Genomic DNA, 81,989 nt, shown 5'->3' on the forward strand with positions numbered 1-81,989 from the left:
ACGGCGAAAAGATCGAGCCGATGAACAGCACCGTGGTCGCCACCGCGCTGATAAACGGCCAGATGGAAGGCGACGGGAACAGCAGACGCAGATCCGGGAGCGCATCGAGCGCGGTGGTCGACAGTACTTCGCGCGATTCGGCTGCAAGGCCGCTGACGTATGCGGGCTGGAGGGCAGGCTGCGCGGACGCCTCCCACAGCGGGTCGCGTCCGTGAACCACGGGCAGCGCGTCGAAGTTGTGTGGCGGCGGCGGGCTCGTGGTGCTCCACTCGAGCGTGCCCGCGCCCCACGGGTCTGCACCCGCCACTTCGCCATGCCGGTAGCTGCGCAGCGCATTGACAATGAACATCAGCACGCTCACGCCGATCGTTATCGCGCCTGTCGTGGCAGCCAGGTTCATACCGTCCCAGCCCATGCCGTGCGGATAGGTCCATACACGCCGCGGCATGCCGTGCAGACCAAGCACGTGCATCGGAAAGAACGTGACGTTAAAGCCGATAAAAAACAGCCAGAATTGCAGACGTCCCAGCGTTTCGTTCATCAGGCGGCCAGTCGCTTTCGGATACCAGTAGTAGAACGCGCCGAATAGCGGAAATACTGCGCCGCCGAGCAACACGTAATGCAGATGCGCGACCACGAAGTATGTGTCGTGTACTTGCAAATCGAGGGAAACCGAACCGAGCATCACACCCGTCATGCCGCCCAGCACGAGAATGAAGAAAAAGCCGAGCGCGAACCACAACGGCGTTTTCAGGTTGAGGCGGCCGGTCCACAGCGTAGCGATCCAGCAGAAAACCTGCACGCCGGACGGGATCGCGATCATCAGACTGGCGGCGGTAAAGAAGCTCTTGCCGAGCGCCGGGATGCTCGTCGCGAACATGTGATGCACCCATAGGCCAAAGGCGAGAAAGGCGGTCGTGATCAGCGCGAGCACCATCACCGGATAGCCGAAAATCGGGCGGCGCGCGAAAGTGGGGATGATCGACGAAAGAAAGCCGAGCGGCGGAATGAAGATCAGATACACCTCGGGATGGCCGAAGAACCAGAAGAGGTGCTGCCACAACAGCACGTCGCCGCCGCGCGCCGCGTTGTAGAAATGCGTGCCCACGAGACGGTCGAGAATCAGCGCCGTGCTGCCGAGCATTACCGCCGGCATCGCGAACAGCACCATGAATTGCGTGATCAGCGTGGCCCACACGAATAGCGGCATGCGGTTGAGCGACATGCCGGGCGCGCGCATCTTGAAGATGGTCGTGATGAGGACCACCGCTTCGAGCAGCGCGGAAAGTTCGGTGAAGGTGATCATCTGCGCCCAGATGTCGACGCCTTTGCCCGTCGAATAATCTGGCCCGGCGAGCGGCACATAGCTGAACCAGCCTGCATCCGGACCCGCGCCGAGCAGGAAGGCCACATACAGCGTCGCGCCGCCGAACAGGAAGACCCAGTAGGCGTACGCATTCATCCGTGGAAAGGCGACGCTGCGCGCGCCGATCATCAGTGGTACGAGCCATGTGGCGACGGCCTGCATGATCGGCACCGCGAACAGGAACATCATCGTCGTGCCGTGAATCGTGAAGAGCTGGTTGTACAGTTCAGGACCGACGAGGCGATTGCCGGGCCGCGCAAGTTGCAGGCGCATGGCAAGCGCGAGCAGGCCGCCCAGCAGAAAGAAGACGAACGTGGTGATCACGAAGCGCCGTGCCACGGTCTTGTGATTTACCGCCGATAGCCGGCCGAGCCATCCGGCCGGATCGCTCCAGGTGCGCGCAAGCGCATCGGCAATCTCCTGCCCGGCCGCGGGACCGTCCACCAGATGCGGTGCGCGTGGCGGCCTCGATGTGGAATGACGTTCGCTCACTGGAGAGTCCCGATCCATGCAACGAGGGCATTGATGTCCTGCGCCGACAACTGGCTTGCGGGCATCGTGGTGCCGGGCTTCATGCTGCCGGGCGCCTTGATCCACGATTCCAGGTTGGCGGGCGTGTTTTCGAATGTTCCGGCGGCGAGCATCGGGCGGCTCATTACGTGCGTGAGATCGGGGCCGAGTACGCCCTGCGCCGACGTGCCGCGCACTGTGTGGCAACCGGCGCAGTTGCCGGTCGTGAAGAGGCGCTCGCCTTGCGCCTGTAGCGTGTTGACCGGCTGCGGCGCGGGCGCGCGTTGTCGCGCGACCCATGCGTCGTATTGGGCGGGCGGCTCGGCGACCACCGTGAATGCCATCAGCGCGTGTTCGAGGCCGCAGAACTCGGCGCACTGTCCGCGATAGGTCCCTGCGCGGTCGGCGCGAAATTCGATCGTCGATTCACGGCCGGGAATCATGTCCTTCTTGCCGTGCAGATTCGGCACCCAGAACGTGTGGATCACGTCGTCCGCCTTCAGCGAGATGACGACGGGCCGCCCAACCGGCACGTGCAGCTCGTTCGCGACGGCGAATCCGCCGCCGGGCGTGTCGTCTGCGTAACGCGCTTCCCACCACCACTGGTGCCCGGTCATCTCCAGATGAACCGCGTCGGCGACGGGCAGGCGCGACAGCGCGCGATCGGTCACGATGTCGGCGAGCAGCAACCCGAATAGCAACACGACCGACGCAATCGACGCCCCGCTCACCACACGGCGCACGCGTTTCTCGGGGCGTTCGAGCGAGTCGAGATCGGGGCGCGCATCGCGGCTCGAACGCGGCGCACGCGCCACCGCCAGCAGCAGCGCGATCAGCACGGTCGCGAACACGAGCGCGCAGACCGTCAGCGTCAAATTCCACAGTGAGAAGATGTGCGCGGCCTGCACGCCTGCCGGACTGAGGGCATCATGGGCAGGGGCGGCCTTCGCTTCCGAGGTCAGAGCGCTGCAAAGTGCGGCGCCAAGCCCGGGGAGAGCCCCGCCACGCGGCAGCATTGCTGCTGGGCTTGCCAGCCGGCTTCGAGGTGCTGGGCCTGTTTGCATGCTTCGATGAGAGGGTCGGTGGGGCGTTTGCGAGTGGGTAGCAATCGCTGTACCTTGCCGTCCCCGGAGTGGCGCTGCTTTCAGAGCCTTACAGGCGGCCGTGGCGGCTTATGGAAACACCGCTTCATATCGCAGGCGTTCGCTAATAAAATGGCGCAATGCGCATAGAGCCGCAAAGGACCGGCTTGCTCGGGCTTTAAGTGCGTCAGGCGCGAAACACGACGGAACAGTAGAAGACAATACGCGGTGCGCCGTCCTCGGCGCATGAAATTGCAGACTAGGTCGTCGGCCTATTCTCCAGGGAGCAGGTTAATGGCGCATGCATACGAGCCCGATGACATCATTCAGAACTGGGCGAACATCTGGGTTCAATCTCTGCGCGACTATGCGGTGATCGGCCTATCCGAAGACGGCTGCATCCGCTCGTGGAATCCTGGCGGTGAGGTCATCCACGGTTTTCGCGAGGACGAGGTCGTCGGTAAGTCGCTGGATATCTTCTATACGGCCGAAGGGCGCGCGCAGGGGCTGCCGCAAGCGGCGCTCGACACGGCGCGCCGCGAAGGGCGCTTCGAGGGCGAAGGCTGGCGCGTGCGCAAGGACGGCCAGGTGTTCTGGGCGAGCGTCGTGCTCACGGCGCTGCGTTCGGGAAACGGCACGCTTCTCGGCTTCGGCGAGATCGTGCGCGACATGACCGACAAGAAAACGGTGCACGACGCGGTGCTCGAAAGCGAGCGGCGCTTTCGTCTGCTCGTCGACGGCGTGACCGATTACGCGATCTTCATGCTGTCGCCGGAAGGCATGATCACCAACTGGAACTCGGGCGCGCGCCGCATCAAGGGCTATGCGGCCAGTGAAATCATCGGCTCGCATTTTTCGCGCTTCTATACGCCGGAGGACGCGGCGACCGGACTGCCGCAGCGCGGCCTTGCCGCGGCTGCGCGTGACGGCCGCTTCGAAGCCGAAGGCTGGCGCGTGCGCAAGGACGGCTCGCGTTTCTGGGCGCACGTCGTGATCGACGCGATCCGCGACGGCGGCGCGCTAGTGGGATTCGCGAAGATCACGCGCGATATCACCGAGCGCATGGAAGCGAATCGTCTGCTGGAAGAGACGCGCATCGCGCTCGTGCAGTCGCAGAAAATGGAAGCCATCGGCAAGCTCACAGGCGGCGTCGCGCATGATTTCAACAACGTCATGCAAATTCTGCGCGGCAACCTCGAACTGCTCGAAAGCCGCCATAAACGGGACGGCTGGACGCGCGAGCGTCTCGACAAGGCAATCGACGCAGTCGATCGCGGCGCGAAGCTCGCGTCGCAATTGCTCGCGTTCGGACGCCAGCAGCCATTGCGGCCTATCGTCATCAATCTTGCGTCCGCAATTCGGGGCATGGACGACCTGTTGCGCCGCGCGCTCGGCGAAACGGTCGAGATCGAAACGGTGGTGGCGGGCGGACTGTGGAATACGCTCGTCGACGTGCATCAGATGGAAAACGTGATCCTCAATCTCGCGATCAATGCACGCGACGCGATGAAGGAGGGCGGCAAGCTGACGATGGAAGTGTCGAACTCGATGCTCGACGATCAGTATGTTGCAGGCTTTCCCGACGTGCCCGCGGGCCAGTATGTGATGCTTGCCGTAACCGACACCGGTATGGGCATGCCGCCCGAAATCGTGCAGCGCGCATTCGATCCGTTTTTCACGACCAAACCCGAAGGCGAGGGCACCGGCCTCGGCCTCAGCATGGCCTACGGCTTCGTGAAGCAGAGCGGCGGCCACATCAGGATTTACAGCGAAGTCGGACACGGCACGACGGTCAAGATCTATCTGCCGCGCTCGATGGAAGACGCGGTCGAGACGCCGCCCTCGCAGCCGGTGACGCTGCTCGGCGGGACCGAAACGATTCTGGTCGTGGAAGACGACCAGGAGGTGCAATCGACGGTGGTCGACACGCTCTCAGGCCTCGGCTATTCCGTGCTGAAGGCGAACGACGCGGAGCAGGCGCTCGCGGTGGTGCGCAGCGGCGTGCATATCGACCTTCTGTTTACCGACGTGGTGATGCCCGGTCCGCTGCGCAGCCCGGCGATGGTGGCGCAGGCGGTGCAGTTGTTGCCGCGCATGAAGGTGCTTTTCACGTCCGGCTATACGCAGAACGCGATCGTGCACGGCGGGCGGCTCGATCCGGGTGTCGAATTGCTGAGCAAGCCGTACAGCCGCGAACAGTTGGCGTACAAGATCCGTCAGATACTCGGCGTTTCTCCGCTCGCCCGCAACGGCGACGGCGCAGAAATGCAGGAATCGGCGGCTGACGCGGCTCTGCGCCTGCTGCTCGTCGACGACGATCTCGAGACGTCCGAGGCAATCGGCGAGTTGCTGAAACTGCTGGGTCACGATCCGGCCGTTACGAGCTCGCCGCAGGAAGCGCTGCGCATGCTGGAAGAACAACCGTTTGACGTGCTGATCACCGATCTGTCCATGCCGGTCATGCCAGGCCTCGAACTTGCACAACGGGCCGCGCAATTGCGGCCCACGCTACGCGTGATTTTTGCGTCGGGTCACGAAATGCCTCCAGTGAACACACTGCCGTTTCGCTGGGGAGCGCTTCGCAAGCCATATGGCGTGGACGAACTAAACGCGATGCTGCGCGGCTTCGACTACTAATTGCAATAGGCGGCCCAGCGAGGCCGCGTCGCGCGGCCCGCGCTTCGGATTCGCGCTGAGATCAAGGTCCGCTGCGTAAAGCGTCTGCCGTATCGGGCCGATCCGGCAGATCCGGTGTGCCGCGCGCAACCGTCTGCCCGGACTGCCGCGCGTCGTGTTTCGCGCCGCGCCGGATAGGCGGCAATCCGCTGATCTTCTCGGCCAGCATCCGCTCGTACACGCCGAAGTGCAAATCGACTTCCTCCTGCGTGACCACGGTCACGAAGATGCGCACTTGCGAGGGCATTAAACCGAGCACGGTGGCGATCGCCGTCTCGAGTTGCGGCGCGCAAAGCCGGTCTTCGGCAAACGTGGTTCCGACCGATACGTCGTACGATTTTTCCTCTCGCACCGCAACATCCACGAGCCGCGCGCGTGCGCTCATATTGTTCTCGATCGCAATGCGCATGACGTCGACGGCGGTCCGCATGCCTTCCGTGGGAAAGCCCCGTGGCGAGCGCAAGCACACGCGATGCCGTCCAAGAGTGAGCCAGTCCGAATCGAATTCCATGCCTTTTCTCCGACACTTTTGACCTCGCAGGACTATGTGGTTTTACTTCTGTTTTTCAAGGCCGAAAATTTTCGCGAAGGGTCTTGAAATCGTTTTGCCGGGATCTATTTTAGATTCCGCTCAGGCAGACGCGCCGTTCCGGCGGCGCGCTGCGTGTTTCGATTTGTCTGTCAGCGGGTGCGGGCGGGCGGACTGGAGCGCGTAGGCCCGTCCGTCTCCTCGCCACGGCACCGGCACTACCGAGGAGGAAACGATCATGAGTGACCTTTACTTCGCGACCGACCTGTTCAGCCAGTTCGATCGTCTGCAGCAGCAGATGTCGGCGCTGTTCGGCGGTTTTCCTTCGAGCATCCGCTCAGGCCGTCTGTCGGCCTTTCCGCAAATCAATATCGGCACCACCGACGACTCGATCGAGATCGTCGCGTTCGCGCCGGGTATCGACGCGTCGCAACTCGAGGTGTCGATCGACAAGGGCTTGCTGACGATTGCGGGCGAACGCAAGCGCGTCGCGCCCGAGGCGGACGAGTCCACGCGTCAATACGCACAGGAGCGATTTACCGGCTCGTTCCGCCGCGTGATCGAACTGCCGCAACAGGCCGATCCCGACAAGGTCGAGGCGCACTATACGAACGGCTGCCTGTCGATTAGCGTCGGCAAGCGCGAATCGTCCAGGCCTCGCGCAATCACCATTCAGTGATCTCACCGATGATGGAGCGAATCATGAACGATACGACCGAAGTTGTTCAGAAGGAGCAGCAGCCCGTCGCGCGCGGCGAGCGCGAGCCGGCTGAGCCGCGCACGACGCTTACGCCGCCTGTCGACGTGATCGAGAACGCGCATGGCGTCACGCTGTGGGCGGACCTGCCGGGTGTGTCGAAAGAGAAACTGGAAGTGCGCGTGCACGACGGCAATTTGCATATCGAGGCAGAAGCGAGTGTGCCGACGCGCGCTGGTTTGCGTCTGCAACACGCGGAAATCCGCGCGCCGCATTTCTCGCGTTCATTCACGCTGGGAGCGGAATTCGACACGTCCAAGATCGAGGCGAACCTGCAGGACGGTGTGCTGAAGCTCGTCATTCCGCGACGCGAAGAAGCGCGGCCACGCCGCATCGAAGTGAACGTCGGCTAATGCCGCTTGCCACGGCCCCGCGCGGGGCCGTGGTTTTTATCTGCCCGGCAGCTCGCCGAACAACCGTGAATCTACACCGGCAGCGGATGCGGGCACCGCCGCGCGCGTTCTTGCGAGGAGGCGTTCGAAGACGCGCAGGTAGTCGTCGGCCATGCGTGCAGCGGTGAAGCGCAGCTCGAACGAGCGGCGGCATTGTGCGCGATCTATTTCGCCGATGCGCGCCACCGCGCTGACAGCCTGTTCGACGTTGTCGACGATAAAGCCGTTGACGCCATGCGTCAGCACTTCCGGCACCGCGCCGCGTCCGAATGCAATGACCGGCGTGCCGCATGCCATTGCTTCGATCATCACCATGCCGAAGGGCTCAGCCCATTCGACCGGAAATAGCAGCGCCCGCGCATTTGCGATGAGTTCGCGGCGCAACTCACCGCCGACTTCGCCGAGATAGTCGGTGAAGTCGCGCGAACGTTCGACGAGCGGTTCGATCTGCTGTGCGAAGTACTCGCGCTCGCCGGGGTGAACCTTGCCAGCCATTTTCAACGGCAGCCCGGCGCGCCTTGCGATTTCGACGGCGAGATCGGGCCGCTTGCCGGGCATGAGACGGCCGAGAAAGAGCAGATACGACGCGGGCTCCGGCTGAAACCCGAATTCGTCGAACGGCAGACCGTGGTGGATCGTCGCTTGCCAGTTGGCGGACGGCACCGGCTTGCGCTGATCGTCCGAGATCGACACGAGCGGTGCCGACGCGAATTCGCGAAAGAGCGGCCCGTGATCCACCGGAAGCAGTTGCCCGTGCAGCGTGGTGAGCGACTTGCACGGCAGCGACCGTGCGAGTGGAAAGTGCAGCGGATCGCCGTGAAAATGCACGACGTCGAATTCATTCGCGAGATCCGCAACGCGAGCGAGTTGCCTCACGTGATGCGTAAGCGTGTCCCATACCGCCGTGTCGCGCCATAGTCCGCGCTCGCAGATCGGCACGAGCCTCGCAGCCGTGCGCGAGTCGGCGGTGGCGAACAGCGTGACGTCATGGCCTCGTCGAACGAGTTCTTCGGTCAGGTAAGACACCACGCGCTCGGTGGCGCCGTAAGCAAAGGGTGGGACGCATTCGTAAAGAGGGGCGACTTGAGCGATTCTCACAGGGCAATCGTGTCATGAGGTTGGGTTCCAGCCGCGTTCGCGGCACATGCGAACGCGGCCATCGTGGCAGGCGCTACGAGTTGTCTTTCTTCACTTCGGACAGATCGTCTTTCTTCACTTCCGCTTGCCGGACCGTGGTGCCGTCATCGCCGGTTTCGGACACATCGGTTTCGAATGTTCCTTCGTCGGATTCTCCGGCGGCCCCGCTTTGCGCGGTGTCGTCTGGGTCATTCGGTTTCGTCGCCATTGCGCTCTCCCTGAGTTGGTTGGAATGCAACGGGCAACGAGCAAGGCGCGATCCCGGCCGGTGCCGCGACAGGCGTGAGCGCACATCGCGTGTCCTCGAAGCGGGTATGTAATCGCTGCATGTAGCCGCGCCAATCCGTGCATGAAAGATGGGGTAGGTCGCACCCGCAACTGAGGGAACGATAGTAAAAATCCGCGTGGTTGCCGCGCCCCGGCATGGCGGTTGCTGCGTCACGGATGCCGCAACGAACATTGCGCCACTTCGGCTACTCCGTTCGAAAACCAGTGAGGAAACGCATGAAAAAGATGACAGTAATTGCACTAGCGTGCGGTTGTTTCAGCCTGCTTCCGGTCGCCGCCAACGCGCAGACAGAAGCCGCCTCCACTACCGCCGCCAATCCGCTCGCACAAGTGGACAAGGACTTCGTTCAGGCCGCGTCGATGTCTTCATCGACGGAGATCGACGCCGCGAAACTTGCGACCAGCAATTCGAACGACAAGGACGTGAAGTCGTTTGCGCATCACATGATGATCGACCACACGAAGCTGACCGTCCAACTGAAGATGGCCGCGCCGCACGGCGTGGAAGTGCCGAAAGACAATTCGGACACGAGTGTGCTCGACGCGCTGAAGCCGCTGAAGGGTAAGGAATTCGATCAGGCTTATATCCAGAAGGTCGGCCTTGAAGGGCACAAGAAAACCATTGCCGCATTCGAAAAAGAAATCGCCGACGGGCAGAACGCCGATCTGAAGAAGGCGGCGCAAAAGGGGTTGCCGACCATCAAGGAGCATTACCAGCGCGCACAGCAACTCGCCGCCAAGAAGGGCGTCGCCCAACAGTAACGTCGCTGTAGTGCTGTCCGGGCGCGCGGCGCCGCAGTGCCCGGATCTGATTGCGGCCGGTGAGCGCGTGACACGCCACGTGGCACGTGGCGTGCTGGAATTTGTGTGGCAGGCGCTGGGCGCAAGCGTTGCCCTTGTTGAACGCGTAACTGATAGGAGAGGATCATGCCGCTGAAAAGAGGAACATCCAGAGAAACAGTGTCGCGCAACATCAAGACTGAGACGAAGCATGGCAAGCCGCATAAGCAGGCAGTCGCCATTGCGTTGAACCAGGCTCGCAAATCGGGCAAGAAGATACCGAAAAAGAGCGACAAGTAACGCGCTCGAAAACTATCGCGACATCGGATCGGGAGAGCCATATGGACACCGGCGACGCGCAGCGCAAGCACGGCGGGCAAGCTGCACAACTCGAGCAGACCGGTGGATGCGCGTGCGGGGCCGTGCGGTTTCGCGTCAGCGCACAGCCGCGGCGAGTCTCGCTGTGCCATTGCATGACATGTCGCCGTGTGCATGGCAGTGCGTTCGGCGCCTATGCGATGTTCTCCCGCGATACCGTGGAGTTCTCCGGCCCGATTCATGTATGGCAAAGCTCGCAGGACGGAAGAAGATATTTCTGTCCGACGTGCGGCTCGGTCGCGTTCATGGAATATCTGGGAAGCGACGAACTGGACATACCGATCGGCGCGTTCGATAGCGTCGGCGTATATGAGCCGACCTACGAACTGTGGTGTCGCCATAGGGAGCCCTGGCTGCCGAAGGGCGTTCGCACCGAGTACGAGGAAGACAGTCCAGAGTAGCCGTGCAAAAGAGTACGCAGTACCTCGGGGACATTACTTTCGCAATGAAGGAGTTGAAATGAACGATCCGAAGCAATCCAATGCACAACCGGGCAATCCGAAGAACGCGGGTAAGCAGAACGGGCAGCAACAGCAGAATCAGCAAAAGACGCCGCAGCACCAGGGCGGCCAACGTCAGCCTTGATTCGCTGCTGAACGTTTTACCGGCGTCTGATTTCGGGCGCTGAGTATCCCGCCCGACGGGAGAGAGCGCGGCGCGCATCCGATGTGCGCCGCGCCCGCGTCTGAGCCATCGTTATGTGTTTCGTTGCAAGGCCCTTAACAGTCGATTCGCAATTGCAGGGATTGAGATGGTGAGAAGGAAGTTGCACTTTCACAATAGTTCGCTGCGGGACCTGGCATCGCCCGACGGTATCCCCACCGCCGAAAGCGACTACAGAATCTATCCGACTTATCGACGCACCGTGACCGGCACGTTTACCGGCGACCTGAAGGTTGTACGGACAACCGACGATCGGGTGATATTTCCATACGACGGCGCGCCGATGATAGGTCCGTTCGAAACTGCGCGGGAAGCACGCGAGGCGGCAGCGCGCAAAGGCGCGGAGGTGGTCGCGGCCGACTTGCTGAACCCGGAACTGTGAGCCCGCGAACTCACGGAGGACTCGTTCGTTCCGACATAAACGATGGAAGGCACCGGGAAATATGCGCGGCATACGAGCGACATAAGAGCGACATTCGGGCAACATGCGCCGGTCCAGGGGATGGCGCGCAGGTCGCCGCGCGACAAGCCGGCGAGGCTCGGCATCAGGAAGCGCCTTCGGGCTCCTTTGCCGTCTCCGCCGGGGCGTCTTGCACGCAGGCATCCACGTCGACGGTCTGCTTGCCGTGTGCGCCTACGCGGCTTGCCAGCCGCAAATACGCTTCGGCGAGCCGGCGAAGATCATCTTCCGAAGCGTCCTCGATACCGATCAGCTGATTGTTCGCCGCGCGATGCGAAGCAAGCAATTCGTTGAGCTTCAGATGCATCGCAACACTGTCCTTGTTCTGACTTTGCTGGATCAGAAACACCATCAGGAAGGTAATGATGGTGGTGCCGGTGTTGATGACCAGTTGCCAGGCGTCGGAAAAATGAAAGAGTGGTCCGGTGACGGCCCAGACGATCACAGTAATGATCGCGAGAGCGAATGCAACCGGCGAACCGGCAAGCCGCGTAACTGAACTTGCGAAGGCGTCGAATGCACGCGTGATGGGATTGCGTGCTGCGTACGCAGGGCTGGACGTCTGCGGGACAGTGTCCATGCTGTCCGAGCTGGAGCCCGCATCTGCTGGTCGCATTGTGTTTCTCCGGGAATTGCTCTTGTTCAGCTCGTAGCACACTGCGTGCCGGGCGTTGGCGCAATTGCCGGTAGGGAGGACGAAACACTCAGCAGCAGGCGCATCCGCCGCGATGCCGCATGCCATAACTTCCGCTTTCTTCGCGAGCGTCGTCCGCCGAGCCGCCGCCGACCGAAGGAGCGCCGATTACCACACGTGCAGCCGTATTCCCGCATTGCGGGCACGGCGCGGGTTCGTCGCGTTCGGCAATGCGGCGGACCGTTTCGAAACCGCCGCAGTCGGCGCACTGGTAGTCGTAAACTGGCATCGGTGCGGATCTGTATATGATCAATAACCGTAACGGCTAATCGCCGGTATAGAGGCTCGACAGTTTAGTCGACGTCGGTTCGCAACTGCTCGAGCTTTGCGCGCACGCGCTCGGCGAGCACCTCGGGAGCGAACGGTTTGCGGATCACTTCCATGTCGGAGAGCGCATCGCCCGGCGCATAGCCGGTGACGAGAATAACCGGCATCGCCGGATAGCGTTGCCTCACAGCCTCCGCGACCTGGCGGCCGTTCATCGCGCCGGGCAGAGCGACGTCGCTGATCAGCAGGTCGAAACGAGCGCCGGCATGCAAGAGCCGCAACGCAGCGGCTCCGCTGTCGGCTTCGAGCACGCGGTAGCCCTGTTCCCTCAATTGCTCCGCGGTCACTTCGCGGACGATCTCTTCGTCCTCGACAAGTATGATGGTTTTTGCAGGGTCTTTGCGATCGTCTTCCATATCTTCTCTTTGAACGGAGGCAGGCAAGCACAGGCGTACGGTCGTCCCTTTGCCGAGGGCCGTTTCCATCTGCACGATTCCGCCGGACTGTCTGACGAAACCGTAGATCTGGCTCAGGCCGAGGCCGACGCCCTGGCCCGAGGGCTTCGTTGTGAAGAACGGCTCGAATGCGTGCTCCACGATTTTGGGCGACATGCCCGTGCCGGTATCGGACACTCCAATGCAGCAGTAACGCCCGGGCTGGGCGTCCTCGAATCCGGCGACTTCGGCTTCGCTCAATATGACCTCGCTCGTGCTGATGGTGAGCCATCCGCCGTCCGGCATCGCGTCGCGCGCGTTCACGCATAGATTGACGAGTGCGCTTTCCATCTGGTTGGGGTCGCACTGCACGAGCCAGGTCCCGTCGCCGAGCTTCAGTTCGACGTTGATCCCCGCGCCTACTACGCGGCGGATCATGTCCTCCATGTCGTGCGCGATCGCATCGAGGCTCACGAGCCGGGGCTCGAGCGTCTGCTGGCGGCCGAACGCGAGCAGCCTGTGCGTCAATGTTGCCGCACGGGTTGCGCCTTTTTCCGCCCGTTCGACGAGCGTGACCACGTCGGTCGGCCGGCCCTGTTGCATGCGCACGCGGATCAGGCTCAGACAACTCATGATTGCTTGCAGCATGTTGTTGAAGTCGTGTGCGATGCCGCCGGTAAGCTGGCCGATTGCCTTTAATTTTTCGCTGTGGCGCAAACGTTCTTCTGCGCGTGAGCGTTCGCGGCTTTCGCGATGAAGCGTATCCAGTGCCCGCTGCAATTCGGCGGTGCGCTCCAATACGCGCCTTTCAAGTTCTTCGCTGCCGCGTTCCAAGGCTTCGCGTGCGCGGGCCTGGTCCTCGATATCTGTCGATGTGCCGAGCCATGCGACGATGCCGTTTTCGGCGCGAACCGGGGTCGCGCGGGTCTGGAACCAGCGGTACGCGCCGTCGGACGCGCGGCGGATGCGGTGCTCGACCGCATATTTCCCTTTCGCCTCGCACGCGCTCCACGCCGCGATGGTCGCCTCGCGATCGCCCGGGTGAACCGCATCGAGCCAGCCAAAATCTAGACTGTCCTGCTCCGAAATGCCGCTGTATTCGATCCACTGCGGACTACCCCACGTGCGCTCGCCGGTACTCCTGCAGGTGAACACCAGTTGCGGGATCTGCGTGGCCAGCATCCGGTAGCGCTCTTCGCTCTCGCGCAGCCAGATTGCATGTTTGCGCGTTTCGGCGGCGATTCGCAGCCGCTCGACGGCGGCGGCAAGCAGGTTCGCGTAGGAGCGCAGGAATTCGGTATCGAGGTCATTGAAGTCGCGGGGCTTGCGGCTGTCCACCTGCAACACGCCGTACGCCGGCCGTTCTTTTCCGCCGAGAATGACTACGTTGACGAGCGCTTTCACCCCCGCATCCACGATGAACTGTGAATAGCGAAAGCGCTTTTCATTGGCGATGTCCGGCGAAATGGCGGGCTTGCCCGTTTGCAGCGCATAACCCTCGGACGAGCCGCGCTCCGCTCGCGCTGTCGCATGACCGACCACGCCTGGCGGCCAGCCGACGCCGGCGCGCACCAGGAGCGTCATGCGGTCCTCCTGCAATTCCATGACCTTCGCCATATCTGTTTGCAGCGCTTCGGCGACGAGACGGCATGCCTCGCTGAGAATTTCATCCAGATCGTCGGAGCGGAGCGCAAGCTCGCCGAACTGCGCCAGAATCGCTTGCTGGTTGACAAGAATGGCTTCGCGGTCCGCAGTGCTCACGGCAAGATCCCTTGCTTGCTATGGTGACGAAAGTGGGCCGCCAATCTGCAGCGGCCCGTCCAGATGAACGAGCCAGATTCATTCCCGCTACCGCAATTGGCGAAGCACGCGATGCGTCGCGAGCAAAACACGTCGGACTGACGCGAGGAACGCGCGATGCTGCATGCTCAGCCACTGCTTGGCAAATCAAGGAGAAGCACATGGCGAAGTCCGATACGAACTCGAACGGTGGTCCGATCCGCAAGTTCATCGATGTGCAGAAGGCGCTGAAGGGCGCTTCGTATCCGGCCGACAAGGCGAGTCTGCTCGATACGGCGAAAGGCAACGGCGCCGACGAAGAAGTGCTCGACGCACTCGAACGCCTGCCGGAGCAGGAGTACGGTAGTCCCGCGGAAGTGTCGAAAGGTGTGGGCAACGAATAGCGGCCCGCTCACGAACGCGCGAGGCGCACCGGCGTTCGCTGTCAAATCTGCAAACATCGGGGAAGTAAATACACGTATTGCCTCGCGCGTTCGGCGATGCGTTCGCTGTGCGGGTCTGGAGCGCCCGTGCTATCACGCTTGCCCAAGCTCGCCGAGCATCACGGAGAGCGTGCCCGATTCGCTCTGCACGCCAGCGTCGAGATTAATCGCGCCCGGCGTTTCGGTTTCGATTGCGCGCAGCAGGCGTGGCGCAAACGATGCTCCGAAGCGCGCGATCATCGCTTCGCGTGCCGCGTCGTCGGCATGGGCGAGGCTGCGCAATTCGTCGAGCGGCAAACCGACGAAGAGATTCAGCGGATACGGCGGCGCATCGGGATCGGACAACGCCGCCTGCGACTCCGGCGCGCGGATGCGCAAGCCCGGTTGCAGATGCGCCGCCAGTTCAGCCGTCACTTCGTAGTCCGGTGCGAAGTTGAGCGAGGTTTTGGCCTCGCTTTCCAGAAAAGGCGCAACGCCTTCGAGGCGCGCGAGTTCTTCATCGCTGAGCAGCATGGTCGGTTCTCCTTTGGGTGCGGTTCATTCGTGTGAGACTACCGTCGAAGCAAACCGCTTGCCGCGCCGCGTCGGCCTGCCGCTGGCAGTCCCAGGCACAAGCAATGCTGGCGACACTGCATTGACGAACCCATGCCGCGTTTCGCGCGACGACGAACCGAACGGGTGCTACCATGCATTGGAATCCGAAAGGCGCGTTGCTGGCCGTGTCGCTTTCCGCACTGGCCGCAGTGGCGACAAGTGCGGCCGGTTGCAAAAAAGTGGACGACACCAGCAAGGACACCATGAGCTCCGCGAGCAGCGGCGTGATGAGCAACTCAGCGGGCGCGAAAGGAACGAGCGGTGAAAGCGACGCCGCGAAGCGCGCGAGCGATGCAGCGGCGGCGAGCGGCCCGGGTCAGTCCGCCAGCGCGGCGCCTGCTGCCTCCGGCAGTCAATAACGTTTTAATGCATAGCGTGCCACCGTGTGCCGCGCGCCGCTGTGCTAATGAATGCGGGCTCGGTCTTGGCCCCTTCGCAAAGGAAACTCATGAGCGAATCTTCGCATCGACCGTCATTCGGCGCGGCTGTCTATTATAAAGACCCGTTCGCCGCCATCGGGTGGCTCGAAAGGGCTTTCGGCTTCACGCGGCAACTGGTGATTACCGACGACGCCGGGCAACTCGCCCATTCGGAAATGCGTTTCGGCGACAGCTACGTGATGATCAGCCGTGAATGGTCGGAGGACTCGGTAAGTCCGCTTTCTGTTGGTGGGAAGAATACGCAGTCGGTACATGTACAACTACGCGAGGGCATCGACGAACATTGCGCCCGCGCGCGTGCCGCAGGCGCTGTCATTACCCGCGAACCGGCGGATCAGTTTTACGGCGACCGCGTCTATGCGGCGCGCGATCCGGAAGGGCATATCTGGAGTTTCGGGCAGACCGTACGCACCGTATCGCGCGAAGAAGCGGAACGCGCGACTGGGCTAAAAATCGAAGGCTGGATATAGCGGTGAACGACGGTTACCGGGTCGCAAGCGGTCGCTCAATGAGCCCGCGAGCGACGGTTGATCAGTCGCCACAGCGTGCTTACGAGCAGCGATCCGACACCGAGCGAAACGCCCAGCAGAACAATCGAACTCATGTGATCGCGCACAAGCGGCACGTTGCCGAACAGGTAGCCGGCCGTGACGAGCGAAACAATCCACAGTGCCGCGCCCGCCGTCACGAACGACAGAAAGCGGGTGAACGTCATGCGCGAAACGCCGGCGACGAACGGTGCAAAAGTACGCACCACTGCAATGAACGGCGACAACAGGAAAGTCAATCCGCCGCGAGCTTCGTAGAAGCTGTGTGCACGGCGCAGCGCATTCTTGTCGAGCCAGCGGTAGTCGGCGGTATAAACCTTTTCGCCGATCGCGCGCCCAATGGCATAGTCGACGACGCTTCCCGCCACCGTCGCCGCGAATAACACCGGAATTACGAGCCAGACATTCAGCGCGCCGGCGGCTGCGAGGCCACCGCAAATGAAAATGAGCGGATCGCCCGGCAAAAAGAATAGCGGTAGAAAACCGATCTCAACGAATACGACGATAAACAGCATCGCGTACACGGCCGTGCCGTATTGCACGATCAGACCGCTTAGGTGCTGGTCGAAGTGCAGGGCGATCTGCAGCATGTGCATCAGTTGCATGCCGGTTCCAAGGTTGTCGGATGTTCAGCAGTTTAGTCCTCTGACAGCGCGGATACTTGTGTATTTCGCGGCTGCGATGTCAATATCGCGTGTCGTCTCCGTGAACAAGTCCAACGCTAACGTCCGATCTCATGCAACCGCCAGCCGATATTGCTTTCCGTCCTGCCGCGCCGCATGACGCAGAAACCATTCGCACGATCGAATTCGAAGCGAGCCTGCGCTTCATCAGCGTCGGCATGCCGGGTATCGCGGACGCGCCGCCCATGAGTCTGCCTCTCGTCGAGCGCAAGATTGCGGCACAGGAAGTGATCGTCGCTGTGGATGCCAATGGAATGTGCGTGGGATTCGTGATGTTCGAGCCGCAAGCCGCGCGTATCTACATTCAGGAACTGGACGTGCTTACGTCGCATGCGGGGCGAGGCATCGGCGCGGCGCTGATCGAGCAGGTCGCGCGACTCGCCCGCTCACGAGAGATCATGCAACTGATCTTGTCGACGTACCGCGAAGTACCGTGGAATGCACCGTATTATCGGCGTCTGGGTTTCCGCGATATCGAAGAAGCCGAACTCGATGCGGCTCTGACCGCAAGGCGCGAGGCGCATATCGCACGAGGCCTCGACGAATCGAAGCGCGTGTTCATGCGGCGCGATCTCGCCTGACGCGGTTTTCCTGTGCGGCGCGCCGCGCTACCTGGCGCAAAACAAACGCGGCGGGCGCCGTCGGAGATTTTTTCCTCCGATTGCGCCCGCCGCTTTTCGCTGCGCTTCACAGCCGCTTCACAGCCGCTTCGAGCCGCTTAAAGCCGCCTCGCGGTAGCCTCTCGCCGCTGCGTGCTTCCGCTTACTCCACCGTTTCGAGCGCCGGATAATCGATGTAACCCGTCTCGCCGCGCGCATAGTACGTGGCGGGATTCGGCTTGTTCAACGGCGCGTTGGTTTCAAAACGGCGCACGAGGTCCGGATTCGCGATGAACAACTGGCCCCATGCCACCGCGTCAGCTTCGCCCGCATCGAGTACTTGCTGTGCGGTTTCCTTCGTGAACTTTTCATTCGCGATGTACGGGCCGCCGAATTCCTTCTTCAACTGAGGGCCGAGACGGTCCTCGCCCAACGCTTCGCGCGCTGCGATGAAGGCGATCTTGCGCTTGCCGAGTTCGCGGGCCACGTAGCCGAACGTCGCGGCCGGATTCGAGTCGCCCATGTCGTGCGAGTCGCGGCGCGGCGCGAGGTGCACGCCCACGCGATGTGCGCCCCACACGTCGATGCACGCGTCGGCGACTTCGAGCAGCAGACGCGCGCGATTTTCGATCGGGCCGCCGTATGCGTCGGTACGTTGGTTGGTGCTGTCCTGCAGGAATTGGTCGAGCAGATAGCCGTTGGCGCCGTGCACTTCAACGCCGTCGAAACCGGCTGCTTTCGCGTTTTCAGCACCTTGGCGAAACGCCTGAACGATGCCTGCGATTTCATCGAGTTCGAGCGCACGGGGCGTGACATACGGGCGCTCCGGACGCACGAGGCTCACATGGCCTTTCGCTGCGATTGCGCTTGGCGCAACCGGCAATTCGCCATTCAGAAAGAGCGGATCGGAAATGCGGCCGACGTGCCACAGTTGCAAGAAGATCTTGCCGCCCGCAGCGTGCACTGCGTTCGTGACGAGCTTCCAGCCTTGCACCTGTTCCTGCGACCAGATGCCCGGCGTATCGGCATAACCCACGCCCTGCGGCGTGACGGAGGTGGCTTCGCTGATGATGAGGCCCGCGGTTGCACGTTCAGCGTAGTACTTCGCCATCAGCGCGTTGGGCACGCGGATTTCCTCGGCGCGCTGACGCGTGAGCGGCGCCATGATGATGCGGTTCGACAAGGTCAGGTCGCCAATTTGCAGCGGATCGAAAAGAGTCGGCATAAATGTTCACCTTTGGCTGAGGCGCGGACGCCTTGGGCCGAAAAATAGTTGCGTGGCAACAAAAAAGCGAAGGAAGCGGCGATGCGAAACCGGTCAGAGCTTCGAGTTCATATGCTCGAGGAACGCCTGAATAACGGACTCGTTGCGTTTGAAGAACACCCATTGCCCCACACGTTTCGACGTGACGAGCCCCGCGCGCTGCAACGCCGCGAGGTGGGCCGACACGGTGGACTGCGAGAGCCCGCAGCGCGCGTCGATCTTGCCCGCGCATACGCCGTGGTCGAGCGGGAGTTCCTGGTCGGCGAAATGCGCATGTGGCTCGCGCAGCCAGCCAAGAATCTCGCGACGCACCGGATTGGCGAGCGCTTTGTGTATCGCGTCGATATCCGGCGCAATGGGGGTTCGTTTCATTCGTCAACTACCGTCGAACTGTTTCAGTGCGCAGGCGTGGACGAGTTGCCGTCCACAGGTCTGCATCGCTACGGAACGAAGTATATATCGGATTTCTGCGATATGCATGGAGCCACTAATGGCGATAGGGAGAACGATTACCGGCGCAAGGCAAGTCGGCATTCAAACGGCATTCAAACGATGCGAGGCCGCTTGCTTCGTTCCGTGAGCGGCCATCGCAGTAGCGGATGCGTGGCGCCCGCCGGCATCGCCCAGGAGGCCGGTACAGCGACGAGAGTACGGCGGCGAGCGGCCCGAGAACTCGCGGGTCGTCAGCTGGACGATCTCGCACAGACGTGTCTCGACTGGATCATCGAAGATTTGACGCGGATCTGCGGGCGAAGTTGATCGCTCTTATGCGTACCGCGCTTCGCAGTTAACTGCCTCTGCTTACGCGGGCTTCAGCAGCGTCCGCCATTCTGGCAGGCCGCCTTTCTTGTCGAGCGCATCGACGAGCGGCGCGGCGCGCGCGGCGAGTTGCTCGTGCATGTCGGCGACAGCAGTTGCGAGCGCGCTCGACATGCCGAGACCGTCGAGCATCAACGCGGCTTCACGCATCTCCTCCGAGCGCCGCTGACCGTGCTCGACCACTCGCCCGATCAGATACGCTTCGTAGCCCTGATCCCAGCCCACGCCGGGAAACGTGGCCGCAAGCGAACTCAGCACGCGGCCGTCGACGTCGAACTGATGCGCGGCGAGCATCGACTGAACGCAGAGCGCTTCCATGCCCTTGATCATGATGCTGCGGCACAGTTTGATCGCCGATGCGAGCCCGACTTCCTGCGCCACTGCTTCGCAACGCATGCCGAGTCCGTTGAGAAGGTCCGCCGTTTGCGCGGCGACGCGCCCGCCGAGCAGCATCGGCACGCGAACGCCTTGCGGCGGCACCGGCGCCATGACCGCGGCTTCGACGTAATCGGCGCCGCTTTGCTGAACCGTCACGCTATTGCGCTGCTTGACCGCAGGCGACACCGAATTGAGATCGATGAAAAGCTGACCCGCCGTGAGATGCGCGGCGGCGGCAGTCGCGACGGCTTCGGCCTGGCTCGCAGTGACGGCGGAGAACACAAGCTGTGCATCGCGCAATGCGGACGCAAGGTCGTCTGCGACTTGTGCGCCGCTTTTCTCCGCACGCTCGATGATCGCGCTGCGCGTGGCCGCATCTTGCAGCTTGATGTCGAAGGCGCGAACCGTGCGCCCCGCATCCGTCAATGCGCGCGCAAAGATGGGGCCGACTTCGCCGAAGCCGATGATCGCGATATGGCCGGCGGATTTCTGGAATGACTGAGGCATGCGGGAACTCCGTAAATGGCGTTGAAAAACGAGCGCAGTCAAAGCTGTGTTTCGTTCGCCGGCAGTGCGGCAGGATCGCTCGGCGGTGCGTCGCGGCCGTCAGAGAAGGCGTTGAATTTCTGCTTGTCGAACATGTTTCCCACTTCGACAGAACGAGTGCCGCAACAGTCCGACGCCCGCGAGCGGCAACGCGCCGGAGCTCTGCAACGTCGCTGCAAGTTTGACGAGCGCGCCGCCCGCGGCACCGGTTTCGCCTTTCGGTGTGCGCAGCATCACAGCGAGAAGACTGAGTTGGTGTGTGAGCGAGGGCGGCATGTCGGTGGCCTGCGAGATGAAGCCGATCCCGCATGCCATGTACAGACACGTACCGTCGATGCGGGGCGGGGGCGCGCCCCACGCCAAACGTTGACACCGCTGCCTGATCTGTTTATCGATCGCTGCTGTGAGGCGTGTCGCGTTGGGCTTTCAGAGCACAACGTCACAGTCAGTCGATGTAGCGAAGACCCAACTGCTTCAACGGCTCGCGCATCTGATACATGTCGAGGCCGAGCACGCCGGAGGCGAGCTTTTCGCGCTTCTGCCCTTCGTTTGCCTCGCGTGCGCTGGCTTTGTCGAGCGTCTCGTGCGCTTTCGCGGATGGCACGACGACTACGCCATCCAGATCGGCAACTACCACGTCGCCCGGTGTGACGAGCGCACCCGCGCAGACCACGGGAATGTTCACCGAGCCGAGCGTGGCCTTGATGGTCCCCTTCGCCGAGATCGCCTTGCTCCAGACCGGAAAGCCCATTTCGGTCAGCACGCTGACGTCGCGCACGCCCGCATCGATGACGAGCGCCCGCGCGCCGCGCGCCTGGAAGCTCGTTGCAAGCAGATCGCCGAAATAGCCGTCGGTACAGTCGGCGGTGACGGCTGCCACTACGATGTCGCCGGGCTGAATCTGCTCGGCGGCGACGTGCAGCATCCAGTTGTCGCCGGGATGCAGTAGCACCGTGACGGCTGTGCCACTTACCGGCGCGCCCGCATAGATCGGGCGCATGTAGGGCTTCATCAGGCCGACGCGTCCCATTGCTTCGTGCACGGTCGCGCTGCCGAGCGCGCCGAGGCTATCCGCGACGCGGCTATCCGCGCGCGCGATGTTGCGATAAACCACGCCGAGTTCGTACATGTTCAACGTCCTTGTGCTTTCAGCGCGGCATCAAGGCGCGGATATACGCGCCGCGCATTGCCTTCGTAGATCTGATAGCGCTGTTCCGGATTCATAGCAGCGGCCTCGACATAACGCTTCGTATCGTCGAAGTAGTGGCCCGTTTGCGGATCGATGCCGCGCACAGCGCCGATCATCTCGCTCGCGAACAGAATGTTGTCGACTGGAATTACGTTCGTGAGCAGGTCGATGCCCGGCTGGTGATAGACGCAGGTGTCGAAGAAAATGTTCTTGAGCAGATGCTCTTCGAGCAGCGGCTTCTTCATTTCCTGCGCGAGACCGCGAAAGCGTCCCCAGTGATACGGCACCGCGCCGCCGCCGTGAGGAATCACGAAACGCAATGTCGGGAACTCGCGGAACAGATCCGACGTAAGGCACTGCATGAACGCAGTGGTGTCCGCGTTCAGGTAGTGCGCGCCCGTAGTGTGAAAGCATGCGTTGCAGCTCGTGCTCACGTGAATCATTGCGGGGATGTCGTACTCGACCATCTTCTCGTAGATCGGATACCAGTAGCGGTCGGAAAGCGGCGGGCTCGTCCAGTGGCCGCCCGACGGATCGGGATTCAGGTTGATCGCGACATTGCCGTACTGCTTGACGCACTTCACGAGTTCGGGGATGCAGGTGGCCACGTCGACGCCTGGGCTTTGCGGCAGCATCGCGGCCGGAATGAAGTTCTCGGGGAACAGCTGGCTCACGCGGTAGCACAGCTCGTTGCAGATAGCGGCCCACGTGCTCGACACGTTGAAGTCGCCGATATGATGCGCCATGAAACTCGCACGCGGACTGAACACGGTGAGGTCGAGCCCGCGCTCGCGCATCAGGCGTAGCTGGTTGGTTTCAATCGACTCGCGCAACTCGTCGTCGCTGATTTGCAACTCCGACGGCTTGGGCGCGTCGGTGGGATTGCCGAGCGCGGCGATCTGGCGATTGCGCCAGGTTTCCAGCGCTTTGGGCGCGGTCGTGTAATGACCGTGAATGTCGATGATCATCGATGTACTCCGATTGAAATGCCACGTGGCGAAATTTTCAGCGTGGCAGTGCGCTGTCGCTACGCGCTGCCGGAATGTTGTCTTCACGCCGCGTGGTGTGGGCGGTGCTTTCGCCGCTGACGTGCGAAAGGTCGCGTCCGCGCGTTTCCGGCAACATCAGCGCGGCTGTCACGACCAGCACATACGACGCGCACGCGCACAGGCCCATCGCGACGCCGAGGTCGAGCTTCGCGCTGAGCACACCGACCATCGCCGGCATGATTGCGCCGATGGCGCGCCCCGCATTGCCGCACAGACCTTGCGCCGAAGCGCGGATGCGCGTCGGAAAGAGTTCGGCGATGTACGCGCCGGTGCCTGCCGCCGTGCCCGATTGCAGCGTGCCGAGCACGAAGCCGAGGACGAGCGTGACGGGCAGCGTGATTGGCGCAAGCGTGTACGTTGCCACAGCGACGGCTTGTAGCAGCGCGATCACGATAAACGTGCGGCGCCGGCCGAAGCGGTCCGCCATCCAGCCGTTCAGGAACGCCCCTGCGAACGAGCCGAGAATGTTGATCGCGAGGTAGCCGCCGATGTTCGTGATCGACAGATGGAGCACGAGCTTCAGATAGGCGGGCAGCCAGGTGATCATCACGTAGTTGCCGCCGTAGATGCCGAACGTGAGCAGGATCGCCTTGAAAGTCGTCGCGCGGATCGGGCGGTCGAACACCGCCCAGATGCTTGGACGATCGGCCGCATGTTCGCGGCGAATCTGCGCGAATACCGGCGCTTCCTGAATGTGACGCCGGATCCACAGCACGAGCAGCGTCGGCAAAATGCCGATCGCGAACAGCACGCGCCACGCCCACTCGGGTTGCAGCGTGCTGAAGATCAGCGTGGACAGCAGAACCGCCACGCCATAGCCCACGGCCCACCCCGCTTGCAGCGAGCCCACCGCGCGGCCGCGCACTTGCGGGCGAATGGTCTCGCTGATCAGCACCGCGCCCACCGCCCATTCGCCGCCGAAGCCGAGGCCTTGCAGGCCGCGCGTGATCATCAGTTGCCCGAACGAATTCGTGAACGCGGAGAGTAGCGTGAAAGCCGAGAACCACAGGATCGTGATCTGCAATACGCGTACGCGTCCATAGCGGTCGGCGAGTATGCCTGCGATCCAGCCGCCGAGCGACGCCATGATCAGCACCGTGGTGCCGAGCACGCCGGCCTGGCCGCGTGTCATGCCCCACAGCGCGATCAGGGTCGGAATGGCGAGCGCGTACATCTGCGTGTCCATTGCATCGAGTCCCCAGCCGCTGAAGCACGCCCAGTAGGTGCGCTTCTCGGACTTCGTCAACTCGGTGTACCACTTGAGCATTCTCGTTCTCCTCCGTTTGTCCCGATGCGTCGGGCCGCTGTTTTTCGATGGTTGGCGCAGGCGTTCGGCTCGTGCCGGTATTCAGGCGAGGGGCGCCGCTTGCGTAACCGCCGCGGCCTTCAATAAAGGCCCGGCGTCGCCGCCCAGCGCCTTCGTTACGCGCGCCGCGAATTCGAGCAGACGCGGACGGTAGCGCTCCATTTCCTCCAGGCCCATGCGCGCGGACGGCCCGACGATGCCGAGCGCGCCCACCAGTTCCTGACCGACGCGGAACACGGGAGCCGAAATGCCCGATGTTTCGCGGTCGCGTTCGCCCATCGACAGATAGACGTAGCGCGAACGGACACTGTCGTACGGCTCGCCGGGTTCGCCCGCAAACGCGAGCAGCACGCGTCCGCCCGCGCCGCGTTCGAGCGGCTGCGTGTCGCCTTGCTGCACTTCCGCGCGGATCGAGTGCCGCGATGCGATCCGGTACAGGCACACGCGGTGATCGCGCTCGCGCACATGAAACGACACCGCCTCGCCGGTCTCGGCGCTCAGTTCCTTCATCGCGGGCAGCAGGATGTCGCGCAGATCGAAGCCGGCTTCATAGACGGCGCTCAGATGCATCGCGCCCGAGCCGATCCAGAAACGTCCGTCGTCGCGGCGAATCAGAAGCTGGTGATGACACAGCGCCTGCGCGAGCCGCGACAGGGTGCTTTTGTAAAGCCCGGTTCGCTCGGAAAGCTCCGTGAGCGTGAGCGGTTCGTCGTCGCGGCGAAAGGCGAACAGGATCGACGCGGCGCGATCCAGCACGTCGATGCCGCTGGGTGTCACACCTTGCGGCGTGCGCACCATCTCGCTACTGCGGACCATGTGGGTCTCCATGGAGTTCTATCAGATAGAACTAGTAATCATTGGATGGAACAATGCTATTCCCATCGCAGTGCGCCGTCAATTGGACAGCCGACGTGTGGGTTAGTGATATCCCTGAGCGACAGCCCGCGATGGTATCGATACCATCGCAGTCATCTCGAAAACTCTGTCCTGTCGGCAAACGTTGCGGCGGGATGGTAGCGATACCACGGAGACGTCAGTGTCGAACCGCAAAACATCCGAGCAGTTGCGCAGCTATCGCTGGTATGGCGTGAACGATCTTCGCTCGTTCGGCCATCGGTCACGGACTGCGCAAATGGGCTATCACCCGTCCGATTACATGGGCAAGCCGGTGATCGCCGTCGTCAATACGTGGAGCGAGATCAACTCGTGCCATACGCACTTCAAGCAGCGCGTGGAGGAAGTGAAGCGGGGCATCTGGCAGGCCGGTGGCTTTCCGGTCGAAATGCCGGTGATGACGCTCGCCGAGCCGTTCCAGAAGCCGACGACGATGCTGTACCGCAATTTCCTCGCGATGGAGACCGAGGAACTGCTGAAGTCCTATCCGTTCGACGGCTGCGTGTTGATGGGCGGCTGCGACAAGACCACGCCGGGCCTGTTGATGGGCGCGATCAGCATGAATCTGCCGTCGATCTTTCTGCCCGCCGGCCCCATGCTGCGCGGCAACTGGAACGGCCGCACGCTCGGCAGCGGGTCGGATACGTGGAAATACTGGGCCGAATTGCGCGCGGGCAAGATCACCGAGGATGAGTGGAAGGGCATCGAAAGCGGCATCGCGCGCTCGCCCGGCCATTGCATGACGATGGGCACCGCGTCGACCATGACGAGCGCCGCCGAAGCACTCGGCCTCACGCTGCCGGGCTTTTCGTCGATTCCCGCGGTCGACTCGCGTCATGCGCAGTTTGCGTCGCTGACCGGCCAGCGCATCGTCGAGATGGTGTGGACCGATATGAAGCCGTCGGACATCCTCACCGCGAAATCATTCGACAACGCCGTGACCACGGTGCTCGCGATGTCGGGTTCGACCAACGCCATCGTTCATCTCGTGGCCATCGCGCGCCGTGCCGGCGTCGATCTGACGACCGCGCGCTTCGACGAACTTTCGCGCATCACGCCGGTGATCGGCAATCTGCGTCCGTCGGGCCAGTATCTGATGGAAGACTTTTTTTACGCCGGCGGCCTGCGCGCGCTGCTGCTCGAACTCGGCGAGTTGATAGACGGCTCGCAGATGACCGTGAACGGTTCGACGCTCGGCGAGAACATCGCGGGCGCCGAGATTTTCAACGACGACGTGATCCGCAAGCGCAGCAATCCGGTGGTGGCGAGCGACGGCCTTGCAGTGCTGACCGGCAATCTCGCACCCGACGGCGCCGTCATCAAACCCGCGGCGATGGAAGCGCATCTGCTCAAGCATCGCGGCCCCGCGGTGGTGTTCAAGGACTATGCGGACATGGCCGCGCGCATCGACATGGAAGAACTGGACGTCACCGCCGACTCCGTGATCGTGCTCCAGCACGCGGGTCCGGTCGGCGCGCCCGGCATGCCCGAATGGGGCCAACTGCCGATTCCGCAGAAACTGCTGAAGCAGGGCGTGCGCGACATGGTGCGTATTTCGGATGCGCGTATGAGCGGCACGAGTTACGGCGCGTGTGTGCTGCATGTCGCGCCGGAGTCGTTCGTCGGCGGCCCGCTTGCTCTTGTGAACGACGGCGACATGATCGAACTCGACGTGGCCGCGCGACGCTTGCATCTCGAAGTGAGCGACCAGGAACTGGCAGCGCGCAAGGCCGCGTGGCAGCCGCCGAAGCTTCCGTTCGAACGCGGCTTCGGTGTGATGCATCAATTGCACGTATTGCAGGCGAATAAAGGCTGCGACTTCGACTTTCTCGAGGAGCCGGTCAAGGCAGCGGCCGGGAAAAATCCGACGCAAAGTTCGACGCAAAGCGCGTTGCCCGCGCACGATGTGCCGGGTGCAAAGCGCGGCGAACCTGAAATCCACTAATCGAAAACGGAGTTTCTGATGAGCGCAACGGAAATCGTCGTGAGTGAAACGACGCTCGAACAACTGAGACACGTCAGCACGGCTACGTTGACCACGCAACTTTTCAAGCGCGGCTTGCGCAATGTGTTTTTGCAAGGCGTCGCGCCACTCGTCAAACCTGCGGCCAGCGCGCCGAATGTCGTCGGGCCGGCATTCACGCTGCGCAATATTCCGGCGCGTGAAGACCTCGATCACGTCGGCGTGTTCCAGGACCCGGACCATCCGCAACGCAAGGCTGTCGAGACGGCGCCTGCCGGCAGCGTGCTCGTGCAGGACTGCCGCGGTGAGCGCTCGGTCGCATCGGTCGGCTCGATCCTCGCGCTGCGGCTTGCCAAACGCGGTGTTGCGGGCATGGTGTCGGACGGCCCCGTGCGCGACAGCGGGACCATCGCCGCATTGGGCCTGCCGATCTGGTGCGCGGGCGCGAGCGCGCCGCTGAATCTCGCAAAACATCACGCGGTCGATATGAACGTGCCGATCGCGTGCGGCGGCGTGCCGGTGTATCCGGGCGATATCGTCGTCGCGGATGTGGACGGTGTCGTCATCGTGCCTCGCGAGATGGCCGCCGATGTCGCGCGCGAAGCCGCCGAGCAGGAGCAACTCGAGGTCTTCATTGCTGAGAGGATCGGCGAAGGCCGGCCATTGCGCGGCACCTATCCGCCGAACGAGGAAACGATGGCCGCTTACGCGCAATGGCGTGCACAACGGCAATGAGCCGCCGCGACGTTTGCAGCCACGCCTTGATCCACCCTTGATCCACATCTGATCCATCGCAGCACACAGGCCCGCGCGTAGAACGTGGCCGTAGGAGACACTGTGAGCACCACCACACCGGCAATCGCCGAATCGCGTCTGATCAACCGCCTTGCTCTTCGCTTGATGCCGCTGCTGGGGCTGCTTTATCTGGTCGCTTATATCGACCGCTCGAATATCAGTTTCGCCAAGCTGCAGATGCTCGGCAGCCTCGGACTTTCCGAAGTCGCGTATGGACTCGGCGCATCGCTGTTCTTTATCGGCTACCTGATCTTCGAAGTGCCCAGCAACGTGATGCTGCACAAGTACGGCGCGCCGCGCTGGATGGCGCGCATCATGTTCACATGGGGTGTCGTGACGATACTGCTCGCCTTCACGCAAAACGCCACGATGTTCTACGTGCTGCGTTTTCTGCTGGGCGCATCGGAAGCCGGTTTATATCCTGGTGTGATCTATTATCTGACGCTGTGGTTTCCGGCGCGGCATCGCGTGCGTATGCTCGGCTATTTCACGGTGGGCAGCAGTCTCGGCAATATGATCGGCGCGCCGATCTGCGGCTGGCTGCTCGACAAGGGCGGGCTTGCGGGCCTGCACGGCTGGCAACTGGTGTTCATCGTCACGGGGCTGCCGTCGGTTCTGTTGACGGTTGTCGTGTTGTTCCTGCTGCCGTCGTCGCCGAAAGAAGCAAAGTTTCTTTCCGCCGATGAGAAGCAGTGGCTCACGAGCACGCTCGACGCCGAACGCGCGCAAGTCAAGGCGGGCGTCGCGACGCACGGCTCCCTGCTGAGCGTGCTGACCGAGCCGCGCGTGATCGGCATGGCGCTCTACTACATGATGCTGTCGATTTCCGTCTACGGCGTGAGCTACTGGTTGCCGACGCTGGTGAAGGGCTTCGGCGTGAGCAATACGACCAACGGGTTGCTCAACATCATTCCGTGGCTGATGGCGACCATCGTGCTGGCGTGGCTGCCGTCGAAACTGCGCGGCGCCGGCAATCGCGCGATCATCGCGATGCTGGTTTCGGCGCTGCTGGGTGTCATGTGTTTCCTCAGCGCGGTGTTTCTGCCGACGAACACGCTGCGCTTTATCGCGCTGTGCTTTGGCGCACCCTGCATGTATCTGCTGATTCCGTGCTTCTGGACGTTGCCGCCCAAATTTCTGTTCGGCGCGCGCGCCGCGGCCGGCATCGCCGCGATCAATTCGCTCGGCAATATCGGCGGCTTCATTGCGCAGAATCTGGTGCCGTGGGTCCGTCAGACGACGGGCAGCGTGAAGGCGCCGATGCTGATTCCAGCGACCTGTCTCCTCGTGTTCGCCGTCATCACGTTGCTGATTTTGCGCCGTGAAAAAGGCGCTCGCACGGTGCAAAACGTTGTCGCCGCGACCGACTAAATTGCCCGAGCCGTTTTTGCTCGTGGCGCGCGGAGCCCGGCGATCTGCGGCGTGCGGCGGTTTAGCGCAGTTTAAAATACGGCGCACAATTCGTTAACCTCCTGTCAGCACTCATGCCGAATCAGAAACCGCCCGCTGCCGCCGACGCCGATCTGCCCGACACGGCGGCGCCCGCCAGACGCATGCGCGGCGGGCCAAAAGGCTTGCGCATTACCGATGTCGCCGCGCAAGCAGGTGTCTCGCCGATTACGGTGTCGCGCGTGTTCAACAGTCCTGCAACGGTCGCGCCCGAAACGCTCGAACGCGTGCGGCAGGTCGTGCAAAAGCTCGGCTATGTGCCCAACCGGCTCGCGGGCGGCTTGTCGTCGTCGCGCTCGCGGCTGATCGCGGCGATCGTGCCGACTATCGCTCATTCGCTGTTTTCGGAAACGGTCCAGGTGTTTAGCGAGACGATGTCGCGCGCGGGTTACCAGGTGCTGCTCGCCTTGAGCGGCTACGACGATTCGAGCGAAGAGGCGCTGCTCGACGCAGTGCTCAGCCGACGGCCCGAAGGCGTGCTGCTGACCGGCGTCGCTCACACGGACTCGCTGCGCGTGCGGCTTGCGAACGTCGGCATTCCGATTGTCGAGACATGGGACATGACGGATCAGCCTATCGACATGCTGGTGGGCTTTTCGCATTATCGGATCGGCGTCGCGGTGGCCGAGCACTTCCTGCAAAGGAACGTGCGCAAGCCCGGCCTCGTTTCAGCGAACGACGCGCGCGCGCTCGCGCGCCGCGGCGGTTTTTGCACGCGACTCGAACAGGCGGGAATACGCGACATCGCCGAAGTACTCGTCGCGCCGCCGAGTTCGGTTGCGGTCGGCAAGGCAGCGTTGCCTCGCCTGATCGAACAGGCGCCGGATACCGATGCGGTGTTTTGCGGGTCCGACTTGCTCGCCATTGGAGCGTTGAGCGCGGCGAGGCACCTAGGACTGAGCGTGCCGTCGCAATTGGCGATTTGCGGCTTCGGCGATCTTGAGTTCGCGACTGAGACGACGCCGCAGCTTACTTCCGTGCACGTCGACGGCACACGGATCGGGCTGACGGCGGCGCGCTGCCTGCTGGACCGGCTGGCCGGCGCTGCGCAAAGCAAAGTGACCGACGTGGGTTTCCGGATCGTGGAGCGCGCAACGACGTGATCCGGCTTCGGCAATCGGTCGATTGTCGGGCGCATTCATCGCGCGGTCAGGCATGCCCGCGTACGCCGGAATGCGCCCCGAGCACGCCTGAGTGTGGCCAAGCACGCCCAAGCACGCCCGAGTCAGCCCATCCTCCAAAGCAGCGCCAGGCGTCGGCGCACGGATAGTGGCGCGGTAGGGCGGCCTGCGGCGACGCCATCTGCAATATCTCTATCACCCCATCGAATATGCGGCGCGTGTCCCCGCCGTTGCAGTCATTTTCCCTTCCCGTACTCCGTGATCCACGAGGCGGCTAAATCCAGCCACCGCGAGCGAGCGGCACTCGACGCAGATCAGAAGAACGGACGCCCCGACCGCCGGCGATGCGCATCTGCACGCGAGTCGAACGCCGGCATCAAACTCATTTGATTTAGCTTGTCTGAGATCATGTTTCCGATCCGGGGATGCTCTTAGAATTCGACCGCGCATGAAGTAATTGGTCTGGTCTTCATGGCGAGAACATTGTGTAGCGTTTCAGATCGGTCCACGGAAATCAGGCAGGTATGTTGAATAAGAAGACCTTTGAACGGGTGTTGATACCCTTGGGGGCTGGGCTCGTCGGGTGTCTTTCGGGGTGCAGCAATCTTGATGTGCTGGATCCTAAAGGCAGCGTCGGCATGGCGGAAAAGTCGCTCATCAGCACGGCGACGATGGCCATGCTGATCGTCGTCGTGCCGGTGATCGTCATGATCCTCGTGTTTGCCTGGCGTTATCGTGCAAGCAATCGCAGCGCGACCTATGCACCGAAGTGGGCGCATTCCACCGCAATCGAAACAGTGGTGTGGACGGTACCCACGCTGATCATTCTGTTCCTCGGCATCCTGACCTGGAACACCACGCACGAACTCGACCCATACCGGCCAATCGAATCGGCGGTCAAGCCGATCAAGGTGGAAGTGGTGGCGCTCGACTGGAAGTGGCTCTTCATCTATCCGGAACTCGGCGTTGCTTCGCTCAATCAGCTTGCGTTCCCCGTAGGTACGCCGGTTGACTTCAAGGTCACGTCCGATTCCGTGATGAATTCGTTCTTCATCCCGCAATTGGGAAGCCAGATCTACGCAATGGCGGGCATGCAGACTCAACTGCATCTGATTGCCGACCATGCGGGCGATTACGCAGGCATCTCCGCCAACTTCAGCGGCAAAGGGTTCTCGGACATGAAGTTCCGCGCGCTCGCGGTCACTCCCGCGCAGTTCGATGCGTGGGTCGATAAAGTGAAGGCCTCGCCGCGCCGGCTCGATATGAACGAGTACAACTCGGTCGCGCAACCGAGCGAGAAGGAGCCGGTCGGCTATTTCTCGTCGATCGATTCGAAGGTCTTCACCAACATCATTGCAAAGTACAACAACGGTAATGTCCTCGATTCGCAGAACAGCAATTGCCGTACAAAGGGTTAGAACATGCTCGGAAATCTGACACTCTCCGCGATCCCGTTCGATCAACCCATCATCATGGGGGCGGGCGCACTCATGATCGTCATGGTGCTTGCTGTGATGGCGGCACTGACCCGGTTCCATAAATGGAAATGGCTATGGCACGAATGGCTGACCAGCGTCGACCATAAAAAGATCGGCGTCATGTATATCGTCGTTGCGGTGCTGATGCTGGTGCGCGGCTTCGTCGACGCGGTCATGATGCGCCTTCAGCTTGCGCTCGCGTATCACTCGCCTGGCTATCTTCCGCCGCACCATTACGATCAGATCTTCACGGCGCACGGCGTCATCATGATCTTCTTCATGGCGATGGCGCTGATGGTCGGCCTGTTCAACCTGGTGGTGCCGTTGCAGATCGGCGCGCGCGACGTCGCGTTTCCGTTCCTCAACTCGCTTAGTTTCTGGATGACGGCGATCAGCGCGATCCTGATGAATCTGTCGCTCGTGATCGGCGAATTCGCGCAAGTCGGCTGGCTTGCATATCCGCCGTTGTCAGAGTTGCAATTCAGTCCGGGCGTCGGGGTCGACTACTACATCTGGAGCCTGCAATTGTCCGGCGTCGGCACGTTGATTACGGCCATCAACTTCTTCGTGACGATCGTGCGGATGCGCGCACCCGGCATGACGCTGATGAAAATGCCGGTCTTCACGTGGACGGCACTGTGTTCGAACGTGTTGATCATGGCGACGTTCCCGATCCTGACGGTGGCATTGGCGCTGCTCGGGCTCGATCGCTACATGGGCATGCACTTCTTCACGAATGATGCAGGCGGCAACGCGATGCTGTACCTGAACCTGATCTGGGCATGGGGGCATCCGGAGGTCTATATCCTGGTGTTGCCGGCATTCGGCATCTACTCGGAAGTGATCGCAACGTTCACGAAGAAAACGCTGTTCGGCTACCGCACTATGGTCTATGCAACCTGCGCAATCATGGTGCTCGCGTTCCTCGTCTGGCTGCATCACTTCTTCACGATGGGCTCGGGTGCGGACGTCAATTCGTTCTTCGGCATCATGACGATGGTCATTGCCATTCCGACCGGCGTGAAGATATTCAACTGGCTGTTCACGATCTACCGCGGGCGCCTCGAGTTTTCCGCGCCCGTGTTGTGGACCATCGGCTTCATGATCACGTTCACGATCGGCGGTATGACCGGCGTGATGATGGCCATTCCCGGCGCAGACTTCGTGCTGCATAACAGCCTCTTCCTGATCGCGCACTTTCACAACGCGATCATTGGCGGCGTGGTCTTCGGCTACCTGGCAGGGTTCCATTACTGGTTCCCGAAAGCATTCGGCTTCAAGCTGAACGAAAAGCTCGGAAAGTGCGCGTTCTGGTGCTGGTTCGTGGGGTTCTACGCTTCGTTCATGCCGCTCTACGTGCTGGGTTTCATGGGTATGACGCGGCGCCTGAACCACTACGACAATCCGGCGTGGCATCCGTGGATGATTGCAGCCGCATGCGGTGTGGTCCTGATCGCCGTCGGCGTCGTCTTCCAGGTGGCACAGGTGTGGGTCAGCGTGGCAAACCGCAACAAACCCGAGTATCGCGATGTGACGGGCGACCCGTGGGACGGCCGCACGCTCGAATGGGCGACATCGTCGCCGCCGCCTGTCTATAACTTCGCGGTCATTCCGACGGTGCACGAGCTCGACGCATACACCCACATGAAGGAGACGGGAAGCTGCGAGATCAAGGTGACGAAGTACCAGGACATTCACATGCCGTCGAATACGAGTGCGGGCCTGCTCATCGGCGTATTGAGTCTCGTCCTTGGGTTCGCCGGCGTCTGGCACATCATGTGGCTGGCTGTCGCGGCACTGCTGGCCATCGTGGCCACGTTGATTGCGCGCAGCTTCGGCGACAACGATGGCTATTACATCTCCGCCGATACCGTGCGGGAAATCGAAAGTAAGCGTGGCCCTGCGGCCGCAGCGGTGCAGAGCCGCGAATTCGAAGCTGTGGAGGCCTGATCGATGTTGCAGAAATCACTCCCCGTTGCGCTCGACGGAGCGCACGACAACCACGGTTCATCGGATACGGTATTCGGCTTCTGGCTGTATCTGATGACCGACTGCGTGCTGTTCGCATCGTTATTCGCGGTGTTCGCCGTCATGTCGCATCAGTTCGCGGGCGGCCCGTCCGGCAAGGACCTATTCGACATCGGCGGCGTCGCGGTAGAAACCGCTGCGCTGTTGCTGAGCAGCATCACCTACGGCTTCGCGATGCTTGGCGCCCGGCGCGGCAAGTCCGCGGCCGTCCTGGGCTGGCTTGCAGTGACCTTCGTGCTCGGCCTTGCGTTCCTGTTTCTGGAAATGCGCGAGTTTTCGCACCTGATCGCCGAGGGCGCCAGACCGGCCCGCAGTGCGTTCCTGTCGTCGTTCTTCACGCTGGTCGGCACGCACGGACTGCATGTGACGGTGGGGCTCGTGTGGATGGCCGTGCTGGCTGTGCAAATCGTGCGTAGTCCGGAATTGTCGGAGCGCCAGCTCACGCGTCTCACCTGTTTAAGCCTTTTCTGGCATTTCCTCGACATCGTGTGGATCTGCGTTTTTTCGTTTGTCTATCTGGGGAGCGTGCTGTAAATGGCTCACATCGAATCACTTCCAGCGGAGCAGAGCCACGGCAGCCTGCGCGGTTATGTCGGCGGATTCGTGCTTTCCGTTCTGTTGACCGCAGCCGCGTTCGGGCTTGTCATGCGCGGCGTTTTCCCGGCGCAGACGGCGATGATCGCGCTATCGGTTCTCGCCTTCGTGCAGGTTGTCGTGCACCTGGTGTTTTTCCTGCACATCGATATGTCGGCAGGGCAGCGCTGGAACGTCATGGCGCTTGCCTATACGGCATTGGCCGCGTTGTTCCTGATCGGCGGCACGGTGTGGGTCATGCATAACGTCAGTATGAATATGATGTCGCGGTAGGGGATAGGCCGGCGGAGATGCGAGCGGTTGTGCGCGTACGTCCGTCAATGTGACCGGGTATCACCAACTTGGCGGAATACTTTCATGCGCCCCATCTCCTCCTGGCCTCTCACCACCAAACTTGCCGTTGTAGTCGCAACGCTGCTCGCGCTCGCGCTAGCTTCCATCGGCGTGACGCTGTGGATTACGTTGCAACTCGACGGCGGCGCGGCGGCGATCAACGAGGCGGGCCGCATGCGCATGCAGACTTATCGCGCGGCGTTAAGCTTGCGGGAGGCGCCCCAGGACGTCGGCGCACTCGCCGCCCAATTCGACAAAAGTCTCGAACTGCTGCGCGTGGGCGACCCGGTGCGTCCGCTATCGGTGCCGTGGAACGGCGAGGCACGTGCGCGTTTCGCCAAGGTGCAACAGCAGTGGCAGGTATTGCGGCCCGTATGGGTCGATGCGGCGGCTGCGGCCGGCACGGTGGGGGCACCGTCGTCTGCGGATGTCGTACGCGAAGCCAACGCCTTCGTCGCGCTGATCGACGCGTTCGATAGTTCAATAGAAGCCCAACTCGCACGCTGGACGTCGATTCTCAACGCCGTGCAGATTGCGTTGCTCGTCCTCGCAATAGGCAGTGCGTGGGCGCTGCTTTATATCGGCTATCTGCTCGTGCTGGAACCGGTGTCGCGCCTGACCGGCGGCCTTGCCCGCATCGAAGCAGGCGACTTTTCGATGCGCGTAGAGGTTGCGTCACAAGACGAGTTCGGCCAGTTGTCTGCGGGCTTTAATCGCATGGCTCGCAATCTGCAGCAGTTCTATGCGGATCTCGAACTGAAGGTGAACGAGAAGACTGCTAGCCTCGAAACCGAGCGTGCGCGGCTCGCGGCACTTTACGAGATCAGCGCGTTCGCCGCGGAAGCCGGAACACTCGATGCCTTGGCGCACGGCTTCGCGCAGCGCATGCGGCGTATTGCCGGCGCGGATTCGGTGGCGATCCGCTGGTCGGGCGAAGGGAACGAAAGGTATCTGCTACTAGGAAGCGACAGCCTGCCGCGCTTCATGATCGACGACGAGCAGTGCCTGACCTCGCGTAGCTGCCTGTGTGGCGAGCCGCGGACTGAACCCGGCGCTCGCGTGATTCCGGTGTTAGCTGAAGGCGCGGCCGTGCTTGGCCATTGCGCGCGCGCCGGTTACATGACGCTGGTCTCTGTGCCGGTGATTCTGCACCAGCGCCCGCTTGGCGAAATCGATCTGTTCTTTCGTGACGAAATCCGGTTGTCGGCGCAAGACCGCGATCTGCTCGACGCGCTCGCAAGCCATCTCGCGACCGCGATGGAGAATCTGCGTGTCACCGCGCTCGAACGCGAAACGGCAGTGTCCGACGAGCGAGCGTTGCTCGCGAGCGAGTTGCACGACTCCATTGCGCAGTCGCTCGCGTTCCTGAAGATCCAGGTTCAATTGCTGCGCGATGCATTGCCCGCGCAAACGGACGCATCGGTTGCCCGAATCGTCGACGAACTCGAAGCGGGCGTGCGCGAGAGCACCGGCGACGTGCGCGAATTGCTGGTGCATTTCCGTACTCGCGGCAACGCCGAGGACATCGAACCCGCATTGCGCACCACGCTGCGCAAATTCGAGCATCAAACGGGCTTGACCACGCATCTGTCGATGCAAGGTCATGGCTTGCCTCTCGACGCCGACGTAAAAGTGCAGGTTCTGCATGTGTTGCAGGAAGCGCTATCCAACGTGCGCAAGCATGCGCATGCCCGCGAAGTTTGGCTCGAAGTGCAACAGACGCCCGCGTGGAACTTCGAAGTGCGCGACGACGGCGAAGGTTTCGACGCGCAAGGCGATACCCGCGGCGAAACGCATGTCGGCATGCGCATCATGCGCGAGCGGGCTGCGCGTATTGGCGCGCGGGTGCTGATCGACTCGGTGCCGGGCGCGGGCACCTGCGTGACGTTGAGCTTGCTGCCGCATTGCGGGGCCGCCTCTGCTGCCGCGGCTTCCCTGTTAACCGAACCGGCCGGCACCGAACTGGCGCCTGTCTGAAGGAGACTGAACGGCATGACTCCGATCCGCTTGCTCGTCGTCGACGATCATACTTTGTTCCGGCGTGGTCTCATCGCGCTCCTCGGCCACGACACGCGTTTCGCGGTGGTGGGCGAGGCAGGCGACGCCGGCGAGGCGCAGCGTCGCGCGAGCGAGCTGCAACCCGATCTGATCCTGCTCGACAACCATCTGCCCGGCGTGAATGGCGTCGACGCGCTTGGCGATCTGCGCGAAGCCGCGCCGCACGCACGCGTGCTGATGCTCACGGTTAGCGAAGACGAGCGTGACCTCGGCGCCGCGCTGCGCCGCGGGGCGCGTGGCTACCTGCTGAAGACGGTCGATGCGGACACACTCGCCGATTCGATCGTAAGGACCATGCGTGACGAGTCGATCGTGAGCCCGGAGATGACCGGCAAGCTCGTCGCGGCTTACCGCGCCGTGACTGGCGTCGGCGAGAGCGACACCAGCGCACTCGCCGGTACGGCGGCGCTGTCCACCGAGGCAGTCGAGCCTGTCAAGCCCAAGGCCGAGCCATCGACGGGACCGAAGCTTTCGCTGTCGGTGCGCGAGCAGGAAATCCTCGCGCATATCGCCCGCGGCGCGAGCAACAAGGAAATCGCCCGCGCACTCGTCATTGCGGAAACCACCGTCAAGATCCATGTGCAGCACATTCTGCGCAAACTGAAGCTGGCTTCGCGAGTGCAGGCGGCGGTCTATGCGACGGTCAACGCGATCGGTCGCCCCGCGGCTGCCTAGCCATCGCAGATGTTTTTAAACTGCAGCCGCATGGCTGCGGTTTCGCGTCGAATCACCTCGCGTCACGCATTGACGCACATCAACCGAGGCGTATCGCTCCTCTCCCGATAGTTCTAAAGAACTAGGTCCTGCTCGCTACGTAAGTCCGCAGTAGTTCTTCTGCCGCGCCGCAACCGTTCGTTTGAAGGATATTCGCAAGCGGCAACAAAGCCCAAAGTCGATGTCATGAAAGACGGAGTCCATTCCATGACACAGACATCGACGGCATCTAGCGATGCGTCGCGTCGGCACGCCTCGTCCGTGCTGGTTTCCAGCACGATCGCGTTCACGGTGTGCTTCATGGTCTGGATGATGTTCGGCGTAGTCGGGATTCCGCTGCGCCGGTCGTTGCATCTGAACGAGACCGAGTTCGGCATGCTGGCTGCGTTGCCCGTCCTCACGGGTTCACTCGTGCGCGTGCCGCTCGGCATCTGGACCGACCGGTACGGCGGCCGTATCGTCATGACCGCGCTGATGCTCGCCACGGTGCCGGCCATCTGGCTGATGAGCTACGCGACCGCCTATTGGCATCTGCTCGTGATCGGTCTGTTCGTCGGCCTCGCGGGCGGCGCGTTTTCCGTCGGCACGCCCTATGTGGCGCGCTGGTTTCCGCAAGACAAGCGCGGCTTCGCGATGGGCGTGTTCGGCGCCGGCAATTCGGGGGCAGCGGTGAACAAGTTCGTCGCTCCCGCGATCATGGTCGCGTTCGGTTGGGCGATGGTCGCCAAGGTTTATGCAGTGGTCATGCTTGCCACCGCCGTGCTGTTCTGGATGTTCAGCAAAACCGACCCAGCGCATCGCATGCCGCAAAAGACGCGCTTTCTCGACCAGCTAGCCGCATTGAAAGACCCAAGGGTGCTCAGGTACTGCCAGTACTACAGCATCGTATTCGGCGGCTACGTCGGCCTGTCGCTGTGGATGGTGCAGTACTACGTCGGCGAATACGGTCTCGATATTCGCGTCGCTGCGCTGCTTGCTGCGTGCTTCTCGCTGCCGGGCGGCTTGCTGCGCGCCGCGGGCGGCTGGCTCTCGGACCGTTATGGCGCGCACCGCGTGACGTGGTGGGTGATGGGGGTGAGCTGGATGTGCCTGTTCCTGCTCAGCTATCCACGCACGCATTTCACCGTCGCCACGGTGAGCGGCGCTAAAGGCTTCGACGTCGGCCTGAACGTGGTCTGGTTCACGGCGCTGATGTTCGTGCTCGGCATTGCATTCGCATTCGGCAAAGCCAGCGTTTTCAAATATATCGGCGACCAGTATCCGCGCAACATCGGCGCGATCTCCGGCATCGTCGGACTCGCGGGTGGCCTTGGCGGCTTTCTGCTGCCGATTCTCTTCGGCCTGCTGGTCGATCTCACTGGGATTCGTTCGAGCGCCTTCATGCTGCTTTACGGCGTCGTGTGGGTCTCGCTTATCTGGATGTATTTCACCGAAGTTCGCACGAGGGACGTGCTCGCGGCAACGCCGCCTGTCTGCCCGGCTCAGCCAGTGCGAACTGTCGACTCACAACCTGCGGAAACACAACCATCATGAACATCTCGGCAGCACGCGCGCGGGCGGGCCGCACGCTGAAGGTCTGGACGCCCGACGACAAAGCCTTCTGGCAGCGCGAAGGCGAAGCCGTCGCCAAGCTCAATTTGTGGATCTCGGTGCCGGCGCTCTTTTTCGCATTCGCTATCTGGCAGGTGTGGAGCGTTGTGGCGGTCAGCTTGCCGTCGCTCGGATTCCACTATTCGACCAACCAGCTGTTCTGGCTCGCGGCGGCGCCCGCGTTATCCGGCGCGACGTTGCGCATCTTCTATTCGTTCATGGTGCCGATTTTCGGCGGCCGGCGCTGGACCACGATCTCCACCGCATCGCTGCTGATCCCGGCAATCGGCATCGGCTTTGCGGTGCAGGACAACACGACCAGCTACCCGACGATGCTGCTGCTCGCGCTGCTGTGCGGCCTCGGCGGCGGCAACTTCAGTTCGAGCATGGCCAATATCAGCTTCTTCTTTCCGAAGGAGCGTAAGGGCTCGGCGCTCGGCGTCAATGGCGGACTCGGCAATCTCGGCGTATCGGTGGTGCAGTTTCTGTCACCGCTAGTCGTGACAGCCGGCGTGCTGGGCATCTTCGGCGGCGATCCGCAGACGCTCGTGAAGGCCGGTCACATGTCGCAGGTCTGGATGCAGAACGCGACCTTCATCTGGGTGCCGTGGATTGCGCTCTCCGCACTTGCAGCATGGTTCGGCATGAACGATCTGGCCGATGCAAAGGCGTCGTTCGCCGCCCAGGCGAGCATCTTCAGAAGCCGCCATAACTGGCTGATGTGCACGCTTTATCTCGGCACGTTCGGTTCGTTCATCGGCTATGCGGCCGGCTTTCCGTTGCTGATCAAGAGCCAGTTTCCGGGCGTGAATCCGCTCACGTATGCGTGGCTTGGGCCCCTCGTCGGCGCGGTCGTGAGGCCCTTCGGTGGATGGCTTGCCGACCGGCTCGGCGGCGCGCGCGTCACGTTGTGGAATTTCGTCGTGATGGCGCTCGCGGTCGTCGGCGTTCTGTACTTTCTGCCGAAGACGGGCGGCGCGTCGTTCGCCCCCGGCTGGAGCCCGAAAGACGGCAACTTCGCGGGATTCTTCCTGATGTTCCTGCTGCTCTTTCTCACCACCGGCATTGGCAACGGTTCGACGTTCCGCATGATTCCCGTGATTTTCCTGAATCTGCGCATGCGTGGCGTGCGGGCGACCGACGCAGAGGCGCTGGCCCATGCGACACGTGACGGCAATACCGAAGGCGCCGCCGCGATCGGTTTCGCGGGCGCAATCGGCGCGTATGGCGGCTTCTTCATCCCGAAGAGCTATGGCAGCTCGATTCTCATGACCGGCGGCCCGGAACTGGCGCTGTATTGCTTCATCGCTTTCTACCTGCTGTGCATCGGCCTCACGTGGTGGTTCTACGCGCGCCGCGATGCAGCGATGCCGTGTTAAAGCGCATCGATAAAAAGCGGAACAAAAAGCCAATTCAAAACGGACCCACACAATGAGCCACTTTCTAGACCGACTCAGATACTTCTCGCAGCCGAAGCAGCGCTTCGCGCAAGGCCACGGCGTGACCACCGGAGAGGACCGCACATGGGAAGACGCGTACCGCGCGCGCTGGCAGCACGACAAGACCGTTCGCTCGACGCACGGCGTGAATTGCACGGGCTCCTGTTCGTGGAAGATTCACGTGAAGGGCGGCATCGTGGCGTGGGAAACGCAGCAGACCGATTATCCGCGCACGCGCGCCGATCTGCCGAATCACGAGCCGCGCGGCTGCGCGCGCGGCGCGAGCTATAGCTGGTATCTGTACAGCGCGAACCGTGTCAAATATCCGCTGGTGCGCGCCCGGCTGCTCAAGCATTGGCGTGCCGCGCGCGCGGTGGCGGCGAGTCCCGTCGACGCGTGGGCGGCAGTCGTCGAGAACGACGCGCAGCGCCGCGACTATCAGAGCCAGCGCGGCCTCGGCGGCTTTGTGCGGGCTAGTTGGGACGAGGTCAACGAGATCGTGGCCGCGGCCAACGTCTACACGATCAAAAAGCACGGGCCGGATCGCGTCATCGGCTTTTCGCCCATTCCGGCGATGTCGATGGTCAGCTATGCCGCCGGCAGCCGCTATCTGAGCCTGATCGGCGGCGTGTGCATGAGCTTTTACGACTGGTACTGCGATTTGCCGCCGTCGAGTCCGCAGACCTGGGGCGAGCAGACCGACGTTCCGGAATCCGCAGACTGGTACAACTCGAGCTACATCATCGCGTGGGGTTCGAACGTGCCGCAAACGCGCACGCCCGACGCGCACTTTTTCACCGAAGTCCGCTATCGCGGCGCGAAGACGGTCGCGGTCACGCCCGACTACGCCGAAGTGAGCAAACTCGCGGACCTGTGGATGCATCCGCGTCAGGGCACCGACGCCGCGCTCGCGATGGCAATGGGGCACGTGATTCTGCGCGAATTCTATTTCGAGCGGCGCAGCGCCTATTTCGACGACTACGCGCGCCGCTATACCGACCTGCCGCTGCTCGTGCAACTGAAGGAGCACACATTGCCGGACGGCCGCCAGATCATGGTGCCCGACCGCTACCTACGCGCCGACGATTTCAACGGCAAGCTCGGTCAGGACAATAACCCCGAGTGGAAGACGGTCGCGTTCGACATCGACGGAAAAGTTGTATTGCCGCACGGTTCGATTGGTTTTCGCTGGGGCGCGGAAGGCCGCGGCGACGAAGGCAGATGGAATCTCGAAGCGAAAGAAGGGCGGCACGGCAGCGACGTCAAACTGAAGCTGTCGGTGGTGGAAGACAGCGCGCAGCCGCATGAGCCGGTCACGGTCGGTTTTCCGTATTTCGGCGGCATCGACACGCCGCATTTCACTGCGAACAAACAGGGCGACGTGCTGACGCGCGCGGTGCCGGCCGCGCGCATTGCACTCGGCAAGGAAGGCGAGCGGCGTGAGGTGCTGGTTGCGACCGTGTTCGATCTGCTGGCCGCCAACTATGGCGTCGACCGCGGCTTCGGCGGTGCGGTCGATTACAACGACGATGTGCCATATACGCCCGCCTGGCAGGAACGCATTACCGGCGTGCCGCGCGAGCAGGCCATCATGGTGGCGCGCGAATTCGCGCAGAACGCCGACAAGACGCGGGGCAAGTCGATGGTGATCATCGGCGCGGCGATGAATCACTGGTTTCACAGCGACATGAACTATCGCGGTGTGATCAACATGCTGATGCTGTGCGGCTGCATCGGTCAGAGCGGCGGCGGCTGGGCGCATTACGTCGGTCAGGAAAAGCTGCGTCCGCAAACCGGCTGGACCGCGCTCGCCTTCGCGCTCGACTGGATTCGTCCGCCGCGGCAGATGAATTCCACCAGCTTCTTCTACGCGCATACAGATCAGTGGCGCTATGAAAAGCTCGGCGTCGACGAAATTCTTTCGCCGCTCGCGAACAAGGCGCAATACGGCGGCTCGCTGATCGACTACAACGTTCGCGCCGAGCGCATGGGCTGGTTGCCGTCGGCGCCGCAGTTGCAGACCAATCCGTTGCAGGTGGCGCGCGATGCGCAGGCCGCCGGCATCGACGCAAAAGCGTATGTGGCGAGCACGCTAAAAGACGGCACGCTCAGGATGAGTTGCGAGGATCCCGATCATCCCGATAACTGGCCGCGCAATATGTTCGTGTGGCGCTCGAATCTGCTTGGCTCGTCGGGCAAAGGCCACGAGTACTTCCTCAAGCATCTGCTGGGCACCGCTCATGGCGTGCAAGGCCGCGATCTCGGCGACGACGATGCGAAGCCGCAAGAGGTCACGTGGCGCGACACGGCGCCGGAAGGCAAACTCGACCTGCTCGTGACACTCGACTTCCGGATGAGCACGACATGCCTCTACTCGGATATCGTGCTGCCTACCGCGACGTGGTACGAAAAGAACGATCTGAACACGAGCGACATGCATCCGTTCATTCACCCGCTGTCGAGCGCGGTGGACCCGGCGTGGCAGGCACGTAGCGACTGGGACATCTACAAAGGATTCGCGAAGGCCTTCAGCGAAGTCTGCGTCGGCCATCTCGGCGTCGAAAAGGAAGTCGTGCTGACGCCGCTGATGCACGACACCCCTGCGGAACTCGCGCAACCGTACGACGTGCGCGACTGGAAGCGCGGCGAGTGCGAACTCGTACCGGGCAAGACCGCGCCGCAGGTGAGCGTGGTCGAGCGCGACTATCCAAACGTGTATCGACGCTTCACGGCGCTCGGGCCGCTGATGAATAAGGTCGGTAACGGCGGCAAGGGCATTGCATGGCAGACCGGCACGGAGGTCGCGCAACTCGCCGAGCTGAACGGCACCGTGAACGACGAAGGCGCGACGCACGGACTCGTGAAGATCGACAGCGATATCGACGCGTGCGAAGTCGTGCTGATGCTCGCGCCGGAAACTAACGGCCACGTCGCGGTGAAGGCCTGGGACGCGCTCTCGAAGATAACCGGCCGCGACCATGCGCATCTCGCGTTGCATCGCGAGGACGAGAAGATCCGCTACCGCGACGTTCAGGCGCAACCGCGCAAGATCATTTCGTCGCCGACATGGAGCGGTCTCGAAAGCGAGAAAGTGTCGTACAACGCCGGCTATACGAATGTGCATGAACTCATTCCCTGGCGCACGCTGACCGGCCGCCAGCAGTTCTATCAGGACCATCCGTGGATGCGCGAGTTCGGCGAAGCTCTCGCGAGCTACCGTCCACCGGTCGACCTGAAAGCGGTTGCGCCCATGCACGGCCGCAAGCCTAACGGACACACCGAAATCGCGCTGAACTTCATTACGCCGCATCAGAAGTGGGGCATTCATAGCACGTACACCGACAACCTCATCATGCTCACGCTCAATCGCGGCGGCCCCGTGATCTGGCTGAGCGAGGACGACGCGAGATCCGCCGGCATCGAAGATAACGACTGGGTCGAACTGTTCAACGTCAACGGCGCGATCGCAGCGCGCGCGGTAGTGAGCCAGCGCGTCAATCCCGGCATGGTGATGATGTATCACGCGCAGGAGAAGATCGTGAACGTGCCTGGTTCGGAAATCACCGGCACACGCGGCGGCATTCATAACTCGGTCACGCGCATCGTGCTCAAGCCGACGCACATGATCGGCGGCTATGCGCAGCTTAGCTACGGCTTTAACTACTACGGGACCATCGGCACGAATCGCGACGAATTCGTCGTGGTGCGCAAGATGGCGAAAGTGGACTGGCTCGACGACGAGCCGGTTCTCGCCGCAAACGGAGATCGCAAATGAAGATTCGCGCACAGATCGGCATGGTCCTCAATCTGGACAAGTGCATCGGTTGCCATACCTGCTCGGTGACGTGCAAGAACGTCTGGACGAGCCGCGAGGGCGTCGAATACGCGTGGTTCAATAACGTGGAAACGAAGCCGGGCATCGGCTATCCGAAACAGTGGGAGAACCAGGATAAATGGAACGGCGGCTGGAAACGCAACGCGGACGGCTCGATTGAACCACGCCAGGGCAGCCGGTTGAAAGTGCTGTCGCGCCTCTTTGCGAACCCGAACCTGCCGCAGATCGACGACTACTACGAGCCGTTCACATTCGACTACGAGCACTTGCAGGCCGCGCCGGAAATGAAAGCGCCGCCGGTTGCGCGACCGCGCAGCCTGATTACCGGCAAGCGGATGGAAAAGATCGAGTGGGGTCCGAACTGGGAAGAAATTCTCGGCGGCGAGTTCGAGAAGCGCAGCAAGGACAAGAATTTCGACGACGTGCAGAAGGACATCTACGGTCAGTTCGAAAACACGTTCATGATGTATCTGCCGCGGCTGTGCGAGCACTGCCTGAATCCGGCGTGCGTCGCGAGTTGCCCGTCGGGCTCGATCTATAAGCGCGAGGAAGACGGCATCGTGCTGATCGATCAGGACAAGTGCCGCGGGTGGCGCATGTGCGTGTCCGGCTGTCCATATAAGAAGATCTACTACAACTGGCAGTCGGGCAAGGCCGAGAAATGCATCTTCTGCTATCCGCGCATTGAAAGCGGCCAGCCGACCGTGTGTTCGGAGACGTGCGTCGGACGCATTCGTTATCTCGGCGTACTGCTCTACGACGCCGACAGGATAGAGGCGGCTGCTTCTGTCGAACGCGAGACCGATCTCTATCAGGCGCAGCTCGACGTGTTTCTCGATCCGAACGATCCGGCTGTGATCGCGCAGGCGCACGCCGACGGCATCCCCGACGCGTGGCTCGAAGCAGCGAAGACGAGCCCCGTCTACAGGATGGCGATGGACTGGAAGGTGGCGCTGCCGCTGCACCCCGAATACCGCACGTTGCCAATGGTCTGGTACGTGCCGCCGCTTTCGCCGATCACCACTGCGGCGAGCGAAGGCCACATGAGCCTGAACGGCGAAATACCCGATGTCACGCAACTGCGCATTCCGGTCAAATATTTGGCCAATCTGCTGACTGCCGGCGACGAGGCGCCAGTGATCCGCGCACTTGAACGAATGCTGGCGATGCGCGCCTATCAGCGCGAAAAGCATGTCGACGGCCGCGAGAATCCGGCGGTGCTCGCGCAGGTCGGTTTGAGCCGCGACGAAGTGGAGGACATGTATCGCGTGATGGCACTCGCGAGCTACGAAGACCGCTTCGTCGTGCCGGGCACGCACCGCGAGTATGCGGAGAATCTCTATGACCTGAAGGGCGGTTGCGGCTTCTCGTTCGGCAACGGTTGTTCGGACGGTGCGAGCTCGACAAGTCTGTTCGGCGGCAAGAAGAGGCGCACGATTCCCATCAAGGCGAAGGTATGAAAGGTCCTGACATGAATGCTCAAGCTCATCATGTGGCCGCGCGCGTGCTTGCCGCATTGCTAGGTTATCCCGACGCGGCGTTGCGCGCGATGCTGCCGGATCTGCGCTTTGCGCTGCAGTCGGACCGCGCGCTGTCCAACGCATGCCGCGAGGCCGTCGCCGAACTGATAGACGCTTTGCAATACGCCGACGCGCTCGAAGCCGAAGCGCGCTACGTCGACACGTTCGACCGCGCGCGCAAGACATCGCTTCATTTGTTCGAACACGTGCACGGCGATTCCCGCGAGCGCGGTCCCGCGCTGATCGATCTTCAGGAAACGTACGCGCAACAAGGCCTGTTCCTCACGGCCGGCGAATTGCCGGACTACTTGCCGGTCGTTCTCGAATTCGCCGCGATGCAACAGGAGGCGGCCGCGCGCGAGTTTCTGGCCGAGATGGCGCACCTGTTGCAATCGATCCACGCGGCGCTGGCGCGCCAGCACAGCCCCTACGCGGCAGCAGTGGCGGCTGCACTGCATCNGGCGGGNGNGCCGGTGCAGCCGCCCGATGCCGTGCCCGAGCCGCCTGCGGAACCCGCAATCGACGATCAATGGGTCGAGCCGGCAGCATTCGGTGGATGCTCGTCTGCCGGTCAAAACTGCGCGCCGGAGGTCCAGACTATCCAGATCGTTCGTCGTGACGCCACGCCGCGCGGTCCGCACAAGGAAACCATGCTATGAACGCTCTCGACACGCTGTTATTCGGCATCTATCCGTACGTCTGCGTCGCGGTGTTTCTGGTTGGCAGCCTGTTGCGCTACGACCGGGACCAGTACACCTGGAAGAGCGATTCGTCGCAGCTGCTGCGCACGGGGACGCTACGCTGGGGTAGCAATCTGTTTCATATCGGCGTGCTGTTTCTGCTGTTCGGACACTTCTTCGGCATGCTGACGCCGCACTTCGTGTACGAGCGGTTCATCAGCGCGGGCGCGAAGCAGATCGTGGCGATGACATCGGGCGGCGTCGCCGGCACGCTGGCGCTCATCGGCGTGACGATATTGTTGCGCCGACGTCTCGGCGACCCGCGTATTCGCGCGACGTCGAAGACCAGCGACATCGTTCTGCTCGTGCTGTTGTGGCTGCAACTCGTGCTCGGGCTCGGCACCATCCCGCTGTCCGGCCAACATCTGGACGGCAGCATGATGCTCAAGCTCGCCGGTTGGGCGCAGCACATCGTGACGTTCAGAGCAGGGGCGGCGCAACTGATCGGCGACGCGAGCTTTATTTTCAAGGCGCATATGGTGCTTGGCATGACGCTGTTTCTGATTTTCCCGTTCACTCGGCTCGTACACGTATGGAGCGGTTTCGCTTCGCTCGCGTATGCGGTGCGCCCGTGGCAGGTGGTGCGGGATCGGCGGATGAACCTGCCAGCGGGGCATAACGTGCCGCCGTCGCAGCGTCGCGGTTAGCCGGTGAAAGGCGGCGCCGCAAGAGGGCGGCCCGCCCGCTCAGGCTTCGCATCGCGCCGGTTAAGAAACGTCAGAACCGCACGCCGATACCGCCTTCGATCACATCGGTGTCGCGGTTATAGCGCGTGACCACGCGATTCCACGTAACCCGAGCGAGCCAACGGGAACCGAAGCGATAGCTTGCCGATACTGCAAAGAGTGCCGAAACACGGCCGTCGCCTGTGCGGTCTCGCGGAAGATTGTCGGTCTGGGTGATCGCGACATAGGGGCCGACGCCAGCCGATAACGTGAGGCTGTCTTCGAAGAAAGCGCGTGTGGCCCACAGTTGCGCCGCGACACCGTCGCGGCGCGATTGGATATGGCCGCCCTCGTGAATGTACGACGCGCTTACGTCGACATAGCGCCACAACCCGCGCCGGTATTCGAGGCTTCCCGCATTGGTCGATTCTGAGTCGTTGCTGTTGAGGATGGTCTTGCCGAACATGACCGTGAGCTCGTTGTTCGTGACATTCGACGTCCGCGGCACGGGCCGCTGAGATGGTCCGGGTTCGCCCGATGCCTCCAGTTGGTAACCGACACCCATAATCAGCGCGGTCGTGTTCGGGCCGCCGAATGCATGCACGTAGTTAAGCTGCACCTGAGCAATCCAGCGTCGATCGAAATAGTAGGCGGCGCGCAGGCTTCCCAATATGCCCCAGCCATGCGTGTTCGAATAGTCGCCTCCGGCACTTGCCGCTGTCGTATCGAAGTATCGATATGGCCCGGCGCCCGCCGACAGTTCGAGCCGGTCGTTCCATAATGGCAGACGCCCCCACGCTTGCAGCGCCTGCCCGTCGCGATGATGATCGGGCAGGTGCCCTTCGTTGACCCACGAAAAACTCCACGCAGCAAAGCGGCCCACGCCTTCGCGATAGGTGGCGCTCCAGGAATAGGTATTCGTGCCCGCACTGAAAAGCGGGCCGGCAAGCAGCGAAAATTCCTGTGCATGCGCGCGAGGAGACAGGCCGGCAAGAGCGCCGAGTAAAAGCGCAGATAGCGAGGCAATGCGATGCTTGCGGTATCGATTGGCGGACACTATCCGATAGTCAGCAGAGTACGTACAACAAAAGTAGCTTGTGAGCGGCCCCGTTGCAAGATGAGAAGCCGCGACGATTGCCCGGACCGGTGGACCTGGCCCGCACACTCGACACTACCGGTGCGTCATGGCCCGTTACGTGTGCTGACGCACGTAGCGCGGCCATCGCGCTGGTCTCATCTGCTGTAGCAAAGTCTGCGTCGCGAGATCTCGCCTGTACCGCAAGATGCGGCACCGCATGCTCTCACCCGGCGAAGTAACCTGCGCGGTCGATATCGGCAATGAGATCGGGCTGCGTGGGTTCCCAGCCAAGTTGTTGCCGCGTTTGCCGACTGGTTGCGCGAACATCGATTGCTGCGAACCTCGCGAACCAGCCAAAGTGCCCATCTGCTTCTTCCTGGCTCCTGCTGACGACCGGCAATTTCAGGCGCCGGCCAATTACTTCTGCAATGTCCTTGAACGGCACGCCTTCATCGGCGACTGCATGATAGCGGGCACCTGAAAGGCCCTTTTCCAACGCGAGCCGGAAAGCACGCGCGGCATCCAGCCGATGAACGGCGGGCCAGCGGTTGAGGCCGTCCCCTATATAGGCCGACACACCCTTCTCGCGAGCGAAGCCCGCGAGGCGCGGGACGAAACCGTGATCGCCATCGCCGTGCACCGATGGAGGCAGGCGCACCACCGACGCGCACACGCCGCGTGCCGCGAGCGAGGCCGCCATCGCTTCGGAAGCGCGAGGATAGGCGGCGGAAGGTGGGACGGACGCATCGTCCTCGGTCGCGGGGCAACTGCTTATCGCCGCGAGCCCAGACGTCACGATGAGCGGACGGCTCGAGCCCTCGAGCGCTGCACCGAGCGTCTCAATGGCGCGCCGGTCCATCTCGCAGTTCTCCGCGAATCGCGAGAAATCGTGATTGAAGCCCGTGTGCACCACGCCGTCCGCGATCGATGCCGCGCTGCGCAGACTGTCGAGATCGTCGAGCGAACCGCGGTGGACGTCCGCCCCTGCGGCGCTGAGCGCTGCGGCGGCAGCTTCGGAGCGGGCGAGTCCAAGTACTGTGTGGCCGGCTCCGAGCAGCTCCTGCACCACGGCTGAGCCGACGAAGCCAGTCGAGCCGGTAACGAAAACACGCATGGAAATCCTCCATATCGACAATGAACGGATGCCACTTTCGGCGCATAATCGGCCGGCGAAAAGTAGTGACGTTACACGGGTATACGGACTAACAGGATGAGCATGCCGGTCGCCAACGACAATCCGCTTGGAGCCTATCTAAAAGATCGCCGCACCAAACTCGACCCGGCCGCATTCGGCCTTTCGAGCACGCGCCGGCGAACGCCGGGGCTGCGCCGCGAAGAAGTGGCCCAGCGCGCCAATGTCAGTGCAACGTGGTACACGTGGCTGGAACAGGGTAGGGGCGGCGCGCCTTCGGCCAATGTACTGGAGCGAATCGCGCGCGCGTTGTTGCTGACTGAAGCGGAGCGCGAGCATCTGTTTCTTCTCGCGTTGGGCCGTCCGCCGGATATCCGTTACCGCATATCCGAGGGCGTCACGCCAAGGCTGCAACGCGTGCTCGACTCGTTGGAGTTCAGTCCCGCCATCGTCAGGACCGCCACGTGGGACGTCGTCGCGTGGAACCGTGCGGCCGCTGCCATGCTGACCGACTACGGCGCGTTGCCGCCGGAACAGCGCAACATACTGCGCCTTGTCTTTTGTAATCCGCGGGTGCGCGCCGGGCAGCTCGACTGGGATAGCGTTGCGCGCTTCGTGGTCGCCGCGTTTCGCGCGGATGCGGCGCGTGCCGGGGCCGCCACTCGGGTGGCCGCGATGGTGGAGGAACTGTGCCGGGTCAGCCCCGACTTCGAAGCGATCTGGCGCGACAACGACGTGCGCGGCCACGGCGGAGGCGTCAAGCGTTTGCGGCATCCGGTAGTCGGACCGATAGGATTCGAATACTCGGCGTTTGCCGTCGACGGGCAGCCCGACCTCGGCATGGTGATCTATACGCCGCTTACGCCGGACGATGCGCGAAAGGTTGGTGAGCTCGTCAAGTCGCAGGTTCAGACATCATCATGATCGGAGTGGAGCGGTTTGAATATCCGCGGTTAAAACCGGTCGACCGATGAACCTGGAAATAGTCAATTAATGGCGTCGCGATTTAATGGGGAATGCGGCGATTATGTTTCCAGTTGTCTGTTAAGCCGCGTTTGTGCCGGTGGTATTCAATTATTTTCGCCTGACTTAAACGCCGAGTAGGCGCGCGCAGGCGGTGTAGAACGTCGATTCCAGCGACGGACTTGTGCATCGAATGCTCGGGCGGCGTAGCGTTAACCATCAGAAAGTAGATTCCTTATGATGTTTGAGCGAGGAAATTTACACGCTTCGGCGCGCCGGTTAAGCGCCGTGATTTGCGTCTTATCGTCTGATGTAAGATGTTTTTTCTTCTTCTGGCTCACGCGCAAATGAGGAGAAGAAGTAATTACTGCACGCGAGCCGAAAAACATCTCGTCCTGCTACCGCTAAGTACCTAGACGGGCTATCCATCTAATCTTCCGATCATCATCTGAAAGCAGGAATTTTTGCGATATGCAAAGTTCTCGGAAAGAATCCTGCTTTTTGGCCAAAAAGCACCGATTTCCATGTGACCTACTTCGCATTAGCGGGTACGATTTACCCCTGTTGTGACGCGGAACCGAACAACTTTCCGAGCAGATCAGGCGGCTTTCTCTCCGGTGAAGCATTCGCGCCACACTATGTAGTGATCCCGCAGCGGTAGCGCCGTCGCGGTCGTTTCAAAGGGCCCATCAACGTATCGCGGCGTCAGACGCACCGCGACAGGCGGAGCTTTGTCTGCTCGTCAACCGGTTCATTCCACGTTGTCCTCAACAATGTGACAGCACTTATTCGAAGTGCCGATGGTGCAACGTGCGATTTTGTATCATTAAGCATAACGAATCAATAACTAGCTGTCGCGAACAACACAGTTCTACCGAACTTCGAACGCTCATCTTTGGACTTTTTATCGGGACTTTCTCGACAGTGGGAAAAAAACACATGGTTAAACGACGTCAATTTCTTGGAGGCCTGACGGCCCTTGCCGGCACGTATCTTCTGAGCGCCTGTGGCGGCGGTGGCTCTGAAGACGGCGGCGCGAGTTCAACTGCAAAGACTTCCGCGAGCCCAAAGGCGAAAGTAGCCGCTGCATCCGCGAGCGGTACCGCGATGCCCCCTGCCGCTTCGATTACCGACAGCGCCGGCGATGTGTGGACGCTCGTCAATGGCGTGGTCTACAGGAACGGTTCTACCGTCGGCAATACGTATAACGTGTCGCTCGTGCTGTGGTATGGCGGCAAGATCTGGCATTGCGGCACCGGCGGTCAGTTCTATGCGAACGCGGAGGTCGCCGAGCAATGGCTTCCTTGCAGCGATCCGCGCATCGATGTGGCATCCGTTCCTGGAAGCTTCTACGGCATCAATGGGCATTTCGACTATACGTACACGCCGGAACAGACTGTATCGATTCTGAAGGCGATGAATTGCACGAGCTACCGCGTTGGCGTCACGGACGATCCCAAGCAATTGAATGCCGTGGTGAAGCTCGCGCAGGCGTTTCAGTCGGCGGGACTCACGCTGCTCGCGCTGATCGATCAGCGCGTGTATGACGCAAGCGGCGCTGTATTCGCCAGCGAGTCGGCCGCCTATGGCCGCGGTTATTCGGTCGGAGCGACCGTTGCCAACGCGTTGCAGCCGTACGGCGTGACGATTTACGAATGCGGTAACGAGTTGACGCGCCAGGACGCGACCGTGATCGACTTCACATGCGCGGGCTCAAAGGCAAGTGACTTCAACAATACAAACTGGCCTGCCATGCGCGGTGTCATGCGCGGAATGATCGACGGTGTGAAGTCGGTGCAGTCGTCCGCGAAGTGCGGTATCAATTTCTGCGTAGCAGACGTGGGTGCATCGGACGCGCTGTGGGAGGGCACGCAGCCCGACGGCACCAGTGGGTATCAGAAGCTGCGCTGGGACATCACCACCTGGCACAATTACGAGGCGTATGGTGACCTGTTCAACATCGGGATCGACGGTGCTGGGCCGGGTTTCGACCTGGCTACCTATTGCAAGGCCCGCTACGGTGTACCGCTTATCGTTACCGAATGGAATGCCGGCCCGGATTGCTCGGAGAACTACCGCGCAGATTACATCTCGAACAAACTTGCCGAATTCTACGATGCGCGGAAAACGCACAACATTCAGTCGGTCATGTACTACGTGCTGGATAGCGGCAACAACACCTACGGCATCATGATCAAGGGCACACCGGTGGACGCGCCGTACAATGCATTTACCAGCTTCGCGTCGAGCCATGCCGACATCTGAGTGGTTTCGCACTTATCGGTCCATGAACCTGGTCTCGCCTGGCTTGCAGGACGAGGCCGGGTTCATAGGTGTCGATTCTTAGATGCTCTGGCAGGCTGCTGCTTACGTGTTATCAGCGGTGTTATCAGCGGCAGAATGTCTCCGGCACTAATTTTCCCCATTCGTAGTCGACACTATCCGGCGTAAAGGGCAGGACGCCTGCGCCCGGTGTGAACGTCAGTTCACCGAAGTAAACGAGATTATCCGGCGCATAGAGGTCGACGCGAACATAGTCGAAGTCTTCGCACAGCCTGGTAGCGGCGCGCAGAATTGCGTCCAGGTTCTCCGGCTGCGGCGCCGGAATGGGACTGCGCTTGTAGTAACCGATTGCTACGTCGAGATGATTCCAGTCGACGTCGTATACATCACCCCTTGTGTTCCCGCCAAATCTGTCGGAAATCACCAGAATGTAGATGATCGGCCGTCCGCTTCGTCCGCCGAAGCAGTGCAGTTTGTAGTCGGCGGGAATCTTGCCGCTACTGTCGAGTAGAAGTTGCTCGAAGAAAATGCGCGGCTTGATCTTGCGATAATGTCTTTCACGAGCGATCTTGTAGAAGTCGAGCGACAGCCAGTAGTCCGCGAGATCGCGCAGTTCTTCGAAAGACGTTGCTGATTTGTTCCTCACTACCTCCACGTAGCTGCTGCCGTGGTTTGCCTTCATCACGAACGCGTCTGGCAGAGCATTGAACACTTCTCGCGTGAAGACGTCCGGGACGGACAGCAACGGTATGACGTGCTCTTCGCCTAGTTTTTTCGCGACATACTCACGGACCGTGAGCTTGTCGGTCAACTTGACGAACCACGGGTCCGGCCGCAAGTTCTTCTGCAGGATCTTCTCGTTGAAAGTGGTGGGGCGAAGCAGATTCGGATAGCGGCCTATTTCCTTGTGATGCAGCAGGCTGAGAAACAATGGCGCCGGCAGCATCGACTTGGCTGCTTCTTTGAGTCTTCTGACGCTCGACTCTCTACGCTTCGGCTGCGGTTGCCTCATGGCGTCGCGCGAGAGCGGCCAGTCGTCGGGCACGGCGTCTTCCGCCGTGTCGGTTTCACTGCGGCGCAGGGTCGATACATCGGCGTCGCGGGAGAACTGCACAGACTTCGTAGTTGTCATTGTATGGTCCATATCTAATGGGCTTTGCGACGCCTGATTAGCGCGTGCAACCGGGCAGCGCGATCTCTCAGTCGCGCGCCGCCCGTCTGTACGGATACCGGGCCGTTAATCGTCGATTGCCACGCAGCGTTCCGCGACTTCCAGGCGCTGCTGCGCGCGAAATTGCGTGGGTGACATGCCATAGCGTTCCTTGAACAGGCGGCCGAGGCGATTGCCGTCACCCATTCCACACCGCCGCGCAATCTTGTCGACGGGCAGATCGGTGTTGCGCAGCATGGCGCGAACAACTTCGAAGCGCGTGCGCAGCAGGTATTCGAGCGGTGTCATGCCGAACTCGAACTTGAACCGGCGTTGATAGTTTCGCTTGCTCATCGCCGCACACTCCGCGGCCTTCGCGACGGAAATGGGATTGCTGTAGTTCTCCTTGATCCAGCGCGCAGACTCGCGAATCTTTTCAGTCGTCGTGGTGATGCTCGCGTCGTCCAGCTCGAATTTGTCGGATTCCACGTAAGTCGTTTGCAACATGTCCGCAATCTTTCGGGCAACTTCGGTGCTGAGATCGCGTTCAATTTGCGCCAAGGCGAGATCCGTGGGCGTAGCGCTGCTGGTCCGTGTCGTGGTCGGCGCATCGTCGAACAGGAAGATCGGCACCGTCGAATGCAGCGGATCCTTGCAAATGACTACCAGGTTCGCGCCTTGTTGAATATCGAATGATGCAATAGAGCCTTGACGTGCTATCCAGGAGAGCAGGCGGTCGTTGGACTCCAACGCCCTGGCAGCGTCGCGGCAGGCGACAAACAACGCGTGGAATTCGCCCAGCCGATGGCGCTCGATACTTTGGGTCCAGATCGATATGCCCGACGAACTGGTCACGAGCCCACCGCTTTCAGAAAGCACTGAAAGAGAATAGGGAGAGTCGGCTGCTGTGTCCTCTGACAATTCGTTCGCTAGGCGGAATGCGTCGCCGATCGATCCGGCAGTCGCCATCGAGCATTCTTGCGACACTAGAAGCCCAATGTGCTTTGCCGGTTTCCGTGTCGCCACTTTTGGACCGGTCCGGTGCGCATCAATGCACGACCTGAGAAAATCGGTGGAAGTCGTCACGCTTAGTTCTCCAAACAGGGTGAATCACTGCCTACGTGACGAGATTAGCGTAGTCAAATCGCCCTGGCGAACGTGGCCGGTAATCGATGGTGTTTTGGCGCAATTGTGATGAACGGGGAAATTGTTACCTCGTCTGGCTAAATAAAGCCCTACAAAAAGGCGCACCAATCAGCAAGAATTGCCTCGCGCAATTAGCGAGTCGCTATTGGTTGCGAAACGAAGGTCGCCGTCAAAGTCCCGCTGCATAAGGCTCCCGGCTCGTGATCCGCAGTGACGCTCCGGTCCGTCCCATTTATTCGCAGGTAGTGGCGCATAACGGCGAGCCGTCTGCGTTGTATCACTCTGTTACATCGATTGCAGATAGCTACAACACTTTTCGGTTTATATGTTGCGCGGTAATCGCTTCCACGGAATCGGCCAATAGCACCCGAATTTATGCCGCTCCCCATACGCTCATTCACCCGAGCGCTATGCTTCACTGCAACATCTGTAGCAATAGCGGTTGCCCCGGTAGGCGCTATTCGAATGCCAGCAATGCGCAATTTCTTCATCTTGTCGCGTAGCCTTGTCGATTGAGGTGTAGCAATTGCCGTGTCTTTAAGTGCTTTGCACCGACGACGTACGAGGAGGCAACGCTCACGTGAGTCCAGAGCCGGGACCGCGTTTTGCGAAGTCGGCACCTGGTCTGTTTCCAGTGCATTAAACGCCAACGATTTGTAGTACGGGACAAACGCGAAGTGCAGCGTAGAGCTTGTCGTTTCGCGATCTGGGGGATTCGACATTGTGAAACGGGGCGAGCCGAGTTGCTTGCGGCGCAGCCTTTGATCGTTCAGGCAGGTGGACAGACACTTGGCTTGGCAAAACCATGACGTAGCTCCGACCCCGCGTCGGGCTACGCCATACGCGTTCCTGCCGGCAACGGCTTTGGATTGCGGACCGTTGGTCAGCCAGGCGGTGTCGACTCATTACTGTGCCCATCAAACATGGAAGGATCAAACCGGTGGACTACTACCCTCTGAATTCGCTCCCTGCCACTGCCAGCACAGAGCGTGGCCAGCTTAGTGCGAGTGCGATGCTGCGTCTGATGCGCGACCACATCTGGGAGATCGTACTTACCACGGTCGTCGTTTTTAGTCTGGCCGCCGCTTATCTGCTCGTTGCGTCACCGATCTATTCCGCGGACGTGCTCATTCGCGTCGATCCGCCAGAACCGAACGCGCTGGGCCTCGCGCTTCAAAATCAGGAGAACATGCCTCCGCCTGCGCCGTCTACCGTCACGGAAATGGGGGTCATGCGCAGCCGTTCGGTGCTCGAGCCGGTGGTTCAACGCTTCCGCTTCGATGTCTCGGTGACGCCGCGCAAGCTGCCGCTACTCGGCAATATTGCGGAGAAGTTCGCGACGCCCGGCGAGCCGTCGCGTCCGTGGCTGGGGCTAAAGTCATACGCGTGGGGCGGTGAGCAGGTAAAGGTCGGCGCGCTCGAGGTGCCGAAAGACCTGGAAGAAGAAAAAATGACGCTGGTTGCGGGCGAGGACAACACATACGAATTACGCGGCCCGCAAGATCAGGTCTTCCTCCACGGCACCGTCGGCAAGGAGATATCGGGCAATGGCATTTCCATGCGCGTCGACGAACTTGTCGCGCGGCCCGGCACCGAGTTCACGGTGGTACGGTGGAACGCGGTGGACGCGATCAAACGTTTCGACGGCGTCATCAAGGTTAGCGACAAAGTAAAAGACTCCGGTCTTCTTCAGATCGAGTACACGGATACGAGCGCGGAGAAGGCCGCGGAAGTAGCGAATGCGTTGGCTCAGCAGTACCTCACAACGGCGATCGCCAGCCGGCAACTCAACGACACGACGACCCTCGCGTTTATTAACGGAGAACTACCCCGTCTGCTAGCGGACTTGAGAAAAGCAGAGGAAGCGCTGAAGGCATTCCGGGCCAATTCGCAATCGATGCAACCGACCGCCGAGGCTCAAGCTTACCTGCAAGGCGGACTCGATCTCGACCGACAGATCGCGACGTTGCAACTGCAGCGCACGCAGCTTCTGGAGCGCTACACGCCGCAAAGCCGTTGGGTTCAGAGCGTCGATACTCAACTTGCGCAATTGAAGAGCGCGAAGGCGAGTTTCGATGGCCATTTCAACGGCATGCCGGCATCCGAACGCTCCAGCGTCGATCTCATTCGCGCGCAGAAGGTGGCGGAGACGATCTATCTCGGCATGGTGCAGAAGGCCGAACAATTGCAGGTGCGGCGTGCAAGCACTACCGGCGGCGCGCATATCGTCGACCAGGCAATTACGCCGCATCGCCCTGTTAAACCAAAGCCGATACTGGTGCTTCCTGGCGGGTTGATGCTGGGCATCGTATCGGGCGTCGTCCTTGTTTTCATGCGTCGCCATGTGCTGACAGGTGTGACGGATCCGCGTTACGTTGAACGCAGAATGAGCGTGCCGGTGTTCGGCGAGATACTGTTTAGCCAGCAGCAGTCGTTGCTCGACAGGACCAATGCAGGCGCGAAATCGCTGCCGGGTGCAGCCACGCGCGCCGGATTACCGCAACCGGCTTCGGGCGGCGTGCCCGAAATACAGGTGGCGGGCGGTGGCAGCAAGGTGCTTGCAGAGCGCTTTCCTCACGATACGTCGGTTGAGGCGCTGCGGGCCGTGCGCACTTCGCTGGCACGGGATCTCGCACATTCGCGCAACAACATTCTCATGGTTATCGGGCCGACTCCGTCGGCGGGGAAGAGCTTTGTCGCGGCCAATATTGCGACGTTGCAGGCCGAGATCGGCGCGCGGGTTCTTCTGATCGATGCCGATATGCGTCGCGGCCATCTCGCATCGCTCTTTAATCAGAACAACCGTGGTGGGCTTTCGGAAGTTCTCTCGGACAGGATGCCGCTGCGCAATGCACTGCGCCATACGGGTATCGAGGGCTTGTCTTTCCTGTCCTGCGGATCGCGCCCGGACAATCCGGCCGCCTTGCTTGCGAGACCGCGCTTCAAGGAAGTACTGGAACGCCTCAGCGCGCAGTTCGATCTGGTGATCTTCGATACGCCGCCGTTCCTCGCGGTCACCGACGCCTCGATCATCGCGAGCGAAGCCGGCGCATCGCTACTCGTTTTGCGCTCGGGCATGCAATCCGAGGAGGAAATCGAGGACACGGTCAAGAAGATGGAGCGCGCAGAAGGCCGTATTGCCGGCGCCGTATTCAATGGTATTCCGCTTCGGCGTAGTACTCGCAACTACGGCTATGCGACGAACTACGCCAGCGACTATGGCGACGCCGACGCGGCCAGCGGATCTCTCCGAACGTAAGCGAGTTACCACCGCTGTTCGATGAATTCGCAAAACGGAGAAGCAGATGGCGTTTGCAATTAACGGGAAGTTTACTTCGCAGCCGGTGACGGGTGTTCAGAGAGTCGCGTATGAATTGACGAGAGCTATGCAAATGCGGGTTCCGCCAGGCGAACGGCTCGAAATTTTTGTCCCCCGCAATGCAAGGGAGCCGGGTGCGCTGTTGAAATGGCAACGGCGTTTTCCGTGGTTGCGCGGCACGCTGTGGGAACAGATCACGCTGCCCATTGCCGCCAGAGGTGTGAGGCTTCTCAACCTGTGCAACACGAACCCGGTGTTCAAACGCAGGCAGGTCGTAATGGTTCACGACATGGCGGTGTACGACGTACCGGGCGGTTTCTCGAAGAAATTCGTGCTCTGGTACCGGCTCTGTTTCTTCATGCTGCCACGAATGCAGCCGATGATCATTACGGTGTCGGAGTTCTCGAAATCGCGCATCTGCCACCACCTGAAAATAGACGAGTCGCGAGTCGCAGTAGTGAGCCCGGCTGCGGATCATCTGGACCGGGTTGTTTCGGAGCCCGCGGTGATCGAGCGCCTGAACCTCGTCAAGGACGCCTATTGCGTCGTGGTCGGCAGCCTCGATCCACGCAAGAACCTGCAACGCGTGCTGGAAGCGATAGAGAAGCTCGGGCACCTCGACCACGTCAAGTTCGTGGTAGTCGGCGGGAAGAACGCGCGCATCTTCAATAGCGAACTCGCTGACGAGAAACCGCAATCGGAGAGAGTGGTGTGGGCCGGGTTCGTCACTGACGGCGAACTGAAGGCGCTCTACGAAAACGCCGGCTGTCTTGTGTTCCCGTCCCTTTACGAAGGGTTCGGCCTGCCGCCGCTCGAGGCGATGTACTGCGGCTGTCCGGTCGTCGCTTCGTCGCGGACCGCGATACCGGAGGTTTGCGCAGAAGCGGCGATATATTGCGACGCCACATCGGCGGACGACATCGCCGCGAAGATCGCGCTAATGATGATGGACGACGCATTGCGGCAGCGTTATAGGGCAATGGGACTCGCGCGTGCACGCGAATTTCGCTGGGACATGAGCGCGCAATCCGTGCTGGAGATTCTCGAGGGGCAGGCGGGCGTTCGGTTGTCTGGCGTGCCGGCCAGCGCGTCGGCGGGCTAGCGCATGTCGGTGGGCAGGCCAATGTATCGCATTCGAAAGAGTGCCGGCAGACGTTGGGCGTTGGGAAACATCGGCCAGCGCGACTCAGCCACTGAATTCATGCATATCGCCAAGACCGGATCTCAGTTCGGCAACGATCTTCCTTCAGCGCTGACTCTGAACAATCGCAATGGCATCAAGTCGCTGTTGCAGCCATACATGAATGATGTGTCGGCGAGAAGCCCGGTCGTGCTTCATCAGACTGTTTCGGGATCGCCGGAAAGTTTGACGAGTCCGTTGCAATTTAGTCCAAACACTTCCGGCATTTCGCTGTGCTCCGGCAATAAAATCGTGTTGCGGGCGACGGGCACAGTAAGTGCACCAGACGCCGTTACGACCACTTGGAGTAACGACGGTTTGCAATTGGGAGTCACGGTGCCCGAGCGGATCAATGGCGCCGGAAGCTACCCGCCGGCTCACCTTGCGCATATCGCTGTCCGTCCGCTTGCATAGCGATTCCGACTCCCCGAAACTTCAGATAGCGTCGACTGCCATGAACCAGGTCACAGTTGTCATATGCAACTACAACTACGAACGCTATCTAGCGGCCGCGATCGATTCTGCGCTGAATCAGGACTATCCGGGCACGCAGGTAGTGGTGCTCGACGACGGTTCGACAGATGGATCGCGGGCAATCATTGAAGAGTACGGCAGCCGCATCACGGCGATCTTCCAGGAAAACGGCGGGCAGGTGTCCGCATACAACCATGCGATCGCCGCGCTCGAAACGGAATACGCAATCCTGCTCGATTCGGACGACATCCTGTATCCGAGCGCCGTATCGGAGGTGATGCGGATTTTTGCCAGCGGCGCATGGGCCAAAGTGCAGTTCCGGCTCGACGTGATGGATGCAAATGGAGCACCGACAGGCGCCTACGTGCCGAACAGCGAACCGCCCGCCAACTGCGGAGAACTCTTGCAGGCGGGCTGGCTGTATCCGTCGCCGCCGGCGTCGGGCAATGCATACCGGGTGAGCGCGCTCAAGCAGGTCTTTCCTGTCCCCGCTCCGGGGATCAATCGCTACGGCGCAGACTTCTTCGCGATCTATGGCGCGGCGCTAGTAGGCCCGGTCGCCACGGTGCGAAAGTCGCTCGGTGGCTATCGTGTGCATAACGCGGATGGCGGTACGGTGTCCTTCGCCAATTCGGAGCAGATTTCGAAAGCACCGAAGGCGCTCGGTATGCGCTGGGCAATCCTGAGAAATATTGCGAGGTCGCGTCTGGAAATCGAGCTTCCACCAACATTTCATGATTTCGGGCACGAGAAGGCGATCTTCTGCTCGAGCGTCTATCGGGCAACGCTCGCTCATCGCTGGCGATGGATGATGCGTGATTCGCGCGGCTACCTGCATGCGATCGTCGCGAACCCATTCTGGAGCGTGAAGAAGAAATTCGGCACGCTATTTCTTTCGGGCTTGTGCCTCGTGCCGTACTCGCCACTTTCCGACTTTGTCGTTCGTTACATATCGAATCCGCTCGCACGCCGACGAGTGCCGCAGCGATAGAGTCAGGAAGACGCATTTGGAGAACGGAATGGAAAGACGAGACAACGCAAGCGTCATTGCGTTTGTTTACGGCGGATATTTGATGAGGTACGTGTACCTCATCATCGTGGTGCCGTTTTACGGAAGAATTCTCGGCGTGTCCGAATACGGTCGGGTGCTGGCGTCGATGTCGCTCATGAACGTGATATGGATGCTCGTGAGCTATGGATTTACGTTTGTCGGAATGCGCGAAGTCTCGAAGGCGCACTCGGTAAAGGAATGCAATTCGATCTACTCGTTGCATGTCAGCGCGCGGCTCATGCTGGCTGCGTTGGGCGGATGTATCGGTCTCGTTGCCACCATGTGCTCGCCGACGTTGTCGCAGCGGCCTCTTATCGGCGTGCTGGCGACATTGCTGGGTATTGTCTCCGCACTGAATCTGGGCTGGCTATTTCAGGGGCGTCAGCACTTTCGCACGCCGATCATGATCGAGGTGTTCGGTTTTGCCGTAAGCCTCGTTTTGGTGCTGAGCCTCGTCAAAGAACCCGCCGATTCGGTCTGGGTTCTGGCGAGCCTGCTAATCGCGGGTGTGGCGTCGTCGATCATTTCGTATGGCATCACCACATCGCAATTGGGATTGCCGCATCTGAAAATTGGCGGTGTAATGCCGCTCATTCGCAGTTCGACGATGCTTTTCTGCTACTCGTCTGGCTCTGTCGTACTCACGGCGTCTTCGACTTATTTGCTGACGCTGTTGTCGACGCCTGCACAGGTCGGCTATTTCGGCGCGGCGGAGCGTTTCGCGACTATTGCGCTTAGCCTGATGGGACCGGCATCGCAGGTATTCATTCCAACGATCTCGCGCCAGCTTGCCCACGGCGACAAGGATGGCGCACATGCCACCACGCGTCGGGGCGCGACGCTTCTGCTCGGCTACGGGTTACTCGTATTTTGCGGCGCGATGACGCTGTCGCCCTTTGTTTTGCCGCTGATTCTCGGGCCCGCGTTCGAGCCTGCCGCTCGCGTTCTTCAATGTTTCGCATGGATGTTTCCGTTCGTGGCGTTCAACGAGTTCGTGGCTTTCTATGTATTCGTTCCACGCAAAAAAGACCGGCTGCTTGCCTTTGCGGGCGTCGCCTCGGGCCTCGTTAACCTGGCCGCGGCGCTGTTCCTCGCACCGCGCTTCGGAGCAATCGGCATGGCGATGGCTCGCGTGATCGGCGAGACCACGCTCGCCGTGATCCTGATGATCATCATGGTCCGGCTCGAACTGGTGGGGCTCGTGCCGGGCGCGCGGCGCGCTGCCGGAATGCTCGGGCTTGCGTGGGGCGCAAGACCTCGGGCTAGTGCGACCAAGGACGAGTGAACCGGATTGCCGGAGGGGAAGCCCCCGGCGCGTAATCTCACAGGAGGTTGAAGTGAAAGTCGCTATTGTTCACGATTGGCTGGTGGTTTCGGGCGGCGCGGAGAAGGTTCTGAAGAGCATTATCGAGTGCTTCCCGAAAGCGGACCTCTTCTCGATTGTCGACTTTCTCGAAGACCGCGATTGCATTAAAGGCAAGTCCGTCAACACGTCGTTCATTCAGAAGATGCCGTTTGCGCGGACGCGCTACCGGGCATATCTGCCGTTGATGCCGATCGCGATTGAACAGCTCGACCTGTCTGCATACGACCTCGTTATCTCGAGTTCGCACGCGGTGGCTAAAGGCGTGCTGACCGGGCCGAATCAGATTCACATCAGCTACGTGCATTCGCCGATTCGCTATGCGTGGGATTTGCAGCATCAGTACTTGCGCGAATCTCGTCTCAACAAGGGGCTCAAGTCCATCATGGCGCGCGCGCTGCTGCACTACATTCGCGGCTGGGACTCGCGCTCGGCGAACGGGGTCGATCACCTGCTCGCGAATTCCCATTTCATCGCTCGGCGAATCAGGAAGGCGTATCAACGCGACGCCACTGTCATTTATCCGCCCGTCGATCTCGAGAACATGGTCCTGTGCACGCAGAAAGAGAACTTCTACGTGACGGCTTCTCGCATGGTGCCGTACAAGCGTATCGACCTCATCGTGCGGGCTTTCTCGCAGACGCCCGAACGCCGGCTCGTGGTGATAGGCGACGGCCCGGAGATGAAGCGGATCAAGGCCGTTGCTGGCCCCAATGTGACGGTGCTCGGTCACCAGCCTCTGGAAGTGCTGGTCGATCATTTGCGACGGGCCCGCGCATTCGTGTTCGCGGCAGAAGAGGACTTCGGCATCTCCGTGGTGGAAGCGCAGGCATGCGGCACGCCGGTGATTGCGTTTGGCAGGGGAGGCGCGCTTGAATCGGTTGTTGGCTTGCCACTCGAGCAGCCAACTGGCGTCTTCTTCGGCGAGCAGACGGTCGAGTCATTGCTGGAAGCCGTGACGCGGTTCGAGCATAACGCTGCTCTATTCGATCCGCTCAATTGCCGCCAGAACGCCGAGCGGTTCTCAACCGAGAACTTCAAAACGGCATTGACGGATTTCATCGACGCGCGGCTGCTGCGCAGCTCGATCGAACAGCTTCGCCCGTATCTGGTGCGAGAACGGGCTGTCGACGAACGTCATCTTGCGAGCGCGCCCTCGTAAGATTGAATGCGATATTTGACGCGACCGGCCAAAGCCATGATCGAATGAGCGTGGCTGTGTATCTGCGGCGAACGCGTTTCAATGAGCCGCTGAAGCGGGGCCTGGTGCCCGTAGGCGAGTGCGCAGACGAATAGGAGGCTCGCAGCCGACCACGCCGGCCGCGGGCGTTCGAACTGCACGGAAAGCGCTGTGCGCAGGAAAACGAGGCCCACGAGCGCACCGAGAATCCAGCCTGCAACCACTTCAGGCAAAGAATGCGATTGATCCATCAAACGCGATACGCCGGTTAGCGCGCCGATTCCCAGCCCGGCCACGATGCCGAACGACGGCGGCAGACGCCACCATTGCAACTGCAATGCGAGGGCCACCATCCAGACGGATGTAGACAGCATGGCGTGGCCGCTGATCACGCGGAAGTCAGAAGCTGGAAAAGAGATGCCCCAGCCCGCATAGAAGACCTTGCTCGCGCCGACAATGGCAATGCCCGCGCAGAGCATCGCAACCCACCGGCAGGCCAGCTTGACGTTGACCAGTGCGATCCAGCAGGCGCAGACAGCCGCCACGGGCAAAGTGACGGCGGCATCGCCTATGTTGGTGAATACAGTCCACATAGCGTTCTCATTGTTGTTGCGTTTCGCTGCAGCGGGGCCATGAGGCTCCCGCTACAGCGAAGTGGGCGCGGAGACTTTCAGACGCGCGAGCGGATCAGCGAGTTCCGCCGGTTGAATTCCGCGACTATCGCATTGGCCGATTGCGATGCCAGCAGCAAAGAGATGACGAGCGATAGGATCAGAACATTCGAGGGTGACACGAGGCGATGCTCGGTTGCGGCCATGACCAGCAGACACACGGACGAGATCTCGACAAACCGGAAAGCGGCGAAGTTTTGTCCGCCTCCGACTAGCGCGCTCGCGGCTGCTCCATGCTTGCTCCACTCGATAAGTTTCCAGAAGAAGCTCAGCAGGAGGAAGAGACCCACCGCACCGGTTTCCGCGAGGAAATTCAAGTAAGAGTTGTGCGCGTGCGAATCGCTGTGTTCGACGACGATGTCGGACGGCGCACCGAACAGATGGAAGTACGACGTTACATTGCCGATGTGATCGTCGAATGAACCGAAACCCAGGCCAACGATCGGGCTTTGCTCGAAATAGGCAAGTGCGCGCGGCCACAGCCACTCATACCGGATGTTCAGATTGGCCACCTTGGCATCCTGATTGTGAATGGTGAATGAGTAGCCCATGTAGTCGACGGTCGCGTCGGTGTGGTAGACCGCTACTGCAAGCGAACCCACTAGCAGGCCGCCCATTAACACGGACAGTAGCCAGCGCTTGCGGCCGAAATAGAGGTACGGCAGCACTGCGGCGACGCCCAGCAGCGAGCCCCGGCTGTAAGTGGAAAACAGCATCAGAGCGTTGACTGCGATCAACGCGAGCAGCAGCTTGCTGCGCTTTTGCAGATAGCACCCAACACCAAGGCACAACAGCATCGCGAAGAAACCGCCCGCTGCGTTGCGAGCGATGAAGTAGCTGCCGAAGCTGTTGTCCGGGTTCGTGAAGATGCTCAATAGTCCGCTCTGGGCGATGTAGTAAGCGTAGGGCGGAATATTGATGCCCACCGCAAAGATGAAAAACGTGCGGAGCACTTTGTTCAGATCGAGCCGGTGCACGTACAGGCAGCCGGCAAAAATGGGCGCATACGAAATGAAGAAGTTACCGTCACGCCGGTAGAAGTCGAATTCGGTAAACGATTGCGGATCGTAAAGCAGCGTGGACACCACGATCAGCGCTGTCAACGCGGTGAGCGGCGTAATGAAAGCCGGATAGCGCCGACCGAAAAAACGCCACGAGTACAGAACGATTGGCACAAAGCCAACCGCGCTCACAGGCACGAGATTCGTGACTGTGAGAAACAGCGCAAGTAGCGAAATGTAAGCCATTGCGACTCCCGAAAAACAAATGGCGCATAGCCTGCAATGACATGGCCATTACGTGCAAACAACCTGGTTGGAGATGCGGTGCGCCGGAAAGATGGCGAACCTGTACAAGATCGGGGTCCTACGGTTGGGTGAACAAGCGTCCCACTCGCCTATGAAGTTACCACGTATAGGCACTGATTTCCACGCATTGGCGCATGGACGGGGACAACAGAAAAGGCCATGTGGGCGGGCGCGCACAGTGATGCCACGAGGCTGGCCAAAACCTCAACTGATCGCGCCACCATTGCTGTGGTGCAGCGTGAGGTGACTATGATTGATCACATTGAGTAATGCTTCAGTGGCATCGGCTTTCTGGCGCCACGCCGATATGTATGCCGTTAGTTTCGTGAGCGATCCGGCTGGCGCCTGAGGGCGAAAGCGTGGCGTTCCCGGACGAGAACCCCGGTGTGCATCCTTGCTTTGCGCGGACAGAACGGCTGCTTAGCCCGTTGATGCCCACACCCCGTGATTGATCACATGTGAGACCGAAGCGGTGCCGACGTATAGCGTATTTCGTCGGCGCTTATGCGATTAATCGCAGTCCGGTTTGCATGGCTAGGAGCGATAAATGGATAAAGTTTTCACAGCCGCTGGCGAAGCCGACATCGAAGCGCGAAGCGAAGCGTCGCAGGAATTTCCGCCGCTCGCGCAAGTGATTCTGGCTGGCGGATCGGGGACGCGCCTGTGGCCCGTATCGCGTGAGCAGTTCCCGAAGCAGCTCATCGACGTGATCGGTGACAAGACGCTGTTGCAGGCCACGATGGGTCGGATGGATGACTTTAATCCGCTTTGGACAGTCGCTCCGGAACCGGTGATCGTGTGCGGCGCGGAGCACTACTTCGCGACTTACGAGCAGGCGCGGGAAAGCGGCGTGAACGCGCGCATCGTCGTCGAGCCAGGACGTCGCGATACGGCGCCCGCGCTGACGCTGGCGGCGCTGACCGCGGCTTCGCAGGGGCAGGACGTCATTCTCGTGACGATGCCCGCAGACCACGCGATTGCGAATGTGAAGGCCCTTCATAAGGCAATCGAAATCGCGGCCCGTTATGCCGATGCAGGTGCGATTGCGACGCTCGGTGTTCCACCTACTGGCGGCGACACCGGCTTCGGCTATATCCGTCTCGGCAGCGCGTTGCAGGATGGCGTGCATCGAATCGAGCGTTTCGTCGAGAAGCCAGCGCCCGAATTGGCCGCGCAGTATGTCGAGTCTGGCAATTACTGGTGGAACAGCGGCATGTTCGTGGTACGCGCGTCCGTATGGCTCGACGTGATCCGGCAGTTTCAGCCGCAGATTCACGACGCGTGCGTGCGGGCTTACGAAGGCGCGAAGATCACGGACGGCTGTGTCGTGCCCGATGCCGAAGCGTTCTTGCAATCGCCGTCGGATTCGATCGACTATGCGGTGATGGAGCATCTCGGCAAGCCTGATTCGCCGTTCACAGGCATAGTCGTGCCGCTTCAGGCGGGCTGGTCGGATCTCGGGTCGTGGGACGCCGTGTGGCAAGCGATGGAGAAAGACGATTGCGGGAACGCATCGAGCGGCCGTGTTCTGTTCGAGGGCGCGACGGCAACTTACGCTCGTTCGCAAGGTGGGCGGCTGCTGGCATGTGTCGGGACGAACGATCTGATCGTCGTCGAAACGGATGACGCCGTTCTGGTCGCTGACCGCTCGCACGTGCAGGACATCAAGGGGCTCGTGTCGCGCATCAAGGCGGAAAGATCGCCTGAAGCCGATGCGCACAGAAAGGTGCGCCGCCCCTGGGGCTTTTACGATTCGATCGATCATGGCGACCGTTTTCAGGTGAAACGAATCGTGGTCATGCCGGGCGCGCGCCTGTCCTTGCAGATGCATCATCACCGGGCCGAACATTGGGTCGTAGTCAGCGGCACGGCGCTCGTTACGCGCGGCGACGAAAAATTCCTCCTCGGCGAAAACGAGTCGACGTATATCCCACTGGGTATTCGTCACCGTCTCGAGAACCCCGGTTGCGTTCCGCTTCAGATCATCGAAGTGCAATCCGGAACCTATCTCGGCGAAGACGACATCGTTCGATTCGACGACAAGTATGGCCGTGCCGGTTAATCGACCGTGGCCAACCAGAACGTGGGTGAGGGAGCTGCTATGCGACTGATTACAGGCCTATTGGCCAGATTGTTCGATGTGGCGATGATCCTCGGCGGCGCATTCGCCGCCTCTCACATCCGTTTTGATGATTTCGCGCAACGAAACTTTTACCTGGCATTCGTCGCTTTCGCGGCGGCGTTTTCGCTCGCTGTGTTTCCGGCATTGGGCGTTTATCAGTCGTGGCGCGGCCGTTCTAAACGGGTTCTCGCCGGGCAGGTCGCACTCGGCTGGCTGCTCGTCCAGGCATGCGCACTTGCATTGATGTTCTCGTTGCATCGCATCGACTTTGTCTCCCGGCTATGGTTCGTGTATTGGACCGGAATAGCCGGCGGCGCGATGATAGCGGGCCGCATGGTGACCCATGTTCTGCTCGGACGGGTCCGCAACGCTGGTTTGAATCTGCAGAAGGTAGCCGTCGCCGCATGCGGCGAACATTGCGACGAGATTTTGCGCAAGATGGAGAAGGAGCCCGCCGCGGGGTTCCGCGCCAACGCTGTCTATAACCTGCGTCCGGCTGGCACAAGCACGATGTCGGTTCCCGTGTTCGAACAGCGGACAGCCTTTGCCAAGTACGTGCGCGAGCAGCATGTCGATGAAGTGTGGCTTGCGCTGCCCTTGTCGGAAGAGCGCGCAATTCTCGAACTGGTCGATGAATTCCGCAATGATCTGATCAATGTGCGCTTCATGCCCGATGTGCGGGCCCTGGCTCTTTTCGATGGGAGCATGACGGAACTGCTCGGCGTTCCAACGATCAACCTGGCCGCTTCGCCGTTGCCGCCCAATGCGCTGGTGAAAAAGGAATTGTTCGACCGCACTTTCGCACTGGTCGCACTGATTGCCGTCTCGCCGATTCTTCTCGCGTGTGCAATAGCGGTCAAACTCAGCTCGCCCGGCCCGGTATTTTTCAAGCAATGTCGCAAAGGCGCGGATGGGCGCGTTTTTATGATCTATAAGTTTCGTAGCATGCGTCTGCATGAACAGAAGCAAGGCGTGCTGGAGCAGGCGACTCGCGGCGATCCGCGCATTACGCGAGTCGGGCGGTTCCTGAGGCGCACGAGCCTCGATGAGTTGCCGCAGTTCTTCAACGTGCTGCGCGGCGATATGTCCGTCGTAGGACCGAGGCCGCACGCGCTCGAACACGACGACCTCTATCAGCACATCGTTTCTGGCTATATCCACCGGTATCGGATCAAGCCAGGCATTACCGGCTGGGCGCAAATCAATGGCTTTCGCGGGGAGACCGATCGCATCGAAAAGATGGAGGGCCGGGTAGCGCATGATTTGTACTATCTTCGGAACTGGTCTTTTGCGCTCGACGTCAAAATTATTTTCGCGACTGTCTTCAAGGGACTGCATCATCCCAACGCTTACTGATCGATCGGTTGGATCGAGGCTCCGGTAATGCGGTACAGGACTTGCGGAACGCGGGCGTTATCACTGAGCGGACTATGAAACTAATCAACGTTGAAAAAGTAGTCAGACGTTCAATGAAGAGGGTGGGGCAATACACGTTCCACCGGGTGCACGGCGCGCAGGCGAGACAGGTCCTGCGCCTGTTGCAGAAGAAGTACGGACCGCCCGACCCCGCGAACCTCAAGCTCGCCGATACGTATGCACACGACGTGTTTGGCGATGCGATCTACGCGCCGTGGCTTCGCGTTTATGCGGCCTTCAGCGGGACATTCAAGGAAGGCTGGATACCGGACAACTATTATGGCAGCGTGGTCGTGCCCAGTATGAAAGGCGGCTACGGCAGAATCTCGAACCTGAAGCCGATGTCGCGGGTTATCTTCGGTTGCGACGCGTTTCCCGACATTGCGTACTTTGCCAATGGTCTGTTCTTTACGGATCGCAACGTGGTGGTTCATGAACAGGATCTCGAGCACGCGGTCTTCCGCGATTGCGAGAGGATCGTCTTCAAACTGGACGGCTCCGCGCAAGGCAAAGGCATTCATTTCTTCGACCGGAAATCGTTTGACTGCAATCTGATCAAATCGCTCGGCAATGGAGTTATTCAGAGATTCATCGTCCAACATCCGCTGCTCAGCGCGTTCGCTCCAAACTCCGTTGCAACGTTGCGCCTGACCACGGCGGTGGATGACCTGGGCCGCGCCACGCTTCGTGCGGCTTTTTTACGCCTCGGCAGGGCGTGCCATACGCATATCCGGATCGATGACGAGGTTTGCGTACCGGTGGATCTCGTCACTGGAGAGCTGGCTCGGGAGGGCTTGCTGAGCGACTGGGGCGCGACGGGCGAACATCCCGATTCCAAGATCAGGTTTGCCGGCTTGAGGATGCCCGCGTTCCACGATTGCGTCGAGACTGTTCTGCAACTGCATCGCAAGGTGCCTTTTGCGCGCTGCATTGGGTGGGACGTGACAGTCGACAATGAGGGCAACGTACAGGTGATGGAATGGAATGGCGAACACAACGACGTAAAGTTCAGTGAGGCGACGCAGGGCCCATGCTTTTCGGACTTGAAGTGGGAACTGCTGAGTGCGAGCCTTATGACACACTATCCAGCGAGGAACGTCGCGTGAGCGAACAATTGTGGTGCGTTCATATTGAAGGACATGACGACTTCATTGCTGCGGCTTCGAGAGAAGCGGCGGAACGCGAGGCGCTGGCTATCAATGCGTATGTCGAGCGCCTCAGTGAAGCTCAACGCGGTGCGCCCGTGCGCGCGGTCGCTATGGAATGGCCGTTCACGCCAGAGAGCCATGCGCGCTCCGTGGAAAGTGACTGGGAAGATTTGCAGCGTATGCCGCACCGTAAGCAGCAGGCCGCCTCGTCGCAAAACATTTTGACGAATATCGCCCGACGCGTGAAGGAACTCATCGAGGTCGCGCGCGGTGCGTGACTGAACGGCACGCGTCTACTCAGGCGTTCACTCCGAGACGTTTCACAATTGCCGTCTTCACGACCGGCACGCTGATCTGCAAGAGCTTGCGAAAGCCCTCGTCGCGCCCGACCTTTTGCTCAACGTTATCCACCATCGCCTGCATCACGTTCGCCGGATAGAACTCCCGGAAGAGGGTGTTCGCGCCGATTTTCTCGAAGATGTGATGCAAAAATGAGCCGCGCGGCGGTCCGATTCGCTTGAACAGGCCCATTTTCACAACGCGATTGTTCCAAAGATGCAGCGTGTACGAGTCGGCGCACAACGCGGCACATTCGTCGAAATGCTGCGGCAGGAATACTTTGTAATAGTCGTCGAAATGCACGGGATAGAAATCGCTTTCAGGCGCGCCCGCTTCCACGCCATACACGGACGTGAGCAGACGCGGACCCGTATCGCCCCATTTTATGGCGGTTCCTTTCATCGCTTCTATTCGCTCCAGAGCTTCCAGCAGGCGAGGATCGGCTGGGGCGAGCCGCAGCAGCGCGTTGCAGATGCTGGTTGCCGACTCTCGCCCAATGATGTTTCCTTGCACGTTGCGATCGAACGCACGCAACAGCAGCATGTCGGTATCGACCCAGACTTCATCCGTTTTCGTGAACATGACGAACCGGAAATAATCCGTGAAATGGGCCATTGACGGAGTGCCGTCAATGGGAAAGGCCGTTAATGCATCGGGTGGCACAATTGCGCGTGCGTCTTTCGCAATAACGCCTTTCGGCAGGTTCTCAATTTCGCTATAGCTATAAAGCGCGACTTCGTTGTCATAGGCTGTGAAAGAACTTAGACAGGCCACCTCATAGGCGGATAATTCTGGCCCATGCCAAAACGACGCGAAACTTGTGCTGCTCATAGTCGATCCATTGGAAGTATTTGATGCGGGGGTATCAGGCGCGGCCCGAATGGAATCGGACCACTGGGAGGCACGGCACGCGCGCCTTCCCAGCGTGCGTATAGTCGAATACTAAACGTGCGGGAAATATAGATATCGGCAAAGACCCTAAATGCGGGACAAATGTCGCGAAACGTTGAGTGCTTGTCCGCGGCGAGACTTTGCATGCCTGCCGCACAGGATGCGGGGCGAGGGCGACGCGCCGTTGCTGCGCCGCCCTCTGACAGCTTTAATGCAAGTTCGTTTGGCCGCCCGATGAAACGACATTGCCCGAACTGTCCAGGATTGCGACTGGCTCTTTTTGCGTGACCGGAGGTTCCTCTATCGCGAGCGGACTCGTCACGTTGGTGCGGCCAGCAGATGCAAGGGCGAACGGGGCAGCGCCGCCAAGCAGGGAGAACAGCGTGGACAGATAGCTTTGCATGCTGTCTTGCACCACGCTCGCAAGCTCGTTATGCAGATCCACGGCGATGTCTTCGACGTGCCCCCAGTAGGCGCAGGTCTTCTTTATCGCTGCCGGAACTTGCTGCAACTGCAAGTCGATTACCTGATCCAGCGATGCGGAAGATAGCGCCGCATCGACAAGCGCCTGTTGCTCGAACAATGAGGTCTTCACAGTCTGCACATTCAGTTCGATAACTTTTTCAAAGCAAGCGACTGCTTTCGCTGCAACGTCGTAGGCAGCAATGGCATTGCCTTCCTGGCGATCATCGGGTTGATTCAATATAACAGCGTTCATGAGGGTGCTCCATGTTAGTGCGAGTAAGAGGTGCGCGATAACGCGCAGTGTTCAGCAACGGCTATTCCTCGGCATGGAAACGGATCGCACGCATGCCGGAAAGGGCGAGTCAGCAGCCAAACTTATTTGCTATTGAGAGACTACTGGCTGGCGCCGGCGGGCGCGTCACTTGCGGCGGTGGCGGGCGCCGACACCGCGGGCCCGCTCTGCGCTGCCCCACTGACGGGGGCCGCGCCACTCGCCTGATCGGTCGACGAGGAACTGGAGCGGTTGCAAGCCGACAACGCGATGGCCAGCGCGGCCGCGCTGGCCGTAATCCGCAAAGCAGTGTGTTTCATAGTCGTGAAATAGCGCCCGTTGAAGCGGCACAGGGAACGCGCCGCACTGCGAGGACTCAGCAAGGCTCATGCCGTCGTGCGCCGCGCACTTTGCTGCGAGTAGCGACAGGGCGGCCACTTAGGCACAGTTGCAGCCACACGTAGACGGGGCACGCGATTACAGACTGCTGGCGGACGAGGTCTGCGTGACGCCGCTGCCGAGCGCCTGAAATAACGCGGCGGTGTCGGTAAAGCGGTTTGCTTGCGCGCGAGTTTGATCGATTGCGGTCGTCAAGGCTTGACGTTGAGCGTCGAGGAGGCCGAACTGGCTAATTCCGCCCGCCGCATATTGCCGGGTTGCAACGTCCAGGCTAGCCTGCGCTTCCTGCGCGGCCTCGGCGCGCGCCTGAAGTTCCTGTGCGTCGTTCTGCATGGCGCTCAGCGAGTCGGCGACCTGTTGCAATGCCTGAAGCACGGTTTGCCGATAGTTCGCGAACGCGGCGTCATACGCGGCCTGCGCCGCGCGTTTTTTCGCGTGCAGTTCTCCACCGTGAAAAATCGGCTGGGTCAGATTGAGGCCGATATTCCAGATGTTCAGCCCGTTCACGATGTCGCCAATGCGCGTGCGCTCCGAGCCGATTCCCGCCGACACCATGAATTGCGGATACAGGTTGGCGGTGGCGACGCCGACATTCGCGCTGGCCTTGTGCAATAACGCTTCCGACGCCTGTATATCGGGCCGTGCACGCGCGAGCGTCGACGGTAAAGTGACGGGAATATCGACAGGCAAGTGCAACTCGCCAAAAGTGAGCTCGTCGAAATCTGCTTCCGATGGCGCCCTGCCGAGCAGAATCGCCAATTGATGATCGGCCGCCGCGAGCTGCGTCGCGAGCGGCGGCAATGAAGCACGCGTCTGTGCGAGCAGCGTGCGCTGGCTGCGCACATCGAGTTGCGACACGCCGCCTGCGGAGAAGCGTGCTTCCATGATGGACAGTTGATGTGCCTGTGCATCGGCGAGGCGTTGTGTAAGCGCGACCTGCTGTTGCAGCGACGCGCGCCGCACGGCGGTAGATACTACATTGCCGGCGATGCTGAGCCGTGCCGCATCGAGTTCATACGATTGGTAATCGACTTGCGCCATGCTTGCTTCGAGCGCGCGCCGATTGCCGCCGAAGATATCGAACGCATACGAAACGCTGACCGACGCGTTGAACAACGAAAATGGCCCGGGGTTTTCCACATGCGCAATACCGAACGCAGCGGGATCCACCTTTTGCCTTGCGCCGGAAAGCGTTGCGTCGATGCCCGGGAATTGCGTGACACCGGCGAGTGCCGTGTAGTTCTCACGCGCTCCGATCAGTTTCGCGCGCGCTTGCGCGAGTGTCGGACTTTGACGCAACGCTTCGTCGACGAGACGGTTCAGTGCGTCGGACTGGAATTGATGCCACCACATGGGCGCCTGATCTTGGCCCAGACTGAACTTCTGTGCGGCTCCCGCCGGTGCGTCCGATGAGACAGTATGTTCAGACAGTGCGTCGCGTGTATATGTTTGCGTTTCCGGTGCTGCGGGTGCGTGAAAGTCCGGTCCCACCGCGCAGCCGGTCAAAGTCAATACGCAAATAACAGGAAGTGCTTTCATGGGACATTCTTCCTAGTCGAGCGTGCGCCGGTAAAAGCGCAGCGCGATCGCCATCACAATGGCGGTAAAAAGAGCCATCGGCCACACAGAGGGCCACAGGTCCGCCCATCCATCGCCCTTGAGCAGAATGCCGCGAATGAGCCGGTTGAAATAAGTCAACGGCAGCAGGTTGCCGATGAATTGCGCCCATTGCGGCATGCCCGCAAACGGGAACATGAAACCGGAAAGAAGAATGTTCGGCAGAAAATAAAACACAGTCAGTTGCATGGCCTGCAACTGATTTTGCGCCAGCGACGACAGTGTGATTCCGACGGTGAGGTTCGCGGCAATGAAGAGCAGCGTGGCCAGATAGATCGCCACCGGATTTCCGACAAAAGGCACATGAAACACGAAGCGCGTCGCAATCAGAATGATCGACGCCTGAATCAGGCCGATGGCGACATACGGCACGATCTTGCCCGTCATGACCTCGATGGGCAGAACTGGCGTAGCGAGCAGGTTTTCCATCGTGCCGCGTTCACGTTCGCGTGTGACGGCGAGACCTGTCATCATCACGAGCGTCATTGTCAGAATGACGCCCATGAGCCCGGGAACGACGTTGTACTGCGTAATGCCTTCCGGGTTGTACAGATTGTGAACCTGCACACCAAATGCGCTTTGCCGGCCGTTCAGATGCGCAAGTGGTCCCGTGATGTCCTTGTCGGCGACCGGCTGCACGAGGTTCGGCAGCGCGGCGACGGCCGTGTGAGTCGCGGTCGGGTCGGTCGCGTCGGCTTCGACGAGCAGCGAAGGGTGCTCGCCGCGCAGCAGCTTTCTTGAGAAATCGACGGGTATGTTCAGCACGAATTGCACACGGCCCTGCGCGAGCGCGCGGCGCCCGGCTTCTTCGTCGGGCAGCGTTTCGACGATGTCGAAATACGCCGAGTTGGTCATCGCCGCAATGAAGCTGCGCGAGAACTCGCTCTGATCGTGAACGATGACGGCGGTCGGTAGATGCTTCGGGTCGGTGTTGATTGCGAAACCGAACAGCGCGAGTTGAACGATGGGTACGCCCACGATCATTGCGAATGTGACGCGGTCGCGCCGTAACTGAAGGAACTCCTTCAGCACCACGCTCCACCAGCGCATCAACGAAAAGACAGTACCTGTGCTCACGACTGCGCTCCGAAATTGTCTTTCGAATGACTCATCAAATAGATGAACACGTCTTCGAGTCCTGTTTCGATTGGCTCCATTCGCAGTGCAGTGCCTGCGGTGACCTCTCTGATCGCGCGCTCCAGCGCCGCGTGATCGCGCCCGCTCGCGTGCAGCGCGGCGCCGAATACCACGGTCTGATCGACGCCGGGCGTCGCACGCAGCTTCTCCGACAATTCGCTCAGATGCTCGCTCTGGATCGACCACGTCGCGAGATCCTGCGACTCGATTACGTCTCGCGACGTGCCTTGCGCGAGCAGTTTTCCGTATGCGATATAGGCGAGCTTGTGACAGCGTTCGGCTTCATCCATGTAGTGCGTGCTGACGAGAACCGATATGCCGCGCGCCGCAAGGCGATGCAATTCTTCCCAGAAGTCGCGGCGGGCGGTGGGGTCGACGCCCGCGGTCGGCTCGTCGAGCAACAGCAGTTTCGGCTCGTGCAGCATGCATGCAGCGAGCGCCAGACGTTGCTTCCAGCCTCCAGATAGCGAACCCGTCAGCTGGCTCGCGCGGCTTTGCAGCCCGAGTGCTTCAAGCGATTTGTCGACGGCTTCGCGCCGGTTGCGCATCTGGTAAATGCGTGCGACGAAGTCGAGGTTCTCGCGAATCGTCAGATCCTCCCAGTACGAGAAGCGCTGCGTCATATAGCCGACATTGCGCTTGATCTGCGCGCTCTCGCGGCGGATGTCGTAGCCGAGGCAGGTGCCGGTGCCCGAGTCCGGCGTGAGGAGACCGCACATCAAACGGATACAGGTGGTCTTGCCGCTGCCGTTCGGTCCGAGGAAACCGAAAATCTCGCCGCGCGCGACCTGCAATGAAACGTCGTTGACCACATGCTTGTCGCCGAAATGCTTGTTCAGCTCATGCACGTCGATGACGTAATCGCGAGCATTGGTACTCATTTGAGCGCCACCGTCACAGGCTGACCCGGATGAAGTTTCGTTGCGTCTGCGGCGGACGGATGCGCCTCGATCATGAAGACCAGTTTCGCGCGGCTTTCGTTGCTATAGATGACCGGCGGCGTATACTCTGCGTTGTTCGAAACGTAGGTGATTTTCGCGGGTAAATCCGCTGCGCAGCCGTCGCAATGTATCCTCACTTCGCGTCCGGGCGCGAGTGCGCCGACCAGCGCCTCGGGCACGAAAAACCGCACCTTGATGTTCTGCGGCGGCAGCATCTGCACGACCGGACTGCCGGCCGCCACCCATTCACCGCTGCGATAGAGCGTGTCGTAGACAAACCCGTCCGCAGGTGCATTCACGCGCTTCTGATCCAGTTTCCACTGCGCCTGTGCGACCACGGCTTCGGCCGCGGCGACCTGCGCCTGTTGCGCGCCGATCTGTTGCGAGCGTCCGGGTAAGCGCGCCACTTCGACTTGACTCGTGAGTTCGCGTACTTGCGCCGAAGTGGCATCCGCATTCGCGCGCGAATCGTCGAGTTGCGCTTTCGAAATGCCGCCTGCGCTGTACTGCGCTTCGTCTCGCGTAAGTTGCAGCGCTGCCTTGCGCGCGTTGGCAACGGCCTCGGCAAGCTGTGCGCGATTGACGTTGACTTCCGGTGCTCGCTTGCCGGTCTGAATGTCGGCGAGTTGAGAGCGGGCAGCCGCGAGTTGCTGCTGCGCCTGCCGAAGCGCTGCGGTTTCGTCGACGACATCGAGCGTGAAAAGCGGCGAATCTGCTTTCACGGTTTGTCCGCGCGTTACCTGCAGTTGCGTGAGCGTGCCGGCCTGCGACGAGCCGAGGTACACATATTCACCCTCTACATAGCCCTGGTAAGCGTTCTCGTCGCGATGCGAGCAGGCCATGAGCAGCACGCCGATGAGCAGCGCGATCAAGGGCGGTCTGATTGAAGCGATGAAGTTCTTCATTGATCTGATTCCACTTTACGTGCCTCAGTCGCGGCGCATGTCCAGTAAGCAATCCATTCTCGAGCGCGGGAAGCGGTATTCGTGATGCTTACCTGAGTGCCCGATCCGCCCGGATGAAGTAGAATGAATGCTATGCGAATTTGAATTCGAATTCAAACTGTTTTTTGAGCCCGACTTTCCCATGCCGACAAAACCAGCGACGACCGCCAAGCACATCGACCACAAAGAAACGGCTAAAAAAGCGCAAGGTGCACGTGAGCCTAACGCGACGAAACGTACTGACCGGGTGACAGACGCCGTCGCAACGCCACGGGCGAATCGAGTGAAAGAACCGGCGGCGCTGAAACAGTCGAAAGCGGTGAAGCGCGCGAGCCGGCCCGACGGCGCGGCGACACGCCAGCATCTGCTCGACATTGCGGGGCAGGTGTTCGCCGCGCGCGGTTTCGCCGATGCCACCAGCAAGGAAATCTGTGAGCGTGCGGGTACGCCGATGGCGTCTGTGAACTATCACTTCGGCAGTCGCGAGGCGCTATACGAGGCGGCGCTCGTGGAAGCGCATCGTCAGGTCGTGAGCCTCGATGAATTGACCGCGCTCACAGCAGCGCCGGGCGACGTCAGGGACAAATTGCGCGCGGTGATCTCGCGGTTCGTCGGTCTGTCGACCAGCACGAGCGCGCCTTGGGGATTCATGCTGATGTTGCGCGAGGTGCTGTCTCCGTCGCCCGCGATTCCCGCACTGATCGAAAAGGCGGTGCGGCCAAAGGCGGCCGTGCTGCTGGGATTGATCGGGGAAGTATTGCAGTTGAATCCGCAGGAGCCGGCTGTGCAACGAGCGTTGATGTTCACCGTGCTGCCCTGCATCGCGCTGATGATTGCGCCAAGGCAGATGCAGGCAGCGTTGCTGCCCGCCGTCGCAAAAGATAAAAACGCGCTCGTCGAAGACTTTGTCCGCTTCGTGATGGCGGGGCTCGATGCAGTCGCCGCCGCACACGGGGCTCGCAAATAGCTCTATTGGTCGAACGCGATTCCGCGTCTGCGCAGCTCGCGCATCGCACTGTCCAGATGAGCGCGCGCGCTTTCCTTGTCGCCGGCACGCATCTGTTCATAAGTGCGCTGCGCTACGTCGTGCGGCACCGCTTTGAGTGGACGGTTGCTGCTCATTGCCTTTAGCTGCACCTGCGCCGCGCGCTCCAGGTAATAAAGATCGTCCCACGCTTGCGCAATACTCTCGCCCGCCACCATGACGCCGTGATTCTTGAGGAACACGATATCCGCATCGCCGAGCGTCCTGGCAATACGGTCGCCTTCCGAATCGTCCAGCGCGAGACCGTTGTAGTTTTCATCGACGGCTGTGCGGCCATAGAACTTCAATGCGGTCTGCCCGAGCCACAATAGCGGCGGACCTTCGAGCAGGCACAACGCTGTCGCATTCGGCATATGCGTGTGAAAAGCGGCCTTCACCCGAGGCTTTAACCGATGCAAACGCGCATGGATATAAAACGCAGTCGCTTCGGGCTTGCCTTCGCCAGCCACGACATGTCCGTCGAAATCGCAAACTAGCAGCTGCGATGCAGTGATTTCGGAGAACGCGTATCCATACGGATTCACGAAAAACAGATTGTCGTGTCCCGGCACGACAGCCGAGAAGTGATTGCAGATTCCCTCTTCAAAACCATACTGCGCCGCGAGTTGAAAGCATGCCGCGAGTTCAATTCGCGCCCTGTTGACTTCATCGGACTCGAGTCTCAGCGTCGGTGTCGGATTCGACGCGCCAATGGAGGAAAGCGTGTGCGCCATAGTCATAGTTCCTGAAAGTCACCAGCCGAGCGAAGCGAAAAGCGCCGGAACCTGATCGAGTGTCGAGAGCGTTGCATCCGGCGTGTAATCGGGCAGCAGCGTGCGGCCCGTTGCACGATCTATCCACACGCAGCGAAAACCCACGTCGCGCGCGGCCGCATGGTCGAGATGCGGACTCGCGCAAATATGCACGACTTCGTCGCGCGTCACGCCGAGTTGCTCATGCGCGTAATCGAACAGCCGTCGCGCGGGCTTGTATGCGCGCGCCTGCTGAGCGGTGATGACGCGGTCGATATGGCCGCCGAGTTGCGCGACATTGCCGGCAATGACGTCGTCGTCGGTATTCGACACGATGCACAGGTGATAGCCATCTTGCTTCAGGCGCTGCAATGTGTCGACTACTTCCGGAAACGGCGGCATCGCGGAGATGCGGTCCGTCAATATGCGCACGTCGCGTTCGTCGCCTGGCAACCCCAGTTCCGCGAGTGCCAGACGCAGGCCGATGCCTGCCACCTCGCGAAACGAGCGATGCGGCGGGGTCTGTTCGAGCGCGTGTTCGTGCCGGTCATACACTGCGATGAGTTTCGCAGGGTCGAGGTCGTGACTCTGCTTCGTCTCGAGAATTTCGCGGACGGCGGCCTGCAAGCCTTCGTCCCACTGGATCAGCGTGCCGTAGCAGTCGAACGTCAGCCAGCGCGGGCGAGCGGTGTTGTGCAATGACATGGATGGCTCCGAAATGAATGGATTCTGTGAATGGCGTCAAGGTTAGGCGCATTGACAGTTATTTGAAAATTAAATTAATCTCTTTACGTCAGTTGCACCATCAATAACGAAGCGAGCCCATCATGCTTGATCTCGACCTGTTGAATACGCTGATTTGCGTCGTCGACGAAGGCAGTTTCACGCGCGCGGGCGAGCGCGTGCATCGCACGCAATCCACCGTCAGCCAACAGGTTCGGCGGCTGGAAGAACTGGTCGGGCGCACCTTGCTGATGCGTGACCGTACCGGCAATCAGGTGACGGCGACCGAGCACGGCGAGTTGCTCGCGCAGTACGCGCGGCGGCTCCTCGCGTTGGCGCAGGAAGCCCAGGATGCGCTTACCAGCGACGTCGCGGTTACGCCGCTTCGCATCGGCGTGCCCGAGGATTTCGACGCGCGCCGCATGTCGGCGATGCTGTCGGGCTTCGTCAAAACCAAGCCCGGTGTTCGGCTGGAAACGGTGGCCGGCATGAGCGCCGATCTGCAACGCAGGCTGTCGAGCGGGGAAATTGAAATCGCGCTCGTCAAGCGCGAGCCGGCAAGCGGCGAGTGCCTTGCGTCATGGCCGGAATCGCTGGTGTGGGTGCGAGGCGCGCATGCGCCTGCGCCGGAGGAGTCTTCCGACGAGCCCATTCCTCTCGCGCTATTTCCGCAAGGTTGTGTCTACAGGCAGCGCGCGATTCGCGGTCTCGACAAGGCACATCGGCGTTGGCGTATTGCATTCGGAAGCCATAGCCTCACGGGCATTCAGGCAGCGGTTTCTTCGGGACTCGGCATTTCCGTTTTGCCGACTACAGCGGTACTTCCCGAGCACCGCTTATGCAACGGCTTTCCGCCGTTGCCGCCAACAGAGCTTGCGCTGGTGAGCTCAGGCGGCGTGCTCAATGCGCATCAACGCGCGCTGGTCGATTTCCTTGTCACGCAGATAAAGGCATAGAAAGGCCGGCGAAACGACGAGCCGGCCCGAATACCTGAACGCTTACGACAGGTGATGCACCTTCTGCAATCCGAACACCGGCGTCGGAATGCCTTCCATGCGAGCTTTCAGTTGCAGCGACAAATACTGCGAGTAATGCCGCGACTGATGCAAATTCCCGCCATGAAACCACAGCGCCTGCTGCTGCGTGGGCCTCCACATGTTGCGCTGTTCGCCTTCCCACGGCCCTGGGTCTTTCGTGGTGTTCGAGCCGAGTCCCCACACTTTACCGACCTTGTCCGCCACTTCGCGTGAGATGAGGTCGGCGGCCCAGCCGTTCATCGAGCCATAACCGGTTGCATACACGACGACGTCCGCTTCGAGTTCGCTGCCGTCGCTGAGTAACACCGAATGCTCTTTCAGCTCGACCACGTCCACGCCGCTTTTCAGCTTGATCTTGCCGTCGGCGACGAATTCGGATGCGCCCACGTCGATGTAATAGCCCGAGCCGCGCCGAAGGTACTTCATGAAGAGGCCGGAATCGTCGTCGCCGAAATCGAGCATGAAGCCGCTCTTTTCGAGTCGTGCATAGAACTGCGCATCGCGCTCGCGAATTGCGTTGAAGACCGGAATCTGGAACTGGTGAAGGATCGCATACGGAATGGAAGCAAAGGTCAGGTCAGCCTTCGCGGTCGTCATGCCCGCCGCCACCGCGCGCTCCGAGTAAAGATCGCCGAGCGCGAACTCCATCAGCGAATCCGATTTGACGATGTGCGTGGACGAGCGCTGCACCATGGTCACGTCGACGCCGGCTTCCCACAGGGCCGCGCAGATGTCGTGAGCCGAATTGTTCGCGCCGATCACGACGACTTTCTTACCGTGATACGCGTCCGGACCGGGATGCCGCGACGAATGATGCTGCTCGCCCTTGAACACGTCCATGCCCTTGAAGCTCGGGATATTCGGCTTGCCGGACATACCGGTGGCGAGCACGAGTTGCTTCGGCCGAAGCGTGAGATTGCGGCCTTCCCGTTCGACTTCGACGATCCATTCGCCCTTGGCCTCGTCGTAGCGTGCGGATTTGCACACGGTCGAGCCCCAGTAGTTCAGCTCCATGACCTTCGTGTACATCTCGAGCCAGTCGCCGATTTTGTCCTTCGGTGTGAAAACCGGCCAGTTGTCCGGAAAGGGCAGATAGGGCATATGGTCGTACCAGACCGGATCGTGCAGACAGAGCGTCTTGTAGCGCTTGCGCCATGCGTCGCCCGGCCTCTCGTTTTTGTCGATGATGATGGTCGGCAC

The 81,989-nt window shown here is 61.0% G+C and carries 75 protein-coding genes (1 of these 75 cut by a window edge); 42 read left to right on the forward strand and 33 right to left on the reverse strand.

Annotation, left to right across the window (positions count from 1 at the left end; translation table 11 throughout):
* Positions 1-1,858, reverse strand: the 5' portion of a protein-coding gene (gene ctaD / locus F759_RS0116055) for a cytochrome c oxidase subunit I (protein WP_027800758.1). The gene continues 107 nt to the left of window position 1, outside the view; 1,858 of the gene's 1,965 nt are visible here — the first part of the coding sequence; the start codon lies at positions 1,856-1,858; its stop codon lies off the left edge, out of view.
* Positions 1,855-2,940: a cytochrome c oxidase subunit II gene (gene coxB / locus F759_RS0116060; protein ID WP_027800759.1), complete on the reverse strand. Its 1,086-nt coding sequence runs from the start codon at positions 2,938-2,940 to the stop codon at positions 1,855-1,857. The genes ctaD and coxB overlap by 4 nt, the downstream gene beginning before the upstream one ends.
* A gap of 312 nt (positions 2,941-3,252) precedes the next feature.
* Between coxB and F759_RS0116065 the strand changes: the two genes are divergently transcribed.
* Positions 3,253-5,595, forward strand: coding sequence for a hybrid sensor histidine kinase/response regulator (locus F759_RS0116065; protein ID WP_027800760.1), 2,343 nt, complete (start codon positions 3,253-3,255; stop codon positions 5,593-5,595).
* Positions 5,596-5,656: 61 nt separating this feature from the next.
* On the opposite strand, the gene F759_RS0116070 is transcribed toward F759_RS0116065, so the two are convergent.
* Complete coding sequence (locus F759_RS0116070) at positions 5,657-6,145, reverse strand: hypothetical protein (protein WP_027800761.1); 489 nt, start codon at positions 6,143-6,145, stop codon at positions 5,657-5,659.
* A 256-nt stretch (positions 6,146-6,401) separates the two neighbouring features.
* On the opposite strand from F759_RS0116070, the gene F759_RS0116075 reads away from it, so the two are divergent.
* Together F759_RS0116075 and F759_RS0116080 are read left to right on the forward strand one after the other, a co-directional pair.
* Positions 6,402-6,842: an Hsp20/alpha crystallin family protein gene (locus F759_RS0116075; RefSeq protein ID WP_027800762.1), complete on the forward strand. Its 441-nt coding sequence runs from the start codon at positions 6,402-6,404 to the stop codon at positions 6,840-6,842.
* Positions 6,843-6,865: 23 nt separating this feature from the next.
* Positions 6,866-7,273, forward strand: a complete 408-nt coding sequence (locus F759_RS0116080) for an Hsp20/alpha crystallin family protein (RefSeq protein WP_027800763.1) — start codon at positions 6,866-6,868, stop codon at positions 7,271-7,273.
* Positions 7,274-7,309: 36 nt separating this feature from the next.
* Here the strand turns inward: F759_RS0116080 and F759_RS0116085 are convergent, their stop codons facing one another.
* Positions 7,310-8,410 (reverse strand): glycosyltransferase family 4 protein, encoded by a 1,101-nt coding sequence (locus tag F759_RS0116085; RefSeq protein ID WP_027800764.1) that lies wholly within the window; start codon positions 8,408-8,410, stop codon positions 7,310-7,312.
* Between the two features lie 73 nt (positions 8,411-8,483).
* Positions 8,484-8,657, reverse strand: coding sequence for a hypothetical protein (locus F759_RS43325; RefSeq protein ID WP_167334026.1), 174 nt, complete (start codon positions 8,655-8,657; stop codon positions 8,484-8,486).
* Positions 8,658-8,953: 296 nt separating this feature from the next.
* Here F759_RS43325 and F759_RS0116095 point away from each other — a divergent pair, with 296 nt between their 5' ends.
* From F759_RS0116095 to F759_RS0116115, 5 genes are all read left to right on the forward strand, one after another.
* Positions 8,954-9,499: a DUF4142 domain-containing protein gene (locus F759_RS0116095; RefSeq protein ID WP_027800765.1), complete on the forward strand. Its 546-nt coding sequence runs from the start codon at positions 8,954-8,956 to the stop codon at positions 9,497-9,499.
* A gap of 165 nt (positions 9,500-9,664) precedes the next feature.
* The gene (locus tag F759_RS43330; RefSeq protein ID WP_167334027.1) at positions 9,665-9,817 is read left to right on the forward strand and encodes a DUF6496 domain-containing protein; all 153 of its coding nucleotides are present in this window, start codon (positions 9,665-9,667) and stop codon (positions 9,815-9,817) included.
* A 41-nt stretch (positions 9,818-9,858) separates the two neighbouring features.
* Entirely contained in the window at positions 9,859-10,296 is a 438-nt protein-coding gene (locus F759_RS0116105) for a GFA family protein (protein ID WP_027800766.1), read from the forward strand.
* Between the two features lie 58 nt (positions 10,297-10,354).
* Complete coding sequence (locus F759_RS44835; protein WP_274533479.1) at positions 10,355-10,480, forward strand: hypothetical protein; 126 nt, start codon at positions 10,355-10,357, stop codon at positions 10,478-10,480.
* A gap of 166 nt (positions 10,481-10,646) precedes the next feature.
* Complete coding sequence (locus F759_RS0116115; RefSeq protein ID WP_027800767.1) at positions 10,647-10,940, forward strand: DUF6723 family protein; 294 nt, start codon at positions 10,647-10,649, stop codon at positions 10,938-10,940.
* A 163-nt stretch (positions 10,941-11,103) separates the two neighbouring features.
* Here the strand turns inward: F759_RS0116115 and F759_RS0116120 are convergent, their stop codons facing one another.
* The 3 genes from F759_RS0116120 to F759_RS0116130 form a co-directional block, all read right to left on the reverse strand.
* Complete coding sequence (locus F759_RS0116120; RefSeq protein WP_027800768.1) at positions 11,104-11,634, reverse strand: low affinity iron permease family protein; 531 nt, start codon at positions 11,632-11,634, stop codon at positions 11,104-11,106.
* Positions 11,635-11,722: 88 nt separating this feature from the next.
* Positions 11,723-11,941 carry an FmdB family zinc ribbon protein gene (locus F759_RS0116125; protein ID WP_027800769.1) on the reverse strand — a complete coding sequence of 73 codons (219 nt, stop codon included), beginning with the start codon at positions 11,939-11,941 and terminating at the stop codon, positions 11,723-11,725.
* A 64-nt stretch (positions 11,942-12,005) separates the two neighbouring features.
* Entirely contained in the window at positions 12,006-14,174 is a 2,169-nt protein-coding gene (locus tag F759_RS0116130; RefSeq protein WP_027800770.1) for a response regulator, read from the reverse strand.
* Between the two features lie 200 nt (positions 14,175-14,374).
* Between F759_RS0116130 and F759_RS0116135 the strand changes: the two genes are divergently transcribed.
* Positions 14,375-14,596 (forward strand): DUF2795 domain-containing protein, encoded by a 222-nt coding sequence (locus tag F759_RS0116135; protein WP_027800771.1) that lies wholly within the window; start codon positions 14,375-14,377, stop codon positions 14,594-14,596.
* 132 nt (positions 14,597-14,728) lie between these two features.
* Here the strand turns inward: F759_RS0116135 and F759_RS0116140 are convergent, their stop codons facing one another.
* Complete coding sequence (locus tag F759_RS0116140) at positions 14,729-15,148, reverse strand: hypothetical protein (RefSeq protein ID WP_027800772.1); 420 nt, start codon at positions 15,146-15,148, stop codon at positions 14,729-14,731.
* A gap of 173 nt (positions 15,149-15,321) precedes the next feature.
* Here F759_RS0116140 and F759_RS0116145 point away from each other — a divergent pair, with 173 nt between their 5' ends.
* Together F759_RS0116145 and F759_RS0116150 are read left to right on the forward strand one after the other, a co-directional pair.
* Positions 15,322-15,588, forward strand: a complete 267-nt coding sequence (locus F759_RS0116145) for a hypothetical protein (protein ID WP_027800773.1) — start codon at positions 15,322-15,324, stop codon at positions 15,586-15,588.
* An 89-nt stretch (positions 15,589-15,677) separates the two neighbouring features.
* Complete coding sequence (locus F759_RS0116150; RefSeq protein ID WP_027800774.1) at positions 15,678-16,139, forward strand: VOC family protein; 462 nt, start codon at positions 15,678-15,680, stop codon at positions 16,137-16,139.
* A 35-nt stretch (positions 16,140-16,174) separates the two neighbouring features.
* Here F759_RS0116150 and F759_RS0116155 read toward each other — a convergent pair whose 3' ends face one another.
* Positions 16,175-16,822 (reverse strand): VTT domain-containing protein, encoded by a 648-nt coding sequence (locus F759_RS0116155; protein WP_027800775.1) that lies wholly within the window; start codon positions 16,820-16,822, stop codon positions 16,175-16,177.
* Between the two features lie 131 nt (positions 16,823-16,953).
* Between F759_RS0116155 and F759_RS0116160 the strand changes: the two genes are divergently transcribed.
* Positions 16,954-17,481: a GNAT family N-acetyltransferase gene (locus tag F759_RS0116160; protein WP_027800776.1), complete on the forward strand. Its 528-nt coding sequence runs from the start codon at positions 16,954-16,956 to the stop codon at positions 17,479-17,481.
* Between the two features lie 181 nt (positions 17,482-17,662).
* On the opposite strand, the gene F759_RS0116165 is transcribed toward F759_RS0116160, so the two are convergent.
* The 8 genes from F759_RS0116165 to F759_RS0116200 form a co-directional block, all read right to left on the reverse strand.
* Positions 17,663-18,724: an alkene reductase gene (locus F759_RS0116165; RefSeq protein ID WP_027800777.1), complete on the reverse strand. Its 1,062-nt coding sequence runs from the start codon at positions 18,722-18,724 to the stop codon at positions 17,663-17,665.
* A 93-nt stretch (positions 18,725-18,817) separates the two neighbouring features.
* A complete protein-coding gene (locus F759_RS0116170; protein ID WP_027800778.1) occupies positions 18,818-19,135 on the reverse strand; it encodes an ArsR/SmtB family transcription factor in 318 nt (105 codons plus the stop codon).
* 429 nt (positions 19,136-19,564) lie between these two features.
* Positions 19,565-20,467 (reverse strand): NAD(P)-dependent oxidoreductase, encoded by a 903-nt coding sequence (locus F759_RS0116175; RefSeq protein ID WP_027800779.1) that lies wholly within the window; start codon positions 20,465-20,467, stop codon positions 19,565-19,567.
* A 99-nt stretch (positions 20,468-20,566) separates the two neighbouring features.
* Positions 20,567-20,869, reverse strand: a complete 303-nt coding sequence (locus F759_RS0116180) for a cation:dicarboxylate symporter family transporter (protein WP_274533480.1) — start codon at positions 20,867-20,869, stop codon at positions 20,567-20,569.
* Between the two features lie 82 nt (positions 20,870-20,951).
* A complete protein-coding gene (gene ligK / locus F759_RS0116185; RefSeq protein ID WP_027800781.1) occupies positions 20,952-21,635 on the reverse strand; it encodes a 4-carboxy-4-hydroxy-2-oxoadipate aldolase/oxaloacetate decarboxylase in 684 nt (227 codons plus the stop codon).
* Between the two features lie 2 nt (positions 21,636-21,637).
* Positions 21,638-22,663, reverse strand: a complete 1,026-nt coding sequence (locus F759_RS0116190; RefSeq protein WP_027800782.1) for an amidohydrolase family protein — start codon at positions 22,661-22,663, stop codon at positions 21,638-21,640.
* Between the two features lie 37 nt (positions 22,664-22,700).
* Positions 22,701-24,011 (reverse strand): MFS transporter, encoded by a 1,311-nt coding sequence (locus F759_RS0116195; protein ID WP_027800783.1) that lies wholly within the window; start codon positions 24,009-24,011, stop codon positions 22,701-22,703.
* Positions 24,012-24,092: 81 nt separating this feature from the next.
* The gene (locus tag F759_RS0116200; protein WP_027800784.1) at positions 24,093-24,866 is read right to left on the reverse strand and encodes an IclR family transcriptional regulator; all 774 of its coding nucleotides are present in this window, start codon (positions 24,864-24,866) and stop codon (positions 24,093-24,095) included.
* 220 nt (positions 24,867-25,086) lie between these two features.
* On the opposite strand from F759_RS0116200, the gene araD reads away from it, so the two are divergent.
* From araD to narI, 16 genes are all read left to right on the forward strand, one after another.
* The gene (gene araD, locus F759_RS0116205; protein ID WP_027800785.1) at positions 25,087-26,889 is read left to right on the forward strand and encodes an L-arabinonate dehydratase; all 1,803 of its coding nucleotides are present in this window, start codon (positions 25,087-25,089) and stop codon (positions 26,887-26,889) included.
* Positions 26,890-26,907: 18 nt separating this feature from the next.
* The gene (locus F759_RS0116210) at positions 26,908-27,642 is read left to right on the forward strand and encodes a ribonuclease activity regulator RraA (protein WP_027800786.1); all 735 of its coding nucleotides are present in this window, start codon (positions 26,908-26,910) and stop codon (positions 27,640-27,642) included.
* Positions 27,643-27,744: 102 nt separating this feature from the next.
* Positions 27,745-29,073, forward strand: coding sequence for an MFS transporter (locus F759_RS0116215; RefSeq protein WP_027800787.1), 1,329 nt, complete (start codon positions 27,745-27,747; stop codon positions 29,071-29,073).
* 113 nt (positions 29,074-29,186) lie between these two features.
* Positions 29,187-30,254, forward strand: coding sequence for a LacI family DNA-binding transcriptional regulator (locus F759_RS0116220; RefSeq protein ID WP_027800788.1), 1,068 nt, complete (start codon positions 29,187-29,189; stop codon positions 30,252-30,254).
* A gap of 542 nt (positions 30,255-30,796) precedes the next feature.
* Positions 30,797-31,690, forward strand: coding sequence for a ubiquinol oxidase subunit II (cyoA, locus tag F759_RS0116225; RefSeq protein WP_027800789.1), 894 nt, complete (start codon positions 30,797-30,799; stop codon positions 31,688-31,690).
* A 3-nt stretch (positions 31,691-31,693) separates the two neighbouring features.
* A complete protein-coding gene (gene cyoB, locus F759_RS0116230) occupies positions 31,694-33,700 on the forward strand; it encodes a cytochrome o ubiquinol oxidase subunit I (RefSeq protein WP_027800790.1) in 2,007 nt (668 codons plus the stop codon).
* A 3-nt stretch (positions 33,701-33,703) separates the two neighbouring features.
* On the forward strand, positions 33,704-34,312 hold the full coding sequence (gene cyoC, locus F759_RS0116235) for a cytochrome o ubiquinol oxidase subunit III (protein ID WP_027800791.1): 609 nt from the start codon (positions 33,704-33,706) through the stop codon (positions 34,310-34,312).
* The gene (cyoD, locus tag F759_RS0116240; RefSeq protein ID WP_027800792.1) at positions 34,313-34,645 is read left to right on the forward strand and encodes a cytochrome o ubiquinol oxidase subunit IV; all 333 of its coding nucleotides are present in this window, start codon (positions 34,313-34,315) and stop codon (positions 34,643-34,645) included. It begins immediately after the preceding gene.
* An 84-nt stretch (positions 34,646-34,729) separates the two neighbouring features.
* The gene (locus tag F759_RS37875) at positions 34,730-36,682 is read left to right on the forward strand and encodes a type IV pili methyl-accepting chemotaxis transducer N-terminal domain-containing protein (protein WP_051377300.1); all 1,953 of its coding nucleotides are present in this window, start codon (positions 34,730-34,732) and stop codon (positions 36,680-36,682) included.
* Between the two features lie 15 nt (positions 36,683-36,697).
* Positions 36,698-37,438 (forward strand): response regulator, encoded by a 741-nt coding sequence (locus tag F759_RS0116250; RefSeq protein ID WP_036024553.1) that lies wholly within the window; start codon positions 36,698-36,700, stop codon positions 37,436-37,438.
* 246 nt (positions 37,439-37,684) lie between these two features.
* On the forward strand, positions 37,685-39,010 hold the full coding sequence (locus tag F759_RS0116255) for an MFS transporter (protein ID WP_027800794.1): 1,326 nt from the start codon (positions 37,685-37,687) through the stop codon (positions 39,008-39,010).
* Entirely contained in the window at positions 39,007-40,446 is a 1,440-nt protein-coding gene (locus F759_RS0116260; RefSeq protein ID WP_027800795.1) for a NarK family nitrate/nitrite MFS transporter, read from the forward strand. The genes F759_RS0116255 and F759_RS0116260 overlap by 4 nt, the downstream gene beginning before the upstream one ends.
* 52 nt (positions 40,447-40,498) lie before the next feature.
* Positions 40,499-44,281 (forward strand): nitrate reductase subunit alpha, encoded by a 3,783-nt coding sequence (locus tag F759_RS0116265; protein ID WP_027800796.1) that lies wholly within the window; start codon positions 40,499-40,501, stop codon positions 44,279-44,281.
* Positions 44,278-45,801: a nitrate reductase subunit beta gene (gene narH, locus F759_RS0116270; protein WP_027800797.1), complete on the forward strand. Its 1,524-nt coding sequence runs from the start codon at positions 44,278-44,280 to the stop codon at positions 45,799-45,801. Before F759_RS0116265 ends, narH begins: the two co-directional genes overlap by 4 nt.
* 11 nt (positions 45,802-45,812) lie before the next feature.
* Positions 45,813-46,520, forward strand: a complete 708-nt coding sequence (gene narJ, locus F759_RS0116275) for a nitrate reductase molybdenum cofactor assembly chaperone (RefSeq protein WP_456088823.1) — start codon at positions 45,813-45,815, stop codon at positions 46,518-46,520.
* A complete protein-coding gene (narI, locus tag F759_RS0116280; protein ID WP_027800799.1) occupies positions 46,517-47,248 on the forward strand; it encodes a respiratory nitrate reductase subunit gamma in 732 nt (243 codons plus the stop codon). Before narJ ends, narI begins: the two co-directional genes overlap by 4 nt.
* Before the next feature lie 70 nt (positions 47,249-47,318).
* Here narI and F759_RS0116285 read toward each other — a convergent pair whose 3' ends face one another.
* Both F759_RS0116285 and F759_RS0116290 read right to left on the reverse strand, forming a co-directional pair.
* Complete coding sequence (locus tag F759_RS0116285) at positions 47,319-48,323, reverse strand: hypothetical protein (protein WP_027800800.1); 1,005 nt, start codon at positions 48,321-48,323, stop codon at positions 47,319-47,321.
* 244 nt (positions 48,324-48,567) lie between these two features.
* Positions 48,568-49,458, reverse strand: a complete 891-nt coding sequence (locus tag F759_RS0116290) for an SDR family oxidoreductase (RefSeq protein ID WP_027800801.1) — start codon at positions 49,456-49,458, stop codon at positions 48,568-48,570.
* A gap of 102 nt (positions 49,459-49,560) precedes the next feature.
* Between F759_RS0116290 and F759_RS0116295 the strand changes: the two genes are divergently transcribed.
* Together F759_RS0116295 and F759_RS0116300 are read left to right on the forward strand one after the other, a co-directional pair.
* Positions 49,561-50,400 (forward strand): helix-turn-helix transcriptional regulator, encoded by an 840-nt coding sequence (locus F759_RS0116295; RefSeq protein ID WP_209440491.1) that lies wholly within the window; start codon positions 49,561-49,563, stop codon positions 50,398-50,400.
* A gap of 978 nt (positions 50,401-51,378) precedes the next feature.
* Positions 51,379-52,704 (forward strand): hypothetical protein, encoded by a 1,326-nt coding sequence (locus F759_RS0116300; RefSeq protein ID WP_027800803.1) that lies wholly within the window; start codon positions 51,379-51,381, stop codon positions 52,702-52,704.
* Positions 52,705-52,828: 124 nt separating this feature from the next.
* Here the strand turns inward: F759_RS0116300 and F759_RS0116305 are convergent, their stop codons facing one another.
* Complete coding sequence (locus tag F759_RS0116305; RefSeq protein ID WP_063829657.1) at positions 52,829-53,734, reverse strand: ATP-grasp fold amidoligase family protein; 906 nt, start codon at positions 53,732-53,734, stop codon at positions 52,829-52,831.
* 225 nt (positions 53,735-53,959) lie between these two features.
* On the reverse strand, positions 53,960-54,841 hold the full coding sequence (locus F759_RS0116310; protein ID WP_027800805.1) for a GlxA family transcriptional regulator: 882 nt from the start codon (positions 54,839-54,841) through the stop codon (positions 53,960-53,962).
* Positions 54,842-55,958: 1,117 nt separating this feature from the next.
* On the opposite strand from F759_RS0116310, the gene F759_RS0116315 reads away from it, so the two are divergent.
* From F759_RS0116315 to F759_RS0116340, 6 genes are read left to right on the forward strand one after another with little or no spacing between them, the layout of a single operon-like run.
* Positions 55,959-58,277, forward strand: a complete 2,319-nt coding sequence (locus tag F759_RS0116315) for a polysaccharide biosynthesis tyrosine autokinase (protein WP_027800806.1) — start codon at positions 55,959-55,961, stop codon at positions 58,275-58,277.
* A gap of 46 nt (positions 58,278-58,323) precedes the next feature.
* The gene (locus tag F759_RS0116320; protein WP_027800807.1) at positions 58,324-59,439 is read left to right on the forward strand and encodes a glycosyltransferase family 4 protein; all 1,116 of its coding nucleotides are present in this window, start codon (positions 58,324-58,326) and stop codon (positions 59,437-59,439) included.
* Positions 59,440-59,460: 21 nt separating this feature from the next.
* Positions 59,461-59,931, forward strand: a complete 471-nt coding sequence (locus F759_RS42170) for a hypothetical protein (RefSeq protein ID WP_027800808.1) — start codon at positions 59,461-59,463, stop codon at positions 59,929-59,931.
* A gap of 40 nt (positions 59,932-59,971) precedes the next feature.
* Positions 59,972-60,982 carry a glycosyltransferase family 2 protein gene (locus F759_RS0116330; protein WP_027800809.1) on the forward strand — a complete coding sequence of 337 codons (1,011 nt, stop codon included), beginning with the start codon at positions 59,972-59,974 and terminating at the stop codon, positions 60,980-60,982.
* Between the two features lie 28 nt (positions 60,983-61,010).
* On the forward strand, positions 61,011-62,327 hold the full coding sequence (locus F759_RS0116335) for a lipopolysaccharide biosynthesis protein (RefSeq protein WP_027800810.1): 1,317 nt from the start codon (positions 61,011-61,013) through the stop codon (positions 62,325-62,327).
* A gap of 52 nt (positions 62,328-62,379) precedes the next feature.
* Entirely contained in the window at positions 62,380-63,567 is a 1,188-nt protein-coding gene (locus F759_RS0116340; RefSeq protein ID WP_027800811.1) for a glycosyltransferase family 4 protein, read from the forward strand.
* Here F759_RS0116340 and F759_RS0116345 read toward each other — a convergent pair.
* Together F759_RS0116345 and F759_RS0116350 are read right to left on the reverse strand one after the other, a co-directional pair.
* Positions 63,543-64,178 (reverse strand): phosphatase PAP2 family protein, encoded by a 636-nt coding sequence (locus F759_RS0116345; RefSeq protein WP_027800812.1) that lies wholly within the window; start codon positions 64,176-64,178, stop codon positions 63,543-63,545. The genes F759_RS0116340 and F759_RS0116345 overlap by 25 nt on opposite strands.
* Positions 64,179-64,255: 77 nt before the next feature.
* Entirely contained in the window at positions 64,256-65,503 is a 1,248-nt protein-coding gene (locus F759_RS0116350; protein WP_027800813.1) for an O-antigen ligase family protein, read from the reverse strand.
* 607 nt (positions 65,504-66,110) lie between these two features.
* Between F759_RS0116350 and F759_RS0116355 the strand changes: the two genes are divergently transcribed.
* From F759_RS0116355 to F759_RS0116370, 4 genes are all read left to right on the forward strand, one after another.
* Positions 66,111-67,625, forward strand: coding sequence for a mannose-1-phosphate guanylyltransferase/mannose-6-phosphate isomerase (locus tag F759_RS0116355; RefSeq protein ID WP_027800814.1), 1,515 nt, complete (start codon positions 66,111-66,113; stop codon positions 67,623-67,625).
* Positions 67,626-67,664: 39 nt separating this feature from the next.
* Complete coding sequence (locus tag F759_RS0116360; RefSeq protein ID WP_027800815.1) at positions 67,665-69,041, forward strand: undecaprenyl-phosphate glucose phosphotransferase; 1,377 nt, start codon at positions 67,665-67,667, stop codon at positions 69,039-69,041.
* 113 nt (positions 69,042-69,154) lie between these two features.
* Complete coding sequence (locus tag F759_RS0116365) at positions 69,155-70,207, forward strand: sugar-transfer associated ATP-grasp domain-containing protein (protein ID WP_036024560.1); 1,053 nt, start codon at positions 69,155-69,157, stop codon at positions 70,205-70,207.
* Positions 70,204-70,527: a hypothetical protein gene (locus F759_RS0116370; RefSeq protein WP_027800817.1), complete on the forward strand. Its 324-nt coding sequence runs from the start codon at positions 70,204-70,206 to the stop codon at positions 70,525-70,527. The genes F759_RS0116365 and F759_RS0116370 overlap by 4 nt, the downstream gene beginning before the upstream one ends.
* Positions 70,528-70,546: 19 nt before the next feature.
* Here F759_RS0116370 and F759_RS0116375 read toward each other — a convergent pair whose 3' ends face one another.
* From F759_RS0116375 to F759_RS0116400, 6 genes are all read right to left on the reverse strand, one after another.
* The gene (locus F759_RS0116375; RefSeq protein WP_244438844.1) at positions 70,547-71,203 is read right to left on the reverse strand and encodes a hypothetical protein; all 657 of its coding nucleotides are present in this window, start codon (positions 71,201-71,203) and stop codon (positions 70,547-70,549) included.
* A gap of 484 nt (positions 71,204-71,687) precedes the next feature.
* On the reverse strand, positions 71,688-72,197 hold the full coding sequence (locus tag F759_RS0116380; RefSeq protein ID WP_027800819.1) for a phasin family protein: 510 nt from the start codon (positions 72,195-72,197) through the stop codon (positions 71,688-71,690).
* A gap of 495 nt (positions 72,198-72,692) precedes the next feature.
* Positions 72,693-74,153 (reverse strand): efflux transporter outer membrane subunit, encoded by a 1,461-nt coding sequence (locus F759_RS0116385; RefSeq protein WP_027800820.1) that lies wholly within the window; start codon positions 74,151-74,153, stop codon positions 72,693-72,695.
* Positions 74,154-74,165: 12 nt separating this feature from the next.
* The gene (locus tag F759_RS0116390) at positions 74,166-75,281 is read right to left on the reverse strand and encodes an ABC transporter permease (protein WP_051377306.1); all 1,116 of its coding nucleotides are present in this window, start codon (positions 75,279-75,281) and stop codon (positions 74,166-74,168) included.
* A 23-nt stretch (positions 75,282-75,304) separates the two neighbouring features.
* Positions 75,305-76,249, reverse strand: a complete 945-nt coding sequence (locus tag F759_RS0116395; RefSeq protein ID WP_027800822.1) for an ABC transporter ATP-binding protein — start codon at positions 76,247-76,249, stop codon at positions 75,305-75,307.
* A complete protein-coding gene (locus F759_RS0116400; protein WP_027800823.1) occupies positions 76,246-77,214 on the reverse strand; it encodes an HlyD family secretion protein in 969 nt (322 codons plus the stop codon). The genes F759_RS0116395 and F759_RS0116400 overlap by 4 nt, the downstream gene beginning before the upstream one ends.
* Before the next feature lie 322 nt (positions 77,215-77,536).
* Here F759_RS0116400 and F759_RS0116405 point away from each other — a divergent pair, with 322 nt between their 5' ends.
* On the forward strand, positions 77,537-78,220 hold the full coding sequence (locus F759_RS0116405; RefSeq protein WP_407668536.1) for a TetR/AcrR family transcriptional regulator: 684 nt from the start codon (positions 77,537-77,539) through the stop codon (positions 78,218-78,220).
* A gap of 2 nt (positions 78,221-78,222) precedes the next feature.
* On the opposite strand, the gene F759_RS0116410 is transcribed toward F759_RS0116405, so the two are convergent.
* Positions 78,223-79,011: an aldolase gene (locus tag F759_RS0116410; protein WP_027800825.1), complete on the reverse strand. Its 789-nt coding sequence runs from the start codon at positions 79,009-79,011 to the stop codon at positions 78,223-78,225.
* Positions 79,012-79,029: 18 nt separating this feature from the next.
* Positions 79,030-79,734, reverse strand: a complete 705-nt coding sequence (locus F759_RS0116415) for a haloacid dehalogenase type II (protein ID WP_027800826.1) — start codon at positions 79,732-79,734, stop codon at positions 79,030-79,032.
* Between the two features lie 122 nt (positions 79,735-79,856).
* Here F759_RS0116415 and F759_RS0116420 point away from each other — a divergent pair, with 122 nt between their 5' ends.
* Complete coding sequence (locus F759_RS0116420; RefSeq protein ID WP_027800827.1) at positions 79,857-80,708, forward strand: LysR substrate-binding domain-containing protein; 852 nt, start codon at positions 79,857-79,859, stop codon at positions 80,706-80,708.
* A gap of 42 nt (positions 80,709-80,750) precedes the next feature.
* Here F759_RS0116420 and F759_RS0116425 read toward each other — a convergent pair.
* Positions 80,751-81,989, reverse strand: a 1,239-nt coding sequence (locus F759_RS0116425) for a flavin-containing monooxygenase (protein ID WP_027800828.1), incomplete at its 5' end; no start/stop codon positions are given.

The sequence above is a fragment of the Paraburkholderia dilworthii genome (assembly GCF_000472525.1).
GTDB lineage: Bacteria > Pseudomonadota > Gammaproteobacteria > Burkholderiales > Burkholderiaceae > Paraburkholderia > Paraburkholderia dilworthii.

What these genes read in the sequence shown, in the direction of transcription:
- F759_RS43325 (WP_167334026.1), bottom strand. Translation starts at nt 8,657, where the DNA reads ATGGCGACGAAACCGAATGACCCAGACGACACCGCGCAAAGCGGGGCC.
- F759_RS0116250 (WP_036024553.1), top strand. Translation starts at nt 36,698, where the DNA reads ATGACTCCGATCCGCTTGCTCGTCGTCGACGATCATACTTTGTTCCGG.
- F759_RS0116390 (WP_051377306.1), bottom strand. Translation starts at nt 75,281, where the DNA reads ATGCGCTGGTGGAGCGTGGTGCTGAAGGAGTTCCTTCAGTTACGGCGC.
- F759_RS0116145 (WP_027800773.1), top strand. Translation starts at nt 15,322, where the DNA reads ATGCATTGGAATCCGAAAGGCGCGTTGCTGGCCGTGTCGCTTTCCGCA.
- F759_RS43330 (WP_167334027.1), top strand. Translation starts at nt 9,665, where the DNA reads ATGCCGCTGAAAAGAGGAACATCCAGAGAAACAGTGTCGCGCAACATC.
- cyoD (WP_027800792.1), top strand. Translation starts at nt 34,313, where the DNA reads ATGGCTCACATCGAATCACTTCCAGCGGAGCAGAGCCACGGCAGCCTG.
- cyoB (WP_027800790.1), top strand. Translation starts at nt 31,694, where the DNA reads ATGCTCGGAAATCTGACACTCTCCGCGATCCCGTTCGATCAACCCATC.
- F759_RS0116195 (WP_027800783.1), bottom strand. Translation starts at nt 24,011, where the DNA reads ATGCTCAAGTGGTACACCGAGTTGACGAAGTCCGAGAAGCGCACCTAC.
- F759_RS0116255 (WP_027800794.1), top strand. Translation starts at nt 37,685, where the DNA reads ATGACACAGACATCGACGGCATCTAGCGATGCGTCGCGTCGGCACGCC.
- F759_RS0116330 (WP_027800809.1), top strand. Translation starts at nt 59,972, where the DNA reads ATGAACCAGGTCACAGTTGTCATATGCAACTACAACTACGAACGCTAT.
- F759_RS0116080 (WP_027800763.1), top strand. Translation starts at nt 6,866, where the DNA reads ATGAACGATACGACCGAAGTTGTTCAGAAGGAGCAGCAGCCCGTCGCG.
- F759_RS0116395 (WP_027800822.1), bottom strand. Translation starts at nt 76,249, where the DNA reads ATGAGTACCAATGCTCGCGATTACGTCATCGACGTGCATGAGCTGAAC.
- F759_RS0116105 (WP_027800766.1), top strand. Translation starts at nt 9,859, where the DNA reads ATGGACACCGGCGACGCGCAGCGCAAGCACGGCGGGCAAGCTGCACAA.
- F759_RS0116155 (WP_027800775.1), bottom strand. Translation starts at nt 16,822, where the DNA reads ATGCAACTGATGCACATGCTGCAGATCGCCCTGCACTTCGACCAGCAC.
- F759_RS0116380 (WP_027800819.1), bottom strand. Translation starts at nt 72,197, where the DNA reads ATGAACGCTGTTATATTGAATCAACCCGATGATCGCCAGGAAGGCAAT.
- F759_RS0116165 (WP_027800777.1), bottom strand. Translation starts at nt 18,724, where the DNA reads ATGCCGACTCTTTTCGATCCGCTGCAAATTGGCGACCTGACCTTGTCG.
- F759_RS0116265 (WP_027800796.1), top strand. Translation starts at nt 40,499, where the DNA reads ATGAGCCACTTTCTAGACCGACTCAGATACTTCTCGCAGCCGAAGCAG.
- F759_RS0116170 (WP_027800778.1), bottom strand. Translation starts at nt 19,135, where the DNA reads ATGAAACGAACCCCCATTGCGCCGGATATCGACGCGATACACAAAGCG.
- F759_RS0116345 (WP_027800812.1), bottom strand. Translation starts at nt 64,178, where the DNA reads ATGTGGACTGTATTCACCAACATAGGCGATGCCGCCGTCACTTTGCCC.
- F759_RS0116310 (WP_027800805.1), bottom strand. Translation starts at nt 54,841, where the DNA reads ATGGCGACTGCCGGATCGATCGGCGACGCATTCCGCCTAGCGAACGAA.
- F759_RS0116260 (WP_027800795.1), top strand. Translation starts at nt 39,007, where the DNA reads ATGAACATCTCGGCAGCACGCGCGCGGGCGGGCCGCACGCTGAAGGTC.
- F759_RS0116415 (WP_027800826.1), bottom strand. Translation starts at nt 79,734, where the DNA reads ATGTCATTGCACAACACCGCTCGCCCGCGCTGGCTGACGTTCGACTGC.
- F759_RS0116210 (WP_027800786.1), top strand. Translation starts at nt 26,908, where the DNA reads ATGAGCGCAACGGAAATCGTCGTGAGTGAAACGACGCTCGAACAACTG.
- F759_RS0116065 (WP_027800760.1), top strand. Translation starts at nt 3,253, where the DNA reads ATGGCGCATGCATACGAGCCCGATGACATCATTCAGAACTGGGCGAAC.
- F759_RS0116135 (WP_027800771.1), top strand. Translation starts at nt 14,375, where the DNA reads ATGGCGAAGTCCGATACGAACTCGAACGGTGGTCCGATCCGCAAGTTC.
- F759_RS0116070 (WP_027800761.1), bottom strand. Translation starts at nt 6,145, where the DNA reads ATGGAATTCGATTCGGACTGGCTCACTCTTGGACGGCATCGCGTGTGC.
- F759_RS0116335 (WP_027800810.1), top strand. Translation starts at nt 61,011, where the DNA reads ATGGAAAGACGAGACAACGCAAGCGTCATTGCGTTTGTTTACGGCGGA.
- F759_RS0116115 (WP_027800767.1), top strand. Translation starts at nt 10,647, where the DNA reads ATGGTGAGAAGGAAGTTGCACTTTCACAATAGTTCGCTGCGGGACCTG.
- F759_RS0116095 (WP_027800765.1), top strand. Translation starts at nt 8,954, where the DNA reads ATGAAAAAGATGACAGTAATTGCACTAGCGTGCGGTTGTTTCAGCCTG.
- F759_RS0116350 (WP_027800813.1), bottom strand. Translation starts at nt 65,503, where the DNA reads ATGGCTTACATTTCGCTACTTGCGCTGTTTCTCACAGTCACGAATCTC.
- F759_RS0116360 (WP_027800815.1), top strand. Translation starts at nt 67,665, where the DNA reads ATGCGACTGATTACAGGCCTATTGGCCAGATTGTTCGATGTGGCGATG.
- F759_RS0116200 (WP_027800784.1), bottom strand. Translation starts at nt 24,866, where the DNA reads ATGGTCCGCAGTAGCGAGATGGTGCGCACGCCGCAAGGTGTGACACCC.
- cyoC (WP_027800791.1), top strand. Translation starts at nt 33,704, where the DNA reads ATGTTGCAGAAATCACTCCCCGTTGCGCTCGACGGAGCGCACGACAAC.
- F759_RS0116295 (WP_209440491.1), top strand. Translation starts at nt 49,561, where the DNA reads ATGCCGGTCGCCAACGACAATCCGCTTGGAGCCTATCTAAAAGATCGC.
- F759_RS0116120 (WP_027800768.1), bottom strand. Translation starts at nt 11,634, where the DNA reads ATGCGACCAGCAGATGCGGGCTCCAGCTCGGACAGCATGGACACTGTC.
- coxB (WP_027800759.1), bottom strand. Translation starts at nt 2,940, where the DNA reads ATGCAAACAGGCCCAGCACCTCGAAGCCGGCTGGCAAGCCCAGCAGCA.
- F759_RS0116125 (WP_027800769.1), bottom strand. Translation starts at nt 11,941, where the DNA reads ATGCCAGTTTACGACTACCAGTGCGCCGACTGCGGCGGTTTCGAAACG.
- F759_RS0116290 (WP_027800801.1), bottom strand. Translation starts at nt 49,458, where the DNA reads ATGCGTGTTTTCGTTACCGGCTCGACTGGCTTCGTCGGCTCAGCCGTG.
- F759_RS0116355 (WP_027800814.1), top strand. Translation starts at nt 66,111, where the DNA reads ATGGATAAAGTTTTCACAGCCGCTGGCGAAGCCGACATCGAAGCGCGA.
- ligK (WP_027800781.1), bottom strand. Translation starts at nt 21,635, where the DNA reads ATGTACGAACTCGGCGTGGTTTATCGCAACATCGCGCGCGCGGATAGC.
- F759_RS0116220 (WP_027800788.1), top strand. Translation starts at nt 29,187, where the DNA reads ATGCCGAATCAGAAACCGCCCGCTGCCGCCGACGCCGATCTGCCCGAC.
- F759_RS44835 (WP_274533479.1), top strand. Translation starts at nt 10,355, where the DNA reads ATGAACGATCCGAAGCAATCCAATGCACAACCGGGCAATCCGAAGAAC.
- F759_RS0116300 (WP_027800803.1), top strand. Translation starts at nt 51,379, where the DNA reads ATGGTTAAACGACGTCAATTTCTTGGAGGCCTGACGGCCCTTGCCGGC.
- F759_RS0116305 (WP_063829657.1), bottom strand. Translation starts at nt 53,734, where the DNA reads ATGAGGCAACCGCAGCCGAAGCGTAGAGAGTCGAGCGTCAGAAGACTC.
- cyoA (WP_027800789.1), top strand. Translation starts at nt 30,797, where the DNA reads ATGTTGAATAAGAAGACCTTTGAACGGGTGTTGATACCCTTGGGGGCT.
- F759_RS0116420 (WP_027800827.1), top strand. Translation starts at nt 79,857, where the DNA reads ATGCTTGATCTCGACCTGTTGAATACGCTGATTTGCGTCGTCGACGAA.
- F759_RS0116075 (WP_027800762.1), top strand. Translation starts at nt 6,402, where the DNA reads ATGAGTGACCTTTACTTCGCGACCGACCTGTTCAGCCAGTTCGATCGT.
- F759_RS0116150 (WP_027800774.1), top strand. Translation starts at nt 15,678, where the DNA reads ATGAGCGAATCTTCGCATCGACCGTCATTCGGCGCGGCTGTCTATTAT.
- F759_RS0116410 (WP_027800825.1), bottom strand. Translation starts at nt 79,011, where the DNA reads ATGGCGCACACGCTTTCCTCCATTGGCGCGTCGAATCCGACACCGACG.
- F759_RS37875 (WP_051377300.1), top strand. Translation starts at nt 34,730, where the DNA reads ATGCGCCCCATCTCCTCCTGGCCTCTCACCACCAAACTTGCCGTTGTA.
- F759_RS0116400 (WP_027800823.1), bottom strand. Translation starts at nt 77,214, where the DNA reads ATGAAGAACTTCATCGCTTCAATCAGACCGCCCTTGATCGCGCTGCTC.
- F759_RS0116385 (WP_027800820.1), bottom strand. Translation starts at nt 74,153, where the DNA reads ATGAAAGCACTTCCTGTTATTTGCGTATTGACTTTGACCGGCTGCGCG.
- F759_RS0116160 (WP_027800776.1), top strand. Translation starts at nt 16,954, where the DNA reads ATGCAACCGCCAGCCGATATTGCTTTCCGTCCTGCCGCGCCGCATGAC.
- F759_RS0116375 (WP_244438844.1), bottom strand. Translation starts at nt 71,203, where the DNA reads ATGGCCCATTTCACGGATTATTTCCGGTTCGTCATGTTCACGAAAACG.
- F759_RS42170 (WP_027800808.1), top strand. Translation starts at nt 59,461, where the DNA reads ATGTATCGCATTCGAAAGAGTGCCGGCAGACGTTGGGCGTTGGGAAAC.
- F759_RS0116320 (WP_027800807.1), top strand. Translation starts at nt 58,324, where the DNA reads ATGGCGTTTGCAATTAACGGGAAGTTTACTTCGCAGCCGGTGACGGGT.
- narI (WP_027800799.1), top strand. Translation starts at nt 46,517, where the DNA reads ATGAACGCTCTCGACACGCTGTTATTCGGCATCTATCCGTACGTCTGC.
- F759_RS0116140 (WP_027800772.1), bottom strand. Translation starts at nt 15,148, where the DNA reads ATGCTGCTCAGCGATGAAGAACTCGCGCGCCTCGAAGGCGTTGCGCCT.
- F759_RS0116175 (WP_027800779.1), bottom strand. Translation starts at nt 20,467, where the DNA reads ATGCCTCAGTCATTCCAGAAATCCGCCGGCCATATCGCGATCATCGGC.
- F759_RS0116190 (WP_027800782.1), bottom strand. Translation starts at nt 22,663, where the DNA reads ATGATCATCGACATTCACGGTCATTACACGACCGCGCCCAAAGCGCTG.
- narH (WP_027800797.1), top strand. Translation starts at nt 44,278, where the DNA reads ATGAAGATTCGCGCACAGATCGGCATGGTCCTCAATCTGGACAAGTGC.
- F759_RS0116365 (WP_036024560.1), top strand. Translation starts at nt 69,155, where the DNA reads ATGAAGAGGGTGGGGCAATACACGTTCCACCGGGTGCACGGCGCGCAG.